The sequence below is a fragment of the Flavobacterium caeni genome (assembly GCF_900101895.1).
Classification (GTDB): Bacteria; Bacteroidota; Bacteroidia; order Flavobacteriales; family Flavobacteriaceae; genus Flavobacterium; species Flavobacterium caeni.
This window is the reverse complement of the sequence record NZ_FMVF01000006.1, coordinates 84,430-199,772: the sequence shown is the minus strand read 5'-3', so window position 1 is coordinate 199,772 and position 115,343 is coordinate 84,430. Positions and strand designations below refer to the sequence as shown.

84 protein-coding genes and 3 tRNA genes (2 of these 87 only partly in view) are annotated in these 115,343 nt (G+C 51.3%); 36 read left to right on the top strand and 51 right to left on the bottom strand.

What is annotated here, in order from left to right:
* The 6 genes from BLP55_RS07725 to BLP55_RS07700 form a co-directional block, all read right to left on the bottom strand.
* On the bottom strand, positions 1 to 96 hold the 5' end (the start) of the coding sequence (locus BLP55_RS07725; RefSeq protein ID WP_091141763.1) for a thioredoxin family protein. It extends 399 nt beyond the left edge of the window; 96 of the gene's 495 nt are visible here — the first part of the coding sequence; its start codon is at positions 94 to 96; its stop codon lies off the left edge, out of view.
* 25 nt (positions 97 to 121) lie between these two features.
* Positions 122 to 1,636 carry a peptide MFS transporter gene (locus BLP55_RS07720; RefSeq protein WP_091141762.1) on the bottom strand — a complete coding sequence of 505 codons (1,515 nt, stop codon included), beginning with the start codon at positions 1,634 to 1,636 and terminating at the stop codon, positions 122 to 124.
* A 1-nt stretch (position 1,637) separates the two neighbouring features.
* Positions 1,638 to 3,296 (bottom strand): peptide MFS transporter, encoded by a 1,659-nt coding sequence (locus BLP55_RS07715; protein WP_091141761.1) that lies wholly within the window; start codon positions 3,294 to 3,296, stop codon positions 1,638 to 1,640.
* Positions 3,297 to 3,306: 10 nt separating this feature from the next.
* Positions 3,307 to 4,998 (bottom strand): peptide MFS transporter, encoded by a 1,692-nt coding sequence (locus tag BLP55_RS07710; RefSeq protein ID WP_091141760.1) that lies wholly within the window; start codon positions 4,996 to 4,998, stop codon positions 3,307 to 3,309.
* 22 nt (positions 4,999 to 5,020) lie between these two features.
* Complete coding sequence (locus BLP55_RS07705; RefSeq protein WP_091141806.1) at positions 5,021 to 7,192, bottom strand: S9 family peptidase; 2,172 nt, start codon at positions 7,190 to 7,192, stop codon at positions 5,021 to 5,023.
* Between the two features lie 157 nt (positions 7,193 to 7,349).
* The gene (locus BLP55_RS07700; protein ID WP_091141759.1) at positions 7,350 to 8,426 is read right to left on the bottom strand and encodes a PA0069 family radical SAM protein; all 1,077 of its coding nucleotides are present in this window, start codon (positions 8,424 to 8,426) and stop codon (positions 7,350 to 7,352) included.
* A 125-nt stretch (positions 8,427 to 8,551) separates the two neighbouring features.
* Here BLP55_RS07700 and BLP55_RS07695 point away from each other — a divergent pair, with 125 nt between their 5' ends.
* The gene (locus BLP55_RS07695) at positions 8,552 to 9,871 is read left to right on the top strand and encodes a hydroxymethylglutaryl-CoA reductase, degradative (protein WP_091141758.1); all 1,320 of its coding nucleotides are present in this window, start codon (positions 8,552 to 8,554) and stop codon (positions 9,869 to 9,871) included.
* A gap of 3 nt (positions 9,872 to 9,874) precedes the next feature.
* Positions 9,875 to 10,789, top strand: a complete 915-nt coding sequence (locus BLP55_RS07690; protein ID WP_091141757.1) for a GYDIA family GHMP kinase — start codon at positions 9,875 to 9,877, stop codon at positions 10,787 to 10,789.
* A gap of 294 nt (positions 10,790 to 11,083) precedes the next feature.
* On the opposite strand, the gene BLP55_RS07685 is transcribed toward BLP55_RS07690, so the two are convergent.
* The 6 genes from BLP55_RS07685 to BLP55_RS07660 all read right to left on the bottom strand — a co-directional run bounded on the left by BLP55_RS07685 (position 11,084) and on the right by BLP55_RS07660 (position 17,268).
* On the bottom strand, positions 11,084 to 13,183 hold the full coding sequence (locus BLP55_RS07685) for a peptidylprolyl isomerase (RefSeq protein WP_091141756.1): 2,100 nt from the start codon (positions 13,181 to 13,183) through the stop codon (positions 11,084 to 11,086).
* A gap of 98 nt (positions 13,184 to 13,281) precedes the next feature.
* Positions 13,282 to 14,544 carry a hemolysin family protein gene (locus BLP55_RS07680; RefSeq protein ID WP_091141755.1) on the bottom strand — a complete coding sequence of 421 codons (1,263 nt, stop codon included), beginning with the start codon at positions 14,542 to 14,544 and terminating at the stop codon, positions 13,282 to 13,284.
* 3 nt (positions 14,545 to 14,547) lie between these two features.
* Positions 14,548 to 14,748: a hypothetical protein gene (locus tag BLP55_RS07675; protein ID WP_091141754.1), complete on the bottom strand. Its 201-nt coding sequence runs from the start codon at positions 14,746 to 14,748 to the stop codon at positions 14,548 to 14,550.
* Position 14,749: 1 nt separating this feature from the next.
* On the bottom strand, positions 14,750 to 15,298 hold the full coding sequence (gene lptC, locus BLP55_RS07670) for an LPS export ABC transporter periplasmic protein LptC (protein ID WP_091141753.1): 549 nt from the start codon (positions 15,296 to 15,298) through the stop codon (positions 14,750 to 14,752).
* 1 nt (position 15,299) lies between these two features.
* Positions 15,300 to 16,550 carry a BamG family beta-barrel-assembly machinery protein gene (locus BLP55_RS07665; RefSeq protein ID WP_091141752.1) on the bottom strand — a complete coding sequence of 417 codons (1,251 nt, stop codon included), beginning with the start codon at positions 16,548 to 16,550 and terminating at the stop codon, positions 15,300 to 15,302.
* Positions 16,543 to 17,268 carry a type III pantothenate kinase gene (locus tag BLP55_RS07660; RefSeq protein ID WP_091141751.1) on the bottom strand — a complete coding sequence of 242 codons (726 nt, stop codon included), beginning with the start codon at positions 17,266 to 17,268 and terminating at the stop codon, positions 16,543 to 16,545. The genes BLP55_RS07665 and BLP55_RS07660 overlap by 8 nt, the downstream gene beginning before the upstream one ends.
* Before the next feature lie 101 nt (positions 17,269 to 17,369).
* On the opposite strand from BLP55_RS07660, the gene BLP55_RS07655 reads away from it, so the two are divergent.
* Positions 17,370 to 17,442, top strand: a tRNA-Phe gene (locus tag BLP55_RS07655).
* 292 nt (positions 17,443 to 17,734) lie between these two features.
* Here BLP55_RS07655 and BLP55_RS07650 read toward each other — a convergent pair.
* Positions 17,735 to 18,133, bottom strand: a complete 399-nt coding sequence (locus BLP55_RS07650) for a response regulator (protein ID WP_091141750.1) — start codon at positions 18,131 to 18,133, stop codon at positions 17,735 to 17,737.
* A gap of 174 nt (positions 18,134 to 18,307) precedes the next feature.
* On the opposite strand from BLP55_RS07650, the gene BLP55_RS07645 reads away from it, so the two are divergent.
* Complete coding sequence (locus BLP55_RS07645; RefSeq protein WP_091141749.1) at positions 18,308 to 20,038, top strand: agmatine deiminase family protein; 1,731 nt, start codon at positions 18,308 to 18,310, stop codon at positions 20,036 to 20,038.
* A gap of 51 nt (positions 20,039 to 20,089) precedes the next feature.
* A complete protein-coding gene (locus BLP55_RS07640) occupies positions 20,090 to 21,649 on the top strand; it encodes a hypothetical protein (RefSeq protein ID WP_091141748.1) in 1,560 nt (519 codons plus the stop codon).
* Here BLP55_RS07640 and BLP55_RS07635 read toward each other — a convergent pair.
* From BLP55_RS07635 to BLP55_RS07615, 5 genes are all read right to left on the bottom strand, one after another.
* Entirely contained in the window at positions 21,634 to 24,420 is a 2,787-nt protein-coding gene (locus BLP55_RS07635; RefSeq protein WP_091141747.1) for an AsmA family protein, read from the bottom strand. The two genes, BLP55_RS07640 and BLP55_RS07635, sit on opposite strands and share 16 nt — an antisense overlap.
* 122 nt (positions 24,421 to 24,542) lie before the next feature.
* The gene (locus BLP55_RS07630; protein ID WP_091141746.1) at positions 24,543 to 27,398 is read right to left on the bottom strand and encodes an alpha-amylase family glycosyl hydrolase; all 2,856 of its coding nucleotides are present in this window, start codon (positions 27,396 to 27,398) and stop codon (positions 24,543 to 24,545) included.
* Positions 27,399 to 27,465: 67 nt separating this feature from the next.
* Entirely contained in the window at positions 27,466 to 28,548 is a 1,083-nt protein-coding gene (locus BLP55_RS07625) for a SusE domain-containing protein (RefSeq protein ID WP_091141745.1), read from the bottom strand.
* Positions 28,549 to 28,566: 18 nt separating this feature from the next.
* Positions 28,567 to 30,141, bottom strand: coding sequence for a RagB/SusD family nutrient uptake outer membrane protein (locus tag BLP55_RS07620; protein ID WP_091141744.1), 1,575 nt, complete (start codon positions 30,139 to 30,141; stop codon positions 28,567 to 28,569).
* Between the two features lie 10 nt (positions 30,142 to 30,151).
* Positions 30,152 to 33,232, bottom strand: a complete 3,081-nt coding sequence (locus BLP55_RS07615) for a SusC/RagA family TonB-linked outer membrane protein (protein WP_091141743.1) — start codon at positions 33,230 to 33,232, stop codon at positions 30,152 to 30,154.
* Between the two features lie 225 nt (positions 33,233 to 33,457).
* Here BLP55_RS07615 and BLP55_RS07610 point away from each other — a divergent pair, with 225 nt between their 5' ends.
* The 11 genes from BLP55_RS07610 to BLP55_RS07560 all read left to right on the top strand — a co-directional run bounded on the left by BLP55_RS07610 (position 33,458) and on the right by BLP55_RS07560 (position 50,110).
* Positions 33,458 to 34,483 (top strand): LacI family DNA-binding transcriptional regulator, encoded by a 1,026-nt coding sequence (locus tag BLP55_RS07610; RefSeq protein ID WP_091141742.1) that lies wholly within the window; start codon positions 33,458 to 33,460, stop codon positions 34,481 to 34,483.
* A gap of 201 nt (positions 34,484 to 34,684) precedes the next feature.
* A complete protein-coding gene (locus BLP55_RS07605; RefSeq protein ID WP_091141741.1) occupies positions 34,685 to 36,049 on the top strand; it encodes an MFS transporter in 1,365 nt (454 codons plus the stop codon).
* Between the two features lie 10 nt (positions 36,050 to 36,059).
* The gene (gene pgmB / locus BLP55_RS07600; protein WP_091141740.1) at positions 36,060 to 36,716 is read left to right on the top strand and encodes a beta-phosphoglucomutase; all 657 of its coding nucleotides are present in this window, start codon (positions 36,060 to 36,062) and stop codon (positions 36,714 to 36,716) included.
* A 101-nt stretch (positions 36,717 to 36,817) separates the two neighbouring features.
* Complete coding sequence (locus BLP55_RS07595; RefSeq protein ID WP_091141739.1) at positions 36,818 to 39,121, top strand: glycoside hydrolase family 65 protein; 2,304 nt, start codon at positions 36,818 to 36,820, stop codon at positions 39,119 to 39,121.
* Between the two features lie 957 nt (positions 39,122 to 40,078).
* Positions 40,079 to 41,911 (top strand): glycoside hydrolase family 13 protein, encoded by a 1,833-nt coding sequence (locus BLP55_RS07590; RefSeq protein WP_091141805.1) that lies wholly within the window; start codon positions 40,079 to 40,081, stop codon positions 41,909 to 41,911.
* A gap of 98 nt (positions 41,912 to 42,009) precedes the next feature.
* The gene (locus BLP55_RS07585) at positions 42,010 to 44,382 is read left to right on the top strand and encodes a glycoside hydrolase family 31 protein (protein WP_091141738.1); all 2,373 of its coding nucleotides are present in this window, start codon (positions 42,010 to 42,012) and stop codon (positions 44,380 to 44,382) included.
* Positions 44,382 to 46,037: an alpha-amylase family glycosyl hydrolase gene (locus BLP55_RS07580; RefSeq protein WP_091141737.1), complete on the top strand. Its 1,656-nt coding sequence runs from the start codon at positions 44,382 to 44,384 to the stop codon at positions 46,035 to 46,037. Before BLP55_RS07585 ends, BLP55_RS07580 begins: the two co-directional genes overlap by 1 nt.
* Positions 46,038 to 46,075: 38 nt before the next feature.
* A complete protein-coding gene (locus tag BLP55_RS07575) occupies positions 46,076 to 46,759 on the top strand; it encodes a glycerophosphodiester phosphodiesterase (RefSeq protein ID WP_091141736.1) in 684 nt (227 codons plus the stop codon).
* The gene (locus BLP55_RS07570; RefSeq protein WP_091141735.1) at positions 46,756 to 47,967 is read left to right on the top strand and encodes a BaiN/RdsA family NAD(P)/FAD-dependent oxidoreductase; all 1,212 of its coding nucleotides are present in this window, start codon (positions 46,756 to 46,758) and stop codon (positions 47,965 to 47,967) included. The genes BLP55_RS07575 and BLP55_RS07570 overlap by 4 nt, the downstream gene beginning before the upstream one ends.
* 140 nt (positions 47,968 to 48,107) lie before the next feature.
* Complete coding sequence (locus tag BLP55_RS07565) at positions 48,108 to 49,442, top strand: choice-of-anchor L domain-containing protein (RefSeq protein WP_091141734.1); 1,335 nt, start codon at positions 48,108 to 48,110, stop codon at positions 49,440 to 49,442.
* Between the two features lie 53 nt (positions 49,443 to 49,495).
* Entirely contained in the window at positions 49,496 to 50,110 is a 615-nt protein-coding gene (locus tag BLP55_RS07560; protein ID WP_139149623.1) for a hypothetical protein, read from the top strand.
* Here the strand turns inward: BLP55_RS07560 and BLP55_RS07555 are convergent.
* Entirely contained in the window at positions 50,107 to 50,583 is a 477-nt protein-coding gene (locus tag BLP55_RS07555; protein WP_091141732.1) for a TspO/MBR family protein, read from the bottom strand. The two genes, BLP55_RS07560 and BLP55_RS07555, sit on opposite strands and share 4 nt — an antisense overlap.
* A gap of 101 nt (positions 50,584 to 50,684) precedes the next feature.
* Here BLP55_RS07555 and BLP55_RS07550 point away from each other — a divergent pair, with 101 nt between their 5' ends.
* From BLP55_RS07550 to BLP55_RS07520, 7 genes are all read left to right on the top strand, one after another.
* The gene (locus tag BLP55_RS07550) at positions 50,685 to 51,770 is read left to right on the top strand and encodes a diphosphomevalonate decarboxylase (RefSeq protein WP_170826818.1); all 1,086 of its coding nucleotides are present in this window, start codon (positions 50,685 to 50,687) and stop codon (positions 51,768 to 51,770) included.
* Positions 51,771 to 51,834: 64 nt separating this feature from the next.
* On the top strand, positions 51,835 to 52,770 hold the full coding sequence (locus tag BLP55_RS07545; protein ID WP_091141730.1) for a mevalonate kinase family protein: 936 nt from the start codon (positions 51,835 to 51,837) through the stop codon (positions 52,768 to 52,770).
* Between the two features lie 87 nt (positions 52,771 to 52,857).
* Positions 52,858 to 53,811 (top strand): geranylgeranylglycerol-phosphate geranylgeranyltransferase, encoded by a 954-nt coding sequence (locus tag BLP55_RS07540; protein WP_091141729.1) that lies wholly within the window; start codon positions 52,858 to 52,860, stop codon positions 53,809 to 53,811.
* Between the two features lie 78 nt (positions 53,812 to 53,889).
* Positions 53,890 to 54,756 carry a pseudouridine synthase gene (locus tag BLP55_RS07535; protein WP_091141728.1) on the top strand — a complete coding sequence of 289 codons (867 nt, stop codon included), beginning with the start codon at positions 53,890 to 53,892 and terminating at the stop codon, positions 54,754 to 54,756.
* 91 nt (positions 54,757 to 54,847) lie between these two features.
* A complete protein-coding gene (locus tag BLP55_RS07530; protein WP_211516817.1) occupies positions 54,848 to 55,162 on the top strand; it encodes a GIY-YIG nuclease family protein in 315 nt (104 codons plus the stop codon).
* The gene (locus BLP55_RS07525; RefSeq protein ID WP_091141726.1) at positions 55,159 to 55,518 is read left to right on the top strand and encodes a nuclear transport factor 2 family protein; all 360 of its coding nucleotides are present in this window, start codon (positions 55,159 to 55,161) and stop codon (positions 55,516 to 55,518) included. The genes BLP55_RS07530 and BLP55_RS07525 overlap by 4 nt, the downstream gene beginning before the upstream one ends.
* Before the next feature lie 80 nt (positions 55,519 to 55,598).
* Positions 55,599 to 56,945: a serine hydrolase domain-containing protein gene (locus tag BLP55_RS07520; RefSeq protein ID WP_091141725.1), complete on the top strand. Its 1,347-nt coding sequence runs from the start codon at positions 55,599 to 55,601 to the stop codon at positions 56,943 to 56,945.
* A 202-nt stretch (positions 56,946 to 57,147) separates the two neighbouring features.
* On the opposite strand, the gene BLP55_RS07515 is transcribed toward BLP55_RS07520, so the two are convergent.
* A tRNA-Leu gene (locus tag BLP55_RS07515) sits at positions 57,148 to 57,229 on the bottom strand.
* A 113-nt stretch (positions 57,230 to 57,342) separates the two neighbouring features.
* On the opposite strand from BLP55_RS07515, the gene BLP55_RS07510 reads away from it, so the two are divergent.
* Positions 57,343 to 58,731 carry a dipeptidase gene (locus BLP55_RS07510; RefSeq protein WP_091141724.1) on the top strand — a complete coding sequence of 463 codons (1,389 nt, stop codon included), beginning with the start codon at positions 57,343 to 57,345 and terminating at the stop codon, positions 58,729 to 58,731.
* Positions 58,732 to 58,853: 122 nt separating this feature from the next.
* On the opposite strand, the gene BLP55_RS07505 is transcribed toward BLP55_RS07510, so the two are convergent.
* Both BLP55_RS07505 and BLP55_RS07500 read right to left on the bottom strand, forming a co-directional pair.
* The gene (locus BLP55_RS07505) at positions 58,854 to 59,828 is read right to left on the bottom strand and encodes a D-2-hydroxyacid dehydrogenase family protein (protein WP_091141723.1); all 975 of its coding nucleotides are present in this window, start codon (positions 59,826 to 59,828) and stop codon (positions 58,854 to 58,856) included.
* Positions 59,825 to 61,051, bottom strand: a complete 1,227-nt coding sequence (locus tag BLP55_RS07500; RefSeq protein ID WP_317040294.1) for a glycosyltransferase family 4 protein — start codon at positions 61,049 to 61,051, stop codon at positions 59,825 to 59,827. Before BLP55_RS07500 ends, BLP55_RS07505 begins: the two co-directional genes overlap by 4 nt.
* A gap of 223 nt (positions 61,052 to 61,274) precedes the next feature.
* Between BLP55_RS07500 and BLP55_RS07495 the strand changes: the two genes are divergently transcribed.
* Positions 61,275 to 62,375 carry a DUF4407 domain-containing protein gene (locus tag BLP55_RS07495; RefSeq protein ID WP_091141722.1) on the top strand — a complete coding sequence of 367 codons (1,101 nt, stop codon included), beginning with the start codon at positions 61,275 to 61,277 and terminating at the stop codon, positions 62,373 to 62,375.
* 59 nt (positions 62,376 to 62,434) lie between these two features.
* Positions 62,435 to 63,283, top strand: coding sequence for a phosphatase PAP2 family protein (locus BLP55_RS07490; protein ID WP_091141721.1), 849 nt, complete (start codon positions 62,435 to 62,437; stop codon positions 63,281 to 63,283).
* Between the two features lie 33 nt (positions 63,284 to 63,316).
* Here the strand turns inward: BLP55_RS07490 and BLP55_RS07485 are convergent, their stop codons facing one another.
* From BLP55_RS07485 to BLP55_RS07470, 4 genes are all read right to left on the bottom strand, one after another.
* Positions 63,317 to 64,030 (bottom strand): PH domain-containing protein, encoded by a 714-nt coding sequence (locus tag BLP55_RS07485; RefSeq protein ID WP_091141803.1) that lies wholly within the window; start codon positions 64,028 to 64,030, stop codon positions 63,317 to 63,319.
* Between the two features lie 40 nt (positions 64,031 to 64,070).
* Entirely contained in the window at positions 64,071 to 64,442 is a 372-nt protein-coding gene (locus BLP55_RS07480) for an MmcQ/YjbR family DNA-binding protein (RefSeq protein ID WP_091141720.1), read from the bottom strand.
* A 312-nt stretch (positions 64,443 to 64,754) separates the two neighbouring features.
* Positions 64,755 to 65,162 (bottom strand): GNAT family N-acetyltransferase, encoded by a 408-nt coding sequence (locus BLP55_RS07475; RefSeq protein ID WP_091141719.1) that lies wholly within the window; start codon positions 65,160 to 65,162, stop codon positions 64,755 to 64,757.
* Positions 65,149 to 65,916, bottom strand: coding sequence for a cyclase family protein (locus BLP55_RS07470; protein ID WP_091141718.1), 768 nt, complete (start codon positions 65,914 to 65,916; stop codon positions 65,149 to 65,151). The genes BLP55_RS07475 and BLP55_RS07470 overlap by 14 nt, the downstream gene beginning before the upstream one ends.
* 104 nt (positions 65,917 to 66,020) lie before the next feature.
* Between BLP55_RS07470 and BLP55_RS07465 the strand changes: the two genes are divergently transcribed.
* Positions 66,021 to 66,356, top strand: a complete 336-nt coding sequence (locus BLP55_RS07465; RefSeq protein WP_091141717.1) for a hypothetical protein — start codon at positions 66,021 to 66,023, stop codon at positions 66,354 to 66,356.
* 228 nt (positions 66,357 to 66,584) lie between these two features.
* Here the strand turns inward: BLP55_RS07465 and hemW are convergent, their stop codons facing one another.
* Together hemW and ruvC are read right to left on the bottom strand one after the other, a co-directional pair.
* Positions 66,585 to 67,709: a radical SAM family heme chaperone HemW gene (hemW, locus tag BLP55_RS07460; RefSeq protein ID WP_091141716.1), complete on the bottom strand. Its 1,125-nt coding sequence runs from the start codon at positions 67,707 to 67,709 to the stop codon at positions 66,585 to 66,587.
* Between the two features lie 2 nt (positions 67,710 to 67,711).
* Complete coding sequence (gene ruvC, locus BLP55_RS07455; RefSeq protein WP_091141715.1) at positions 67,712 to 68,266, bottom strand: crossover junction endodeoxyribonuclease RuvC; 555 nt, start codon at positions 68,264 to 68,266, stop codon at positions 67,712 to 67,714.
* 97 nt (positions 68,267 to 68,363) lie between these two features.
* Here ruvC and BLP55_RS07450 point away from each other — a divergent pair, with 97 nt between their 5' ends.
* On the top strand, positions 68,364 to 69,305 hold the full coding sequence (locus tag BLP55_RS07450; protein ID WP_091141714.1) for a lysylphosphatidylglycerol synthase transmembrane domain-containing protein: 942 nt from the start codon (positions 68,364 to 68,366) through the stop codon (positions 69,303 to 69,305).
* Positions 69,302 to 70,426: a glycosyltransferase gene (locus BLP55_RS07445; RefSeq protein WP_091141713.1), complete on the top strand. Its 1,125-nt coding sequence runs from the start codon at positions 69,302 to 69,304 to the stop codon at positions 70,424 to 70,426. Before BLP55_RS07450 ends, BLP55_RS07445 begins: the two co-directional genes overlap by 4 nt.
* Before the next feature lie 987 nt (positions 70,427 to 71,413).
* On the opposite strand, the gene BLP55_RS07435 is transcribed toward BLP55_RS07445, so the two are convergent.
* Positions 71,414 to 71,914 (bottom strand): hypothetical protein, encoded by a 501-nt coding sequence (locus tag BLP55_RS07435; protein WP_091141711.1) that lies wholly within the window; start codon positions 71,912 to 71,914, stop codon positions 71,414 to 71,416.
* Positions 71,915 to 71,978: 64 nt separating this feature from the next.
* Here BLP55_RS07435 and BLP55_RS07430 point away from each other — a divergent pair, with 64 nt between their 5' ends.
* Together BLP55_RS07430 and BLP55_RS16980 are read left to right on the top strand one after the other, a co-directional pair.
* The gene (locus BLP55_RS07430) at positions 71,979 to 72,476 is read left to right on the top strand and encodes a DUF456 domain-containing protein (protein ID WP_091141710.1); all 498 of its coding nucleotides are present in this window, start codon (positions 71,979 to 71,981) and stop codon (positions 72,474 to 72,476) included.
* Between the two features lie 68 nt (positions 72,477 to 72,544).
* Positions 72,545 to 72,694: a hypothetical protein gene (locus BLP55_RS16980; protein WP_170826817.1), complete on the top strand. Its 150-nt coding sequence runs from the start codon at positions 72,545 to 72,547 to the stop codon at positions 72,692 to 72,694.
* A 44-nt stretch (positions 72,695 to 72,738) separates the two neighbouring features.
* Here the strand turns inward: BLP55_RS16980 and BLP55_RS07425 are convergent, their stop codons facing one another.
* The gene (locus BLP55_RS07425; RefSeq protein WP_091141709.1) at positions 72,739 to 74,787 is read right to left on the bottom strand and encodes a transketolase family protein; all 2,049 of its coding nucleotides are present in this window, start codon (positions 74,785 to 74,787) and stop codon (positions 72,739 to 72,741) included.
* Between the two features lie 179 nt (positions 74,788 to 74,966).
* On the opposite strand from BLP55_RS07425, the gene BLP55_RS07420 reads away from it, so the two are divergent.
* Complete coding sequence (locus BLP55_RS07420) at positions 74,967 to 76,880, top strand: glycoside hydrolase family 97 protein (protein ID WP_091141708.1); 1,914 nt, start codon at positions 74,967 to 74,969, stop codon at positions 76,878 to 76,880.
* 89 nt (positions 76,881 to 76,969) lie between these two features.
* Here the strand turns inward: BLP55_RS07420 and BLP55_RS07415 are convergent, their stop codons facing one another.
* The 12 genes from BLP55_RS07415 to BLP55_RS07360 all read right to left on the bottom strand — a co-directional run bounded on the left by BLP55_RS07415 (position 76,970) and on the right by BLP55_RS07360 (position 95,828).
* On the bottom strand, positions 76,970 to 78,145 hold the full coding sequence (locus BLP55_RS07415) for an aldose epimerase family protein (RefSeq protein WP_091141707.1): 1,176 nt from the start codon (positions 78,143 to 78,145) through the stop codon (positions 76,970 to 76,972).
* 12 nt (positions 78,146 to 78,157) lie between these two features.
* Positions 78,158 to 79,666: an L-arabinose isomerase gene (gene araA / locus BLP55_RS07410; protein ID WP_091141706.1), complete on the bottom strand. Its 1,509-nt coding sequence runs from the start codon at positions 79,664 to 79,666 to the stop codon at positions 78,158 to 78,160.
* An 18-nt stretch (positions 79,667 to 79,684) separates the two neighbouring features.
* Entirely contained in the window at positions 79,685 to 80,386 is a 702-nt protein-coding gene (locus BLP55_RS07405; protein ID WP_091141705.1) for an L-ribulose-5-phosphate 4-epimerase, read from the bottom strand.
* Positions 80,370 to 82,058, bottom strand: coding sequence for a ribulokinase (locus BLP55_RS07400; protein ID WP_091141704.1), 1,689 nt, complete (start codon positions 82,056 to 82,058; stop codon positions 80,370 to 80,372). The genes BLP55_RS07405 and BLP55_RS07400 overlap by 17 nt, the downstream gene beginning before the upstream one ends.
* 111 nt (positions 82,059 to 82,169) lie before the next feature.
* Positions 82,170 to 84,134: an alpha-L-arabinofuranosidase C-terminal domain-containing protein gene (locus BLP55_RS07395; protein WP_091141703.1), complete on the bottom strand. Its 1,965-nt coding sequence runs from the start codon at positions 84,132 to 84,134 to the stop codon at positions 82,170 to 82,172.
* Positions 84,135 to 84,136: 2 nt separating this feature from the next.
* Positions 84,137 to 86,080 (bottom strand): glycoside hydrolase family 127 protein, encoded by a 1,944-nt coding sequence (locus BLP55_RS07390; protein WP_091141702.1) that lies wholly within the window; start codon positions 86,078 to 86,080, stop codon positions 84,137 to 84,139.
* Between the two features lie 2 nt (positions 86,081 to 86,082).
* Positions 86,083 to 87,054 carry an arabinan endo-1,5-alpha-L-arabinosidase gene (locus BLP55_RS07385; protein WP_091141701.1) on the bottom strand — a complete coding sequence of 324 codons (972 nt, stop codon included), beginning with the start codon at positions 87,052 to 87,054 and terminating at the stop codon, positions 86,083 to 86,085.
* 1 nt (position 87,055) lies between these two features.
* Positions 87,056 to 87,991, bottom strand: coding sequence for a glycoside hydrolase family 43 protein (locus BLP55_RS07380; RefSeq protein WP_091141700.1), 936 nt, complete (start codon positions 87,989 to 87,991; stop codon positions 87,056 to 87,058).
* On the bottom strand, positions 87,991 to 89,577 hold the full coding sequence (locus tag BLP55_RS07375) for an arabinan endo-1,5-alpha-L-arabinosidase (RefSeq protein ID WP_091141699.1): 1,587 nt from the start codon (positions 89,575 to 89,577) through the stop codon (positions 87,991 to 87,993). Before BLP55_RS07375 ends, BLP55_RS07380 begins: the two co-directional genes overlap by 1 nt.
* Before the next feature lie 7 nt (positions 89,578 to 89,584).
* On the bottom strand, positions 89,585 to 91,126 hold the full coding sequence (locus BLP55_RS07370) for an alpha-N-arabinofuranosidase (RefSeq protein ID WP_091141698.1): 1,542 nt from the start codon (positions 91,124 to 91,126) through the stop codon (positions 89,585 to 89,587).
* 82 nt (positions 91,127 to 91,208) lie between these two features.
* On the bottom strand, positions 91,209 to 92,762 hold the full coding sequence (locus BLP55_RS07365) for a RagB/SusD family nutrient uptake outer membrane protein (RefSeq protein WP_091141697.1): 1,554 nt from the start codon (positions 92,760 to 92,762) through the stop codon (positions 91,209 to 91,211).
* Between the two features lie 18 nt (positions 92,763 to 92,780).
* Positions 92,781 to 95,828, bottom strand: a complete 3,048-nt coding sequence (locus BLP55_RS07360) for a SusC/RagA family TonB-linked outer membrane protein (RefSeq protein ID WP_091141696.1) — start codon at positions 95,826 to 95,828, stop codon at positions 92,781 to 92,783.
* 443 nt (positions 95,829 to 96,271) lie between these two features.
* Here BLP55_RS07360 and BLP55_RS07355 point away from each other — a divergent pair, with 443 nt between their 5' ends.
* Positions 96,272 to 96,961, top strand: a complete 690-nt coding sequence (locus BLP55_RS07355) for an NUDIX hydrolase (protein WP_091141695.1) — start codon at positions 96,272 to 96,274, stop codon at positions 96,959 to 96,961.
* On the opposite strand, the gene BLP55_RS07350 is transcribed toward BLP55_RS07355, so the two are convergent.
* From BLP55_RS07350 to BLP55_RS07315, 8 genes are all read right to left on the bottom strand, one after another.
* The gene (locus tag BLP55_RS07350) at positions 96,962 to 97,666 is read right to left on the bottom strand and encodes an NUDIX hydrolase (RefSeq protein WP_091141694.1); all 705 of its coding nucleotides are present in this window, start codon (positions 97,664 to 97,666) and stop codon (positions 96,962 to 96,964) included.
* Positions 97,667 to 97,668: 2 nt separating this feature from the next.
* Positions 97,669 to 99,354: a sodium/sugar symporter gene (locus tag BLP55_RS07345; RefSeq protein WP_091141802.1), complete on the bottom strand. Its 1,686-nt coding sequence runs from the start codon at positions 99,352 to 99,354 to the stop codon at positions 97,669 to 97,671.
* 283 nt (positions 99,355 to 99,637) lie between these two features.
* Entirely contained in the window at positions 99,638 to 101,650 is a 2,013-nt protein-coding gene (locus BLP55_RS07340) for a DUF7619 domain-containing protein (RefSeq protein ID WP_091141693.1), read from the bottom strand.
* A gap of 360 nt (positions 101,651 to 102,010) precedes the next feature.
* Positions 102,011 to 102,084, bottom strand: a tRNA-Asp gene (locus tag BLP55_RS07335).
* 85 nt (positions 102,085 to 102,169) lie between these two features.
* Positions 102,170 to 103,096 (bottom strand): DUF58 domain-containing protein, encoded by a 927-nt coding sequence (locus BLP55_RS07330; RefSeq protein WP_091141692.1) that lies wholly within the window; start codon positions 103,094 to 103,096, stop codon positions 102,170 to 102,172.
* 111 nt (positions 103,097 to 103,207) lie between these two features.
* Complete coding sequence (locus BLP55_RS07325; RefSeq protein WP_091141691.1) at positions 103,208 to 104,368, bottom strand: tail fiber domain-containing protein; 1,161 nt, start codon at positions 104,366 to 104,368, stop codon at positions 103,208 to 103,210.
* 32 nt (positions 104,369 to 104,400) lie between these two features.
* Entirely contained in the window at positions 104,401 to 106,395 is a 1,995-nt protein-coding gene (locus BLP55_RS07320) for a hypothetical protein (RefSeq protein WP_091141690.1), read from the bottom strand.
* Positions 106,396 to 106,757: 362 nt separating this feature from the next.
* Positions 106,758 to 109,427: a hypothetical protein gene (locus BLP55_RS07315; RefSeq protein WP_091141689.1), complete on the bottom strand. Its 2,670-nt coding sequence runs from the start codon at positions 109,425 to 109,427 to the stop codon at positions 106,758 to 106,760.
* 147 nt (positions 109,428 to 109,574) lie between these two features.
* Between BLP55_RS07315 and BLP55_RS07310 the strand changes: the two genes are divergently transcribed.
* Together BLP55_RS07310 and BLP55_RS07305 are read left to right on the top strand one after the other, a co-directional pair.
* Positions 109,575 to 110,279: a LytR/AlgR family response regulator transcription factor gene (locus BLP55_RS07310; protein ID WP_091141688.1), complete on the top strand. Its 705-nt coding sequence runs from the start codon at positions 109,575 to 109,577 to the stop codon at positions 110,277 to 110,279.
* A complete protein-coding gene (locus BLP55_RS07305; RefSeq protein WP_091141687.1) occupies positions 110,276 to 112,228 on the top strand; it encodes a tetratricopeptide repeat-containing sensor histidine kinase in 1,953 nt (650 codons plus the stop codon). The genes BLP55_RS07310 and BLP55_RS07305 overlap by 4 nt, the downstream gene beginning before the upstream one ends.
* Here BLP55_RS07305 and BLP55_RS07300 read toward each other — a convergent pair.
* Entirely contained in the window at positions 112,225 to 115,071 is a 2,847-nt protein-coding gene (locus tag BLP55_RS07300) for a tail fiber domain-containing protein (RefSeq protein ID WP_091141686.1), read from the bottom strand. The two genes, BLP55_RS07305 and BLP55_RS07300, sit on opposite strands and share 4 nt — an antisense overlap.
* 134 nt (positions 115,072 to 115,205) lie before the next feature.
* On the opposite strand from BLP55_RS07300, the gene BLP55_RS07295 reads away from it, so the two are divergent.
* A protein-coding gene (locus tag BLP55_RS07295) for a LytR/AlgR family response regulator transcription factor (RefSeq protein ID WP_091141685.1) crosses the window boundary here: on the top strand, positions 115,206 to 115,343 show its start. It continues 567 nt past the right edge of the window; only the first 138 of its 705 coding nucleotides appear in the window; it begins with the start codon at positions 115,206 to 115,208; its stop codon lies beyond the right edge, outside the window.

Here is a 115,343-nt window from a genome sequence, read left to right as displayed (position 1 = left end):
GGCGGCCTTATTCAAATTGGTTTCCCAATAAATATCTTGTGCTTGTGTCGCGAAAGAACCCGCCAGGAGCAACAACGCGATAAAAATCTTTTTCATAATCCTACTTTTTGGCCAGATGGCATTATTTAACGTCCTGCATCAACTTTTTGACGAGCGGCGAAATCAAAATTAAAACAATTCCCGCAATTAACGCATACAAAGCGAGCTGATAATAACCGTCGGCATATACGTTTAACTTTTCGGCATTGGTGGCATTTTCGGAAGCTTCGGCAATGTTGGCGCCGAGTAAGCCCGCAAAATACTGTCCGTAGGCCGATGCCAAAAACCACATCCCCATGATCACGGCCTGCGTTTTTTGCGGCGAAAGTTTGGTCATGGCCGACATCCCGATGGGCGACAGACACAATTCACCAAACGTAATCACAAACCACCCGAGCGTAAAGATACCAAGCGACGTGATGCCTTGTTCGTTGGCGAAAAACTTGGTGTAATAGAAAATCCAGAAACCGCCCGCGAGAAACAAAAACCCGAGTCCGAATTTGACCACCGTGTTCGGTTCGATGTTGCGCTTGGCCATCCAGAGCCACACCAGTCCGACGAGCGCGGCGAATCCGATCACGAAAAACGAATTGGCCGAATTGTTTACCCCGTTCGGGCTTAGCGCAATCCCGAGCACTTCATTGTTCAGGTTGTTGGCCGCGAACAAACTGAGCGACCCGCCACTTTGTTCGAAAAACGCCCAAAAAAAGATCGAAAAGACGATGAACACCAGCGCCGCGAGCAACTTCTTGTTCTCGACTGCGGTAAAACTCTTCATCTCATAAAACAGGTACAAAATCGACGCGGGGCCAATGACCATCATAAAATAGCTGGTGTATTCGGTGTTGGCGACCATGGCGATGATAATCGGGACAAGCACCAACGACCCGACATAGGTCGCGATTTCGCGCGTGCGTCTTTGGTTCAATTCCAAATGCGGCAACGGCGTGAGCCCGATGGGGCCCAATGATTTTTGTGTCTGCGTAAACGTGAGCAAGCTGATGACCATCACGACGGCCGCAAAACCGAAGCCTACGTTCCAGCGCAGGTGTTCGGGAACGAGTGACTGCCACAACGACCCCTCAGCCACGGCGATGCAAATGTAACCGCCGATGAGCGCGCCCAGATTGACGCCCATGTAAAAGAACGAAAAGCCCGCATCGCGACGCGGATCGCCGTCTTTGTACAACTGGCCCACCATCGAAGAAATATTGGGTTTGAAAAATCCCGTCCCGATGATCGTAAAACCGATACCGATAAAAAAGAAATTCTTGGGATCGATCGACAAGATGATGCTGCCCACAATCATGAGCATCCCGCCCCAAAACAGCGATTTGCGAAGCCCGAGGATTTTGTCTGCAAACAACCCGCCGATAAACGTAAAGGCATACACCCAGGCCTGGGTGGCGCCGTATTGCAGGTTGGCCACTTTTTCGTTCATGCCGAGCTGGCTCACCATGAACACGACCAGCATCCCGCGCATGCCGTAAAAACAAAAGCGCTCCCACATTTCGCTGAAGAACAAATACCACAACTGCTTGGGGTATTTTCCTTTGAAATCCTGGATGTGCGCGAGGTCTATAGGTATTCTGTCCATATTATTTGATGCCTTTTTCGGCCATGACTTTGTTGAGTTGTTTGAGCAATGCGAACATCAAAAGCGTCGCAAACATGAGTAGTCCGAAATTGACCCAAAAAAAGTGGCTTTTGTCTTCGTAACTGTCCCACATGCTGGCCAATACGCCGCTGAGCTTGTTGCCGATCGAGGTCGACAAGAACCAGCCGCCCATCATGAGCGACGTGATGTTGGTAGGGCTGAGCTTCGATACGATCGAAAGCCCCATCGGACTCAGGAACAATTCGCCGATGGTGATGATGCCGTAATTGGCCACGAGCCACCACACGCTGACTTTTTCGGTACCGTTGGCGCCGATCTTGACCGCGGCCACCATCACGAGCACAGACAAGGCCGAGATGAGCAGGCCGAACGCAATTTTGGTGGGCGTCGACGGTTCTTTGCCGCGGCTGCGCAAATAGGTAAAAAACGCCACGACCAGCGGTGTCAGGATGATGACCCAGCCGGGGTTGATCGATTGGCTCAAATTGGTGGCCCACAACGAAACCTTGGCGCCTTCGGATGGTTTTTCTTCGGGCTTGACATTTCTAAAATACAGCGGATAATTGACTTCTTTTTGCACCACGCCGTCTTGTTTTTGCAAACGGAACTGGTCGTCGTACAATTCGACCGAATCTTTCTTGAACTCGACTTCCTTGGCCAGTTTAAGCGACGAGAACGCGCTTTCGGTGGTGCCCGTCACCTCGCGGTCGGTATAGCGGTCGGCCCACGTGGTGAGCGCCGATCCGTTGAGCTTGAACACCGCCCAAAACAGGATGACCACCCCGAATATCGCGAGCAACGCCCCAATCGGACGTTTTTCATCGGCCTTGGCCTTGACATACAAACTGGTGTAAAAAAAGATGACCGGAATACACGCAAAGATGAACGCATCGGTACTGTCGGATCCAAAAATGTAGCTGTCGGGATTGCTGGCCGAAGCCACGCCCTTGAGGAGCCAGCCGATGACGCCAAACACAACCGACGGCACCAAAATGAACAACACGATTTTGTAAAACGGCATGTCGCCCGGTTGCGTGCCTTTCTTTTGGTCGTAACCCGCGTAGTGTTTCGTACCGAGCATGAACACAATCACACCGATGAACATGCCCACACCCGCGGCCATGAACGCATACTGCCAACCAAGCATGATTTGCAGCGCGGCGCCAAAGAAGTTGCAGATGAACGCACCCACGTTGATGCCCATGTAAAAAATGTTGTAGCCTTCGTCCTTTTTGTCGCGGTATTGGTCGTTCGAATAGAAATTGCCGAGCAATGTCGAAATGTTGGGCTTAAAAAATCCGTTGCCGACGATCACGAGTGTCATCGCCACATACAACATGGTCACCGAATGGACGCCCATCAGGAAATACCCGGCCCCCATCAGCAATCCACCGATGATGATCGATTTGCGGTAGCCAAAGTAACGGTCGGCGACCAATCCTCCAATGAACGGCGTCAGGAATACCAGCGCGATGAACGTACCGTACAAATCGGACGCCTCTTTTTCGGTCATCGCAAAACCGGCCTCGACATCTTTCAGGTACAACGTAAAGATGCCAATCATCAAATAGTAGCCGAAGCGTTCCCACATTTCAGACAGGAACAGGTACGGCAATGCTTTAGGGTGTTTGCTCCACATAGGCTTTGGATTAGCGCACGCCGTGCATCATTTTTTTGAGTACCGGCGTGAGCAGGAACAAGATGACCGATGCGATACCACAAAGCACCACAAACACCATAAAGAATTCGTACAGGTTGTGGATCTCGAAACCGGCGAACATCGGGTTGGCCGCGCTGATCTGGTTGGCCTCGAGCAACTGGAGTTGTTCGGCGGTTGGCGTCACAGTTTTGTCGAGGATGGGTTGCAGATCGATACCGAGTTCCTTGGCTTTCGCAAACTTATCGCCCGTTGCAGGTAAGATCGATCCGAGCGTTCCCGAAAGCGCATAACCCGCCGCGTTCGAAATAAAGAACACGCCATAGGCCAGCGACGCAAAACGCTTGGGCGACAACTTCCCGACGAGCGAAAGTCCGATAGGCGACAAACACAATTCGCCAAACGTTTGGATCAAATACAGCAAAACCAACCAGTAAATCGCGAGCAATCCGGTGTTGCCCAAATCTTTTACGTTGTGCGCGATAATAAAGTAACTCAATGCGATGAGCGCGAGTCCGAACGACTGTTTCATAGTCGAGATCGGTTCCTTGCCCGCTGCGCGCAGTTTATCCCACAGGATCGAGAACGGCACGGCAAACATCACTACAAACAATCCATTGAAGATTTGCACCATCGAAGCCGGCATGTTCCAGCCAAAGAAATTACGGTCGGTTTGGTTGTCGGCGATGAACGTCAGCGAGGAACCCGCCTGTTCGAAAGCCGCCCAGAAAAAGATGATGAAAAACGACATGATGTAGATCACCCAGATGCGCTGCGTCTCGATTTTTGTCAACGTTTTGTCGGACAAAATCAAACCTGCCAACGTGATACCACTCGCGTAAATCATCGGATAAATGACGGTCTTGACCACATTGTCGCCATCGGTAAAAAAGCGGATCGCAAAGAACAATCCGATGAATGCGATCACCGCACCCACCAAAGAAGCGGTCGTAAAATGTGCTTTTTGCGCCTCGCCTTCTTCGTAGTCTTCGGCTTCGTTCTTAGACGGCAGTCCGCCAATCGGCTTGCCCTCTGGCGTCACGACATATTTATTTTTGAGGACATAGAACGTCAGGGTTCCCACCATCATCGCGATGGCCGCGGCCAAAAAGCCCCATTTGAACGCGTGTACGTCGCGTACACCGCCCGCGTCCTTGACATCGCCCAAGATCGGACAGATGAACTGACCGAGGAACGCGCCGATGTTGATGCCCATGTAGAAAATCGTAAAGGCAGTATCGAGTTTGGTTTTTTCCTGTTTTGGGTACAAGCTGCCCACCATCGACGAGATGTTTGGCTTGAAGAAGCCGTTGCCGAAGATGATGATGAACAAGGCCGTCCACATCAGTGTATTGGCCAAGCTCAGGTTGGTCGGGAACACGCTGCCGCTGAAAAAAAGCAACAATTGGCCGATGGCCATCATGGCCCCGCCGAGCAAGATACAGTTGCGGTTGCCAAAGAAACGATCCGAAATGAATCCGCCGAGTAGCGGCGTCAGGTAACACAGCCCGAGGAATCCCCCGTAAATGAGCGAAGCGTCGGCTTCTTTCATGAGCAGGGCGTTGACCATAAACAACGTCAAGAGGGCACGCATGCCGTAAAAGTTGAATCGTTCCCACATTTCGGTACCGAATAGTACCCAAAGCCCTTTAGGGTGTGCTGTTTTTGCCTGAGTTTCTGTCATTTTGTTTAGGATTTAGTTTTGGTTATAGGTTGTCTTTGATAAAGTTCGTCATCTTGTTGTAGAGCTGGATACGTGTCTTGCCGCCATAGATGCCGTGGTTTTTGTCGGGGTAGATTTGCGAATCGAACTGTTTGTTGGCCTGGATGAGCGCTTCCATCATTTGCATGGTGTTTTGCATGTGCACGTTGTCGTCGCCCGATCCGTGGATCAGCAAAAATTTTCCTTTGAGTTTGTCGACGTGGTTGATGGGCGAATTGTCGTCATACCCCGACGCGTTTTCCTGCGGCGTCTGCATGTAGCGCTCGGTGTACACCGAATCGTAGAAACGCCAGTTGGTCACAGGCGCCACCGCAATGGCCATCTTGAACACGTCGTTGCCTTTGAACAAACAATTCGACGACATGAACCCGCCGTAGCTCCAACCAAAGATACCGATACGCGATTTGTCGACATACGGATAGTTGCCGATGACTTTGGCCGCGTCGATCTGGTCTTCGACTTCGTACTTGCCCAACTGCTTTTGCGTGCATTTCTTGAACGCCGCACCCTTGAACCCCGTTCCGCGACCATCGACGCAGGCCACGAGATACCCTTGTTGCGCAAGGCTTTGGAACCAATAATCGTCGGCGTTGTTCCAGTCGTTGTTCACCTGTTGCGAGCCCGGTCCAGAATACTGGTACATGAACACCGGGTATTTTTTCTTCGGGTCGAAATCTTTTGGCTTTAAGATCCAGGCGTTGAGTTCGTGCCCTTTTTCGGTCTTGAGGACAAAAAATTCCTTGCTGCCCAGGTTGTAGTTCTTGAGTTTGTCGGCCAGCGCTTGGTTGTCGACAATCGACTGGACTTGCTTGCCGTCCTTGGCGCTGTTCAACGTGAACACCGTAGGCGTGGTCGCGCTCGAAAATTTGCAGACATACAAATCGAAATTCGGGCTGAACGTCGCGTCGTTGGTGCCGGTTTGCGAAGACAGGCGCACTTTGTTCTTGCCGTCCAGGCCGATGCGGTAAATGTCGCGGTTAATCGATCCGTTCTCGACCGATTGGTAAAAAATCGTCTTGTTTTTTTCGTCAAAACCGTAGTAGGCCGTCACTTCCCAAGGCCCTTTGGTGACCTGGTTCTTGAGCTTGCCGTTCTTGTCGTACACATAAATGTGGTTGAAACCGTCCTTTTCGCTGGTCCAGATAAAACTGTTGTCTTTCAAAAACGTGAGGTTGTCGGTGATGTCTACGTAGGCGTTGTCCTTTTCGTTGAGGATCACTTTGGCCGCGCCCGAATTCCCGTCAACAAAAACCAAATCGAGGTTGTCCTGGTGGCGGTTCAACACCTGTACGCTGAGCACATTGGCATCGCTGGTCCATTTGAGACGCGGGATGTAAAAATCCTTGTAATTGCCCAACGCGATGTTCTTGGTGGTATTCGATTTGACGTCGTAAATCTTGAGCGAAACATCTGAATTCTTCTCGCCCGCTTTCGGATACTTGAACGTTTCGTTTTTCGGATACAAATCCTTGTGGAACACGTTCATCGTGAACTCGGGTACTTGGGTTTCGTCAAAGCGGATAAAGGCGATCTTGCTCCCGTCGGCGCTCCAGTCGTAGGCGCGCACGAACGCGAATTCCTCTTCATACACCCAGTCGGTGATGCCGTTGATGATGCTGTTCTTTTTACCATCGCTCGTGATTTGCTGCGTTTTCTTCGAAGCGATATCGTACACGTACAAATTGTTGTCCTTGGCGTAGGCGATCTTTTTGCCGTCGGGCGAAAACGTGGGTTCCTGCACCGCAAAATCGAACAATGTCGTGGCTTCTTTGGTGTTCAAGTCGAACAGCACATAATTGGCCGTAAACGAATGGCGGAAAATAGGACTCGAATTGTTGGCGATCAGGATCATCTTCTCGTCGGGCGAAAAGGTATAGCTGTCGATCCCATCGGCCAGCGGTTTGAATGCTTTGGAATCTACGAGCGTCGCCACTTTCTTGAGTGTCGCAAAATCGAACAAATCGATCTGCATGCTGCGCGAAGCCCTGTCGTAGTTGAGCACCGTGTACTGGTTGGTGTTTTTCATCGACTGGAGCTCGTCCATTCCCTTGGTCTTGAACGCGCCGGTGTAGATGTCTTCGACCGTGATTTTGGGTTGGGCGGCCAACGATAAACACACAAAACACAAGAGCGCGGCAAGCTTGTTCGGAGTCATAAATGCTTTCATAAAATAATAGGTGTCAATTTTAGTGAAAATTTTTGGAATAGCACCGTTTTTTGCTGTTAAATGCAATCGGGCGCAGCCATTGGACGCGCATCGCGCAAATTGTTACAACCGCGGCGCGGCCCATTCGGTCGCGAACCGACACCATTTAAAACAAACGAAGTTGTCCGTCCTTACAAGGCGCATGCAAATTGGTGTTGAGCACCGGAAAAGACCGTCCCGCAAAAAACTTCTTTTTGGCCAAATTCATTTGCGATTTGATCATTTGCGCGAACTCGCCCTCGCCGCGCATGCGTTGCCCCCACTGGCTGTCGTTGAGCGACCCGCCGTGGCACGCCTTGATTTGGTTGAGCACTTTGTCGGCCCGATCGGGCATCGCCTTTTGGATCCAATCGGTAAAAATCTCGCCAATGGCGCCGTTGAGCCGCACGACGGTATGCGCAATCGACAACGCACCCGCATCGGCGGCAGCCTTGGCCAAAGGCAGGATCTCGTGGCTGTTGATTCCGGGGATGATGGGCGCGAGCATGACATTGACCGGAATACCGTTTTCAGACAAAATCCGCACGGCCTCTAACCTTTTGTGTATCGTGGCGGTGCGCGGTTCGAGCAGCAGCCGTGTCCTTTCGTTGGTCGATGTGATCGAAACGTTTACGCCCACCAGATTCTCTTTGGCGAGTGTCTTGAGCAAATCCAAATCGCGCAAGACCAAGGCGTTCTTGGTGATGATGCCCACGGGGTGTTTGTACTTGAGAAAGATTTCAAGGCATTGCCGCGTGATTTGGAATTGGCGTTCGGCAGGCTGATAGCAATCGGTGTTGCCCGACATGACGATGGGATGCGCCGTCCAGTTTTTGCTTTTGAGTTTTTCTTCGAGCAATTGCGGCGCGTTTTTCTTGACCAGGATCCTGCGTTCAAAATCGAGCCCCGCGCTGTAGCCCCAGTACTCGTGCGAATTTCGCGCGTAGCAATAAATACACCCGTGTTCGCAACCCTGGTATACATTCATCGAGTAACCCATGCCCACATCGGGACTGTCTACCTTGTTGACGATGGTTTTGGGAAACACTTCGAGGAATTGCGTTTTGTTGTCGTCTGGATCGTCGCCTTCGAGCGCACAATAGTTCAAAAAATCGTCGAGCGTTTCCTGCGAATGGGCAAAAAACCGATTGGGCACGTTGATTTGCGCGCCGCGTCCTTTGCGGAATGGATGCTCTTGGTTCATGGTGGCCGAAAATTATTTTATACCGTCGTCAAAAAGAAAATCCCGTTGTTAAAAATCGCCCCATTGTTGATAAGTTTTACCGATGCAAAAAGTTATCTTTGCGGTTCATTTAACCCGTATTGAAGATGGATACTGCCGTTGCCGGATTTTCGAAATGGTCCAAGGACGAGAAAATCGATTGGATCGCGAACACTTATTTTTCGAACCCGCAAGAAGCCGTCGCGCGCATCAAAAGCTACTGGAATTCGGACGAGGCGTTGCAAAAGCTCCACGACGAATTCATCGAAAACACGATCACGAATTTTTACCTTCCGTTTGGCATCGCGCCCAACTTCCTGATCAACGGGAAAAACTACACCGTCCCGATGGCCATCGAGGAAAGTTCGGTGGTGGCCGCGGCGAGCAAATCGGCCAAATTCTGGGCTACGCGCGGCGGTTTCAAGACCACCATCCTCGGCACGCAAAAAATCGGACAAGTACATTTTACGTTCAACGGCGAAGTGCACAAACTCGAGCGTTTCTTCGAGCAAATCAAACCGCAGTTTTTTACCGATACCGAACAACTGACCAAAAACATGCGCGCGCGCGGTGGCGGAATCACCAACATCGAACTGCGCAACAAAACCGCGCTCATGCCGGGCTATTTTCAACTGCACGCCACGTTCGAGACCAAGGATTCGATGGGCGCCAACTTCATCAATTCGTGCCTGGAACAATTCGCGCAAACCCTCGTACGTGAAGCCGAATCGCACGACGTTTTTTCGAAAGAAGAAAAAAACCTGCGTGTGGTCATGAGCATATTGTCGAATTATGTCCCGAATTGCGTGGTCAGGGCCGAAGTGTCGTGCGCCGTCGACGAACTGGCCGACAAAAACATCGACAATCCCAAGGCATTCGCCGAGAAATTCGTGCAGGCAGTACGCATCGCCGAAGTCGAGCCGTTCCGCGCCGTCACGCACAACAAAGGCATCATGAACGGTATCGATGCCGTCGTGTTGGCCACCGGCAACGATTTTCGCGCGATAGAAGCGGCGGCCCATGCGTATGCTTCCAAAGACGGGCAGTATGCCAGCCTTTCGCATGCGTCGGTCGAGGACGGGATCTTTAGGTTTTGGCTCGAAGTTCCATTGGCCTTGGGTACCGTGGGCGGACTCACGTCGTTGCATCCGCTGGTGAAAATGGCGCTCCAGATGCTCGAAAAACCTTCGGCGCATGAATTGATGCAGGTGGTTGCATCGGTAGGACTCGCGCAGAACTTTGCCGCGTTGCGTTCGCTGACCACCACTGGCATCCAGGAAGGACACATGAAAATGCACCTCAACAACATCCTGAACCAGTTCGAAGCCAACGACGAAGAGCGCGCACAGGTCAAGAAACACTTCAAAAACCACGCGGTGTCGCACTCGGCGGCGGTCAATTTCATCGAATCTTTGCGCAAACGCTAACCCATGAAGCAAAGGTTTTACAGCAACGGCAAACTGTTCATCACCGGCGAATACCTGGTGCTCGACGGTGCCAAGGCGTTTGCATTGCCGACTAAATTTGGACAAGACCTCGTGGCCGAACCAAACGACACGAAAACAATCCGCTGGACGAGTTTCGACGCCGACGGCACCGTTTGGTTCGAAACCGAGGTTTTGCTCGAAGACATTCGCGAGAACCGTCACACAGGAACGGCCGTGGCCGACACGCTCGTCGACATTTTACATGCCGCCGTACAAATGAATCCTAACTTTTTGGCATCCGAAGGTTTTTTGGTGACGACCCATTTGACGTTTCCGCGCAGTTGGGGCTTGGGCACGTCGTCTACGCTGGTCAACAACATTGCGCAATGGGCTCAGGTAGATGCCTATGAATTGCTTTGGAAAAGTTTTGGCGGCAGCGGCTACGACATCGCGTGTGCACAGCACGACAGCGCCGTGATTTTCCAACGAACCGACGCAAAACCTGTGGTAAAAACCATCGACTTTCATCCATCGTTTTCAAACAGCTTGTATTTTGTGTACCTCAACAAAAAGCAAAACAGCAAGACGGCCATTGCGAACTACCGGAATAAAAAGACGAATTTGGGCGATGCGGTGCTTCGGGCCAACGCAATCGCCGACGCCATCCTAAAAACGACCGATGCCAAAGGGTTTGCGGCACAACTCGACGCCTATGAATCCTTGTTGGCGCCAATCCTCGAAACGCCAACCGCCAAACAACAATTTTTTCCCGATTTTAACGGCACGGTCAAAAGCCTTGGCGCATGGGGTGGCGATTTTGTGCTGGCCGTTTCGACAAAAGACCCGACGGCTTACTTCCAATCCAAGGGCTACGACACCGTCATCGGGTTTGATGAGATGGTGGTGCAAAAACAATAAAACAAATCCTTCGCACATTTGGGAATATGACTTGGACGTCACGCCGCCCTTGAGAATTTTAACAAAATGTACAGATTTTTACTTCGTACAGTTCGCCCTCCGGGCTCGGGTCTGTAACGCCGGTAAGTTTTATTTTCGTTGGGATAAACCTTCATGCCCCCCTTCCCTAGAAGCAAGATATCATTTCTACAGAACAATCTGCTACAGAAAAACTGTACATTTTACTTTCGACGCCATACTACCGCAAAAAAAAAATCCCGAACGAATCGGGATTTTCTTTTTATGATGCACCAATTAGTATTGGAATTCTGCTCTTCTGTCGACGATGTCGGCTTCTGCCTTGAGCGCAGGAATCACACGGCCTGAATAGCCATTGACCTGGGCCTTTACTTTGGCCGTATAGTCTTTGTAGTCTGTAATCGCCGGGGCTTTGGTAACAGCAGTCGGCTTGACCACAAATACACCTGAATTGCCTTCGATTGGGGCCGACACTTTGTTCGCGCCTACCGCAAACGCCGTACCTACGACCTTTTTCTCAGGACCTGCGTTCGGAATGTTGGCGTTGTCGATGGTCAAATCGGCAGCTTGCTGGACGGTCGATCCGGCAGCCGTAGCGATCGCCTCGAGCGAAGCGCCTTTCATTTTGGCCTTGATCAACTCGGCTTTCTTCTGGTTCTTGAGTTTCATTTCGAGCATCGGACGCGCGTCTTCTACCGGTGTCAAGCCTTCTTCGTTGACTTTTTTCAAACGTGCAATCACGTGGCCCATGTTGGCGATTTCAAAACGCTTTACATCGCCTACGTTGGTTTCTTTGTCGAATGCCCAACGTACGATTTGGCGCTGTTGGCCTACCGCTCCGAACATCTCGTCCATTTGCTTGACACGTACCGACGGGTTCACCGTAAGTCCTTGCGCCTTGGCGGTTGCCGCGAAATCCTTGCCTTGCGCATCCATTTCGAATTTAACGGCCTTGGTGTAGACCTTGTCGGTGGTTGCTTCAGACGGCTCGATTTTTTGCGCGATGGTCGCCAAACGTACGGCGTCTTGCTTGTCGGTCACGTTGATGACGTGGAAACCAAAATCGGTCTCGACCAAACCGATCGACCCGATCGGGTTGTTGAACACGAAATCGTTGAACGGCTTGACCATCTGGCCTTGGCTAAAGTAACCCAAGTCGCCGCCTTGTTGCGCCGATGAATCGTCGGAGTTGGTGATGGCAAGCATCAGGAACATGCCCGGATTGGCCTTGACCTGCGCGAGCAAGCTTTCGGCTTTGGCCTTGGCCTCTTCCTTGGTTCTCTTTTCTTTTTTGTTCGGCACCTGCGTACCTTCGTAGCTGATCAGGATGTGGCTCGCCTTGGCGTTGGCACCCGCTTTTCTACCCATCGATTTAGAGATGCAGTAGTATGGCCCGCGCATATAGGGCCCGTAGATTTCGCCTGCAGGCAAGTTGAACAACGCTTCGGCGTGCTCGGCAGGAAGCGACTTCTTGTCTACATAGGTCGAATCATAAGGGATGTCTGAATTGTCGTTGACAAACGCAATCGTGTTGGCCGTACCCTTGAACCCTGGCAACGTATCGTTCTTGCCGGTTTCTTTGTTGTACACCACGCGCGAATTGAGCAAGCCGTTGACGGTGTTCTTGACTTCGTTTTCGTCTTCGGTCGACGCTTTTTCCTCTACCAAAACATACTCGACGTCGCGGTTGGCATCGGCCTTGTATTTTTTCTCGTTCTTTTTCATGTAGGCAACGATTTCCTCATCGGTTACCTTGACGTCGCTGTCCTTGATGGTCGAATACAACACGGCCACGTAATCGAAGCTCACTTTGTCGGCTTCCATCTGGTATTTTAGTTTACCCTCGGTGTCGGTGGTGTACATACCCGCTTTGACGAGTGTGTTGTAGATCGAATATTGTGCGTTGAGTGCCGCATCTTTCTCGGCGTCCTTGATGAACGACGCCTGCTCTGGGTTCGACTTGAAGTATTCCTTGAATTTGGCAAGATCGAACTGGCCGGCTTCGTTTTGGAACATTGGGTTTTGTCCGATGTTCGGGTTGGTTTTCATCGCTTCGAGGATTTGCGCCTCGCCCACGCGGATGCCCAATTTTTCGAACTCGGCCGTAAGCAACGCGATCGCGACTTCCTGGTCCCACACGCGGTTTACCGCCATGGTAGGGGTCATGCCTTGTTGTCCGCTTTTCTCTACATTGCTCACTTTCATGCGGAATTCCTCGAACGTGATGTCCTTGCCGTTCACGCTTCCGATGTCTTTAGACAAAGTGTTGAAGTTGCCGCTCTGGAACAAATCGCCGATGATGAACGCAAATAAACAGAATCCGATGATCAAAATAAGGAGTACCGAACGCTGTCTGATTTTTGATAAAACTGCCATTTTTATTCTTGTTATTTTTTATTTCAGTTTGCGAAAATACAATTATCTATTTAATAATAACAACGCTAACGTTTTATTTTGCGAGAAAAATAAAAAAATCAATCGCGGCGCGTCATTTTGACCAATTCGATCTTTTTATTGGTCGCTTCGGCTATCGAAAAATGGAAGTTTTCGACCGCAATTTCTTCGCCTTTTTGCGGAATTTCCTTGGTGTGGAATACGATGAATCCGCCCAGCGTACTGTAGGAATCGTCTTCTGGGATTTCGAGCTTGTAGGTCTCGTTCAAATACTCCACATCGAGCCTTGTCGAAAACAGCCACACATTGGGCCCTAGCTCCTGTTCGGTCAGCTCCTCCTCGACGGCGTCGTGTTCGTCCTCGATTTCGCCAAAAAGCTCCTCGACAATGTCTTCGACCGTCACCATGCCCGCCGTGCCGCCGTATTCGTCGAGCACGATGGCCACGCTTTTGCGTTTTTTGGTCAGCAGTTCGAGCGTGTCTTTGATAAAAATCGTCTCGGGCACAAATTCGACCGGAATCATGACCGATTTGATCGTGCGCGGTTTCTTGAACAAATCGAACGAATGGACGTAGCCCAAAATATCGTCGAGCGAGTTTTGGTAGACCAGGATTTTGGAATACCCCGTCTCGATAAACATTTCGCGCAGTTCGGCTACCGAATCGTAAATTTCCACGGCCGAAATCTCGGTGCGCGGCGTCATGATGTCGCGTGCCTTGACGCCCGAAAACTCGAGCGCGTTCTGGAAAATCTGGATTTCCGAATCGACTTCTTCGTGGTCCTCTACGGTACTCATTTGTTCGGTGATGTAATTGCCGAGTTCGGCCTTGCTGAAAAACAACGGGATCTTGTCGCCTTCGGTCTTAAAAAACACGCGCAGGATGCGGTTGGACACCCAAAGCGAAAGCCGCGACACATACGAAAAAAGCCAGTGGAACAAATAGGCCGGCAGCGCAAAAAACTTGATCAGGCTGTTGGCGTAAATCTGGAACAGTACTTTGGGGATGAATTCCGAGGTGAGCAAAACCACAACCGTGGCCGCCAAAATCTGCAACAACAAACGAACGATACCGCTAAAATGATAGCCCGAATCGGCCAGCCATCGCACGACGAGTTCGCCCATAAAAAAACCGTACACCACCAGCGCAATCGTGTTTCCGATGAGCATCGACACGATGAACCGCGACGGATCGGCCGTGAGCCGCGTCAAAATACGCGACAAAAAACCGTCCTGTTTTTTCTCGATCTCGAGGTAAATCTTATTGGCCGAAATGAACGCGATCTCCATCCCCGAAAAAAAGGCCGCCAGTATTAAACACGTGATGATAATACCGAGGTGCATGGGCTAGGATTGTTCCTGGTCGCGTTTGCGTTGCTCGAATTTGCGCGCAAAACGCAGTCTGAAGAAAAACATGAAAATGGCCAGCGCCGCGATGCCAAAACTAAGCCATGGCGCGGTACCTTGCTGGTATTCGGTGAAGCCGTGGTAAATAAAATACAATCCGGCGATCAAATAAACGTAGGGGGTAAATTTTAAGTAGCTCATATCATTCGGCTTCGTCGATGGTTCCTTTGATGCGTTGCGAGTTGACGATCTTGAAATCTTTGCTGAAATCGATGCCCTCGCCAAAGGAAACCCCTTTAGGGTCTGTAAATTTAAACTTTTTTTCGGTAAAAAACCATTCGTTCTTTTGGTCAAAATAGAGCTGCTCGGTTTCGAGCAACTGCCCCGCCTCGGAACTGATGCGCACCTTGTCGCGCAAGTCGATGATGTCGGTGCCCTTGAACGTCACGGCATAGTTCGATTTGATGAACGTGCGTTTGCCCTTGGTGTCGAACATGGTCACGTCTACGCCTTTCGGAAATTCGGTGAACGGGAATTCGACCGATGCATAATCGAGCATCAGCGGGCTTACCAGTATCGATTTGATACGGCCCGAATCGGTGTATTTGAGGTTGAAATCGGTGGCCTCGCCGCTGGGCATGAATTCCGAAAAGTTGATCTTCTGGACTTCCTTGAAATTGCTCTCGCACGAAACGAGCGCGGCGGCAAAAACCACCAGCAGCCACGTCCGGTATGGCAACAAAGCGTTCATGTTAGTCGTATCGGCGTTTGACGAACCACTGGTCGTTGAGCGACAAGCTGATGATCACGTTCAGGTAGTTTTCTTCGACCAGATTGGCCAGACCCGTGCCCTTGCGCCCGAGTTCGACACCCGCATTGAGGTTCGAAAACGTGCCGCCGAGCGGAAATCCAAAACCGCCTGTCACCGCATAATCCTTGATCTTCTGATTGTTCACGACCAACCCGGTGTTCTCATAACGGAATCCGGCGCGGTACACGATCTTGCTGAAATAGCTCGAAAACGACGCATAGTTCGGGATGTAGTAGCCGCCCACGCTGTAACGGAACCCGTTCTCGAAAGTAGCGTTGGAAATGTCGGCAAAACGGTTGCCGAAATTGCTGCTTTGCTGCAACGTGAGCTCGGTACCGATAAGCCATTTGCGCTCCTGTCCAAAGCCCGCGCCCACCGAAAATTTCGACGGCAACTTGAGTGTACGTTTTTGGTTGGCCGCATCGAGCTGCTCTACAATCCCCGGATCGTAATCCTCGACATATTCGATAAGTCCATAAATGCGTTGGTTGCGCAGCGTCAAACTCGTCTCGGGCATATAGGTCGCGCTGGCGTAGAGGTCGTATTTTTTGTTGATACGGGTTTTGTACATGGCACCCAACGTCACGCTGAGCCCGGTAAGATCGGTATTGTTGGTCTCTTTGGTACCGAATTGCAAAAATGTCGGATTGGCGATGATGCCATTGGTTTCGATCTCGCCAAAATGATAGCCCAAATCGGCCCCTACATTAAATTTTGAATTGATCTTATAAGCGAATCCCACATAGGCTTTGTTGACACCGCCCGAACCGTTGTATTTTCTGATGAGCCCTTCGGTATCTTCGTTGCGCACCTTGTACCCCACCGCAGTGAACGGCACCAACCCGAACGAAACGCCAATATTCTTGGTCACGGGCAGGCCCACCGCCAGGTAATCGAACGTGGTACGCTGCGCCTTCTCGTTGCCTTGGTACGAATGATAACGCCCCGAATTGAAGCTCCCGGCCACGGTAAATGTAGTCAGCTTAAGCGTCGAATAAGACGCCGGATTTTGCAGATTGAGGTGGATACTGTCGCCAAATACCGCAACACTTCCCATAAGCCTGTTCTCGACAGCCCCTTTGAATTTCACCTCGCCGATACCAAAAAACGAATACGGGGAAGCGGTTCCCTGTTGCGCCTGCGCGGCCAATGAAAACAGGATGAATAGGGGCAACAAAAATCTTTTAACCATTTGTGATTTGATATTGAAAGGTTTGGTTCAGGCTCTCGAGCAAAAAATTTGAATGGGCAAATATGGTATTTTTTAATCTACTGGCCAAAAAATCGGCGTCACCGCCAGTTAAAATTATGATAAAGTTTGGATGCCGCTCGCGGTACCGATCGATAAAGCCATCCATCTCGCAAACCACGCCGTTCACCACGCCCGAATGGATCGACTCGGCCGTCGAATTGCCAATCAAATCCTGCGGCGCCGTACGCTCGAGCAAAGGCAGCTTGGCCGTGTAATTGTTCAGCGCTGTATACCGCAACCTGATGCCTGGCGCAATGGCCCCGCCCAGATATTCGTTACGGTCGTTGACAAAATCATAGGTGATGGCCGTACCGGCATCGATCACCAGCCGGTTTTGGCCGGGAAAACGCAGCACCGCGCCCGCCGCCAACACCATACGGTCGATACCCAACGTGGCGGGCGTCGCATACTTATTGACAAAAGGAAAACGATCCTCGTGCGTCACAAAATGCAGTTTCTTGCCAAACCCAAAGGCATCGCGTCCCAAACTGCCCACCGACGCCACAACAATATCGGTAATTCCATCATGCGCTTTCAGAATTTTTTCGACGGCAGGCACCAAAGCATCTTTGTCAAAAAAAGCAGCTTCCAAAACAGTATTGCGTTCAAATACAGCATACTTGATTCTGGTGTTCCCCACATCGATGGCCAATAGCATAAGCAACGGTTTTACGGCGCGAAGTTACGAAACGATTTTTTTTGATTTTTGTTTTGGATAAATTAAAAATCATCCTATATTTGCACCCGCATCAAAGCAACGGTACCTTAGCTCAGATGGTAGAGCAATGGACTGAAAATCCATGTGTCCCTGGTTCGATCCCTGGAGGTACCACAAAAACCCGAAACGCAATTGTTTCGGGTTTTTTGTTTCTTAACTTTATCATGCCCCTGGTTCCCCCGATACTTCGGGGCTGGAGGTACCACAGATTACGTTTCGGGTTTTTTGTTTTTATGCGTTAAGATCCAAAGGAATCTGATGAACAAATTTCGTTTTTGGGCGTGCCGGCGCAATCCACATCGGTCGTGAAATGACGCTGGCGGCGCGCCGTCAGGCTTTCCGTTTCAAGTCCTCGCCCCTGCGGGGCTGCGGGCTTTACACTACAATCCTTCACGCGGGCATCGCGTTATACCGACGTCATCGGCAACGATTGCAACGCCTCGTCGATGGCCGTCTTCAAATCGGGCATGGTGGAGCGCTTTTTCATCAGGTAGTCGGCCCCTGAATCGGTGTATTGCTTGACCAATTTTTTCGGGTAAGCCCCCGAAATCATCACCACCGGAATGTTTTTCCAATCGTTGGATTGTTTGAGCACGGCCAAAATCTCCTCGCCATTGACAAGCGGCATGTGCACATCGAGAAATATGGCATGCGGTTTTTCGGCGGCCAGGTTCAAATCGAGCATCAAATCCGGGGCATTGGTGTAGGTCGTGACCAAGTGGCCCAATTGCGCGGCCGCGTCCTTAAAAAAGGTGAGGTCGTCGCGGTCGTCGTCAAGGTAGAATAAAAGTTTGGGGTCTTTCATAATCGTTAATTTGTACAAAAATACGGCAACCCAAAAGCGGCTGCCTTACATTACAAACGCAGAATCTTACAACATTAGTACGGTTTTGACACAAAAAGTAACGGCTGTGTTTTTCAGATTAACCGTATTCCTTTCAAAATAAAACGCTTACATTCGTAGACCAATCGCAATTTTATGAAACATTTTTTCGCTACGCTCGTGGTGGTCGGCACACTGGGTTTTCCGTGCGCATCGGCCCAATCGCTCTTGCCGCACGGGTTAACCGCGGTAGAAAAAGCGCAACTTTCGCAATTCACATTTCGGCATGCCGCGCTCACCCCGCCGCCAACAACCGCCGTACGTGCCGCCGCCGAATGGGAAGAAGTCGAATACCTGGTCGTTTCATGGCAGCCCGGATTCCAAAACATCCTGCGTCAGATTGTGGCCGTGGGCGTCACCGAATGTAAGGTCATCATCACCACGCAGAACCAAGCTTCGGTTGCCAATTACCTGACTGCCAACAGCGTACCGCTCACCAATGTCATCTTTATGGATGCGCCCGCCGACAGCATCTGGATCCGCGACTACGCGGGCAATACGGTCTATGCCAACGACGTGGGCGAACTCGCGCTCACCGATTGGATCTACAACCGGCCGCGCCCCAACGACAACGCCATGCCCTCGGCGCATGCCACGCAGGTGGGCATCCCGATCTACATCACCGACTCGGGCACGAACGACCTGGTCAACACGGGCGGCAATTACATGTCCGACGGGATGGGCAACGCGTTCGCATCGAATTTGATCCTCGACGAAAACGCCGTGGGCAACCCCTATGGCGTATCGGCCAAAACCGAAGCGCAAATAAACCAGATCATGCTCGACTACATGGGCATTGCCCGCTATGTCAAGATGCCGACGTTGCCATACGACGAAATCCACCACATCGACATGCACATGAAACTGCTCGACGAACAAACGCTACTCGTGAGCAAATACCCGCCGGGTGTAGCCGATGGCCCGCAAATCGAGGCCAACATCGACTATGTCACCGCGAACTTCCTGTCGCCGTTTGGTACGCCTTACAAAATCGAATGGATCGACGCCCCGCCGAGTACGGGCGGCGCCTTTCCCGATACGGGTGGCGCTTACCGCACCTACAGCAACTCGGTCATCGTCAACAAATCGATTCTGGTGCCCGTGTACCGCCCCGAAGTCGACGCGGCCGCGCTGGCCAAGTACCAACAACTGATGCCGGGCTACAATGTGGTGGGCATAGACGTAGACAACCCGGGCGAGAACCTGATCAACCTGTTGGGCGCAATCCACTGCATCACGCACACCATTGGCGTGGCCGACCCGCTTTGGATCGTACACCAGCCTATTGCCGAGGCCAATGCGGGCCAAACCGTGACCATCAACGCCACGATCAAGCACCAATCGGGCATTGCCTGGAGCAAGGTGTTTTGGCGCGAAACGGGCAGCACGGCCTTCAATGAGGTACCGATGATTTTGCTCGACAACGACATATGGACTGCCGACATCCCGATCCCAAACCCGGGCGTAGATGTAGAATATTATATCGGTTCGTCGTCTATGTCGGGCAAAACGCTCACAAGACCCCTGCCCGCGCCCGCCGGTTATTGGACCATCGATGTACAGATGCTTTCGACCGAGGCATGGGCCGCGACGCACATTGCCGGCCCGTATCCGAATCCTGCGCGCGACAAAGTCAATTTCAACTTCGGGCAAATCGGCGCGGTAGACGTGACCATCACCAATACGCTCGGGCAAACGCTCTCACGGCAATCGATCGACGGCAACGGACTGTTTACGCTCGAACTGCAAAGCGATTGGAAAGGCACGTTGTTCGTCCTGTTCGAAGGCGCGTTTGGCCAGGTGACGCGCAAGGTGGTCAAACTATAAATTATTCTTAACGCACCAAAGGCTTTGTTTTTAATCGCTAATTTTAGGATAATGGATTGGAAACAAAAAACAGCCATCGGCATTTTGGTTTTGTTCGGCGTGGTTTTGCTGATGGGCATTGGCGTCAATGTTTGGATCGACCGCGCGTTGCCCAAAATGTTGCGCGAAAAAAACCGCTCCGATTACGCCATCGACTACAAAAACCTGAGCTATTCGCTGATGGACGGGTACATCAAAGCCGACAGCATCGAGGTGGTTCCCAAGTCGGCCGCTGCAAACCAAGCCATCAAATCGGGGTTGTACGCCACGGTGCAATCGGTCGAGATCAAGAATTTCAAAATCTGGAGCGTGCTGTTTTCAGACCGTATCCGCGCGCGCAGCATCACCGTGACGCGTCCGCAAATTGTCGTGTACAAGAAAAACGACAAGGCGTCGCACCCCAAGAACCTCAAGAAAACGGTGGTCGCGCCTTTCGACAAAATCGTTTCGGTATCGGACATTTACGTGCGAAACGCCGACGCGAAAGTCGTCAACACCCAAACCCAAAAAGCGTTGCTGCACGCGGCCAACGTCAACCTGCAGCTCGAAGGCATCCGCATAGACGACCAAACGCTCGACCAAAAAATCCCGTTCGCGTTCGACGCCTACGAATTCAGTTGCGACAGCGCATACTACCAGGCCAACGGGTTTTATCATTTGACGACGCAAAAAATCGCCGCGACCCGGGATGAACTTTCCATCGGCGATTTCAAGTTGACGCCGCGCTATTCAAGACGTGCGTTCGTACAGAAAATCGCAAAAGAGAAGGATTTGTTTGTGGTATCGGCCAAGCAAATCAAACTCGATCGGCTCGATTGGGGCTTTCGCGACACGGTGCTGTTTGCGCATGTCGGTTCGGTACAAATCGACAAGGCGCTGGCCGATATCTACCGCGCCAAAATGCCGCCCGACGACCTCAGCAAAAAACCGCTTTACAACAAACTGCTGCGCGATCTGGACTTCGATTTAAAGGTCGATACGTTGCGTTTGCGGCAGTCGTTGCTTGCCTATGAAGAGGAAAAATCGTTCGGACAGGGTTCGGGCAAATTGATCTTCGACCGGTTCGACCTGACGGCCACGCACATTTGCAGTGGGTTCAGGCAAAAAAAGCTACCCGACCTCAAGATCGACATCGACTGCCGATTCATGGCCACTTCGCCCATGCACGTCGAATGGAAGCTCAACGTTTTGGACAAATCCGACGGGTTCAACATACGTGGCAGGATCAAAAATGTCGATGCGGCGCGCGTCAACGCATTCACCAAACCCTATCTCAACGCCACGACAGAGGGCACGCTCAACGAAGTGTTTTTTAATTTTACAGGGAACGATGTACGCTCGCACGGCGAATTCGCGATCAAATACGACGATTTCAAGGTCACCGTCTACCAGCAAAACGACCGGTCAAAAAAGAACAAATTCCTAACCGCCGTGGGCAATCTGTTTGTCAAGAACGATACAAAGGGGCAGGTCAAAGCCACGCAGGTCGAGGTCGAACGCATCCCCGAAAAATCATTCTACAACTTTTTTTGGCGCAACATCGCACAAGGATTACTTCAGATTTTTGTTTGAACGGGCGCAGCCGTGGAGTCTTTGGCTACGGGCGTTGCGGTTTCGACATACTTGGTCTCGGCCAGTTCCTCGGTTTGACGGCCCAGTTTGACCTTGGGGTCGTCCTTGGTCCCGGTGATGGTCATCGGGATACCGATGATGCCCAGCGGCGGCAGGCCCAAACGCATCTTGAAATTGATCGCGCCGTCGAAACTCGTCGTGCCTTCGATACGCGGACGGAACCCGGCCATCTTGAACTTGAAACGCTCTACGGTGATGATGTTGTTCTTGATTGAACTGTGTATCTGCACATCGGCAACATCGGGATTTTCGAGCTCGCTGTGCTGGGTCTCGCGGCTCACGGCGCCAAACATTTTAAAACCCATCACCTTGACCTTGCGCACCGAAATCGTACCGCCTCCTTCGAGCGACGGGTAAATCGGCTGCATTTGGTCGTCGAGCTTGCCGTTGACTTTGTAGGCAAGCGAGATGATCCCTTGCGCATTTTCGGCCGCCGACGCCATTTCGCGAAACAGCTTGACTTCGTCGTAGGCGCGTTTGATGTCGAAGTCCTTGGCCGAAACCTTGAAATCGAACGCCGCGCGCGACGGGGTTTCGTTGGTATAATCCGCTTCGAAAGCCACCTTGGTACCGATCAGTTCGAAGCCCGTGTTGCGCAAACTGAGCTTGCCTTGGTGCACCGAAAGATTGCCCTTGGTTTGCGTAAGTTCCAACCCGTCGAAATGGACCTTTGCTGCATCGGCCGAAAACTGCAAATCCAGGTTACGCGGGATGGCAATCACGCCTTTGGCGGGTTCGGTCGGGGTCGTCGCGGTAGAATCTGTCGGTGTCTCGGCCACGCCCGAAGTAAATTCGTCGATATTGAGGTATTGCGAAGCCAACGCAAACGAGCCTTTGAGCGTCTCGCGGTCGGACAACGCATAGTTGATCACGTTCTCGAGCGCGCCGTTCAACTTGAAATCCGACTGGCCATACGTCGCATTAAAATTATCGAACGTCATACGGTTTCGGTCGAACGCAAAAAGCCCGTCGCGGATCACGAATGGTTTCGGAAAATACCCCGAACGCATCCTGATGTCGCGCAGCGCCAGGGTTCCACGGTTGTCGAGCTTGTCGTAACGTCCTTCGGTCGCGTCGCTTTGTTTGCCCTTGAACGCCACATCGGCCTTGATGAATCCTTGCAAATCGAGGCCTTTTTGCGAAAATACACGGTACACCTTGGCCACATCGATTTCGCCCTTGGCCTGGATGTCGTAGGCCACATCGGCAAAATCATCGAACGTGGCGCGCAACGCAAACGGCTTGCCCTCGAATACGAACGATGCTGGACTGATGACCAGCTTGCTGTCCTGGAATGCGCCGTTGCGGTTGGTGAGCGACGCCACCAGGTTGATGTTTTGTATCGGCTGCGGATAATAAGTCGTTTGGACCGACGCGTTTTGCAGCGAGAACTTCCCGTTGGTCACCGGAAAAAGATCCTTGGTCTTGTCGTAGGTTCCTTTGGAAACGATGTTCATGTCGAGTTTTCCTTTCAAATCGATGTTGTCGATCCCGAACGCCTGATCCATTTTTTGCAAATCGAGCTCCGATTGGACGCGCGCGTCGATCACCGGCTTGCTCATACCCTCCGATTTGACGATCGCCTTGAAATAATCTTTGCCGACATTGAAAAAAATCGAATCGATGTTCACCTGCAAACGCTCGGGGTCAAGCGCCGGAAGCTTGGTATCGAAATTCAAATACAGGTTGGTCACCGGCAGCGGCGCCTTGTTGCTTTCGATCTCGCCGTCGCGGATTTTCATGTTAAAGGCCACATCGGGCTTTTTGTTCTGCGAGGCGATGTATTGGCCTTTGAGCGTGAGCGACAGATCGGTGCGCCCATCTACACTGGTCTTTTCGAGCCACGTCACGTATTGCGGCGGTAAGGCCGTAAAAAAATCGTTGAGTTTGCTGTTTTGCGATTGGATCTTGAAGTCGATGTCGTAGCCGTTGCGCAAAAAGTCGAATTTACCCGTAAACTCCACCGGAAGCTTGTTGATCTTGAGGTTGTTTTGCGCGAACACAAATGCCAGCGAGTTGGTGTTGATTTGGGTGACCAGTTCGGCACGCACACGTTTGTTCTTGAGGTAGGTTTCGCCGTCGAACGACAGGTCGAGCGAACCGATTTCGGCCTCGGTAAAAATATCGAACACGGCCTGGTCGAGCGCACCTTTGCCCAAATAGTCGAACCCACGTGCGTCGATCAGCATCTTGGCCGAACGATCGTTGTACACCAGGTGGCTGTCGCGGATGTCGATGCGTTCGAGCTTGAGCGATGTCCCTGACGGATCGTCGGTTTCAGTGGTTTCTTCGGACACATAGACGTTGTAATTGGCTTCGCCCTTTTCGTTGACCTGCACATTCATCAATGCCTTGGACAGGAAAATCTTGTCGATGTGCACCTGCCCGTTAAAAACGAGTCGTTTGAGGTTGATGCCGAACGAAATCTCATCGGCCGACACCAGCGTTTGTTTGGCGTACGGTTTGGATCCGTTGAGTTTGAAATCTTTGAGGGTGAGCGTAAGCGAAGGGAAATGCGCAAAGAAAGACAAATCGGCCTCTTTGAAATGGAGCTCGCCTTCGAGCCTTTCGTTGGCAAAATCCTTTATTTTTTGCTCGATCTGGCCTGGGAAAAGGACGGGTAACAAAAACAACACGAGCAACAATCCGGCAATCGAAATTCCGGTCCATTTGAGCACTTTCAAGATGCGCGATCTGACACTTGGTTTCATGCCGCAAAACTAGTCATCCGCAGCTTTTTAGCAAAGCAATTAACGGCATTTTACGAAAAAATAAAAAGCCTTTCGTTTGACGGAAAGGCCTTTTGGAAATAAAATTCAACTAACTCAAAATTTTATTGCTTTATCATGCGTAACGTGACGTTCCTGTTGTAGGTGTCGGTCGCCTTGACCAGGTACAAACCACTCGGTAAATCGCCGATCGGGTATTGGTATTGCTCGTCGTTTTTGCCGAACGATTTGACCAATTGCCCCGAAAGCGAATACACCTCAAGGCTGTTTACGTTGGTATTCACCGTAAAGTAATCCGACGACGGGTTCGGCACCAAGCCAATGCTGGCCGTAGTTTCGAATTGGTCGGTGTTGAGCGTCACCGGTCTGTTGCCGTACACCGCAAATTGCCCCGCCGGTAAGTTAATCGGCGTAGTAGTATTGGTGACCACCACTGGCGTGTTGTCCATCAAATTGTACCAGGTTCCGGTGTAAGGGAAATCGGGCGTGATGTTTTGCGCGGCCACCGAAAAGTTGGCCAGCACCACCACATTCTTGAGCTGCGTAGACGGAATGGCATCGTCGTAGATGTAAATACGCTGTCTGATGTTGCTTCCGTTGGTACTGATTGCATAGTTGCCTTCGAATACCGGTTCCTGGATCTTGAGCGCGATCATCTTGGCCCAATCGTTGTAGATTTTGTTGCGGTTGGCGTTGGCCAACCAATTCTCGGTCCATTGCGGCTGCGGCTTGGTGTCGAGCTTGCAATCGCCTGCAGTCGGGTCACTTTCGGTATTGACCGTGCCGTTGTTGCAGGTGTAAATAGACAATTGCATCCCCAAATCGGCAAAATGCCAGATCATCTTCGGACCAGGGACAAGCAATGACGCTGCGCCAACTGCCGACATCCTGCCGAGTGAATTGTTCAGGTTGTTGAACGGAGGTGCCGTACCGCCCGCATTGCCGTAGGTCATCGCGTTGTACATCAAACGTTCCTTGTCGTGGCTCTCGGGATAACCCATGACGCGTTTGCCCTGGAAGTTGGCGTGCGACGTATGTCCGATACGCGAAATGTCTCCGCCCGTGGCATAACCACCCATAAGCTGTGAATAGGCATAGGTCATTTCGGCCCACATCATCACGCCCTTGCTCGGGGTTTCGTTAAGACGGTAGTTGGCCCATTCTTTCTCTTCGTTATCCTGGCCGAGGTGTTCGAAAATTACATAATGCGTCGGATCCAAACTCCAAGAATAGTCGGCATACTGCTTGAGGATGTCTACACGGTCTTGCTGGTAAGAACCCGTACAACCTTCGTCACCCGTACAGTTTTGCGTAAAACCTTTGGTCAAGTCCCAACGGAAACCGTCGATCTTGAAATCTTCGATCCAACGTTTGACCGTTCTGCGCACGTATTCTTGCGTGCGCGGTTGCTGGTGGTTGAAATCGCTTCCTACACCATAGCTGTGCGTGGCCACTTGGTTGAAATACGGGCTTTCTGAACTGGGTTCGCCCCAGCCATCGCCGTCGGGATCGTTCATCCACATGCGGTTCATCGGGTTGCGACCGAACGCGTGGTTGAGCGCCAAATCGAGTATGACCGCGATGCCGTTCTGGTGGCACAAGTCGATGAATTCCTTGAACTTGTTCTCGGTGCCGTAAAACTTGTCGAGCGCCAAGTGAAAAGAGGTATTGTAGCCCCAGCTTTCGTTGCCTTCGTATTCCATCACCGGCATCAATTCGATGGCGTTGATGTTCAGGTTTTTGAAGTAATCGATCTTGTTGATCAAATCCTGGTAGTTGCGGTTCGCATCGAAGTCGCGGATGAGCACTTCATACACCACCAAATCTTCTTTCTTGGGCTTGACGAAATTGGTCACCTGCCAGTTGTAAGGCGTTTGCGCGGTTTGCAATACCGATACCTCGCGGCTCTGCCCGAGCGGATACGTCGGGATGTTCGGATAGCTCGTCGCAGGGATGTACGGATCGTCATAAGTGTTCAAGACCAAGTACGAATAAGGGTCGGCGGTCTTGACGAGCGCCGGAGAATTGGCGATAGGCGTGGCATCGGCTACCCAATACTGGTAGTGGTAAATCTGGCCTGGGGTCAGGCCTGTAAGCTCGAGCCAAAACTTGGTTGAGCCCGCGGCATTGTCTTTTTTCATCGCGTAGGCCGCCGTAGGGTTGTAGTTGTTGAAACTCCCCGCCACATACACAAAATCCTTGTGGGGTGCATCGAGCACGAGGATCGCCTTGGTCGCATCGGTCGGGTTGTAGTTGATACCTCCCACCAAATTGGCCGACGGCAAAGCCGCGCTGATGGTCCCCGGATTGATCATCACGGCGAACTTGCGCGAAAATGTGGTCGCACCCTGCGTAATTTGCAGGTCATAATTCTTGTTGACGGTGATGTTCGTATCGTTGTAATTGAACGACGAACCCGTCGATGTAGAAATGCTCACGCCATTGGCGAGCAAGTTGTAATTGGCCGCTCCGTTGGTGTTGCTGGCCGTGATGTTGAGGCTTTGCCCCGAATTGAGAATCGTGGTGCTGTTGATGGCAGGACTGTTCAGGTTCGCCTGGAACGCACCCACGTTGATGAAAATATCATCCGATTGTTGCGCGCCCGTATCCGAACGGAACACCACACAGATTTGCGTAACCGACGCCGACGTATCGACACCAAAATACGCAAAAAGGCTCGGTGAAATGGTAAGCGTTTGGGTATTACCAGAGCCCGAAAGCGCAGGTTGGGTGCCGTTTTGCCCCCATTGCCCGATGACATTTTGCCAGGTATTGCCATTGACCGTAAGGCCAATGTGTGCGTAAATGGTTCCGTTGTACGTGGCCAAACCGGTTCCTGACTTGTTGAAGGTAATGGTGACTGCCTGGTTGGCCTCTGGAATGGTCGGGTTGGTTGTAACCTGTGCCCAACTTGAGAGTCCTGTCAGCAAAAACACCATGCCTAGTATAATTTTTTTCATTGCAAGTGGTATTTATGATAAAAAAGGGCTGTAAGAGAACAGCCCTTTTTTGGGAATTTATTTTGTATTACAAAGCGGTCACCGTATAGGTATAAGCTCTTGGGTTGCTCAAGTCGAGTACGATGTGGTACATGCCTGACCCTGGTGTAGGGATATCGGCGCCACCGTAGCTCATCACTTCACCGGCTCCCGGTTTGTCGACTTGGAAGTCACCTAGGTTCAAATCCCAGCCGTCGTTTGCGCGGAACTTGAAAAAATTGCCTGCGGTCAGCATGATGTCTAACGACAAAGTCTTGGTCGCAGGGTCATACACCATGTCGGTATCTGAATCCCAGCCGGTTGGCGTACCGTTTCCGATGACACCCCAGTTTACGGTTTGCGTGCTGTAGCTCAATGCCTCTGTATCGGCTTTTACATAGTAGTAACCCGGTGTTGCGATGGCATCGGTTTCGCTACCACCATCGGCCAAAACACCTGCGAAGCTACCGTCGTCGCCCCAGTCTTGCGTACCCCAATCAAAAGTCCCGTCGGCTTGCGGAGAAAGGAATTTGAATCCGCCGTCGAGCCACATATAACCCTCGTAATCGGTTTCGCCAAATCCTGAAGAAGCGATCAGCGGAGCGGTCGAAGGCGACCATCCTTGGTGATTTCCTGGAACGGCAAGCGTTGGGTTGTCGGTAGTGTACGGTGTAATGGTCAACGTAATGCTGTTTGAAGCGATGGGTTCGCCCGCATTACCTACAACCGAAATGATACGAACGTCGACATCTTGTTCGGTGTACGGGAGCAACGCCAATCCGTCAGGATTGATTGCGATCGAGTTCAATTGCTCTACAGTCCAGCTTACCGATCTGTTGGTGGTGCTGGCCACTTCAAACGGCTCGGCGAAGTCGGTACCTGCCGCAGCAAATTCTACGTTGTACGTGATGGGTGTCGCAGTGCTGTACGCAGCGTCTGTCCAAGCGAGCGTCAACCCCAGGTTGTCCATATTCTCAGGTGAGAGTACAACATTGGTTCCGGCATCCGGCGCAATAATGACCGGACCGTTTTGTGGTGTAATCATGGCTCCATTCGGAATTTCGTCTTCCTCGCAAGAGAAAGTGGCTGCAACCATCAGGAACAAAGCAGAAAGTTTTACTATTTTTTTCATCGTGAATATCTTTAATTATTAATAACCAGGGTTTTGAGTCAAGTTTGGATTCGCTTGCAACGCTGTCAAAGGAATCGGGAATACATTGTAAGTAGCTGGAATGGCCGTACCGTCTTTGACGCCGCCTTTCCATGGCCAGAGGTAAGCACCGCCGGTGAATTTGCCGAAACGGATCAAATCGGTTCTGCGGATGCCTTCGAAATTCAGTTCGCGTCCGCGTTCGTCCAAGATGAAATCGAGGTCGAGATCACCCGACGAAATCGCAGCTGCGTTCGAACGTTGTCTGACCAAGTTGACATACTGCAAAGCCGTAGTCGGCGAACCGCCCGCTCCCCGCACTACGCACTCGGCATACATCAGGTAGGCATCGGCCAAGCGAAATACCGGGAAATCGGTTCCCGAGAATTCGGTAGCCACCGAGCTTCCTGTGAAGTTCGTGTTGCGGTATTTGATCGACGGAAACCCATCTACCCAAATTTTGTAATCGTTCATTTCGAAGCTGTGACCCGTCGTCCAGAACAATTGGGCGCGCTCGTCAGGCGAAGCGGCGAGTGCAGCGGCACTGTTGCCGAACAAGCCGTACCAAGCCTTGGTGGCGCGGTGTCCGCCCCAGCCGTTGCCGGTTACGCCGTATTCATTCACCGTCATGGTCTCTGCGAGCAAACTGCCTTGAACCAAATAGGTGGTGTTGCCATAACTTTGGCTTACGACCGGATCGGCAAGCAAGGCATAAATGATTTCGTTTTGCGCTTGACCTTGGTTGTTGTCGCCCGAGAACAAACTCACGAAATCAGGTGCCAACGAGTAGCCGCCTTCGTCGATCACTTTGGCCGCATAGGTCAACGCCTCGCTGTAATGCGCTTCTCCGGTGTAGACTTGTGCGTTCAAATACAACCTGGCCAACAACATGCGCACCGCCGATTTGTTGGTGCGTCCGTACGAAGTGGTCATAGGCGTAGCATCTTCGATGGCCAGCAATTCCGACTCTACAAAGTTAAAAAGTTCAATTCTTGACGCTTCGGGCTTAGGCTGCGAGATACCGGCATCTGCATCGGCCTCGGTCACCAAAACGCCTTTTCCGAAACAATCGATCATGTAAAAATAAGCCATGGCGCGCAAAAAGCGGATTTCTGACTTATAGGCCTCGCTGTTCGGTACATCGGCGTTATCAAGCGCCACAATGATGTTGTTACATTGTGGGATCACATAATACACGCGGTTGTACAGGTAGCGGAAGAATTTGTTGTTCTCGTCCCATTGCGAAGTCGTGGTCAACTGGTCGAGACCGTTATCGCCCCAACGGTTTTTCAAGCCGTCGGCGGTAAAGTCCTGCAAGTTGATGATGTTGCGCAAAAACGGCGATTCACCCGCGTCGTCGCCCACAAGGTCGGAACTGCCCGGTCCGTCTGGCCCAGAAAGTGCAAACGCAGCGTAGAGTTTAGACAACATGCCGTTGATCGCTTCTGGATCTTCGGCCAACAGTTGCTCGAGCGTTTTTTCGATCTTTGGTTCTGTATTGAGGTCGTCGGTACAACCGTTCAGCGTAAACAGAAGCAAAGCCGCTCCAATTAGATTAATACTGAATTTTTTCATAGTTTTTTAATTAAAAGTCAAAGCTCAGTCCAAAAGTGTACATTCTCGGACGTGGATAGAAATTGTTATCGATCGCATTGTAGTTCTCAGGATCCTGACCGCTGTAATCGGTGATGATGAAAGCGTTGTTGATCGATCCGTAGATTCTCAAGCTGGTGTTCTTGACAAATTTCGGGAATTTGTAACCGAGCGTGATGTTGTCGCAACGCAAGAACCAAGCCTCTTCGAGCAAGTAATCAGAGAATGCACTGTTGCCGTTGAAGTTGGCAAAAGTCGGATCGGCCGCGCCTTGGTTGAAATCCATCACGTTGTTGAGCGCGTTGGTTGTCCCTTGTGTAGCACGTTCGGTAAAACCGTACTTGATGACCGATGAATTGTAGGCCATACCGTCGATTTGACCGTGGAAACCCGCAGAAAAATCAAAGTTGTACGCATTGATGTTCAAGTTGAAACCGTAAGTCCAGTTCGGACGCAACGAACGGTAGTATTTGTCGTCGTTGGTAATTTGTCCGTCGGCGTTCAAGTCGGCAAATGCACCTGGAATTGGGTTGCCCGCCGCATCATAAATTTGCTGGAATACCCATGCCGAATACGGTTGGTATCCTACGGCATGGTTGGCCAGAAACAAACCGGTTTGCGTAGGAATACGGCTCTCGGTGGCTTGTACCGCGGTAACACCGCCATCCAATTTGGTTACTTCAGAATAGTTGTAAGCGATGTTTCCGCCCACGTTTATTTGTACTTTTTCGGCATCGAACGCCTTGACGTTCAACGCAACTTCAAAACCTTTGCTTTCGGTTGACCCAAAGTTACGGATCGCCTCGTTGGTCAGGTATTGCCCCACCGGAACCGGTACTCGTGCCAAGAGGTCTTCGGTTTCTCTCGAGTAGAAATCTACGCTACCCGACAAACGTCCATTCTTGAAGAACGAAAAGTCGAGACCTGCATTGTATGTTTTACTGGTTTCCCAAGTGATGTCTGGGTTAAAAGCGAGTGCAGAATAGGTCAATGATCCCGGAAGATACTGGCTTGTTGGACTACCTGGAAGGAACAACGGTCTAGACGGGTAGTATCCTACCGTACCGGTGATACTGGCTTGTCCCGTTTCGCCGTAGCTCAAACGCAGTTTCAAATCGTCTACAAAGTTTACGTCTTTCATGAACGATTCTTCCTTGATTTTCCAAGCGAATGCCCCCGATGGGAAATAGCCCCATTGCTGGTCCTTTCCTGTAAACACAGAGGAAGCCTCTGCACGGAAGGAAGCGGTCAACAAGTACTTGCCTGCAAAATCGATGTTGGCACGACCAAAAAATGCCTGCAAGTTCAAGATGTTGTAGTAACGGTTGTTTACGTTGTTCGGGTTGATGATCTCTTCGCGAATTCCTGTTCCCGGACTTTCGTTGTAGCGGAAGTTTTGCTTGTTGCCGTCGATCACAAAGTTCTGATAGCTGTAACCACCAGTAAGGTCAAATTTGTTGACAAATCCGTTCAAATCCTTAGCATACACGAGATAGGCATCCATTGTCGTATTGGTGTTCGCTTGGTTCTCGACGTAGTTCACCCCTGGATTCAACACCGGTTCATTGGCCTGGTTGAAACGGTACGTTGCAATAGCGCCCATATCATACAATTCGTGGATCCTTGATTGCGACGCATCGATACCCAAGTTCAATACCGCGCGCAAATCTGGCAGGAAGTGCATCTTGTAGTCGAACTCGGCATTACCGATAAAACGCGTTACGCGCTCCGGACGTGATCTTTGTTCGAGCAATGCCAACGGGTTGGTGGCGCCATCGATGATATTTCTGCCACCGTTAAGTGTAGTCGATTGGTAATAGTTGCCAAAAAGGCTGTTCGGCACGCCATAAACCGGCTTGGTCGGATCCATCGACAAAGCGCCGTAAATGGCCCCGTCCTGATCGATCGCGTTTTTATCGCTGTAGCTGCCTTTGGCGTTCACATCGATTTTCAAATGATCGTTGAGCAATTTCGGCGTCATTTTGAGCGAGTAGGTAAAACGCTCGTAATCGCTCGTCTTGACCAAACCTTGGGTGTTGTTATAACCCAATGAGAAACGGAATGGGATTTTCTTATACAAGTTCGCGCGCGCGCTGAACGTATGGTCGGTTGAAATCGAGGTACGGAAAATCTGGTCTTGCCAGTCTACATCATACAACGTTCTGCCCTCGATGGCCGAAGTCGTAGGATCGTCGGCAATTCCAGAGCCATCAGGAATACCCAAATCGCCTACGCGCTCAGGGAAATATTGTCTGATGAACTGCGTGTACTCGGTACCGCTCATGAGGTCGATTTTTTCATCCACCTGACCGGTCGTTACACTGCCCGAATAGTTGAACTGCGGCTCACCCGACGAACCTTTCTTGGTCGTGATGATGATGACACCGTTCGAAGCACGCACACCGTAAATCGCTGTAGCCGACGCATCCTTAAGGATCGAGAAGCTCTCTACATCGTTCGGGTTGATCAGGTTGAACGGGTTCGCGATACCGGCAGGGTAATCGTTGCTGATAGGCACGCCGTCGATTACAATGAGTGGTCTGTTCGACGCGCTGATCGACGCACCACCCCTGATCAAAATCTCGGGTGTAGCATCGGGCGCACCGCCACCGTTGACGATACGAACACCGGCAGCTTTACCGGTCAACAACTGGTCTACCGATACGATAGCGCCTTTGTTGAAGTCTTTGGCCGTAACCAAAGATACCGATCCGGTCGCATCTTTTTTATTGACCGAGCCGTATCCGATTTGGACGACTACCTCGCTGAGCTGCGCGGCTTCTTCCCGAAGATTGACCGTCAGGTTGGCCTGCCCCGAATAAGCGACCGAGTAATTGGTATAGCCCAGGTACGAGAAGACGATGGTATCGCCATTCTTGACCCCGGCCAAGGTAAAATTACCGTCAAAATCGGTTTGGGTACCGCCCGAGGCACCCTGAATCACTACATTTACTCCCGGAATGGGCTGCTTCGACGCGCCGTCGACAACAGTTCCTTTCAAAGTGCTCTGGGCCAGCGCACTAAACGGAAGTAGAAGCAATAACAACAACAACTTTTTGTAAATTGTTTTCATACATTTTGTTTAAGTTAGAATTAGTTTTTTAGCGCTTATACTTTTACTTCGAATGTTAAAATTAAGTAAAATTTACGTCGATTTGTGTTAACGCGTTCCAAATGAGCACCGAAAACGTTTTCGTGTTGAAAACTTTCCCGAATACGCATATTTTTAAGGTGAAAATTTCGATTTGCGAAAATTAAATTTACCTTTATTTCGAAAACATTATTTATCCTTTTGTTGATGAAAAGAAAAGTGACCCTCAAACAAATTGCCAAGGAATTGGACGTGTCGATTTCTACCGTATCCAAATCGTTGCGCGACAGCCCCGAAATATCCGAGGATACGCGTCAAAAAGTACAGGCGTTCGCCAAGCTCTACAACTACAAACCCAACCTGATTGCGCTGAGTCTTAAGAACAAGAAAACCAAGACCATCGGCATCATCATTCCCGAAATTGTGCACCACTTTTTCGCGACCGTCATCAGCGGTATCGAACACGTGGCCAACGAGCACGGGTACAACGTCATCGTGACGCTTTCGGACGAATCGTTCGACAAAGAGGTCATCAACATGGAAATGCTCGCCAACGGCAGCATCGACGGATTCATCATGTCGCTTTCGAAGGAAACGCAGCACAAAAAAGACTTCCACCACATCGCCGAGGTCATCAACCAGGGCATGCCCGTGGTGATGTTCGACCGCGTCACAAGCGACATTTTGTGCGACAAAGTCATCATCGATGACAACGCGGCCGCATTCGATGCCGTGCAAAGCCTCATCAACAACGACTTCAATAAAATTGCACTGATCACGACCGTCGACTATGTGAGCGTAGGAAAATTGCGTACCGATGGCTACATCAAGGCGCTGCGTACCAACGACCGCAAAGTCGACGAAAGCCTGATCCTGCGCATCGAAGACATCGACAACTGCGAAGAAGCCATCGAAAAAATGATGCAAGAAGTCAAACCCGACGCGGTGTTTGCCGTCAACGAACTGTTTGCCGTCACGGCCATCAAGGCGGCCAACAAACTGGGTCAAAAAGTTCCCGAGGATGTTTCGGTCATTGGTTTTACCGACGGTATCATCTCCAAATACTCCTCGCCTAGCATCACGACGGTATCGCAAAACGGCATCAAGATGGGCGGCAAAGCGGCCAAGATGCTCATCGACCGGCTCGAATCAGAAGAAGAGGACGAAGAACTGTACCGCACCGAAGTCATCGAGACGCATTTGGTGGTACGGGAATCTACGCCAACGTTGTAGTCTTGGTTAAATTATTGTTTATTAATTATTTATATTTTTTATTGGGCGGTTTTGACGATTGTTAATTCCGCCCAAAAATTTTTTCGAACCAAAAAACTCCTATATTTACATCCGATTATCAGGGCTTAAAACTTTTACTTCGAAAACAAAAGTGAGTTTTGATAAGCGACACGCTTATCGTAGATAATTTAAATTACGATAATGGAAAAGCGTAGATTAGGTTTCTGGGAAATCTGGAACATGAGTTTCGGTTTCTTTGGGATACAAATGGGTTTTGCCCTTCAGAATGCCAACGCGAGCAGGATTCTTCAAACCTTTGGTGCCGATGTACACGAACTGTCGTGGTTTTGGATCATCGCCCCGCTCATGGGACTGATTGTCCAACCCATCATCGGGCATTATAGCGACAACACCTGGGGCCGTTTTGGCCGACGAAAACCATTCTTTTTGGCGGGTGCCTTGCTGGCTTCGGTGGGACTGATCCTCATGCCGCAAGCCGACATTTTTATCGCGTTGCTCCCTGCCCTTTGGGTGGGCGCGGGCATGCTCATGATCATGGACGCTTCGTTCAACATCGCCATGGAGCCGTTCCGCGCGCTTGTGGGCGACAATTTGCGCAACGACCAGGCCACGCTTGGATTTAGCGTACAAACAGCGCTCATCGGATTTGGCGCCGTGATTGGATCATGGTTGCCGTATGCGTTGCACAACTGGTTTGGCGTTCCCAACGAAAGCACCGACGGCAGCGTCCCGCAGCACCTGATTTACTCCTTTGTTGTAGGAGCCGTTTGTTTGGTGGCGTCGATCTTGGTTACGGTACTCACCACCAAGGAATATTCCCCCGAAGAGCTCGCGCGTTTTTCCGACGAAAAAGCCAGTGCCGATGCGCTTGCCGCAGAACACGCTACCGATCCAGAGCCGGTCAAGGAAGCGCGTTTGATGGACATTTTTGACGATTTTAGAAAAATGCCATCGACCATGCGCCAACTGAGTTGGGTACAGTTTTTCTCTTGGTTCGGATTGTTTGGCATGTGGGTGTTTACGACGCCCGCCATTGCGCACCACATTTACGGTTTGCCCGTAGACGACGTCAAAAGCGCGACCTACCAGGCCGCAGGCGATTGGGTGGGGATTTTGTTCGGGATTTACAACGGCGTATCGGCGATTTTTGCGTTTGCGCTGCCGATGATCGCCAAAAAAATCGGACGCAAGAAAACCCACGCCATTTCACTCGTCATCGGTGGTATCGGACTGTTGTCGATGTACATCATGCCCGATGAAAACTGGCTCATCCTGTCGATGGTTTGCATCGGCGTGGCTTGGGCAAGTATCCTGGCGATGCCGTACGCGATTTTGGCCGGGGCGATTTCTCCCAAGAAAATGGGCGTGTACATGGGCATCTTCAATTTTTTTATCGTCATCCCACAAATTATCAACGCTTTGATCGGCGGTCCGCTGGTCAAATACCTTTACAACGACAATGCGATTTTTGCGTTGGTCACCAGCGGCGTGAGCTTTTTGATCGCCGCCGCGCTCGTGGCCAAGGTAAAAGACGTAGAAGCTTAAACCCCAATTCATGACTAAAAAAGCATTCATTTTTGACCTCGACGGCGTAATCGTCGACACGGCCAAATATCATTTCTTAGCCTGGCAGAAAATCGCCGCCGAACTCGGGATCGAATTCACTCCCGAGCACAACGAAGAGTTAAAAGGCGTGAGCCGCGTACGTTCTTTGGATATTATTTTGCAACTCGGTAAAATGTCGGCGTCGCAAGAAGACAAAGACCGATGGCTCAAACAAAAAAACGAAGATTACCTGTCGTATCTGGTGCACATGGACCAAAGTGAATTGTTGCCGGGTGTGTTGCACATCCTGCAATTTTTAAAAGACCACGGCCAACCGATAGCGTTGGGGTCGGCGAGCAAGAACGCGCGTCCGATACTCGAAAAGACGGGCATCCTGCCCTATTTTGACGCCATCGTAGACGGCAACGACGTGACCAACGCCAAACCCGATCCCGAAGTGTTCGTGCAGGCGGCCAAATTGCTCGGCATCGACAACACGCATGCCATCGTGTTCGAAGATTCGGTGGCGGGCGTGCAGGCGGCCAACATCGCGGGCATGACGAGCATCGGCATCGGCGAGGAATCGATTTTGAAGGAAGCGCAGTACAATTTCCCTGATTTTGTACACATCGACACGAGTTTTATCGAATACATCATCAAAAAATAATCAATCGAAGACGAAAGACAAAAGACAAAAGTCAAAAGAGGAGCCGCGGCAAGATTTCTTTCGACTTTCGACTTTCGACTTTTAGACTAAAACGAAAGAAAATGAACCAGGATTATATCAAACCCGACAATTGGTCGGTTATCGAAGAAGGATTTGATGCAGAAAGGGTAAAATCATCCGAAAGTTTATTCAGCATCGGCAACGGCGCCATGGGCCAACGTGCCAATTTTGAGGAAAGTTACTCCGGACACACGTTCCAGGGCAGCTACATCGCGGGCATTTATTATCCAGACAAAACCAAGGTAGGCTGGTGGAAAAACGGCTACCCCGAATATTTCGCCAAGGTATTGAACGCCCCGAATTGGATCGGGATCGACATCGAAATCAACGGCGAGAATTTTGACTTGGCCCAATGTACGTCGGTCAAGAATTTCCGCCGCGAGCTCAACATGAAGCAAGGCTGGTACAACCGATCTTTCGAAGCGACGCTGCAAAACGGCACCGAAGTTTCGGTCAACGTCAATCGATTCCTGTCGTTGGAATTGGACGAAGTGGGCGTCATCAACTATGAAATCACGCCGCTGAATAAAGACGCGAAAATCGTCTACAAACCCTACATCGACGCGGGCGTACACAACGAAGACGCCAACTGGGAAGAAAAATTCTGGGAGCCACTCGACGTCAAACACGACGGCAACGAAGGTTTTGTGACCGCACGTACGTTCAAGACGCATTTTACCGTGACGACGTTCATGCAGAATACGCTGCTCAAAAACGGCGACGAACTCGCGCTTTCACCTGAAAATGTATCGGCGAACAACGAGAAAATCCAGTTTGTGTACACCGTCAACGCTGCGCAAGGCGAAGTCGCATCCATCCACAAAATCGGCGGGTACACCGTTTCGATGAACCACGACGACACGTATATCGCCGCGCAAAAAACCATCGAAAAAGCGCTTGAAAAAGGCTACGAACAATTGTTCGACGACCAATCGAATGCGTGGGCCAAAATCTGGGAAATGTCAGACATCACCATCGACGGCGACACCAAGGCGCAGCAAGGCATCCGCTTTAATATTTTCCAATTGAACCAAACGTATTCGGGCAAGGATTCGCGCCTCAACATTGGTCCGAAAGGCTTTACCGGCGAGAAATACGGCGGCTCGACTTATTGGGACACCGAGGCCTACTGTATTCCGTTCTACATGGCGACCAAAGACCAACAAGTCGCGAGAAACTTGCTCACGTACCGTTACAACCAACTCGACAAAGCCATCGAAAACGCCGCCAAATTGGGCTTTACCAACGGCGCGGCTTTGTACCCGATGGTGACGATGAACGGCGAAGAATGCCACAACGAATGGGAAATCACGTTCGAGGAAATCCACCGCAACGGCGCTATCGCGTTCGCCATTTACAACTATTACCGTTTTACCGGCGATTACAGCTACATTCCTGAAAAAGGACTCGAAGTTTTGATCGGCATCGCAAGGTTTTGGCACCAACGCGCGAGCTATTCGACGCACAAAAACCAATTCATGATCCTGGGCGTGACCGGCCCGAACGAGTACGAAAACAACGTCAACAACAACTGGTACACGAATTACATCGCCAAGTGGTGCATCGATTATACGATGGAACAAATCGGCAAAATCCGCGCGGATTACCCGTCCGATTTTTCGAGAATCATGTCCAAAGTAAAACTCGACGACGCCGAAATCGCGCACTGGAAACAAGTCGCCGATAAAATGTACTTCCCGTTCTCGGAAGAACACGACGTGTATTTGCAACAAGACGGCTTTCTCGACAAAGATTTGGTCAAGGTTTCCGACCTCGACAAATCGCAACGCCCGATCAACCAAAAATGGTCATGGGACCGAATCCTGCGCTCGCCGTACATCAAACAAGCCGATGTGTTGCAGGGATTTTATTTCTTCGAAGACCATTTCAGCAAGGAACAACTCGAGAAGCATTTCGATTTTTACGAACCATTCACCGTACACGAAAGTTCGCTTTCACCGTGCGTCCACTCGATCCAGGCCGCAGTGCTCGGAAAAATGGACATGGCCTACACGTTCTATTTGCGCACTTCGCGCCTCGACCTCGACGATTACAACAAAGAAGTCGAAGAAGGCTGCCACATCACGTCGATGGCGGGTACCTGGATGAGCATCGTAGAAGGTTTTGGCGGCATGCGCGTCAAGGACAACCAGTTGCATTTTGAGCCGCGCATCCCGGAACAATGGGAAGGCTATTCGTTCAAGATCAATTTCCGCAACCAGGTTTTGAAGGTTTCGGTCAGCGAGGGTGAGACGAAATTTAATATTGAGGGGAATACGCCGCTCGTCGTTTTCGTGAACGGAAGACAGGTGACGGTGGAGCCGGATAGTTTAGTGATAGTGTAAGTGGGCGCCACGGGCGGGCTGTCCGCTGTATCTTTTACGGCCTCCGTCCCGAAGTGTCGGGACTGCGGCCGCAAAAGGATGCCGCTGCCATCCCTGGCGCAATTTTTCGTCGGAATTGACGAAGGAAATTTGATTGATGTTTTCGCTGCCGCGGGCCTACTTTTGCCTCGCCGCAAAAGTAGCAAAAAGGCGTAGCGGCACACTTTCTCGGCTAAAAATCCCGCTTGCAAGCTAAAAGAAATAAACTCGCTACGCTCAGACAGAATTTCTTTTTTAACGCTTGCTTCGCTGGATTTTCTTAACGCCTCCAAAGTGAATGCCGCGCCAGGCAGGAAAGTCATATTTGCATTTTTGGCTTGCCCGCGGCGCCAAAAATCCGCACGAGGAACGTTTGTTCAAAGTTGGACGAGTCGTTTCGCTTGGGACGTTTGTCGTAAGACGTCGTCGGCGGGTAAATTCGTTCTAGCCACGACGGTGTTCCAAGCGCGTCAGACGAACGCACAAAGCGGACGATAAACGTTCTATTTTAGACAATGCTTCAACGTGAGGCCGGCGCATCGACCTTGCAGGCGGGTACCAGCCGTTTGAAGAGGGCGCAAAAAACAAATTCTGTTTGAGGCGCAGCCGAGTTAATTTGTTTTCGCCATCGAAAACTTGGCTGGTCGCCGAAAGGTCTGCGCCTACGCACTTTTGCTACTTTTGTTGCGAGACAAACCGAGGGACGAGGTTCAGCGAACACCAAAAACAAATATTATTTTGGTGAGCTAAAAGTAGGCCCGCCGCCGGCGAAATGTTCTTAGAATTCCAAAACGTCCAGTTTTGAAAAACGTTCAAACAAAACTGCAAATCCCTAGCCCCGATTGCAACGGAAATCCTTTTTGCGGCGCAACGCAGTGGAGCCGCAAAAAGATTGCAGTGAAAAGCGGGAAACAGCTCCTAACAACACAATCCTATAATATGAAAAAACTAATCTTCCTTCTATTAATCTCCGCGTCCGCAGTCGCGCAACTGCAAAAAACCGAACCTCCTTTCTGGTACGCCGGCATGCAAAACCCCGAACTCCAAATCATGTTCTACGGCAAAAACATCGCCCAATACGACGTATCGGTCACCAACAACGTCGTCATCACCGGCGTCCAAAAAACCCAAAACCCCAACTACGTTTTCGTCACGATCGACACCAAAAACGTTCCCGCGTCAGATTTGACGTTTTCCTTCAAGAACAAAAACAAAGTTGCGTTCACGAAGAACTATTCGCTCAAAAGCCGCAAAAAAGATTCAGCGCTGCGCAAAGGTTTCGACTCGTCAGATTTGATTTACCTCATCATGCCCGACCGTTTCGCCAACGGCAATCCCGGCAACGACTCGACTGCAGATTCGGCGGAAAAAGCAGACCGCTCCAAACCCGGTTCGCGTCACGGCGGCGACATCGAAGGCATCATCAAAAACCTCGATTATATCAAGGAATTGGGCGCGACGGCCATTTGGAACACGCCGCTTTGCGAGGACAACGCCCCGCGCGGTTCGTACCACGGTTATGCGCAATCGGATGTGTACCGCATCGATCCAAGATATGGAACGAACGAGGATTATTTGAGACTTTCATCGGAATTACATAAGCGCGACATGAAGTTGATTCTCGATTACGTCACGAATCATTGGGGATCCGAGCATTGGATGGTCAAGGATTTGCCAACGTACGATTGGATCCACCAATTTCCGGGCTACGCGCAATCGAACTACCGCATGGCCACGCAATTCGATCCAAACGCGGCTGATATCGATCACAAATACTGCGTCGACGGTTGGTTCGTGCAATCGATGCCCGATTTGAACCAGGCCAATCCGCTCGTCAACAAATACCTGATCCAAAACGCGATTTGGTGGATTGAATATGCCGATTTGGACGGTTTCCGCGTCGATACGTATTCTTACTGCGACAAAAAAGGCATATCCGAATGGACCAAAGCCATCATGGACGAATATCCGCACTTTAACATCACCGGCGAGGTCTGGATGAACGACCAGGCGCAAATGGCCTATTGGCAAAAAGATTCGAAAATCGGCGCGTTGCAAAGCTACAATTCGCACCTGCCGAGCGTCATGGATTTTACGCTGCAGGGCGCGATGATGTCGGCCCTGAACGAAGACAAAGGCGAATGGGACAAAGGCGCGGTCAAATTCTACGACAATTTCACGAACGACTTTTTGTACCCGGACATCGACAACATTTTGGTGTTTGCCGAAAACCACGACACCAACCGCCTCAACGAAGTCTACAAAAACGACTTCAAGAAATACCAGCTCGCGATGAGTTTGATTGCCACCGTCCGCGGGATTCCGCAAATCTACTACGGCTCAGAAATCGGGATGGCAGGCGACAAGGCCAAAGGCGATCCGGACATCCGCCACGACTTCCCGGGCGGCTGGAACGGCGATGCCAACAACGCCTTTACGTCGGTTGGACGCGACGCGCAGCAAAAGCAATTTTTCGACTTTTCGAGCAAGTTGTTCAACTGGAGAAAATCGGCGGGTGTGATCCACAAGGGCAAAACCAAGCAGTATTTGCCGCAGGACAACGTGTATGTGTATTTCCGTTACGACGACCAAAAATCGGTGATGGTGGTTTTAAACAACAGCAATGAGGCGCGTACGTTCAAGACGAGCCGTTTTGCCGAGAGCATCGGGAATTTCAAATCGGGCAAGGACGTCATTTCGGGCAAAACCGTCGATTTGAAGAACGATGTTTCGATCGAAGCCAAGTCGGCTTATATTTTGGAATTGAATTAATTTTAGGAGCTAATCCCGCTGTTCGCCTTTATCTTTTGTCCGCTAAAGAAGCGGAACAAAAGGATGCCGGCTGCCATCGGGGCTAAAAAAATCCGTGCATGAAGAAACTTCTCATTTTATTACTGTGTTCGGTCCACATTGCAACGTGGGCTCAGAATTCCGAACGCAAATTCGTCTCGTTCAAAGCCAACAAAAACCAACTCGAAATCACTGTTTCCGATGGCAAATACGTCATCAAACCGTATTCGGAATCGATTGTCGAAACGGCATTTGTTCCCAACGACGAAGTGCTCAATCCCGAATCACACGCCGTTGTTTTGGTTCCCAAATCGGGACTTGCAAAAGTCAAGGATTACGGTAACCAAATCGTTTTGAATACGTCGGGTATCAACGTCAAGATAACGAAATCGCCGTTCCAGATCGCCTACAATTACAAAGGCAAAACGTTGCTTTCCGAGAAAAACGGCTACACCAAAAAAGATTCGACCCAAACGCTCGATTTCAACCTCGACGCCACCGAAGCCTTGTATGGCGGCGGCGCACGTGCCCTTGGGCTCAACCGCCGCGGCAACAAACTCAAGCTGCGCAACCAGGCGCATTATGGCTATGGCGACCGATCTGAATTGCTCAATTTTTCGATTCCGATGGTGCTGTCTTCGAAGATTTATGCGGTGCATTTCGACAATGCGTCGCTCGCCGAACTCGATTTGGACAGCCAAAAAAACAACACCCTCGCCTACCAACCGTCGTCGGGACGCAAGACCTATCAAGTCATCGCGGGCGACCGTTGGGAAGATTTGATCCAAAACTACACGCAGCTCACGGGTACGCAACCGCTGTTGCCGCGTTGGGCATTCGGCAATTTTGCGAGCCGATTCGGATATCATGACCAAGACCAGGTCGAAAAAACGATCAAGAAATTTGAACAAGACCAGATTCCGGTCGATGCGATCATCCTCGATCTGTATTGGTTCGGAAAGAAAATCCAAGGCACGCTCGGCAACCTCGAATGGGACCGCGAAACATTCTCGAACCCAGAAAAAATGATGGCCGACCTCAACGCCAAAAACATCAAAACGATCCTGATTACCGAGCCGTTCATCCTCACGACTTCGTCCAAATGGCAGGAAGCCGATGCGAAAAAGGTACTCGCGACCGAAAAATCGGGCAAATCTGCCATCTTCGATTTCTATTTCGGCAACGGCGGCATCGTCGATGTGTTCAAACCCGAAGGCAAAACCTGGTTCTGGAATATCTACAAAAACCTCGCGAACCAAGGTGTTGGCGGCTGGTGGGGCGATTTGGGCGAACCCGAAGCGTTCCCATCAAAAGTGATTACCGCCAAAGGAAAAGCGAGCGAAGTGCACAACATCTACGGGCACAACTGGGCCAAAATGGTGTTCGAAGGCTACCAAAAAGACTTCCCGAACGTGCGTCCGTTCATCCTGATGCGCGCCGGTTATTCGGGCTCGCAACGCTACGGCATGGTGCCGTGGAGCGGCGATGTGTCGCGTAGCTGGAATGGTTTGCAATCGCAGCCTGAGATTTCACTTGGCATGGGCTTGCAGGGCATTGGCTTCATGCACTCGGATTTGGGCGGATTTGCCGGCGATTATTTCGACAACGAACTCTATTTGCGCTGGTTGCAATACGGCGTATTCCAACCGATTTTCCGTCCGCACGCGCACGACGATGTTGCGCCAGAGCCCGTCTACAAAGACATCGTAACCAAAGCCGCCGCCAAGAAACAGGTTGAATTGCGCTACCAATTGTTGCCGTACAACTACTCGATTGCGTATGAAAACGCGGTGTCGGGAGCGCCGCTCATGCGTCCGATGTTTTTCGAAGAGCCCAACAATACTGCTTTGTACAACGACAGCAGCACCTATTTGTGGGGCGATGCGTTTTTGGTGCATCCGATCGTCAAGCCTGGTGTCGCGCAAGAAACCATCTATTTCCCGAAGGGCAGCAATTGGTTCGATTTTTACACCGGGCATCTTTTTGGCGGCGGACGAACCGAGTCGGTCAAGGTAACGGCAGACCACATCCCGACATTTGTGCGGAGCAATGCCTTTGTGCCGATGATTGCAACGATACAAAACACATCGGCCTATACACTCAGTCGCTTCGACATGCACTTCTATTGGGATCCAACCAAGCCGATGCGCACTTTCACGCTGTACCACGACGATGGGCAAACACCTGATGCGTCGCGCAAAAACCAATCGGAAACCGTGAATTTTTCGTGTACGCCGAAAGCCAATGTCATCCTCATCTCGGTGGCCAACCGCGTGCAGAAGGACGCCAAAGTGCAGGACAAACATATCAACCTGATCGTGCACAACCTTTCGTCGGCTAAAAAAGTATCGGTTAACGGAAAAAACGTTACTTTTAAAGTCGCGGACAATTCGCTAGAAATCCCAGTTTTTCTCGAAAAAGGAACTACAAAAGACATTAAAATAGAACGCTGATGAACCAATTCAAATCACTGATCCTGCTTACACTAGCCTGCTTGACTTTGCCGATGAACGCACAAAATGCCCCAAAAAAATCCAAAACGCCCTTTGTTTGGGAAGGTGCCAACCTGTATTTTTTGATGACCGATCGTTTTAACAACGGCGACAAATCGAACGATGTCAACTTTGACCGTACCAAGAAACCTGGGAAATTGCGCGGTTTTGAAGGCGGCGATCTGCGCGGCATCATCCAAAAAATCGACGACGGTTATTTTGACCAACTCGGTATCAACGCGATTTGGTTTACGCCCATCGTCGAGCAAATCCACGGCGGCGTAGACGAAGGCACGGGATTCTCGTACGGGTTCCACGGGTATTGGACCCGCGATTGGACGGCGCTCGACCCGAATTTCGGGACCAAGGCCGATTTGAAGGAACTCGTCGAAAAAGCGCACGCGCACGGCATCCGGATTTTGCTCGACGCCGTGATCAACCACACCGGACCGGTCACCGACGTCGATACGGTTTGGCCGTCGGATTGGGTACGCACCGGGCCGCAGTGCGACCACAAAACGTTCGAGACGACCACGGCCTGTACGCTGGTCAAGAACCTGCCCGACATTTTGACCGAAAGCACGCAAAATGTCGAACTCCCAGCCTTTTTGATCGAAAAATGGAAAAAAGAAGGCCGATACGATGCCGAAATCGCGTCGCTTGATGCATTTTTCAAAAGAACGGGGTATCCGCGCGCGCCCAAATATTACATCATCAAATGGCTGACCGATTACATCACCGAGTTCGGGATCGACGGTTACCGCGCCGATACGGTCAAACACACCGAGGAAGGCGTTTGGGGCGAATTCAAGACCCAATGCGAATGGTCGTTTGCCGCCTGGAAAAAGGCCAATCCGTCGAAAGTTTTAGACGACAACAAATTTTATACGATTGCCGAAGTGTACAACTACGGTGTGTCGGCGGGCAAAAATTTTGACTTTGGCGACAAAAAGGTCAACTATTTTGCCCACGGCTTCAACAGCATGATCAACTTCGAATTCAAATGGGACGCACAACGCGAATACGAATACATTTTCTCGAAATATTCGACCAAACTCAATACCGAGCTCGAAGACTTTAGCGTACTGAACTACCTTTCTTCGCACGACGACGGGACGCCGTTTGACGCCAAACGCGAAAAAAGCATCGAAAGCGGCACCAAATTGCTCCTATCGCCGGGCGTTTCGCAAGTGTATTATGGCGACGAGACCGGGCGCTCGCTCGTGGTCGAAGGCACCGAAGGCGATGCCACGCTGCGTTCGTTCATGAATTGGGACGAACTGGCCGCGAACAAAGACAAACAACGCATACTGGAACACTGGCAAAAGCTGGGGCAATTCCGCAAAAACCACCCGAGCGTGGGCGCTGGCGTGCACAAACAAATCGAAGCCAGCCCTTATGTTTTCAGTCGTGGCTTTGTCAAGGACGACTACCTGGACCGGGTAATCGTGGGGCTCGACTTGCCTGTGGGCCGCAAGATCATCACCGTCAAATCGGTGTTCCGGGACGGCACCAAGCTGCGCGACGCCTATTCGGGAAAACTGGCCACGTCCGAAAAAGGACTCGTGATCATCGACACCGAATTTTCGACCGTATTGCTCGAACAAGTCAAATAAAACCAAACGCCTTTCGGGGCGTTTTTTATTTTTGTCGCATGAAAACAGCGAACATCGGACACCGCGGCGCCAAAGGACATTTGCCCGAAAATACGCTCGCGAGCTTCCAAAAGGCCATCGATTTGGGCGCCAACGGCATCGAACTCGACGTGCATTTGAGTGCCGATGGGCAAGTGATCGTGATGCACGACGAGACCATCGACCGCACAACCGACGGAAAAGGTGCGGTCAAACAACAACCGCTGGCCGTGTTGAAGACGCATCGGATCGATTTTCAATTCGAAATCCCGACGCTTTCGGAAGTATTCGATTTGGTCGACCGAAAAGTGTTGGTCAACATCGAACTCAAAGTATTTGAAACGGCCGAACCCGTGGTGCTTTTGATCGAAAAATACGTGCTCGAAAAAGGCTGGCAATACAGCGACTTTTTGATTTCGTCGTTCGATTGGCTCGCACTCGAAAAGGTACGCGCGCTGCATGCCGAAATCCCGCTGGGCGTGCTCACGAGCACCGATCTGGATTTGGCCATCGCATTCGCCAAAGTCATCAACGCCGAGACGATCCATCCGTACTTTCACTTGCTCACCGACGAAAATGTGGCGCGCATGCAGACGCAAAACGTCAAAGTCTACACCTGGACCGTCAACGAATTCGAAGACTTGCACCGGGTCACATCGTTGGGTGTAGACGGCATCATTACTGATTTTCCCGACAGGTTATGAAAACATACGACATCCTTATCATCGGCGGCGGCGCGGCGGGTTTTTTTACGGCGATCAACATTGTCGAGAAAAATCCGAAGGTAAAAATCGCAATCCTCGAACGCGGCAAGGAGGTGCTCGAAAAGGTGCGCATCTCGGGCGGCGGACGTTGCAATGTGACGCATGCGCAGTTCATTCCGAACGAACTCGCGAAAAATTACCCGCGCGGCGAAAAGGAATTGCGCGGGCCGTTCCATCAGTTTGCGTCGGGTGATACGATCGAATGGTTTGAAAAACACGGCGTTGAACTCAAAATCGAAAACGACGGAAGGATGTTTCCCGTGACCGATTCGTCGTACACCATCATCGACTGTTTTTTATCGGCCACGCAAAAACTAGGAATCGAAGTACTCAAGGGCCGCAGCGTACAATCGATTTTTAAATCTGAAAAACATTGGAAAATAGACACCCAAAGCGAAACGTTTGCCTGCCAAAAACTGATTGTGGCCACAGGGAGCAATCCCAAGGTGTGGCAACTTATGGAAACCCTCGGGCATTCGGTTGTTTCGCCCGTGCCGTCGCTGTTCACGTTCAACATCAAGGACGTGCGCATCAAGGATTTGCCTGGCGTTTCGGCCGATGTTTCGGTGACCGTAAAAGATTCCAAACTCAAATCGGTCGGACCGTTGCTGATTACGCACTGGGGCATGAGCGGACCGGCGATTTTGAAACTGTCGGCATGGGGCGCTCGCGAATTGTTCGACAAAAAATACCAATTCCAGATCGCGGTCAACTGGCTCAAGGATTACACCGCGACCGAAGTCGAAGAACAGCTGCGCGAACTCAAGTTGGAACACGCCAAGAAAACGGTGGCCAAAAAGTCGCCATTCGAACTTGTGCAACGTTTGTGGGAAAGCATTGTCCTGGCGGCGGGAATCGGGCCAGAAACCAAGTGGGCCGATTTGTCGAAGACGCAAATCCAGAAACTAGCGCTCGAACTCACGCAAGCCACTTTTCAGGTGAACGGAAAAAGTACGTTTAAGGAAGAATTTGTCACCGCGGGCGGCATCGATCTCAAGGAAATCAATTTCAAGACGATGCAAAGCAAGCTGCACGACGACCTTTATTTTGCGGGCGAAATCCTCAACATCGACGCAATCACGGGCGGGTTTAACTTTCAAAATGCGTGGACGGGTGGGTTTATTTTGGCCGACCATATTTATTCGTAATAAATTGATAACTTGGCGTCAAATTCCCGACTGATGATCCGAAAAATACTCCTCGCTGTATTCTTAACGACTTTTTGCGCCGCGCATGCGCAACTGGTTGTCAGTTCGCAGGTTACACCTGCCGAGATGCTCACCACACTTTGTGGTTTGAACGAACAGATTTCCAATGTAAATTCAACGGAAGCAACGCCAATGCGAACGTCGTAAGCCCCCGGGCCTCGCTTTTCACTACGGGGTTCAACCCCACCAACCTTGGTCTTGTCGATGGCATTGTGCTGGCCACCGGAAATACCGCGGTGGCATTGGGCCCCAACAACCAGGATGACGCTGCGTTACCGGTATTGCCTTTCTACAGCGGCGACCCTGATTTGGATATGCTTACGATACACACCGTCCAGAATACCGCTTGTTTGGAGTTCGACTTTATTGCGCAAGGCGCGCAACTAAGTCTTTCCTATGTATTTGCTTCGGAGGAATACCCCGAATGGGCCAACACGGCATTCCATGATGCGGTGGGCATTTTCCTGAGCGGCCCTGGCGTCGAGGGCACGTTTACAAACAATGCCAAGAACCTGGCGTTGGTGCCCGGTACAAGCATCCCTGTCAACACCAACAACCTCAACAACGGCATCACCAACAGCGGCCCTTGCGAGTATTGCGCTTTTTATGTCAACAACGGTACAGGCACGACGCCTGCCGTAAACACCAGCATACAGTATGACGGCTTTACGACGGAACTGGCCGTCAGCCACGCTTTGCAACAGGGCCAAACCTACCACCTCAAACTGGCGGTGGCCAATGTGGCCGACAATGCGTTCGACTCGGCGATTTTCTTCAAATCGAATACATTTGATACCGGTGGCGCAAACACGGGCGAATGTGAACTGCAGGACCAATGCATCTATACCTTTACGCTGACCGACAACGGTGGCGATGGGCTTAACGGCAACGCCATGTTTGTCATTCAAGGTGCGACGACAGTCGAAATACTCGATGATCCGCTGAACACGACCAACCAGACCTTTGAATTCCAGGTACCGCTGTGCCATGACCAGCCTTTTCAATTGATTTGGGGTGCCTTTGGCACGGATCCTGAAGAAATTGGCGTGACCGTCGAGAATCCGTTCCACCAGATCATTTACCACAAACCCGCGGGCCAGGGCGCACAAGGCACGGAATTGTTCGGCGGCATGGTCAATTGCATCGAAGGAGGATTGGCTACGGAGAGATTCGAAAAAGACGATTTTGCTTTGGCGCCGAATCCAGCGAAAACCATTATGGAGATCAAGTCTGCCGGTGAAAAAATAACGTCTGTGACGTTGCATGACGTCTCGGGTAAAATGGTCAATCGCATGATGATCGAAGCAATGAATCAAATCACCATGGATGTGACGCAACTGACCCGCGGATTCTACACCGTTACCATAGAAACCGAACAAGGACACCGAAGCGTTAAAAAACTCATTCTCGACTGATTTTTTGCAACCATTTCGTAACTTTATTGTCTGAACACCAAATACTTAAAGTTATGAAAACACCATTTCTCTTCTTGCTTGGGCTGATGGCGCTTGCAGGGTGTTCTGCCGACGACACAACATCTGCCGAAGCCTTGCAAACAACCGAGGCACGGCCTGCCAATCCAAAAAACAATACCGTGGCCAATCAGGTGCTGATGCTCCAGGTTGATTTTGAAACGCATGTATTCGAAGGCGGGAAAAAACTGTTTTACCAGAGTGCTGAAACCTTTGCGATTGCATCCGACTACGATCCGCCGGGCGATTTTGGCGGCGTGACGTTGCGCTATGCCGAAACCAATGAAATGCTGTTTGCGGGTACGATCATTTGGATGGGAACAGGCCAAATGACCTTTCCGGCGGGATTGAATCCGGCGGGATCGTTCGCGACGATCGCCAGTCCTGTACCCATGCCCACTTCGATCGAAACGGTTCAATACACCCAATTTGCGTATTATCCCGAACCCATGCCGTACCAGGCCATTTGGAACGCGGTAGATCATTTGCAGGTCGTGGCGCAATTCCGCGCAAGCAACCCGAACGGCACGGTGCATGTGTTTTTGTATACGCCAAGTGTAGGCGTGGGTAACCCAGCCGAATGGGACTATTTTGTGATGCTCAAGAACTAACGGTTGAGCCACCAAAGGCTGGCGTTAAGCACCGCGGCGAATGCCACCCAAAAAAGATACGGAACAAAAAGCCAACCCGCAATCCTGTCGATGGTCTTGAACTTTACATAGGTTTCGTAGATGATGAGCCACAGCAACACGATTTCGACCAACGCCAGAAACGGATTCTGGAAATAGAAAAACAGGACGGACCAAAGACCGTTCAGCGCGAGCTGGATCCAAAAAAACAACAAAGCGCTCTTCACGGGTTTTGGCTCGAAGTCGATGCGGTCCCAAACCCTACCCGCTGCGGCGCCCATCAAAATGTACAAAAAGGTCCAAACCGCCGGAAAGACTTCGTTGGGCGGGTTGAACGACGGTTTTTGCAACGTCGGATACCAGGTGTCGATGCTCTGTTGCGTGGCAAAACTGGCGATGAATCCTACACCCAGGCAGGTAGCGACAAAAATCAATATTTTGAGTATCCTGTTCATTTTTTTGTTTCAAATGTAAGTAAATTTTTAAACGTCAAACCTACAAATAAACCATCAATTCTATCATCCTAAAAAGACTATCTTTGCGTCAAAATTTTGCAATGACGGCCCAAAAATTCATTCCCGCTGGTTACGAACAACTTCCCGAATCGGGGCAATTTACCTGGAGCGCACCCAGTAACATTGCGTTGGTCAAGTATTGGGGCAAGAAACCGGGTCAGATTCCGGCCAACCCGTCGGTGAGTTTTACACTCAACCATTGCAAAACCGTCACCACGCTGGCTTTTACAAAAAAACAAACCGACGGTCGCTTCTCGTTCGATTTGCTTTTCGAGGGCCAACCCAAGGAAGATTTCAAGCCGAAAATCCAAAAATTCTTCGAACGCATCGAAAGTTATATGCCGTTTTTGAAGGATTACCATTTTAAGATCGATACACGCAATACGTTCCCGCACTCGTCGGGCATCGCTTCATCGGCCTCGGGCATGGCGGCGCTTGCGGTCAATTTGATGGGCCTGGAACGGTTGATTTTTCCCGAAATGACCGACGCTTATTTTAACCAAAAAGCATCCTTCCTCGCGCGTTTGGGTTCGGGAAGTGCTTGCCGAAGCGTCAAGGGCCAGGTAGTTGTTTGGGGCGAAAACCAAGCCGTTGCAGGCAGTTCGGATGAATATGGCGTTGAATTTCCGCACCCAATCCACGAAAATTTTAAACGCTACCAGGACACCATTTTGCTCGTCGACAAGGGCGAAAAACAAGTATCGAGCACCGTGGGCCACGATTTGATGCACGGGCATCCGTTTGCCGAAAGACGGTTTGCGCAGGCGCATGAAAATCTGGCCAAGATTGCCTCGGTTTTGCAAAACGGCGACCTCGAATCGTTTGTGGAAATCGTCGAAAGCGAGGCGTTGACGCTGCATGCGATGATGCTCACGTCTAGGCCTTATTTTATTTTGATGAAGCCCAACACGCTCGAAATCATCAACAAAATTTGGAAGTTCCGCAGCGAAACCAAAATCCCGGTATGCTTTACGCTCGATGCCGGCGCGAATGTGCATGTGCTTTATCCCGAAAACGATACCGAAAAAGTTTTACAATTCATTAAGGAAGAACTGGTTGCATATTGTCAGAATGGTCAGTATATTTGCGATGAAATTGGGAACGGAAGCGCATTTCTATCAAATTAAATTGTAACTTTACCCCATAAATCAACGTCTTAAGCGTTAGATTTTCAACAACCCAAAACAACAGATGAAAGGACCGTTATTCTACTCGAAAATTCTCCTGTTTGGCGAATACGGAATCATCAAGGACTCCAAAGGATTGTCCATTCCCTATAACTTTTACAACGGCGCGCTCAAAAAGGCCGAAAACCCGAACGAACAAGCAATCAAATCGAATGCCAGTTTGGGCCGTTTCGTGGCCTATCTCGAGAAGCTGCAAAAAGACCATCCCGATTTGGTGACGTTCGATTTGGAAAACTTGCGCCAAGATGTAGACGGCGGCATGTATTTCGATTCGAGCATCCCGCAAGGTTATGGCGTTGGGTCGAGCGGCGCGCTGGTGGCGGCGATTTACGACAAGTATGCGACCAACAAGATCACCGTTCTCGAAAACCTCACGCGCGAAAAACTGCTGCAACTCAAGAACATTTTTGCGCACATGGAATCGTTTTTCCACGGCAAAAGTTCGGGGCTTGATCCGCTCAACAGCTATTTGAGCATCCCGATTTTGATCAATTCCAAAGACCACATCGAGGCCACAGGCATCCCGGCGCAGCGCCAAGGCAAGGGCGCGGTGTTTTTGCTCGATTCGGGCATTGTGGGCGAAACCGCCCCCATGGTCAACATCTTTATGGAAAACCTCAAGGACAAAGGGTTTCGCGCGATGCTGAAGAACCAATTCGTCAAATATACCGACGCATGCGTAGAGAATTTCTTGGGCGGCGATGTACAATCGTTGTTTTCGAACACCAAGAAGTTGTCGAAGGTGGTACTCAACCATTTCAAGCCGATGATCCCAGAGGCCTTTCACGGCGTATGGCAAAAAGGCATCGACACCGACGACTATTACCTTAAGTTGTGCGGTTCGGGCGGTGGCGGTTATATCTTGGGCTTTACCGAGGACCTGGACAAGGCCAAGGCAGCGTTGAAAGATTACAAACTGGAAGTCGTTTATCAATTTTAGGAAAATTCCATCCCGAAACATCGGGGCCAAATTAACTCGCTGCGCATCGTTCAGTTCGGCTGCGCCTCGGGTCCAAACTCCAAGCGGATGTTGAGCAGAAAGAACAAATTGCGGTTGATGAAAATCGTCAGCCTGTTCTCGGTCGTGCGCGGCTACAACATTCCTGTTATTGTGATGGCGCAATACTTGTCGGCGATTTTTATCCTCTCGCCCAAAGACATGGGCGCGATGCAAATCCTGCTCGATGCCAATGTGTTCATTCTGGTCTTGGCTTCGAGTTTGTCGATCGCGTCGGGCTACATCATCAACAATTTTTACGATTCCGAAAAAGATCTGATCAACCGGCCGCAAAAATCGATGCTCGACCGACTCGTGAGCCAGCGCACCAAACTGTACGTGTATTTTGCCTTGAACTTTCTGGTCGTGCTGATTTCGGTGTTCATCTCGTGGCGCGTGGTACTGTTCTTCTCGATATACATCTTCCTGATTTGGTTTTACTCGCACAAACTCAAAAAGTACCCAATTGTGGGCAATTTGACGGCGTCGTTCCTCGCGGTGTTCCCGTTTTTTGGCATCCTGATCTACTTCTACAAAAAAGAACAGTACAATCCGTATGAGATTGAAACCGGGATTGTTTTTGCGCACGCGGCCTTTTTGTACTTGCTACTGCTCGTACGCGAAATCACCAAGGACCTCGAGAACATCAAAGGTGATTTGGCCAACGACTACCAGACGATTCCCGTGGTTTACGGCGAATCGACCTCCAAAAAAGTCATCGCGGCATTGTGCGCCGCCACGCTGTTTCCGGTATATTTACTGACCGACGTATACGATGTGGGCTACATGGACTTGTATTTTTACGGCTGCTTGGCCGCACTGCTGGTTTTTGTCGCCTTGATCTGGAAAGCCAGTACGCGTACGCAATTCCTACAGCTGCATAACCTGCTCAAATTTTTGATCGTGATGGGCGTTTTTTGTATTGTGTTGATCGACCCTTCGGTGCTGGTCAATGGCAAGAAATACCTGGCCGTCAATTTTTAGCATCGCATCTCTCCAGACGTTTGCGCAGACGAAACGAACCGGGCTCAAAAAGTACTATCTTTGCTCAAAATTCCATCCATGAAAAAAGACGGCAGCAAAAAGAGCACCCCGCGCGGGGCAAAACCAACGGCCAAGAATGCATCGGATAAAAGCGCGCCGCGCTCGTCCAAACCGCCCATGCCCAAGCGTTCGCAAAAGCCAAAACCTGCCGCTACACCCAAGCCAAAAATGGATTCGGACAACATTAGGCTCAACAAATACATCGCCAACTCTGGGGCTTGTTCGCGACGTGATGCAGACATTTACATCCAATCGGGCGCAGTCAAGGTCAACGGCGTTCCCGTGACCGAGATGGGTTACAAGGTCAAACCGGGCGACATCGTGAATTTTGACGGACAGGTGTTGACCCCGGGCAAAAAAGAATACGTACTGCTCAACAAACCCAAGAACTTTACGACGGCAGGCGAAGACGATGCCGACATGCGCAACGTACTGGAACTCGTACGCGCGGCCACCACGGCCAAGCTCAAACCTGTGGGCCGTATGGACAAGAACACAACCGGCCTTTTGCTGTTCACCAACGACAACGACCTGATCACGAAGTTTGCCCAGCCGAACCAAAAATCGTTCAAGATTTACCAGGTTTCGCTCGACAAAAACCTCAAGTTCGAAGACCTCGAGAAAATTTCGGGTGGTGTGACACTCGACGAGCACCGTTTGTTTGTGGACGAGATCAGCTATATCGAAGGGCAAGCCAAAACCGAAATCGGCATCAAGTTGCGTACGGCCAACGTCAAGGTGGTGCGCGCGATTTTTGAGGCGTTCAAATACAATGTCCTCAAGGTAGACCGCGTGGCGTTTGCAGGATTGACCAAAAAGAATTTGCCGCGTGGCAATTGGCGTTACTTGACCGATCAGGAAGTGATTAATTTGAGGAATGTGTAGATGCTGAACTTGGTTCAGCATCTGTAAGAACGGCAGTTTTTCTGTAATGAAAACAAAAGTCGTTTGGTTAGCTTTACAAAAAGCGACCGTTATGCCTTATGTTTACATCCTCAGCAATCCGCGACGAACTACTTTGTACATCAATTTTACGCAAGACATCGACACCTGTTTGGCAGCGCACAGGGCCGGAACCGAGTCACCTTTTACAAAAAAATACATTTTGGTGCATTTGATTTATTTTGAACCGTTCGAAAAAATAGAAACCGCCCAAGCCCGCGCCAGGCAACTCAAAAATTGGCACCGCGCATGGAAGTGGAACCTCATCATGGCCGCCAACCCGAAATTGCGCGCGCTCTCCACCACAGATGCTGAACCAAGTTCAGCATCCCAACCCTACACCCTATGACCCATCCCAACGAAACAATCGCACGTCAATGGTTTGATGCCTTTAACGCCCACAACCTCGAAAAATTACTGTCGCTTTATGCCGACGACGCGCGCCATTTTAGCCCCAAGCTCAAAATCCGCGAGCCCGAGACCAACGGCTTGGTGATTGGTAAAGAAGCGATGCGCAGCTGGTGGCAAGATGCGTTCGACCGCTTACCGACCCTGCACTATAAAGTCACATCGCTTACGGCCAACGACGACCGCGTGTTCATGGAATACCTGCGAACGGTATCCGGCGAAGAAGATTTGCTGGTGGCCGAAGTGCTCGACATCAAAGACTTTAAAATCATCGCATCGCGCGTGTACCATGGTTAAAATCAAGTGATTTTGATTTGAAACTAAAAAAATAGTTGTATAACTATAAATTTAGTTATATTTGTTCAAATCATCATCTCATGAAAAAACAGTTCTTTTTATTGTTGGCCTGCGCAAATGTATCGGCGCAAAGCCCCAAAATCCTGCGCGATCGCATTGACCAATACATGCGCGCCCAGGTAACGACCCATCAATTTTCGGGCACCGTACTGGTGACCCAAAAAGGAAAAGTGATATACGACAACGCGTTCGGACTCGCCAATCGCGAGTGGAAAGTACCCAACACGCCCGACACCAAGTTCCCTGTTTGTTCGCTGGCCAAGCAATTCACGGCCGCCGCCATTTTACAATTGCAGGAACAGGGCAAACTCAAAACCAGCGATGTCTTGGCCAAGTATTTTCCCGACTATCCCAAAGGCGACCAGGTGACTTTGCGCATGTTGCTCAACCACACTTCGGGCATTCGCGAATGTTCCCTCGATGCGCGATGGTTTGCCACCGACCCAAACCTTCCCATCGCCCAACTCAAGGACACCATCCTCAAAACGTTCAAGCTCAAACCCTATGATTTTGAGCCCGGTACTTTCTGGAAATACAGCAATTCGGGCTATTTGCTGCTGGGCTTCGTTATCGAACAGGTGTCGGGCGAAAAATATGCCGATTACATTCGGAAAAATCTATTGGAAAAAGCAGGTATGACCCAAAGCGGTTCCTTGGTTCACGACGCCATCGTACCCCAATTGGCCGACGGCTACTCGCTCCTTACCGGCAAATGGACAAAGGGCGAAACGCGGTCGGTGGAGATTGGATTCAGCGCGGGCAATCTTTATTCGACGACACACGATCTTGACCGATGGCGCGATGCGTTGATGTCTGGAAAAATCATCGGACCCGTATCGCTCCAGGAGATGGACACCCCCAACCACGAAGACCGTGGCGCAGGTTACGGCATCTTTGTCGATCGCTTTTTCGGCAAGCGCGCGCTACACCATGGCGGGGCGATGTCGGGCGTCAACACCTTTATGATCGACTATCCCGACGACGGTTTGCGTATCATCATCCTGACCAACCGCGACACCAACCTCGACTTTGTGCACAAGGGTTTGGCGGGCATTGTTTTCGGATACGACGTACTGCCTACCCACGTCCGTAAACGACAACCCGTCGATTCTTCCCTTCTTGCAAACTACACGGGAACATTTCAAACCGACAACATTCCGTTCCCGATCAACCTGGTGCAAAACAACGACAAGTTGTATTGGCGTATACACCGTGATATTGAACTTGTACCCGAATCGAATCAATCGTTTTACATCGATGAACCCGATGTCGAATTCCAGGTCGAATTTGAGTTGACCAACGACAAACAAATCAAAACCGCTTATGTTATCGAAGGCGGTGTCAAAATGATCATGAAAAAAACCTGAAATCTGATCGACGGTCACTGGAAAAACGCACCCAACAACCTGCTTTGTATGTGGAATTGGCGCAACACTTTGGGGAACCTACAAACCAAAAACAAAAAAAGCTCCTCGTCGTGAGGAGCTTTTGTGCGGATAATAGCCCCGACGCTTCGGGGGAACCTACACACCAAAAACAAAAAAAGCTCCTCGTCGTGAGGAGCTTTTGTGCGGATAATAGGACTCGAACCTACACACCTTGCGGCACCAGATCCTAAGTCTGGCGTGTCTACCAATTTCACCATATCCGCGAAAAGTAGGTTGCAAATATAGCCATAATTATCATTGGGCAATTATCAAATATCAATTTTTTTAACCGCTGTTTTTTGCTACATTTGGGGTTCTGATAATCGAAAACACCACAATGGACGACATTAAATCCTATGTCCAGCAGCACAAACAACGCTTCCTGGACGAACTGATCGAACTGCTCAAAATTCCGTCGGTCAGCGCCGATCCGGCCTATTCCCAAGACGTCATCGACACGGCCAACGCCGTCAAAGCCAGCCTCGAAAAAGCGGGCTGCGACTTGGTCGAGATATGCGACACGCCGGGCTACCCTATTGTTTACGGCGAAAAAATCATCGATAAAAACTTACCAACTGTTCTGGTTTACGGACACTACGATGTACAGCCACCCGACCCGATGGATTTGTGGACTTCGCCACCGTTCGAACCCGTAATCAAAACCACCGAACTGCACCCCGAAGGCGCCATTTTTGCGCGCGGTGCCTGCGACGACAAAGGCCAGATGTACATGCACGTCAAGGCGCTTGAATACATGGTGCGCACCAACACCCTGCCCTGCAACGTCAAATTCATGATCGAGGGCGAAGAAGAGGTCGGCTCTAAGAGCCTCGGATGGTTCGTGGAACGCAACCATGAAAAACTGGCCAACGACGTCATCCTGATTTCAGATACGGGCATGATCTCTAACCAGCAACCATCGATCACTACCGGTTTGCGCGGCCTGAGCTATGTAGAAGTCGAAGTCACCGGGCCTAACCGCGACCTACATTCCGGATTGTACGGCGGTGCGGTGGCCAACCCCATCAACATCCTCGCAAAAATGATTGCGTCGATGCACGACGAGAACAACCACATCACGATCCCTGGATTCTACGACAAAGTACAGGAGCTTTCACAGGAGGAACGCGCCGAAATGGCCAAAGCCCCGTTCGATCTCGACAAATACAAAAAAGCGCTCGACCTCAACGACATCTACGGCGAAAAAGGCTATGTGACCAACGAACGCAATTCGATCCGTCCGACGCTCGACGTCAACGGTATTTGGGGCGGGTATACGGGCGAAGGCGCCAAGACCGTCATCGCTTCTAAGGCCTACGCCAAAATCTCGATGCGGCTCGTACCCAACCAGGACTGGGAAGAAATCACCGAACTGTTCACCAAACATTTCGAAGCCATTGCGCCAAGCGGCGTGACGGTCAAGGTCAAGCCGCACCACGGTGGGCAAGGTTATGTGACCCCGACCGACAGCATCGGCTACCAGGCCGCGGCACGCGCCTACGAGGACAGCTTTGGTGTCAAACCCATCCCGGTGCGCTCGGGCGGTTCGATCCCTATTGTTGCGCTTTTCGAAAAGGAGCTCAAAAGCAAGACCATCATGATGGGATTCGGGCTCGACAGCGATGCGATCCATTCGCCCAACGAGCATTTCGGGATTTTCAACTATCTGAAAGGCATCGAAACGATTCCGCTGTTTTACAAATATTTTGTGGAACTCAGCAAGTAAATCGAAACCGTCTTTAAGGCGGTTTTTTTTATGGCGTTCCCGCAACAGCACGCTTGTCGTCGATTGAAACCAGCTGCGGTTGCGGTCGGGCCATCGGCTGCACGCGGTGCTTGCCTCTGTCCCTAACGCGGTCCTGTCAAAACTTCGGGATTCGCCACATTGGTTGGGTTTCCGTTGATATAATTTAGGGCATTTTCGAACGCCTTGCCAAAATACAGTTCAAAACCGTTTTGCTCGACGTAACCCAAATGGGGCGTACACACCACATTGTGCTTGTGCAACAACGCAAAATCCTTGTCGAGAATCGGTTCGTTTTCATACACATCGGTCCCTACAAAAAGGTCCTTGCCGCTTTCGATCACCGACTGCAACGCGCCGGTTTCGATCAATTCGGCACGCGCCGTGTTGATCAGCGCCGCACCGTCCTTGAGGTTCAGCAAGTCGGTCTTTTGTACAATGCCGCGGGTTTGGTCGTTCAACCTAAGATGAAGGGTGACGACATCTACATTTCTAAAAAAATAATCCTTGTCGGGTGCCGCTTCAAAACCGTCCGCAAGGGCTTTCTCGCGCGACGTTGCGCTACCCCAAACCAATACCGTCGCGCCAAAAACCTTTGCATACTGCGCCATGCGTTGGCCAATTTTGCCGTAGCCCCAAATACCAATCGTTTTTCCGTGCACGGTTTGACCGATTGTGCTTTGCCATTTACCCGCCTTCATGCTCGCAATCGATTGTGGAATTTGACGCACCGTGTTCATGAGTAGCGCCCAAGCGAGTTCGGCAGGCGCCACCGGAGATCCGATTCCCTCTGCGACCGCGACACCGTACTTGGTGCAAAGCGACAAATCCAGGTGGTTCGATATCTTTCCGGTTTGACTAATGAGTTTCAAATGTGGCAGCCGTTGTAACAACGCTTCCGAAATTTCGGTGCGTTCACGGGTAAGCACCAGTATTTCGGTATCAAGCAACATTTCGACCAGTCGGTTCGTGTTTTGTTCGGCATGGTAAAACACTTGCACATTTTGTCCTTTGAGCAGTTCAAAACAGGTGAGTTTTTCTACGGCATGCAGGTAGTCGTCCAGAATCGTGATTTTCATAGCGGTTTGTTTTTTAGTTCGATCCATTTGGCCATGTACTTGGTGCTCGCCAGCGTTTGGTGCTGCAACATCGCGCCGATGAAGTTTTGCGCGCGGTGTTTTGGTAGATTGTCTGCCAGTTCGCCAATGCGTCCCAAAAATGATTTTGCGAATTTTTCCTTCGCATAACGTTCTGCGATAATCGAAAGCCCATTCCGTTGGGATTGTTGCCAAAGATTTTGATCATTGTACAAGGCAACCGCGGCCTTAGCGAATTCGTCGGGATGGTTTGCAATGGTTCCGTTCCAAGGCAAATCGCCGGCCATCGATTCGGCACCGATGGTGGTTGTGACGCTGGGCGTACCGCATTGCATGGCTTCTAAAAGTTTGCCTTTTGCCCCTGCGCCAAATTGGATGGGGGCCAAAACCACACGTGCGCGCCGAACCACTTCGGCAGCGTTTGCCGCGCGGCCCATGATGTGGAACCGCTCGGAAGGATTGTGCAATTGCAATACTTTTTGCGATGGATAAGCGCCATAAATCTTCAACGAAGCATCGGGCAAAAGTTTGCGGATGCGCGGCCAGATTTCGGTTTTTAAATATTGTACGGTATGCCAATTGGGTTCGTGCAGGAAATTGCCGATGAAGATAAAATCCTCTCTTTCCTCGAAAGCAGGCCAATCGCTTGGGTGACACTCGTCGGCCATAAACGGCAAATAGTACAGCAGCTTTTCGTCGACTTTGAAGAAATCGCGCAACAAATCCATTTCGAATTCAGCGATGATTAGCGACAAATCTGAGCGAAAAATACTCGCCATTTCGCGTTTGGCCACATCCGAAAACAAATCGGCGGTCGAAAATTCCCGTTGTTCCTTGACCGCCAATTGCCGCGCGGCGCGCAACGAGTGCAAATCTTCGGTATCCAAAACCCGCAATGCGTTGGGGCATTGCTCGGCTACGCGCCAGCCGAATTGTTCCTCGGTCAGGAAACGATCGAACAACACAATGGTTGGATCGAGTTTTTTGACGAAGGTATCGAACGAGGCGTTGTTGAGTTCAATCGACACCTTTTCGACGCCTATCGAGGTCACGTCGAATGCAAATTCGCTGTCGGCCGCGGTTGAGCCGAACGTGACTTTCCAGTCTTGCTCGAGAAACAATTCGATGAGTTGCATCATACGGGTTCCCGCCGCCGAGGAATTGGGTTCGGGCCAGACAAAGCCAATGATGAGGACGTTTTGCATGCCGCAAATTACGAAAAGTTCTTTTGGATGCAGATGCCCTAGCCCTGATGGAAGTGGAAATCCTTTTTGCCATTGATGAGATTTCTCGCTACCCTCGAAATGCAAAGGCAAAAAGATTGCAACGTACAGCAGGAAATAGCTCCTAAAACATTTAACACCAGATGGCAACATCGCAAACTTTTTGGCGTTACTTTTGTAAAATCATCATCAAAAAATCAAAATCATGCTCAAACAATTCTTCATCCTGTGTTCCGGGGCCGACAAAAACCTGCTCGAAGGTTGCTCCGAAGGCGAACAAACCAAGTTCGCGGGCATTGGCGCCACCGTTTTTTTTACCGCCGTCATGGCGTTTATCGCAAGTGCGTATGCGCTTTTTACGGTTTTCGACAGCATTTATCCCGCGATCGCGTTTGGCGTGGTTTGGGGATTGCTGATTTTTAACCTCGACCGTTTTATCGTTTCGACGATCCGCAAACGCGACAGTTTTTCGGCCGAGTTCCTGCAGGCAACGCCGCGTATCATTTTGGCCGTCATCATTGCGATTGTGATTTCAAAACCGCTCGAGATCAAGATTTTTCAGAAGGAAATCGACACGGTGCTGCTCAAGGAAAAAAATGCGATGGCACTGGCCAACAAAAAGCAGGTCGCGACCTATTTCCAGACCGACCTCGACAAAAACAAGGCGCAAACCGACAGCTTGAAATCGGAGATCTCGCGCAAGGAAAAAGAGGTCAACGCGTTGTATGAAACCTACATCGCCGAGGCCGAAGGCACCAAAGGCACAATGAAATTGGGCAAAGGCCCTGTGTTTAAAGAGAAAATCGCCAAGCACGATTTGGCCAAATCAGAACTCGATGCGTTGCGCAAAACCAACGAGGCCAAGATTGCCGAGAACGACCAAAAAGCCAAAACACTGCAGGCCGACCTCGACAAAAAAGTCACCGATACGCAGCCCATCATCGACGGATTCGACGGACTCATGGCGCGCATCAACGCGCTCAACAAACTGCCGTGGCTGCCGTCGTTCTTTATCATGCTGTTGTTTTTGGCCATCGAAACCGCGCCCATCATCGCCAAACTCATGTCGCCCAAAGGTGAATACGACTTCAAGCTCGAAGACCTTGAAACCGCCTTGCACGCCACTATTTCGCAGGACAAATACCAACGCAACCTGCTTGCCAAGACCAGCGCCGAGATGCACGACCGCGTGTATGCCGACATTGCGCAGGACAACGAACTCTACAACCTGCAGCGCAGCAAGGCCAAGGAATTGCTCGAGTTGCAGGCGAACGGCTTTGTCGAAAAGCAGAAAAAAACACTTTGACCACCCATGTTCACGCCAAACGGATAAACTTTCTTATTTTTAGCCTTAAACAAATTCCTATGCTTCGCCTTTTCTTTTCCTTTGCAGTCTTCTTGTATGGTTGCGCCGAACTAGCCGCGCAGGATTCGACTGCCGTAGCCACCGATTCGGTGCCCACGCGTTGGGAAATGCTCAAGTATGACGGCCTGAGTGTGGTTGGCGGCGTCGTAAATGCCTACACGGCCCCGCTTCGTTGGGAAAAGGACGATTGGCTGGGCTTTGGCGGCGTGGCGATTGGTACGGGTATTCTTTGGGCTACCGACGAATCGACCAGCGACTATTTCATCAACCAAGGGCACGGCGCACCCGAGTGGCTTAAGGACACCGGTTTCTATTTTGGCAAACCGTTGTACAACTATGGGATTACGGGCGGGGTTTACGCCGTTGGATTGATCACCAAAAACGAAAAAATAAGAAAGACGGGCGTGTTGCTGATTTCATCGGCGACGGCAGCAGGTGTACTGCAAACCGTGCTAAAAAGTGCCGTGGGGCGCGCGCGTCCGACCACCGGCGTAGGCGCCTCGAGCTTCAAGCCTTTTAATGGTGAAGAAGCCTATCACTCTTTCCCTTCGGGCCACGCCATTTTGTCTTTTACAACGGCCTATGCGATTTCGAAACAATTCAAAAGCCCGTGGGTCAAAGGCGGAATCTGGGCCGTGGGCGCGATCACGCCTGTATCGCGTTTGTGGGCCGGTGCACATTGGCTCTCCGACGTCACGATGGGCGTGGTGCTTAGCGTGGCCACGGTAGAGTGCATCGAAAAATACCTCAACCACGAGCGCAACTATGACCCGGTGGTGGCCAAGAAAAAGATTTCGTGGAATTTGAATTTTACTTCGCGGACCATTGGGGTTGTGGGGGTGTTTTAAATCAAAAAAAATCCGACGACCGTCGGATTCTATTTACATCTTACTCAAAATTTCCTTTTTCAAGGCATCGTATTCGCCCTGTAAAATCAAACCATTGTCGAGCAGTTTTTTGTAGTTCTGAAGTTTCTCGAACAGCTCTTCTTGCGAGAGCTCGGCGACGGGTTTCTCGTGTACAAATTCCATCTCGGGCGATGGGTCGGGGTGTTGCTTCTCGTCGCGGTAGCCCGATACAGGAATGATCTCGGCAAAATTGGTCACTTCTTCGGTCTCGATTTCTTCGATTTCTTCGGACATTTCAAACGCATGCATGGCTTGCGTCGTTTCAAAAATCGGTGAATTTTCTACCATTCCCGTCTTAAGCAGTTCCAATTGTTCCTTTGCAAACGTGTAGATCTTTCTTGCCTGGATTTTTGGGATGTAGTCGATAGACACCTGCATGTCGGTCTTGGTCGCAAACGAAAACTCCGAACCAAGGATATTTTCCTTGACAAAAGTTCCGGCTACATCTTCCCAGACATAATCTACAAAATCCATCGACAGTCCTAAGTTCTTGGGCTTGCAAAGGATGATGCGTTTGTTGGTAAGGACGATGCTGTCGGGAAACACCGTTATGGCGGGCTTTTTCTGTACGCCTATGTACCCGATTTCCTCGCCTTTCATGAGCAAATCGCCTACTTTGTCGGTGATTTTCTCGATGGCTTTCGGGTCTTGTTCCTCGTTGAGAAACTTCTTGATTTGGTCGCGCATTTCCATGGTTTTCGCTTTAGGAATTCACACAAAAGTAGCCTTAATTTCCCAATTGGTCGAGCTCGGCGCGCGCTTTTTTGGTTAAACTTTTCACAACAAGATCGTACGAATCGTCTATGAAACGGCACATCGTTTTATCATCTACATCGGCATGGAACGCCACGGTATTCCAATGGATTTTACTCATGTGGTAGCCCGGCTCGACGGCATTGTACCGCGCGCGCAACTCAAGCGCCTTATCGGGATCACATTTGAGGTTCACCGACGGCGTACCGTTTTCCCACTCCTTAAGCGACGACAGCGCAAACATCTTTCCGCCCACCTTAAAAACCAACGTATCCTCGTCGAACGGGAAATGTTCGGTGACGCCTTTTTTGGCGCGGCAGTAGTCGAAATAATCCTGTATATCCATTGTTTATTTTTTATTGTTATTGTTTATTGGGCGTTCCCCTTCGTTCCTCGGGTCGCGCTGTCCGTTGCAATCTTTAATTCCGCTGCGCTTCATTAAAGGATTTCCACTTCCATCGCTAACGCGGGCGTAGTGGTAGCGAGGTCATTTGCGTTTCCTTCGGCAGTCGCTCCGCTCGTGTGGGATGGAAGCGGCATCCTTTTGCGGCGTTTACAAAGCAAAAGATAGAGCGGACAGCCCGGTGGCGGCGAGCCAAATGCGATTAGCTTTTGGGGAGCCGCCAAACGCCCAATAAATAATAGAAATAAATAATAATTAATTAACTATTTTCTCCATCATCTTCTCGGGATGCGCCAAGGCCTTAAACCCAAACTTCTCGTACAAAAACTGCGCATCGGTCGTGGCCAGTCGCCAAATCTTGACCTGTCGCAATTGCGGTTCCTCCATCATTGCCTTGATCAGGAGCGAAGAATAGCCCTTGCCGCGCTCGGTTGGCGTGATGAACACGTCCATCAGGTAGGCGAACACGACATAATCGGTTACCACACGCGCAAACCCAATTTGCCTGCCGTCGACAAAAATCCCAAAACAAAAAGACGCGTCAATCGTGGTTTGCACTTCGTCCATCGTGCGCCCGGCCGCCCAATAGATGTCTTTGAGAAAGCCTTGGATGAACGCTACGTCCAGCCTTGACTTATCGGTAGAAATTTCAATCGATGGCATACAGCACGGGTTTGCTCGGTGAGGCGTCGTTTTCGAAAGGCGCGATTTGCAGGTTGAGCAGATAGCTGCCGTCGGGCACCGTATCGGGCACAAATACCATCTCGGTGATTGTGGCGTCGAAACGCGCATCGGCGTTGACCTTGTTTACATCGGTGACGTTCCAAAACGCCTTGTGCGCCAGCAACAATCCGTCGTCTTTTTCCTTGTCTACACTCGGCAAATCAATCAACAGGTGCTTGACGCCGCTTTTGCGCAAAAACTCGGCCGCCGCCGCGTCGAGGTATGGCGGATTGGTGTGCGAATAATTGCGGTGCAATTTACCGGTATCGTTCGGCAGCGTGCGGATCACGACGGCTTCGGGCGATTTGTCTTCGAGCGCAGCGCGCACCTGGAGCACCGTGATCACGTGGTCGTCGTCATGCACATAAGGCCTGAGCGTAATGAGTTCGGCGGTAAAGAAAAACGATTTAAGTTGTTGGTTGATGCTGTAAAAATCACGCGTGATGTGCCCCAAACACTCGGTGTGCGTCCCATGTGCGTGCGGATTGAACGCGATGTTGTTGAAGTTTGTAGACGATTGCCCTTCGGACACCTTCCCGATCCAATCGCCCATACGCACGGGTTCTATAACGGGTTTGTCGAGGTACCACGCAATCGGATTCTCGTTGGTATTGGTCAGCGGAATCGATAAATCGATGGGCTTCGACAAATCGACCGCAAAGGTTTGGCCTTGGTGTTGGAGGGTTGCTTTCATTAGCCCGAAAATAGCAAAGTTTCGGGAAAGTCCGTCAAGGTTTTTTGGACTTTGATCGCCTGCGACGCAAAAAATGCTATCTTAGTGACACCAAATGATTTGGCATGAAAAATCTATTTTTCTTTTTTGCAGTGTGTTGCGCCGTGACGGCTTCGGCGCAAACCAATCGGTTCAGGCAATGGCTTGACAATGCGCCCATCGAGCTCACGCTTGGCTTCCAAAAATTCGACCGACTGCCCCAAACGCTTACGCTGTACAACGCCACGACGTTGTCGACGCAGCAGTATACCATTTCAAGTCAAGGGTACTGGCGTTCGAATGTCACGTCGTTGCCTGTTTCTTTGAATGGTATCGTCACCGATTCTTTCAATCCGAATGGCGCGACAAATGTACAGACGGCGCTTGGGATGGGATTGCTTAGGACGGTGTTGAAGTTGTAGATTATTTTGTTTTCTGTCGGGATTTACAGATTTTCTTCAGCAAACGTATGAAATAAAATGCTATTTTCGCTTCATAGGGAAGGGGGCAATGAAGGTATTCCCTACGAAATTAAAAAACAAGTTGGATACAGAAAATCTGTAGTTTTTGTTAAAGTTTATTGGACGATGAATAAAACTCGGCAGCTAGCCACGCCGGTATAGAAACAAACCAATTCGGTCAAAAAGAAACTACACCAAAAATAAATCCGACGCAATCCCGTCGCACAGGAATTTACCCGCGAGCGTGGTTTTGAGTACATTGTTTTCTAACGACAACAACCCGTCGTCAATAAAACGTTTGCTTTCGCCCATCAAATAGTCGACGTATTTTTTCCCAAAATCGGTCTCCACTTTTTCAAGTGAAACACCCCAAATGGTGCGCAATCCCGTCATGATGTATTCGTTGTAGCGGTCTGCGACAGAAAGTACCTCTGTCTCGCCGGGCAGTTCGTCTTTTGCCATCGATTTCAAATACAGCGAATTGTTCGAAACGTTCCAACTGCGCGACACGCCATCGTAACTGTGCGCCGACGGCCCGATCCCCAAGTACTTTTTCCCGAGCCAATACGCCGAATTGTTGCGTGAAAAATAACCAGGCTTGCCAAAATTCGACAGCTCATAATGGACAAATCCGCTGGCTTCAAGCGTTTCGACCAGAATCCTGAAATGCGATGCGGCGACCTCATCCTTTGGCGCGGCAATTTGTCCGGTGGCAATCAGTTTTTTCAAGGCCGTTTTGGGTTCGACCGTGAGCGCGTAACTCGAGATGTGCGGCACACCAAACGACAAGGCGGTTTCTATGTTCTGTTTCCATTTTTCATCGCTCATGCCTGGAACACCGTAGATGAGATCAATAGAAATGTTGTCGAAACGATGCGTGGCTTCGGCGAGCGATTTTTGCGCTTCGGAGGCGTTGTGTGCGCGGTTCATCATTTTCAAATCGTCGTCGAAAAACGATTGGATGCCGATGGACAGACGGTTAATCCGTGTATTTCTCAATTGGGTGATTTGGTCGGTCGACAGGTCGTCGGGGTTGGCTTCGAGCGTGATTTCGGGGCTATCGACCACTTCAAAATTTTGATAAACCGACTCGATCAAAAACTCGATTTCGTCGGTCGATAAGACACTGGGAGTACCACCGCCAAAATAAATCGTTTCAATCATTTCTCCTCCCAATTCGTCTTTGCGCAAATCAATTTCCTTGGTCAATGCGGCAACCATCGCTTCCTTGTTTTTCATCGACGTCAAAAAATGGAAGTCGCAATAATGGCAGGCTTGTTTGCAAAAGGGGATATGGAGGTAAATTCCCGCCACGGCTATTTTTTTACGCGTTCTTCGTTCTGCTTCACAAAAGCCTCCCAACCCGAATAGCTTTTGCCCGCCGTAATTTTCCCCGAATTGAAAAAATGACACACCGCCGCGGCCAAGCCATCGGTCGAATCGAGGTTTTTAGGGAGTTCCTTCAAGCCCAACAATTGTTGCAACATCTTGGCCACCTGCTCCTTGCTTGCCGCGCCGTTCCCGGTAATGGCCATCTTGATTTTCTTGGGTTCGTATTCGGTAATCGGGATTTGGCGCGAGAGTCCGGCAGCCATCGCCACGCCTTGTGCGCGTCCGAGCTTGAGCATCGACTGGACGTTTTTGCCAAAGAACGGCGCCTCGATCGCAATTTCGTCGGGATGGTGCGTTTCGATGAGTTCGATCGTACGCTCAAAAATCACCTTGAGTTTGGTGTAGTGGTCGTCGTACTTGGACAAGAGCAGTTCGTTGAGCTGCAAGAACTCCATCTTTTTATTGACCACTTTGATGAGCCCGAAACCCATGATGGTTGTGCCCGGATCGATTCCCAATATGATGCGTTCGTTTGCCATATTTTTAACGCAAAGTGCGCCAATATTTTCACAAAGATAAATGAAGTTACGCCCAGACTTTGTTAATCTTTGCGTTTCTTTGCGGTAAATTCCAAGCGTGATAGCGATTCCCGACAAAGCTAAACAATTCCTCGTTGCGGCGGCCAAACTTTTGATCGTGGGCGGCGCGTTTTATTTCATCTACGACCAACTCGCGCACAACGACAAATTGGAATGGCAGAAGTTCGTGGATTTGTTTAAGAAAAATTGGACTATCGGCGGAATTTTGTTCATCCTCAGCTTGAGTTTCATCAACCGGTTTTTGGAGATTTTGAAATGGCAGAATTTGGTCGGGAGTTTCAAGAAAATCAGCATCGGCGAAGCATCCAAACAGGTTTTGGCGGCACTCACGGCGTCGATCTTTACCCCAAACGGCATCGGCGAATATGCGGGCAAGGCGTTGTATTACGAGGCCTCGCAAACCAAGAAGATTTTGTTCCTGAACCTGGTCAACAACGGCATCCAGATGTTGCTCAGCGTGGTGTTCGGCATTTTTGGACTGTTGTATTTCAACGCGCATTTTGGTGTGATCACCGCGCGAACGGTGGGTGTTATTTTTGCCATGTTCTGCGGATTGATTGCCGCGTCGTTCTTCTTCAAATCGTTTGCAATCAAAGGCTATTCGCTCGAAAAAATCGTCCACAAGATCAGCGCGTTGCCGAAGAAAATCCACCGCAAAAACATTTTTTTGGGACTGTGCCGCTACCTCGTTTTTTCGCACCAATACTATTTTTTGTTCCTCGCTTTCGAAGTCGATTTGCCGTATTGGATGCTGATGTCGGTCATCGCGAGCATGTACTTTCTGGCTTCGTCACTACCTACGTTTCAATTTTTTGACTTCGCCGTCAAGGGCTCGGTTGCGGTTTATTTCTTTTCGCTTTTGGGCGTCAACGAATGGATTGTTATCTTTATCAGCACCTTGATGTGGTTCTTGAATGTCGTCCTTCCTGTGGTCATCGGCAGCTACTACGTCTTGCAATTTAAAACGCGGCGCCCATGATTGTTTTTCTTCTTGCAGTGGTTTTGGTGTATGCGGTCACGATTGCGCAGCTCATTTACGGATTCGGTAAGATCAAAACTTTTACCCCGACGCACCAACAGCCGCAAACCTATTTTTCGATCGTGGTCCCGTTTCGCAACGAAGCCAAAAATCTACCCGATTTGCTCGCGAGCATCAAACAATTGGATTATCCGATCGAACTGATCGAACTCATCCTCGTCGACGATTTTTCCGAAGACCAATCGCAGCGCGTCGTATACGATTGGCGCATGAACAACGGCCAATACGAATTTACGCTGCTCGAGAACATCAACATGACGGGGTCGCCCAAAAAAGACGCCATCGCACGCGCCATCCACATCGTCAAAGGCCAATGGGTTGTGACCACCGACGCCGACTGCACGTTCCCAAAGGGTTGGCTGCGCACGCTCGACAACTTCATCCAGCAAAGCCAGGCCGAAATGCTTATCGGATCGGTCAGTTACGCGCCGTCCAAATCATTCATCCGCCAGTTCCAGCAACTCGACCTCGCAAGCCTACAGGGCGCCACCATCGGAAGTTTTGGGCTCGGGCTCGGATTCATGTGCAACGGTGCCAATTTTGCCTACACCAAAAAACTGTTCCATGAACTCGGCGGATTCGCGGGCAACCAAAACAAGGCCACCGGCGACGATGTGTTCCTCGTACAAAAGGCCGTCGCCAACTGCCCCGAAAAAGTGCATTATCTCAAGGCCGAGGGCAACATCGTATCGACCAAACCGCTAACCAGTTGGGGAGCGTTGTTCCAGCAACACGCGCGCTGGGCATCAAAAGCGGGCGACTACCAAAGCGTGTTCGGGAAGGACCTGGCCGTGATCGTGTTCCTGGGGAACCTCGCCATTTTGATGGCTTTGGCGCTCACACTTTTTGGAAAATTAGCCGGATGCGAACTCGTCGCGTTGTTCGCAATCAAATTCCTCGTCGACACCATCCTGCTCTACAAAACCAACCAATTCCTAACCGGAAAATGGATGTGGGGGCTCGTGCCGAGTGCCGTGATTTACCCGTTTTTCAGTGTTGCCGTCGCGGTTTACGTTTTGGTTTTTGGGTATTCTTGGAAGGGGCGACGGTTTAAGGTGTGATTTTTTAGGAGCTTTTTCCCGCTTTTCACTGCAATCTTTTACGGCCTCCGTCCCGAAGTGTCGGGACTGCGGCCGCAAAAGGATTTCCGTTTCAATCGGGGCTAAGCTGCCGCAGGCTTTCTTTTGTCTTGAAACAAAAGAAACAATCCCGAAGCGTCGGGACAAGGCCCGCAAATCCTAAACTCAAAAACTACGTCGGTTCTCGCTCCAAACCGCTAACCGTTCGTGGTTTTGCTGGTCGCAAACCACTCAGCTCTACGTACCTGAAGCCCACTGGGCTTCCTCCTTTTAATTTCAAATGTTTATAATTTGATGGCCGCTGGCGCTCAAGGAGAGTGTCTATTTTATTTTTGGCTTGCCCGCGGCGCCAAAAATCCGCACGGGGAATCTTCATTGAGAGTTGAACGAATCGGTTCGCTAGGGACGTTCGTCGTGCAACGTCCGCCGCGAGGAAAAATCTTCTGGCTACGACAAGGATTCCGGCGCGTTGGACGAACACACAAAGCGAAGAAAGAACTTTCTATTTACGACAAATTCTCTTCGTGAGGCTGCGCGCTTTGGTCGTGGCAGGCGGAGGGCCGAGCGTAAAGAAACAGTCCAGAGGACTGTTTTAGCGAAGGAGCCAGGAGGCGCGTTGGCCCGGCTTGAAGCTGGCGTTAAGAAACAAATGGTGTTTGAGCGAAGCGAGTTCATTTGTTTTAGACGGCAAAAGCCAGCAGGTCGCCGAACGACCGCGCGCCAGGCATTTTTGCTACTTTTGTTGCCATACAAACCGAGCTTGCGAGGTTCAGCGAACACCAAAACCAAATATTATTTTGGTGAGCTAAAAGTAGACCCGCGGTAGCGAAAACCCCAAAGAATTGCAAAACTTGAAATTTTGAAGATTGCCCGAGCAACGTAGTCAACCCCTAGCCCCGATGGCAGTGGAAATCCTTTTTGCGCTTACAAAGCGCAAAAAGATTGCAACGTACAGCGGGAAACAGCTCCTTAACGTCTCCTAAATTTAGATTTCTGAACATCCAATATCACCGGCAACACAAACTGCGTCTTCACCGGCATGCCGCGTTTGAGCGCGGGCTGGATTTCTGGGAAGTCTACGAGCCGCGTCTTGATGATGCTGTCGATCACAGGACGGTGCAACGCAAGGCTATCGGCCAATTGTGGCTCGAATTCGAGCGTCGCATTGGGTAAAACCGTAACTTTAACCTCGATGGTGTCGAGTTGCGGATATTGTACGGCCAAGGTATCGGCGCTGAGTTTGATTTGGATGAGTTCGGTCAGGTATTGAAAGAAACACTGTTTTTTTTGCTCCTTGTCGGTAAGCGAATCGCACGAAACCACCGATGGGTACTCGTCTACTTCGCTCCAATTGATTTGTTGCAACTCCTTTTCGAGCAAGTCCTCTTCGGACGGGATTTGTTGGTCGATCCATTGGCAACCACCCAGGAGCAGCGGGAACAGCAACAATATCGGAAGGATTTTTCTCATCGAATCTCGGCAAGCAATTTTAGTGGGCTTAAAAATACGTTTAATTTTCAAATCTAAGAAATATATGGATATTGCTTTGCTGCTCCTCGGATTTTGTTGCGTGGTGATTGGTGCTTTGGGCAGCTTCTTGCCCGTGTTGCCTGGCCCTGGGCTCAGTTGGGTAGGGGTTCTTTTGCTCTATTGCACAAAACCCGTCGCTGCCAATTACTGGGTGCTGGGGATCACGCTGGCGGTTACCGTCGCCTTGATCGTGCTCGACTATGTGATTCCCGCGCAAGGCACCAAGCGGTTCGGCGGATCGTCTTACGGCATTTGGGGTACGAACATCGGTTTGATCGTGGGTATTTTTGCGCCCATCCCGCTGGGCTTTCTGATCGGTCCGTTCGTGGGTGCTTTCGTGAGCGAAATGATCTACAATTCCACCGACCACAAACGTGCGCTAAAAGCCGCCACGGGTTCGTTCATAGGGTTTTTGGTGTCGAGCTTCGCCAAGTTTGTGTTGTGCATGGCGCTGTTGGGATTGTTTGTGGTCGTGGCCTGGCGTCACCGCAGCGGTTTTTAGAAAACTTTAGCAAAAGGACAATACTAAACGGCGGCGGTTTTTTGTTTAAACATTCCAAACCAACCGCCATGAACGACAAAGCCTTTTCCACCAACTTTTTGATCCGGCTCCTCTGGTGCCTCGGATTCGTGTTGCTTGCGAGTTATCTCGTGCGCGCCTACGCACCGAACGATACAAAACAAACCGCACGCAAAAACAATACTTTTTTGACGCGTTAGCCACCGTCGTACCGAAAAAAGTCAGGCCCGTAATGGGCCTGTTTTTATATCGTTGTTGCGCTTTGCGTTTCCAGATAGGTGCGGATCGCGTGACAAACGCGCTCGGTCGTAAAACCAAACTGCGCGTCGAGCACGGCCGCCGGTGCCGAATACCCAAAATGATCCAGCCCAAACACCGTCCCGTTGTGGCCCACCAAACCTTCGAGGTTGATCGGCAGGCCCGCCGTAAGCCCAAATCGGGGCACGTTTGGCAAAAGCACCTGTTGTTGGTAAGCGGCGGTTTGTTGACGGAACAATCCTTCAGAAATGATCGAAGCCACGTTCAAACGAAGTCCTTCTTCGCGTTCGAGCACCTCGGCGGCGGCGAGCAACGTAGCGACTTCCGACCCGTTGGCGAGCAACGTCAGGTGCGGATCGCGCATTTGTTTGACCAAATAGCCGCCGTTGCCAGACTGTAAAGCCTGTTGGTACCGCGACCCTTCTGTGGCGATGTCCTTGATGCCTTGTCTAGAAAAGATCAAACCAGTAGGCGTATGGTTGTTCTCGAGCGCGAGTTGCCAGGCCACAGTGGTTTCGGCCGAATCGGCGGGGCGCAAGGCCAGCAAACCTGGTTTCCCTTTGTGGTTCTTGACTTTCTCGAGCAAACGGATCTGCGCTTCCTGCTCGATCGGTTGGTGCGTCGGGCCGTCCTCTCCTACCCTAAACGAGTCGTGCGTCCAGACATACTTGACGGGCAATTCCTGCAACGCGGCCAAACGGATCGCGGGCTTCATATAATCTGAAAAAACAAAAAACGTAGCCACCACCGGAATCACGCCGCCGTGCAGGGCCATGCCGTTGGCGAGAGCCGCCATCGTAAGTTCTGCCACGCCCGCCTGCAGAAACGCACCGCTAAAATCGCCTTTGCGCAACACGGATGTTTTTTTGAGAAACCCATCGGTCTTGTCGCTGTTCGACAAATCGGCCGACGACACGATCATGTTCCCGACCTTATCGGCCAGATAACCCAATACCGCCGACGAGGCATCGCGTGTGGCCGCATCGGTTTTGTGCTGGATCGAGGCCCAATCCAATTCGGGCAACGTCCCGTTCAAATAACTGTCCAATAGCTGCGACTGATTTGGGTGGGCGTCGCGCCATTTTTGTATTTGTGCCTTTCGTTGCGCGGCCTGTTGGGTTTTCCGGTCGAGTACGCGTGCATAATAATCGGCTACTTCGACCGATACCGCAAACGCGTCGTCTGGATTGGCGCCCAAATGCTCGAGTGTTTTTTCGAAACTGGCCTTGGTCTCACCAATCGGCTTGCCGTGCAATTCGCAATGGCCTTCGTAATTTTGTCCGCCCGAAGTGACGCAGCCCTTGCCCATGATGGTCCGTCCGATGATGAGCGTGGGCTTGTCGGTCGATGCATGCGCGCGGTCCAATGCAGCGCGGATCTCGGCATGATCGTGTCCGTCTATCGCAATGACATCCCAACCCCAGGCGCGGTATTTGGCCGCGGTATCCTCCGAAGTCACTTCATCTGTCATCGAGGAAAGCTGTACGTCGTTGGCATCATAGAACAAGATAAAATTGTGCAACCCCAAATGTCCGGCGATGCGCCCTGCGCCCTGCGAAATTTCTTCCTGGATGCCGCCGTCGGTGATGTAGCCGTAAATGCGGTGCGTGAATAAACCTTTGAAACGCGCGTCGAGGAATTGCGCCGCGATGGCCGCACCCGCACCCATGACATGGCCCAACCCGAGTGGCCCGGAAGTGTTTTCAATCCCGCGCAGCACATCGACCTCGGGGTGGCCTGGCGTCACCGAACCCCATTGCCTGAAGTTTTCCAGATCGGTACGGGTATAGTGCCCGAGCAAATGGTATTGCGCATACAGCAACACCGACAAATGGCCCGCATCCATAAAAAACCGGTCGCGAAATGGCCAGGCCATGTCGGTTGGATCGAAATGGAGGTATTCGGTGTACAGGATGTGCATGAATTCTGCACCGCCCATGGCGCCGCCGGGATGTCCCGAACGGGCCTTTTCGACCATGGCGATAGCAAGCGCGCGCAGTTGGTCGGCCGCTTTGTGGTGGATGTTTCTGTCCATAAGTTTTAAGGTGTGACGAATGTGATCGGTAAGGTATCTCGTTTCCAAAGTCCTGAAGTTTAGACGTTACTGTCGTCTCTATTTTATAAGTGTGAAAAATACATTTACAAAGATATTATTTTATGTCGAACATCCAACGAAAACGTTTACTTTTGTAAGTGTTGTTTATACATTTATTTATGAAAACGAAATTTTGCTTGATTTTATTATTGTGCTTTACTGTCGCGCTGGGCGCCGAGAAAACGTTTAACATGCAAAACGCCAACGGCCACCTGCGACTACAAGCCACATTGTCGAACGGGACGCTTTACTTTAGCCTTGCGCACCAAAAGAAAGTCGTGATCGATCGCGTCGCGTTGGGGTTGACCCGCGAAGACAGCGATTTTAGCCAAGGTCTTTCGGTGGCCCACTTTTCGGGTCCTGCAAACCACTCGGAAAGTTATTCGATGCCGCAGGGCAAACGCCGCCAAATTGACTATGCGGCCAACGAATACGTGTTGTCGGTCCAGAATGCACAAGGGCAACCCATGGACATCGTATTCAGGTTGTCGGAAGACGGCATCGGCTTTCGTTACCGATTTCCGAACACGACTTCGGATCTTAAAAAAATCACGCACGAATCCACGTCCTTTAAGTTCGCGACGGGAACACGCGCCTGGTTGCAACCCATGTCCAAGGCCAAAACCGGTTGGGAATCGACCAATCCATCGTATGAGGAACCCTACAGCATGGACGTCGATCTGTCGCACCCGTCACCCATCGGGCAAGGTTGGATTTTCCCTGCGTTGTTTCGCAGCGGCAATACGTGGCTGGCTTTGACCGAAGCGGCCATCGACGAAACGCACTGTGCAAGCCGTTTGATTTACGACACCACATCGGGGGCGATGCGATTGGCCTATCCGCAGCCCGAAGAAGTATTTACCGGCGGCGGGCTCGAACCGGTTTCGAAACTACCGTGGCAAAGTCCGTGGCGACTGATTGCCGTCGGATCGCTCAAAACCCTGACCGAAAGCACGCTTGGGACCGACTTGGCGCGCCCTTCTGTCATCGCCCAAACCGACTTCATCAAAGGCGGTATGGCCTCGTGGAGTTGGATCCTCGGGAAAGACGAATCGGTCAATTACGACACGTCGAAAAGTTACATCGACTACGCCTCGAAAATGCAATGGCCGTACTGCCTGATCGACGCCGATTGGGACCGCCGCATCGGCTTCGAAAAAATGCACGAACTCGTGGAGTATGGCCGCGCGCGCAATGTTAAACTGCTCGTTTGGTACAATTCGGCGGGCGCCTGGAACACGACGCCGTACACGCCCAAACACGAACTCTTGACCGAAGAAAGCCGCGACAAAGTTTTCTCAAGACTGGTAGACATGGGCATCGCGGGCGTCAAGATCGACTTTTTTGGCGGCGACGGACAATCGATGATCGCATATTATGAAGACATGCTCCAATCGGCGGCCAAGCACAAACTGCTCGTCAATTTTCACGGCGCGACGCTGCCGCGGGGTTGGCAACGCACCTATCCGAACCTGATGACGGTCGAGGCGGTCAAAGGCCAGGAATTCATCACTTTTTTCCAGGAGGTAGCCGATGCCCAGCCTGCGCACTGCGCGATGCTGCCATTTGCGCGTAATTTGTTCGACCCGATGGACTTTACGCCCATGGTGCTCGACCGCATCCCGAACATCAACCGACGCACCACGCAAGGATTTGAACTCGCGCTGCCGACGCTGTTCCTATCGGGCATCCAGCACTTGGCCGAATCGCCCGAAGGCATGGCCAAAATGCCAAAATTTGTAATCGATTATCTCAAAGACGTTCCCGTCAATTGGGACGAATCGCGTTTCTTGGACGGCCATCCCGGAAAATTCATCGTCATGGCGCGCCGTAGCGGCAACACTTGGTTCATCACCGGAATCAATGGCGAAAACGCGCCACGTGAACTCGTACTTGATTTATCTTTCTGGGAAAAAGCGAACGGCATTTTGATAGGCGACGGCGCCAATGGTTTTGAGCAAAGCACGGTGCAAGCCACCAAGAAAGTAGCCGTTAAACTCAAGCCGTATGGCGGGTTTGTGATGAAGTTCTAAGACACATTTTACAAGTAAAAACCCCGGCGAAGGCCGGGGTCTACACTAACGAAACGAAAACTCAGGAACACCAAAAACGTGTTCCTTTTTTATTTGACCGAAAACTTAAATTGGGTTTGGGTTTGGTAGGTCTCGCCCGGTTTTAACACGGTGTTCGGGAAATTGGCTTGGTTCGGACCGTCGGGATAGTGTTGGGTTTCCAGACAAAATCCGGTACGGTGCCCATAAGTCCCGCCATTGCGTTGCGGCAACGTGCCGTCGAGGAAATTACCCGTATAAAACTGGATGCCCGGCTGGTCGGTAAACACCTCGAGCAAACGTCCGCTCTTGGCGTCGTAGGCCGAAGCCGCGAAACGCACTCCGCGTCCCTGGTTGTTGAGTACCCAGCAATGGTCGTATCCTTTTCCTTTGATGAGTTGATCCTCTTTGGCTTCGATGTCCTTGCCTACTTTTTTCGCTTGGCGGAAATCGAATGCCGTCCCGTCGACTTTTTCGAGTTTTCCTGTCGGGATCAGCGTGGCATCTACCGGTACGATTTCGTTGGCATCGATCACGACTTCATGATCAAGGATCGTTTGGTTAAAATCGCCCGTCAAATTGAAATAGGTATGTTGTGTTAGGTTGACGATGGTCGCCTTGTCGGTCGTAGCCTCATAGACCACACTGAGTTCGTTGGCGTTGTTGAGCGTATACGTCACAAAAACTGTCAAGTTGCCTGGATAACCCTGCTCGCCGTCCTTGGCCACATATTTCAGTTTAAGCGATGCAACGTCGCCACCCTTGGCTTCCTCGGCCGTCCAAACAACGCGGTGAAAACCTTCGGGGCCGCCGTGCAACGCATTCGGGCCGTCGTTGGTAGGCAATTGGTACGACTGGCCGTCGATGGTAAACTTGCCTTTGCCGATGCGGTTGCCGTAACGTCCGATCAGTGCGCCAAAATACGGATTGGGTTTTTCATACTGCGCGATGTCGTTGAATCCGGTCACGACATCGGCCAATTTGCCATCCTTGTCGGGGGCGAGCAAATGCGTGATGATGCCGCCATACGTGATGACATCGACCTCCATACCCTTGGCATTCTTGAGTTTGTAACTGTCGATGGCCTCGCCCTTGGCCGTCTTGCCAAAGCTTGACTTGGTAATTGAAACTGAATCCATTTTTGCTGTGGTTTCGGTGGCAGGCTTCTCTTCGTGGCCTTTGCATTGGGTCAATCCCGCAGCGGCCAAAAATGCCATACCATAAACGATTGGTTTAAGATTTTTCATCGAATGTGGGTTTTAGAGTCCGTGTTGGAACAAGTGGTAATACACTTCGTTCGCGTTGATGGTATCCTTGAAACTTCTAATGTTCGTATCGGCGTCGATCACTAACAATTCGATGCCCGCAATATCGGCAAAATCTTCCATATATTCGGTGGTGAGTGCCTGGCTGTACACCGTGTGGTGCGCGCCACCGGCCAAAATCCAGGCCGTAGCCGCAATATCGAGGTTCGGTTTGCAATTCCACAGTACGCGCGCCACCGGCAATTTTGGCAATTCGGCCATCGGCTTGACCGCCGTTACTTTGTTGACCACGAGCCTAAACCTGTTGCCCATATCGATGAGCGACGCGTTGATCGCATCGCCCGCAGGCGAATTGAACACCAAACGCACCGGATCTTCCTTGCCACCGATGCCCAGCGGATGCACCTCGCAAGACGGTTTGGCGTCCGCAATCGACGGACAAATTTCTAACATGTGCGAGCCCAAAACATACGATTTCTCAGGTGTAAAATGGTAGGTGTAATCTTCCATGAACGATGTGCCGCCTTCGAGACCGACCGCCATGACTTTCATCATACGCGTGAACGCCGCGGTTTTCCAGTCGCCTTCGCCACCAAATCCGTAGCCGTCGGCCATGAGACGTTGTACGGCGATGCCCGGCAATTGGCGCAGGCTGCCGAGGTTTTCAAAGGTGTCGGTAAACGCACCGAATCCGCCCTCGGTCAAGAACGCACGCAATCCGATTTCAATGCGCGCGGCTTCGACGAGCGAGTCGCGTTTGGCGCCGCCTTCTTTCAAGCCGTCGGCCAAGTTGTATTCCGATTCGTAGGTTTTGATCAAATCGGCGATTTGTGCGTCGGTGACAGCATCGACTTTTTTGGTGATGTCGGATGAATCGTATCCGTTTACCGATACGCCAAAACGCACCTGCGCAGCCACTTTATCGCCTTCGGTCACGGCCACTTCGCGCATGTTGTCGCCAAAACGCGCCACTTTCAAATGCTGGAGTTCATCCCAACCCAAGGCCACGCGGCTCCAAACCCCGAGTTTCTTGAGTGTCGCATCGTCTTGCCAGTGTCCGACGACCACTTTGCGTTTTTTGCGCAAACGCGACACCATGAATCCGAATTCGCGGTCGCCGTGCGCCGACTGGTTCAGGTTCATGAAATCCATATCAATCGTGCTCCACGGAATGGCGGCGTTGAATTGCGTGTGCAAATGGCACAGCGGTTTTCTCAAAATGTTGAGCCCCGCGATCCACATCTTGGCCGGCGAGAACGTGTGCATCCAGGCGATGATGCCGATGCAGTTCGCGCTCGAATTCGCTTCCAGACAAACCTGTGTGATTTGATCGGGCGATTTAACGACGTCCTTGTAAACGATTTTGACCGGGATGTGTGCCGATGCGTCGAGCCCTGTGGCGATTTGCGCCGAATGTTCGGCTACCTGGCGCAGCGTTTCGGGTCCGTATAATTCCTGGCTGCCTACGACAAACCAAACTTCTTTTTGTGAAATGTCAATCATTGTGTGTGTTTTAATTTTTTATTGCCCGTAATAGGCGTCTTTGCCGTGTTTGCGGTCGTAATGTTTGCGAATAAGCGACTCTTTAAGTCTCGGGGCGTTCGGGTTGATTTGCAGCGTCAGATAGGCCATCTCTGCGACAACCTCGAGCACCTTGCTGTTGTAAACGGCCTTGGCGGCATCTTTGCCCCAGGCGAACGGGCCGTGGTTGCCGATCAGGACCATTTCGGTTTCCTGGTACGACAAGCCTTTTTCTTTGAAGCAGTCGATAATTTGGATGCCGGTATTGTGCTCGTAATTCCCGCGGATGAGTTCGTCGGCCATGGGCGGTGCGCACGGAATGTCGGTCGTGAGGTGGTCGGCGTGTGTCGTGCCGAAAATCGGGATGTCGCGCTGTGCCTGCGCCCAAGCTACCGAATACGTGGCATGCGTGTGCGCGACGCCACCGATGGTTTCCCAGTGTTTGTACAAATACGCGTGCGTTTTCGTATCGCTGGACGGTCGTTTGTCGCCTTCGACGATGTTGTTGTCAAAATCGACAATCACGATGTCTTCGGGCTTCAGGATTTCATACGGCACGCCGCTCGGCTTGATCGCAAAAATCCCGTCGGCACGGTCCACGGCGCTCACATTGCCAAATGTGTACACGACGAGGTTCAGCGCATTGAGCTGCATGTTCGCCTCATAACACTCTTCTTTGAGCGATTTATACTTCGACGGCATGGGCTGTTTTTTTAATGGTTGGATCGGCAAAAGCGGCGAGTTGGTCGTACGATTGCAGCAAGCGATTGTACGCGGCCACTTTGTCCAATTGCGGGAAATATTCGCCGTCGAAACCGGAGCCCATTTGCTGGCTGGCTTCGATGACATTGCTGTAAACACCTGCGGCTACGGCGGCGTAAATCGCGGCACCGAGCGCCGGGGTTTGGTCGGACGCGGCAATTTTGACGGGCTTGTTGAGCACGTTGGCCAACGTCTGCATGATGTACGGCGATTTGCGCGCGACGCCACCGATTCCGATGACGGCATCGATGCGTACGCCTTCTTCTTCAAATCGGTCGACGATTTTCTTCGAGCCGAAACAGATGGCGTTCACGAGTGATTTAAACAAATGCGGTGCTTTCGTTCCCAATGACAAATTAGCGATGGCCGATTTGACATCTTGATTCGCATCAGGCGTACGGCGTCCGTTGATCCAGTCGAGCGCGATTGGGATGCTTTCGTGTACCGGGATTTTCTCGGCGGCCGTCGTGAGTTCGACGATCAGTTTGTGGCTGATTTCGTCGTGGAGTTTTTGCTTTTGCGTCTCGTCGAGCAAGTCCGATTGCATCAAGACTTGGTCCGTTGGCCACATCAGCATTTCCTTGAACCACGCCAATACGTCGCCGAATGCCGATTGTCCAGCCTCAAGTCCAATCAATCCCGGAATGACCGATCCATCGACTTGTCCGCAAATGCCGCGGACGGTTTTGGTTACGGATTCGTTGGCGGCGACCATGATGTCGCACGTCGACGTTCCCATGACGCGAACAAGCGTATATTCTTCAATCTTCGCCCCTACCGCACCCGAGTGCGCATCGAATGTCCCGACGGCAATAACGGTATCGGTCGTGAGTCCCAAACGCGTCGCCCATTCTTGCGAAAGCGTGCCCGCAATCTGGTCTGACGTAAACGTTTCTTCGTACAAATGGTCGCGCAGGTTCGCGAGGTACGGATCGAGTTTGCCCAAAAATTCTTTCGGCGGCAACCCGTTCCAGTCTTCGTGCCACATCGCCTTGTGTCCGGCGGCGCAACGGCTGCGTTTAAAGGTTTCGATGTTTTGGTCGGCGAGCAGCATGAACGTCATCACGTCGCAGTGTTCCATCCAGCTGTAGGCCGCGTTCTTGACGCCTTGGTCTTCGCGGACGATGTGTAGGATCTTGGCCCAAAACCACTCCGACGAATAAATCCCGCCGACGTACTTGGTCACGTCTTCCCCGCCCCAATTGACGGCCAAAGCGTTGATTTCCGCCGCCTCCTTGATTGCCGTGTGGTCTTTCCACAACACCATCATCGCGTTCGGATTGTGCTCATACCCTTCGGTCAGCGCGAGCGGCGTGCCCTGTTTGTTGACCGGCACCGGCGAAGAACCCGTCGTATCGATGCAGATGGCCACGACCGACGCTGGGTCGACCTGGCTTTGTTGCATCACGCTGGTGATTGTCGCCTCTAACCCTTCGATGTGGTCGAGCGGATGCTGGCGGAATTGGTTCTGCGCGGCGTCGCAATATTGTTTGTTCTTCCATCTTCTGTACAGCGAAACGTTCGAGGCCACCTCGTGTCCATCGGCGGTATCGATGAGCATCGCGCGCACCGAATCGGTTCCGTAGTCCAGTCCTATTACATATTTTTTCATTGCGATTAGGGTTTTGTTGTCGACAAATATAATCTAAATACTTTGTAAGTGTATAAAAAACACTTAAAATAATTTTGCCGTGGGTTTTTTATTAATTCTTCAATATTGGCGCTATTGGAGCGGCACTTCAAATACGTTGACCGAACGCGGCGCAAGCGTCAATTCCGGCTTTCCTTTGACGGAGGTATTTTGCGTTTTCGGGCTGATTTTCGTCGGCTCGGCAAACGAGTTTTCATCGGCGTTGTTCGCGCTCGTCAAAACCGTTACTGTCGCTGAACTCGCCAATTTTGCGCCTTTGACGTTGAGCTTGACGGTTTGCGGTTTCGAATCGCTGTTGACCAATTTGACGATCAGCGTCTTTTTCTTCGCATCCTTGACCGCCGACGCAAACAAATTGCCTTGCCCCGTCACGTCTTTGCCCGCCAATTTCACCGACACCAAATCGGTTCCTTTGTTGTTCGCAAACAATTTCTGCACATAATAATTCGCCGACCCGAACGACGTCAGGTTGTTGAACCAGATCAAATCGGGCGTCCATTGCCAGCCTTCTTCGTGCGCCAAAAGCGGTGCGTAAGACGTGAGGTGCACGACCTCGGCATTGCGCTCCAATCCCGTCATAAAAGCCGCTTCAGAATACGCACATTCCCAATTGTTCTTGTTGTCCGGGCTCGCGATCGCGACACTTTGCGCGGCATATTCCCCGGCGAAAATCTTAGGGCCTTTGCGGTCGTATTTGTCGTAGCGCGTGGCATTTTCGCGAAACCATTGCGGCGGTTTGTAGTAGTGTTCATCGACGATTTCGGCGTTGAGCTTTTTGAGTTCGTCGTGTCCGTAAGCGAAATAATCGCCGTCGGGGAACGGGCCTGAACCCGATACGATGATCATTTTCGGGTATTTCGCCTTGATCGCCTTTTCGAAAATCTTGTAGCGCGCGATGTAATCGGGGCCCCATTGTTCGTTTCCGACGCCAATCATCTTCAAATTAAATGGCTCGGGATGGCCCATATCGGCGCGTACCTTGCCCCACGCGGTTTGCGTAGAACCGTTGGCGAATTCGATCAAATCGAGCGCGTCCTGTACATACGGTTCGAGTTCGTCAAGCGGAACAAGTTCGCCTGTGTTGAATTGACACGCCATGCCGCACGACAAAATCGGCAACGGCTCGGCACCGATGTCTTCGGAAACCTGGAAATATTCAAAAAATCCAAGCCCGAATGTCTGGAAATAATCGGGCGTGAGACGGTGCGCGAATTCCTCATTCCAGCGGTTGATGAGCAGTTCGCGCTGGTCGACCGGTCCGACGGTTTTCTTCCATTGGTAACGTTGCGCCAAAGTCCTCCCCTCGACGATACAGCCGCCCGGAAAGCGCAAAAAGCCCGGTTTCAAATCATATAAAAGTTGTACGAGGTCTTTGCGCAGGCCATTTTTGCGGCCCTTCCACGTTTCTTGCGGGAACAATGAAATCATGTCCATATCGATCGTACCGACGCCGGTAAAGGTCAAGCGCAAATTCGCTTTGGCTTCGGTGGCCGTGGCGGTGAGTTGCGCGGTGTAGTTTTTCCAGTCTTTGGCATCGGGCGTGACAGAGGTTTGCCCGAGCACCTTGCCCGATTTGTCGATGAATTCGAACGTGATTTTTTTGATCCCTTCGGCGTGTGCGATCGCCAGCGACAGGTTGTATTTGGCGTCCTTGACGATGCCCATGCCGCGGAATCCCTCGTTGATCAATTCATATCCGCCTTCTTTTTTGACGATGGCGTGCAAATAATTCGCGTTGGCCTTACGATCCTTGTCCTTGATGGTCGTGGCGATGCCGCTCTCGGTGTTGAAATTGTGTCGGTCGCTTTTCGGCTGTTTCCAACCCATGAGCGGATCGGCGAATTCGAACGAGCGGTTCTTGATCATTTCGGCATACAATCCGCCGTCGGCAGCCATGTTGATGTCTTCGAAGAAAATGCCGTACATCGTCGGCTGGATTTTCGCGAGCGATTTGGAGGCGTCGACGTCGAGTGTCGTTTGTGCGTGAAGCCCCGCGGTCAAAGCCACAGCGGCCAGGGTAATAAAATTCTTATTCATGGTTATTGGGTTTGCGGATACGGGATCCAGACTTTCATTTTGTTGACGCCGCGGTTCGACCACGTGTAATACGGGATGGCCTTGAACTGCGGTGCGTTGATCGTGTTGACGCCGCCGAGCAAATTCGGTTCGCGCTTGACGGTGAATTTTTCGGACGGCTTGATCGCGATCGCATCGAAATTCGGATTGTCGACCGATTCGATGGCGTAAACGAGCGGCCCGTATTCGAGCGCGACCTTGCCGTGGTTTTCGGTGACTTTGTCGCTGGTGACTACCTTTTGCACCTGCATCGGGAAGTCGATGGTGATCGTTTCGCCTTTTTTCCAGTTGCGGGTGATTGAAATGTAGCCTTCGTTGGCTTTGGCGCTCACGGATTTGCCATCGATTTTGACGATTGGCGTCTGCTTGTTCATCGCCGTATATCGGTACAAATCGCCGGGCAAGACTTCGTTTCGGGCCCAACCCGGAACGCGGAGTTTGATCGTAAATTCTGCCGATTTTTCTGGATTGACAACGAATTTCACCTTGCCGTTCCACGGATAATCGGTCGATTGCGCCACGGATACTGTTTGCCCGCCGAGCTTGATTTTCGCCGTATTCGACGCGTACAAATTCACGTACAACTCGTTGCCTTTCGTTCCATAAATCAACCCCGGAATCGCCGGTACAAACCGGATCAAATTCGTCGGACAGCACGAACAATCGAACCACGCCTGGCGCGTACACGAGCCCCGATTCGACTTGTAGACGCCATCGCTTTCAAGTGCGTTCGGGTAGAAAAATTCGGTGCCCGAAAGCGACATGCCCGAAATCAATCCGTTGTACATACTGCGTTCGATCACGTCGTAATATTTCACCTCGCCCGTCAAATTGAACAAACGATGGTTCCAATACACATCGCCGATGGCCGCACAGGTTTCGTTGTAGGCCGTCAAATTCGGCAGTTCGTAATTCTCGCCAAACGCCTCACCGTCGTGTCTGGCCCCGATGCCGCCCGTCACATACATTTTCTTTTCGACCATATTGTGCCAGAGTTTGTCGATGGCCGAACGATACGCCTCGTCCTTGTAAATCGCCGCGATATCGGTCATGCCCGCATACATGTATACCGCGCGTACCGCGTGCCCGACTGCTTCGTCCTGGTGCACGACCGGCACGTGGTCCTGCGAATAGGCACCGTACAATTCGTGCGATTTCGCGTTGCCGCGCTGGTCGAGGAAATATTTGGCGAGTTCGAGGTATTCACGTTTTTTGGCGATGTCGTACAATTGAATCAGCCCGGTTTCGATGATTTGGTGGCCCGGCACGTTTTGGCGTTGGCCCGGTTTGTCGCCAAAAGTTTTGACGAACAAATCGGCGTTCTTGAGCGCGATGTCGAGCAGGTTGCGTTTGCCCGTCGCGCGGAAATGCACGGCGGCGGCTTCGTACAAATGCCCGGCGTTGTAATCTTCGTGGCTCATGAACATGAACTCCCAGCGCTCGCCTTTTTCGACCTTGACCCACGGGGCGGGCGGTTTGGCGGGATTAATCGTACGCCAGGTGGTCAAATAGCCGTCGGCTTCCTGGCCTACTTTGATGATGTCGATGATTGAATCGAGCGTCTTCTCAAGTTTTGGATTCGGTGCCGACAACAGGGAATTCGACGCGCCTTCGATGATTTTGTACACATCGGTGTCGTCAAACGGCATCTGTCCGCGCACTTCGCCTTTCATTTTTCCGCCTGCAATCAAAAAATTATCAAAACGACCTTCTTCGGCGCATTTCTTAATCGCATAGCTGATGGTTTTTTGTTGGACGGTTTGGATGATCGGCAACCAAAACGCATCGGTGATCTTAACATCCGCAATCGGTACGGCCGCAATCGGGTATTTCCCGTCGTCGGGTTTGGGCGCCTGGCTGCACAAAAACAGCGGCAAAAACAGTAATATGTATTTGATTTTTTTCATTGTTATTCCATCGGACTCACCGTCGGCCAGCCGTTTTTCCAATTGATTTCTTTGATTTTGAGTCTGGGTTTGCCTTTGTCGTTCGAATCGTAGGCGTGGAACACGAGGTAATCCTTGCCGTCGAACGTGTACGTGCTGTTGTGTCCGACGCCCGCCCAATTCTTGTTGCCTTCGATGACCAATGTGCCGCCGCCTTGGAACAAATCCTTGCCATCGGCGTCGAGGAACGGCCCGGTCGCCTTGTCGGATTTGCCGACGACGACTTTGTACGTCGACTTCTCGCCGCGGCAGCAATAATCCCACGACAGGAACAAATAATAGGCGTTGTCTTTTTTGAAGATGAACGGTGCTTCGAGCGCGGCGTCGCCCGGATTGGCATCGGCGAGGTCGAAACTGCGCGCGCGGCGGGCAATGGTGTGCCAGACTTGCGGCTCGGCAATCGACTTTAAATCGGGGTTGAGTTTCACCATCTTGAGTCCGTCCCAAAAAGAGCCAAAGTTGAGCCACGGCGTTCCGTTTTCGTCAAAGATCAAATTCGGGTCGATCGCATTCCACAAATCGCGGTTGGGCTGCGATTGGATCACGATACCGTGGTCGGTCCATTTGTAATTCGAAGCTTTCGGATCGAGCGTGGGCGTGGTCGCGACACCAATGGCCGACGTATTCTTGGCGAACGCCGATACCGAATAGTACAGGTAATATTGTCCGTTGTGGAAATACACATCGGGTGCCCAAATGTGGTTCTCGAAATTGGGAACGACGCTGTCGGCCCATTTCGGTTTTTCGGCAAACACCGATGGCTCTTTCGTCCAATTTTTCATGTCCTTCGAACTGAAACACGAAATCCCTTTGCCCGTACAGAACAAGTAGTACGTGCCTTTTTCCTTGATCATGACGGGGTCGTGCACAATCGGCTCCTGTGCGAAACCAAACGACGCGACGAGCAACAATCCGTATGTAGATAATTTTTTCATCTTATTCCTGTATGCCTTCGGTGGTCATGACAACGCGTTTCATCGTGCCGTCTTTGTTGTAAAACAATCGGTCTACGCACACCGAACGCCTGAAACTGCCGCCGTCGGGCTGGCTCGCGCCGTTGTGGTAAATAAAATAATCCTTGCCTTTGAACGTGATGATCGATTGGTGATTGGTGTTGCAATTGCCCGCGAGTTCGTTCAAGATGCCTTTGTATTGCCACGGCCCGTCGATGGTTTTGCTCATGGCATAGGCGATTTTTTCGGGAAATTGGTACGCGTACGACAAATAATACCAGCCGTTGCGTTTGTGGATCCACGGCGCTTCGGTGAAATGCAGCAAGTCGATGGTTTTGATCTCGCCGTCGAGTTCGACCATGTTTGGTTTGAGCTTGGCGTATTTGCAGACGGTGTTGCCCCAAAACAAATAGGCTTGCCCGTTGTCGTCGATAAAAACGCTCGGGTCGATGTCGTCCCAATCGATTTTGGTGTGCGTCGTCATGTCGTTCGTCACCAACGCCTTGCCGAGCGCATCCTTGAACGGTCCCGTCGGCGAATCCGATACGGCCACACCGATGGCTTTGCCGGGACTCGTGGCATGCGTCAAACTCACATACCAGTAAAACTTCCCGTTGCGCTCAATCACCTGCGACGCCCAGGCATCGCCCGAAGACCACTTGAATTCCGACACCTTGAGCGGCACCGGATGCGACTGCCAGTGCACCATGTCCTGGCTCGAATACACGAGCCATTCATTCATCTTGTAAAAATTGAAATCCTTGGGCGCTTCGTCGTGGCCCGCGTACAGATATACGGTGTTGCCCGAGACGAGCGCGGCCGGATCGCCCGTATAGACGTCCTTGATGATCGGGTTGTTGTCGGGCTTTTGCGCCCACGCCGATACCGACGCCATCAAAACAATGATAATTCGTTTCATCAGTTTACTTTTTTGCCCCAAACGGGTTGCCCGCCTGCGGTATATCCTGAAAATGTTAGGGTGCGTTTGCGCGGCGAGGCTTCCCAATTCCATGCATTCCAAACCTTAGATTGCACACTGCCCACAGACAGCACCTTGGTTGCCGCATCGTACGACCAATTGCCGCTCGGGATGCCGCCCAAGGTATACGTGCCGTCGGCGCGCAGTTGTAGCGTGACCGAGGTTTGCTGTACGCGGTATTGGTATTGCATCGTGATTTGCTCCCATGCCCCTACGAAATCGGCGGCCACCAAATCGGTTTGCGGGACGGCCGCGTAACGCTCTGGGTTGGCGACAGGCCATCCGTCGGGTGTCCATTGGATCTCACGCACCTGCCCCATCATGACGGCATTCGACACGTTGATGCCGGGTACGTTTTCGGGCAATCGGCCTTGCGAGGAATAGTACCATTTGCCCGTCGCGTCGTCTTGAAAGATCGCGCAGTGCGCAATGCCCACCCAACCGGTGTGGTTGTTGAATTTATACGGATGCGTGACCATCGGCCAACATTCGGCGCCCTCGCTCACGTTGCCGCCGTCGATACCGATGTACGGCCCATAAATGCTTTGCGAACGCGCGACACGGGTGTTGTAGGCGACGCCCAATTCGTCATAGGCGAGAAACAAATAGTAGTAGCCCGTATCGGGGTTGTAGATGATCTCGGGCGCCTCGAGCCCTTGCCAGCGGTTGTTGGCCAGGTTACCACGGCCGGCAATGCGCGTCCCGTAATCGGCGATCGATTGGAGTTGAAACGGTTTGCCCGTGGTGGGATCGAGTTCGACGGCAGCAATCCCCGTATGCCATGAGCCATAAATCAAATATTGTTGCGCGCCCACTTCGATGACACTCGGATCGATTGCGTTGAATTTAAAATACCCGCTCCAGTCGTCGGGTCCGCTGCGGATGTAGCTCTCGACACCATCGGGTTCAGAACAAATGACCATGCCCTTGTCTACCCATACGTTGGCGGCCAGATCGGTACATTCGGCCAGCCCTATGAAGGCGCGCTCGCTCCACGACGTATCGAAGCTCGTGCCCACGATGGGATTCGAAATCACAATCGAATAATACATGCGGTAGACGTTGCCGATTTTGCGTACGCAAGGCGCCCAGTACCCATAATTCGGGTTGTCGATGGGCGGCAAGGCGGGTTCCATCCGGGCGCGTTTGGCGTTCATCGAGTCCTTGACCCAAGCCGGCGCGGCGGCCATGGTCGAGCCCATGTACTCCCAATTGACCAGGTCGGTCGAACGGCGTGCAAAAAAGTGCCCGTGCCCGTCGTGTGCGTTGCCGTAGGAGGCATCGGTCTGGTACATGTAAAAATAATTGCTCTGCTTGACCACCGTCGGGTCGTGAACGTTGGCCAGGTTCCACTGGCTGTTTTGGTTCCAGGAAGCCAGCGGCGTGTAATTGTCGGCATAGGTAGGGCCCGGAAAGGTCTCGCCCTCTGGTGGCGTAGGCGTCACGGGCACGGTGGCCGTGTTCTCGTCGCCCGAACATCCGGCAATCAGTAGTGCGAAAAAAGTAATCGATAAGAGGCGTTTCATGGCAAAATTATTTGGTGCCTTCGACCATCACCACCGAAAACGGCGGTAGCGTCAGGCGCAATGTTCCTTTTTTGAGGTCGACTTTCTGGAAGTCGACGGGTTTGATTTTATCGGGGGTATCGAACGTGTTGTGGTCCTGCAATTTCCCCGATGTGACGATGGTGGCCGTCGCTTTTCCGATGCCCAGGTTTTGCACCGGAATCTCGATTGTTTGCGGCTTTTTGCTGTCGATGTTGACCAGCGAAATATGCACCCTTCCGGCCTGGTCTTTCGATGCCGACACCGAAACCGCAGGTAATTTTTGGTTGTCGTAAACGTACTCGGGCGACGTGAATTCCACCGGCAGCAATTGCGCGTCCTGGTGCACCGCATACATTTTGAGGATGTGGTAGGTAGGCGTTAGGATCATCTTGGCCTTGTCGGTCAGGATCACCGCCTGCAACACGTTGACCACTTGCGCCAGGTTGGCCATGCGTACGCGTTTTGCGTGGTTGTTGAAAATGTTGAGCGTTGCGCCCGCCAGCACGGCATCGCGCATCGTATTTTGCTGGTACAAAAAGCCCGGATTGGTTCCTTTTTCTACTTCGTACCATCCGCCCCATTCGTCGACAACGAGCGCGACTTTGTTGTCGGGATCGTACTTGTCCATGATGGCGCTGTGTTTGGTCACGAGCTCTTCCATCTTGAGCGCCGATTGCATTGTCCTGAAATAAATGTCTTCGGTAAAATCAACGCCGTCGCCTTTCTTGGCCCAATCGATGACCGAATAGTGGTGCAACGCGACGCCGCCCAGCATGTTGATCGGCACGCCTTTCATAATGGTTTCGGTCCAATGGTAGTCGGCTGAGTTTGCGCCCGATGCTATGCGTACGAGCCCGCCTGTATTCTCCCAATCGGCCATAAACGTCGCGTACTTGCGGTACTCGCCCGCGTAGTATTCGGCCGTCATGTTGCCGCCGCAACCCCAGGCTTCGTTGCCCACGCCCCAGTACTTGACCTTCCAGGGTTCTTTGCGACCGTTCCTCGCGCGCAAATCGCTCATCGGGCTTTTGCCGCCAAAGTTGGTGTACTGTACCCAATCGGCGAGCTCCTGCACGGTTCCGCTACCCATGTTCCCAGCCAAATACGGCTCGGTCTCGAGCACTTCGCAAAGGTTGAGGAAATCATGCGTACCAAAACTGTTGTCTTCGGTTACCCCACCCCACCATTTGTTGACGATGGTCGGGCGCTCGTTTTTAGGACCAATCCCATCCTTCCAGTGATAGGTATCGGCAAAACAACCGCCGGGCCAGCGCAAATTGGGGATCTTGAGTTCCTTTAACGCCTTGATGATGTCGTTGCGGACACCGTTGGTATTGGCAATGCGCGAGGTGTCGCCCACATAGATGCCGTTGTAGATGCAACGTCCCAAATGTTCGGCAAAATGGCCGTAAATATGACGGCTGATGACGGGCGCCGCGGCATCTGTCTTTACCGTCACTTGCGTAACAGATTGGGCCTGAAGCATCGTCATCGTTAAAAGCGCCACCGCGCAAAAAATCTTGTTCATGTGTTTTGGTTTTAATAAGATGGCAGGCTTTGGGCCTGCCATCCTAAAGGTATGCAACTAATTCAAACTAACTCAAATAATATCAATAACTTGGGTTTTGGATCATGCCCGGGTTGTTGTCCATCTCGAGCTGCGGGATCGGGAAATACTCGCGTCCCGCCGCATAGCTGTTGAACTCGCCGTCGCGCGACTTGAGCCATGCCAACTTGGCCGGATCTTCCAACCAACCCCAACGACGGATGTCGTCAAAACGGTGGCCTTCGAGCGCGAACTCGAGGAAACGCTCATGCCCGATTTGCTCGCGCATTTGCGCCTGACTCATGCCCGGCTGAACGCTGTTCAGATTAGGCAGGTTGACGCGGTCGCGCACCATTTGGATGTATTGGTAAGCGCCGGCGGTGTTGCCTGTTTCGTTCAACGTTTCGGCATACATCAACAGGATGTCGGCATAGCGCAGCAAACGCTCGTTGATGCCCGAACGCCAGTCCATTTCGTTGGCGTACTGTCCGTCGGAGTTTTGGTATTTGCGGCAGAACAACGCAAAAAGATCGTTGCTGCCTGCATAAATCGTCGCGAAATCTTGGTTGTACAATGTACAGCCCGGATAGTTGTAGAACATGGTCGCACGCAAACGTGGATCGAGTTCCCCGCCTACGGTAGTTTCCTGGTGGAATTCATCGAACAACGCTTGGGTTGGTTGAACGTCTGTCCATCCAAAAATACGTGGCGCGTAAGTAATGGCACGTGCCGACGTCTTACTCCAAGACGCGATCGGGAATCCGCCCCAACCCAAATCACCACCACCAACGGCGCGGCTGAACTGCACTTCGAACAACGACTCGGCGTTGTTCTCGTTGGTGTCGGTAAAGTTGTCGCGGTAGTTTGGCATGAGCGAATAAACGCCCAGGTTGATTACGCTCAAAAAGGTGTCGCGCGCTTCGGCAAAACGGTGGTTGAACAAATACGCTTTGCCCAAATAACCCAAAGCTGCACCCTTGGTCGCACGGCCTGGCTGGCCTGCATCGGGTCCGCTGACGCCGTCGTACGATACCGGCAACAAATCGGCCGCGGCGGCAAAATCGGCAATGACGCGATCCCATCCTTCGGCTTGGCTCGCCTGCGGATGGTAAAATTCGGTAGCGCTGGTAGGCAACGGTACATTCTTGAACAGGTTCACCGCGTGGAATTCATACAATCCGCGCAAGAAATAAGCTTGTCCGAGTACACGCGCCTTGAGGCCCTCGTCCATCACAATGGTTGGCACGTTGTTCAAAACCTGGTTGCAACGGTTGATCCCGATGTAGTAGGTCTCGAACGCCCATCCGTAAATCGCCGGATCGGTCGGGTTCGAGTTGAAGCGACCCACGTTGTACATGGCACCCCAAGGGCTGTTCGACATAGAATCATCGCCCTTCACATCCAAAAGCAACGGAGAACAACGCATGTAGGTCCCGTCCTGGAGCAATGCGGCATAAGCGGCATTGAGTCCTTTGATGGCATCGTCTCCGGTTTGCCAGAAGTTGGCGTTGGTGTCGACGTTCGGATCGTTCTGGATCAAATCGTCGTCGGTAACGCAGGCGGTCATCGTCGACAAAGCCACGCAAACTGCCCAAAATTTTAAATGTATCTTTTTCATTTTAAAAACTTTTTCGAATTAAAAATCAACTTCCAATCCCATGGCATACATACGCGGGTTCGGGAATGAACCCGGATCTTCGCCACGTACCAACAATCCGTCGTTCAAGAAATCCGGATCGTACCCTTTGTACTTGGAAATCGTCACGAGGTTTTGCCCTGTTACATAAAGTCTTACGCGTTGTACGTATTTGTTTTCGCCAAGCGGCAACGTATAGCCCAGGTTGACGTTCTGCAAGCGTACATAGTCGCCGCGCTCGATGAAACGGGAAGAGGCACGTGCGTTGCCGTTCGGGTCACCAATGACCGGTCTTGGCACGTTGGTGTTCGGGTTTTCTGGCGTCCAGTAGTTGAGCATGTCGACGTGGCCGTTTTGGTATTGGCCACCCATCAATTTTTGGTAGACCGTGTTCAAGACTTTGTGCCCGCCGGCGCCCTGCCACATGAACGAGAAATCGAATCCTTTGTATTCACTGTTGAAGTTGAGTCCGTAGCTGTACTTAGGAATCGTAACGCCTTGGAATGTACGGTCGTCGGCATTGACGATACCGTCGCCGTTGGTGTCGCGGAATTTCAAATCGCCCGGTGCAGCATTGGTTTGCGTTGGCGAGTTGGCCACATCGTCGGCATTTTGGAAAATACCCACTACTTCGTAGGTATAGAGTTCCCCTACCGAGCGGCCTACTTGTGTGCGCGAAGCGGCACCGGCATCGATCGGATCGTTGTTACCGCCAATCTTGGTTACCTCGTTGCGCAACGTACCAAAGTTGGCCGAAACGCTGTATTTGAAAGGCTTGTCCTGGTTGCTGTAGGTCAGGGAAAGTTCGACCCCGGTGTTCTCGATGGCCGCCGTATTGGTCTGGATGGTGGCCGGGAAAGTTCCCGCCGAATAAGGCAACGGCAAGGCCAAGAGCAAGTCGTCGGTTTTCTTGACGAAATAGTCGCCCGAGAATTGCAATTTGTTGTTGAACATACCCAAGTCGAGACCCACGTTGGTCGATTTGGTGGTCTCCCATTTCAGGTCGGGATCCCGCAAGGTAACCACGGTGGTTCCAGGCGCATAAACTTCGCCGAACACATAGGCTGCATAAGGGTTTGTTGTAGACGTATATGCGTAAACACCTACGGTATTGTTGCCGAGTTCTCCGTAGCCGCCTCGCAACTTCAGGTGGTTGATCGATTCAGGCAATTTGAGCCACTTCTCGCTGCTGAGTTTCCAACCTGCCGAGAAGGAGAAGAAATCACCGGTGTTCAATTCTTCCCTAAAGAACGATGTACGGTCTTGTCTGAAGTTGACCTGCAACAGGTAACGGTCGTCGAACGAGTAGTTCAAACGGCTGATGTAAGACAAGTTGGTCGCCGTGTTGTGGTATTCGCTCGAAGAATTGTCGACGAACCCATTCTGCACTTGCCCGATGGTGGTAGGCTCATAGCCCGTGCCACGTGCACTCAATCTACCCAATGCGTCGCGCTGTTGGATGATCCCCACGAGCGCATCCACATGGTGGCGCTTGACATCGAGGTTGTACGACAACGTATTCTCGAGCAACGTACGCATCGCATCGCCGCGTTCTACGAAAGCCGTAGCTTCTTCGTTCAGCGTAATGTGGTACCAACCCAAATCGCTTGGCGGGATAAAGGTTTCGGTGGTCCAGTCGGTGCGGTCGGCACTGATGTTGATTTTGTATTTCAATCCTTTGAGGATTTCAAGTTCACCCCAAACATTCCCTATAAAACGGTTGCGTTGTTGTGCATTCTTGTTCAGGTTGTTGTACCCGATGACGTTGAGCGAAATCGCGCGTTGCGTGATCTGGTCAGGTCCGCCGTAACCGCCCAAACGGTTCGGATCGTGTACCGGCATGGTCGGGATGGCCAGAATCATTTCGCTCATTGGCGTAGCACCGGCCAGGTATTCGCTGAACGCAGCCTTGTCGCTTTGGGTGTAACCGAGTTTTCCTCCGTATTTGAAACGGCCTTTGGTTCCGGTTACGTTCAACGTAGTGGCCAACCTTTTGTAAGCAGGCGTGGCTTCGATGTAACTCTCGTTGTTAAAATGATCGAGGTTAAAGCTATAGGTAAGCGCATCGGTACCGCCCGAAAACGTGACCGAGTTGTTCTCGATCGTTCCCGTACGGAAACCTTCGTCCTGCCAGTCGGTATCTACGTTGTTGATGTAGGCAGGATCGTCTGGATAGTTGCCCGTGGCCACAGGCTCGCCCGGCATGTTGCGGTTCAATTCGGCCTGACGCACCACTTGTTGGTAGCCCAAACGGTCCATGACGTCCCATTTTTTGGCGACTTGCTGGATGCCGTACATGCTCTTGAATCCGATGTTGATTCGGCCTTGTTTGCCTTTTTTGGTGGTGATGATCACAACGCCGTTCGCACCGCGTACACCATAAATGGCCGCAGATGACGCGTCTTTCAAGACCTGTATGCTTTCGATGTCGCCCGGCGCAAAGTCGAACGGCGAATCGATGATCATACCGTCTACGACAAACAACGGATTGTTGTTCGCAAACGAAGTCACCCCGCGGATCTTGATATTCACAAAGCTGCCCGGCTCACCCGATGACTGTACGGTTACGCCCGGCGCGGCGCCCTGGAGCATTTTGGCTACATCATAGGTAACCGTTTTTTTGGCTTCGGATACGTCGACCACGCTGATGGCGCTGGTCAAATCGGCTTTGCGTTGCGTGCCGTAGCCAATGACCACCACTTCTTCCAGGGAATTGGTCGCCTCTTTCAGGGACACTGAAATTTGGGTACGTCCACCCACTTTGACTTCCTGGGTTTCGAACCCGAGGTACGAAAATACCAATGTGGCATCTGATGCCGCCTGGATGGCGTAATTTCCGTCGAAATCGGTGACGACACCCTGGTTCGCGCCCTTGACCGTAACAGTAACGCCCGGCAGCGAAAGCTTGTCTTTGTCTGAGGTGACGGTTCCTTTGACCGTTTGGGCAATGCCCGAGAACCAGCAAAAGCACAGCATGAACAGCGAGAGCGCTGTCTTACTGCACGTTCCGTTGCGGAAATTGGTCAGTAATCGTTTGTTTTTCATCATACAAATTGTTTGGTTTAAAGAATTAGCTAGTTATAAGTGTTTATTTCACATTTGTAAATGTATGTAAAAAAAAGTCACATTGACAATTTTTATTTGTAAAAAAAATGAATCCAATAATAAATGTCCCAATAAATTATACATTCGCCAGTAGGTTTTTAGGCTAAAAAAACGATTTCGCTAATTTTAACTATTTTATTTTCAGCCATATACAATCATTTCAAACGTTCACGTTCGACTTGAACATTCGCAATCAAATTGTTAATAAAAAATCAAAATAACAGGGGCGATTTCCTAAAAATTGTGCTTCGAAAACGTTTTTTATAGTGTATTATCTTACTAATTTTTCTATTTACGTTCCACATAACGACGCCAATCGGTTTTATTGATGTAACTTTTACATTTCTAACGGAATTTGTTAGCTTTGTACCATCAATAAAGTACCCATGCTCAACAGTTACCAGGAAGCCGATAAGGTATTGCTCGCCTTGGATTGTATCATCTTTGGATTCGACGACGAGAAACTCAAAATCTTGCTCATCCAGCGCGATTTCGAACCCGAAAAAGGCCGATGGTCGCTCATTGGCGGATTCCTCAAAAAAGACGAGAGCCTCGACGAATCGGCGGCGCGCGTGCTCAACCACTACACCGGATTGCACGACATTTACATGGAGCAGTTGTATGCCTTTAGCGAGATCGACCGCGATCCTGTGGAGCGTACCATTTCGATGGCCTATTATGCGCTGATCAATATCGAAGACCACAACCGCGAGCTCATCGCCAACTACAACGCACAATGGTTTCCTGTATCCGAGGCGCCTTCGTTGATTTTCGACCACGACCGCATGGTACAACACGCGATGCGCCGTTTGCGTTACCGTGCCTCGACCAAGCCGGTGGGTTTTGAACTGTTGCCCGAAAAATTTACGATGCGCCAACTCCTCAAGTTATACGAGGCGCTGTTTGACAAGGAACTCGACAAACGCAACTTCATCAGCAAGATCAATTCGCTCGACATCCTGGTCAAATTGGACGAAAAAGATATGGAGTCGTCAAGAAAAGGCTCCTACCTGTTCCAGTTCGACCAAGAAAAGTACGAACAAAAAATGGAAGGGACTTTCGCGCTGAACTTGTAGTTATTTGTTCGCGTTCTGGCTCGACACAAAATTCAAAAAACTCTTGAATCCCTGGCTGTACCGCTCCTGGTCGAGCGCATAATAGAACGCGCCCTTTTTAGAGGATCCTTTGTCTTTGTCCTTGAGTTTGAGCAACAAATGGGTCGACAACATTTTTCGGTTGAAATTCCCTTTGTCGAACTCGGTGTCGTATACCGCTTCGTACAACCGCTGTAGCTGCGGCATGGTGAATTTTTGCGGCAAAAGTTCGAACAACAACGGATGCAACGCGGCCTTGTAGCGCAATTTTTCCTTGGCCAATTCTACGATGTCGTCGTGGTCGAAAATCAATCCGGGCAAATCGTTGATCGGGAACCAGGCCGGGTGATAATCCTCGCTGAGTTGCGCCGTGTATTTCTGGATGTCGATCAGCGCAAAATAAGCCACCGATATCGTCCGTTCTACCGAATCACGCTCGACTTCACTAAACGCATACAGCTGTTCCATATAAATACCGTCGAGCCCCGTCAGGTCCTTGAGTACACGCGTGGCCGCATCGTCGGCGCTTTCGTGCGCGCCGATGAACCCGCCCACAAGGCTCCAGTGCCCGCGCAACGGTTCGATACCGCGTTCGATCACGAGCAGCTTGAGGTCTTCGCCGTCGTACCCGAAAATGATACAGTCGACGGCAAACGAGAACCTGTTTTCATGCGAATAACGCTTCATACTTACCAGAATTTAACATACAACGCCGCGATGATCAAAAGCGTCACGACAATGAGTACCATCGTTTGCGGCTTGACCTTGAACATGTCTTTGTCGAGTTCGAAAGCCTTAGGGTTTACTTTTGGTCCGGCCAAACTCACGAGGATCATGACGGCCATCGTCAGGAAGAACGCCAGTCCCATACAAATGTGGAACGGGATCTCGAATCCGCCTTTTCCGTTCGGATACGCCGTGTACAACAAGGTTTCGCTACCCAATACGGCCGGCGCCATTTCGTTGAAGAACACCGACAGCAAAAAGCCCGTCAACAAACCAACGATTGCAGCCGTTCCTGTGGTGCGTTTCCAGAACATCCCGAGCAGGAACATCGCGAAAACCCCAGGACTGATAAAGCCAGTATATTTTTGGATGTAGGTGAATCCGCCTACGCCGCCAATGCCCAGCACGTCGTTCCAGGTGAACAATACCGCGAGCAAGATCGAAGCGAATACGGCGATGCGTCCAATGTTTACCTGTTTGCGTTCGTCGGCGTCTTTGTGGATGTATTTTTTGTGGATGTCGAGCGTATAAATGGTCGAGATACTGTTGACCTTGCCCGCAAGCGATGCCACGATGGCGGCCGTAAGCGCAGCCACCGAGAGTCCTTTGAGTCCCGTTGGGAGGAACGCGAGTACGGCAGAATACGCGCCGTCTTTACCGCCTACCAATTGCGGCAACTGCCCGTTCTGGTACAATACGAAGGCGGCGATACCCGGCAGCATCACGATGAGCGGCATCAGCAATTTGAGGAAGCCCGCAAAGAGGATACCGGTACGCGCGGTTTGCAGATCGGCACCCAACGCGCGCTGGGTGATGTATTGGTTACAGCCCCAATAATTGAGGTTGATGATCCAAATGCCCGCCACATAAGACAGCATGCCCGGGAACGTCAGGTATTTGTCGATGTCGGTTTGCGACGACGCGGCCGTTGGTTTTGGGATCATCATGTGGAAATGTTCGGGCGCTTCTTTCATGAGCGTGGCAAAACCAGCCCAGGCATCGGAACCGTGCCCGAAATATTCGGCAACCGTCGTCAAGGCGATGTACGAAGTGACCAATCCGCCGATGATGAGTACGGCCACCTGGATCACATCGGTATAGGCCACAACCTTCATCCCGCCCAGCGAAATGAACAAGGCGAACAGGGCCAATCCCACCATGATGACATGCAAATATTCACCGCCCACAAGCCCGTTAATGGCCACGGCACCCAAATACAAAATCGAAGTCAGGTTGACGAACACATACAAAAACAACCAGAACACCGCCATAATGAGCGCCGTCGAATCGTTGTAACGCTGCGTCAGGAACTGCGGCATCGTATAAATGTTGTTCTTGAGATACACCGGAATGAACCACACCGCGACGATGATCAGCGCGATGGCCGCGATCCATTCATAGGCCGCGACGGCGATTCCAAGGAAAAAGCCTTCGCCGCTCATGCCGATGAATTGCTCGGCCGAAATGTTCGACGCGATCAAAGACGCCCCGATGGCCCACCATGTAAGCGTCCCTTCGGCCAAAAAGTAAGCCTTGGCGTCGTGCTCGTTCTTTTTGCGTTTGCGGTACACGCTGTAGCCATACCAGGCCACGACGACAAAGTAAATCAGGAAAACCGCATAATCGGCAAAAGTAAGTTGGTGATTCATGGTGTTAACAGTTTGTTGGTTAAGGCGATGCGCAATCGATTTCGAATTGGTTCCAAAAAAAATTGGATGGCTTCGGACGAAGTGCTCCAATTTTCTTGTTGTGTTGCGAAAAGCATCTATTGTCGAGCCAAATATATTATTATTTGTTAATTAGACAATTATTTTTCTGAAATATTTTTGAACAAAAAAAATACATTCGGCAAAAAAACAACCGAATCTTTGTAGGATTGGCCGATTTTAAAGGGAAATCACCAAATGTTAAATTGTCCCATCAAACTGATTTTTAACGGATGACGACCTTCCGAATGCCTGTTTTCGACCCATCCGAAGCCCGCAACAGGTAAATACCGGGCGCGCATTGCGACACATCAAGGCTGTGTTCACGCGCCGGCGGCAACGACAAAAGTTGTTGTCCGGTCACGGCGAACAGCGATACCGCAATGGGATCGGGCCCTGAAACACGCAACATCGATTGCGCCGGATTCGGATACACCACCCAATCGGTACCGGCAAACGACAACGTCGAAAGCGGCGCGACAAAATGCGTCTCGAACGTATTGGTCACGATCGCGGGATTGAAATCGAAATAAATCGACGCCGTGTTCGGAATCACCGTCCCGATTGCAAACCCAGGCTTCGGCTTGACCTTAAACTTTACATAGCCGTGGGAACCAATCGGATCGGCAACCGTCGGTGGCAAATCGATGCCGTCAAACAGCCAAACCAAATCGCTTCCCGTTCTTGTAAAACTGCCCGGCAAACTCGTTTCGACCATGCGCACGGTGGTTTCGTCGAGCAAGGCATCGAGCGTATCGGTAATTTTGACGGTATACGCACTGGCCGTTCCGGTGTTTTCAAAACGGATGGTGTAATACAAATAATCGTCTGACGAAAAATCGTCTAAGACAATGTCGCGGCCGTGCGCTTCCATTTTGTCGTTGGGGTCATACGCGCCAACGATGGGTTGGATGACCCTTGCCGTATCATTGTCTGCAATCGCATCACCCGCCGCAATTCCCGACACCGAACTGCTTGCCAACTGCCCCAGGGTTACGGTCGGAATGACCGGCACCAGCAATACAACTTCAATCGTGCGTGTCTCGTTCGGTTCCAAATTGACAAAATCATACGTAAAACCGTCTGCCGTAAAATTAACCGGCGCCGAAGCCGAAACAAAAGACAAAGCGGCATCCTTAAAATAAGCCAAACTGCCCGATGCAATCGTTTGGTTGCCGTTGTTGCGGTAGTTGATGTATTGCGTATATTGGAATCCAGGCCGTGGCGAGCCAACTGGTGTGAGCGTCACGGCCAAGTCGGTGTACGGATTCGACGGCGCAATCGGAAAATAATGCGTAACGACACCCGTAGCGCTGGTCTGCAAATCGGCAAAACCAGTCCCGTTGTAATAGCCCGCATATTCAGGGTGCAGGACAAAATCGACGTCATAGCTGTTGGAAGTGTTGGCGTCATACAAGAGGTATTCGCCTTGCGCGCCCGAGACGACGTGTTGCACGCCATCGTCATTGACTTCATAGTTGAACGCTCCGATTTGTTGCAGCATCTGGTAATTGGCCGATGTCGCTTCGGTCGCATCCAAAATTCCGTTGCCATTGAAATCGATGAACGCACGCAGACGCAAAGCCGCACATTCGTCGGTACTTCCCAAGTAAAACGTGTTCAACGCAAAAAGACCTGTTTGGGTCTGCTCCAACCGCCCGACGATGTAGCCGCTGCTGCCGTTCAAACATAGCGGCGAATCGAGTGGATTTTGCTCGATTGTCGCATCTTCGGCATTGGCAAAATAGCTGACGTTGTACAATTGCGGATCCAACGACCCGAGAATAGGCGCGTCGTTTTCGTGCAAATTGTAGCAAAATTGTCCGTTTTCCGGGCAACCCAACAAATCCTCTGCGACACCACCGCCTTCAAAACATGGCAATGTCGAAAATTGGATCGTGGTCGCCCAAAAGCTCATCCAAGGCTGGGTGCAAATCGATCGGACATAAAAATCATAAGCAGCTCCGCACATCAATCCCGAGACCGTGAACAGGGTGGAATTGAAGAAAATCCCTTGGCCTTGGCTGTCCTCAGTAGGCGCAGGCATTCCCGCCGGATAGATGATTATTTCCCATGCGGTGGAATCTTGGGTTGAAGTCCAGCTAAAAGTCGCTCCGCTCGAACTTGTATTGGCAACCACCAAATTGGTCGGTTGCGGACACAATGGCGGCGGTGTCTGGTTTTGCGCCTGTCCGATAAATCCAACCGATAAAAATAAAAGGAGTAAAAATCGCTTCATGGGAGTTTTGTTTGTTTCCCATGCAAGGTACAAAATAAACCCTCTGAAAATGACTTTGTTGCAGAGATTGCTTTGCAGCGCGAAACGTTAGCCCAAAACGCCCAAAAATGAAAATGGAACCGCCCTAAAATCAAAAAAGCTATCCACAAAAGTGGAAAGCTTTTCATTGGTCTAACTACTAAACCTGAGGCTTTCGCCTCGAAACAACACAACTATCGTGAATGCTTTTCTTCTATAAGTCAGAAACGCATCTGAGTATCTTTTTATTATTGGGAAGTTACAAAATTAATTTGAGACCACCCCCCTTTTTTAGGGCAAAAAAGCACTTTGTTTCCAAAGTGCTTCTTTTTTACATTTTTGCGGTCTGGACGGGACTCGAACCCGCGACCTCCGCCGTGACAGGGCGGCATTCTAACCAACTGAACTACCAAACCTCGCTGTAATGCGGATGCAAATATAGGACAGATTTTTAGATTCGCAAGCGTTTCGATAAAAAATATTTTACTTTTTTTTAGCCTTTCAACCAAAAGACTGCTTTTCAACCAAGTAGGTCGTCAGTATTTTTTCGAAATCGGCGCCCACATTCACCGGAACATACTTGATCTTGTTCTGCGCGCAGGTCTGGGCGAGCTTCTTGAAATAGGCCTCGACGCTTTTTTCGTAGGTTTGTTTGACGTTGTCGGCAAAAATATTGACCTCCTCGCCGGTCTCGAGGTCGATGAATTTGCGCGGCGCGTTGTCGAAATCAAACCCGATTTCGGTCTTGGCATCGACCACATGGAACAACACCACTTTGTGTTTGTCGTGTTTTAGATGTTGCAATGCGTTGAACAACCGCTGCTCGTCGCCGCGCTGGAACATGTCGGTGAACAGGATGATCATCGAACGCCGGTGCATTTTCTCGGCAATCTGGTGCAGGAAGGTGATCGTATCGGTTTGTTTGGGATTCTGGTCGCGTTCGAGCAGCCCTTCGAGCTTGCTCAGCAACATACGGTGGTGGCGGTCGCTGCCCTTTTCGGGCGCATAATATTCGTAGCTGTCCGAATAGATGCTCATGCCCACGGCGTCGCGTTGCTTTTTCAAAAGGTTCATCAACACCGCGCTCGCGAGCACCGAAAAACCGATCTTGTTGTAAAAAAACGGCTCGCCCTTTTCGAGCTTCGGGTAATGCATCGACGTCGAATTGTCGATGATCAAATGGCAACGCAAATTGGTTTCCTCCTCGAACCGCTTGGTGTACAAACGGTCGGTCTTGGCAAACAATTTCCAGTCGATGTGCTTGGTGCTTTCGCCCGAATTGTACGTTTTGTGCTCGGCGAACTCGGCCGAAAATCCGTGGAACGGACTCTTGTGCATGCCCGAGATAAACCCCTCGACGACCTGGTTGGCGAGCAATTCGAGGTGTTGGAAACTCGATATTTTTTCGATTTGCGATTCGATCTTCATCTTCCAAAGATACCAAATGGGCAACGCATTTTGAAATCTAAATGCTTAAATCGGAAAAAGAAAAAGCCCGGCGTTTCCGCCAAGCCCTTTCGACCCAAAAAAAATATTCGATTATTCCTTGGCCACCAAACCCATGGCTTGTTCAAGCCGTTGCAACCGCTGTTCGTAGGATTGGACTTGTTGCTTCAAAGTTTCGTTTTCGGCTTTTACTTTTTGCATTTCGGTGTTTTGTTCCTGCAACGCCTTGGTCAAAATGGGCACCATCCCAATATAATTCACACCTTTGCTGGGTGTTGCCGCTTTTTCTTCTTCGGCAGGTTGCAGGATTTCGTCCTTGACCAGGTTCGGGAACACGGTTTCCATCTGCTGCGCGATAAAACCGGTTTGTCTTTCGCGCGGGAACCCATATTCGTCTGACATCGCCGACTTGAAATTATAATCTTTCACTTCGAGCGCCATGAGTTTATCGGTGACGCTTGATGTTGATGTGATGTTTTCTTTGAGGTTGACATCTGAAGGATTGGTAAAAGTTCCTGAAACATAAACCGCGCCTAGAAAGTAGCCCGCGTAGCTTCCTGCCTTTGCCACATTCGCATACATCCCGTATTGTGTTCCGCCAGCTAAATTAGATATGTTCGCATAGCATCCGTACTTGTTTCCGGCTCCTGATGCAGACGACGAATAGGCAGACCACGTTCCGTACATAGAACCGTCGGTTGAACTGTCCATATCACAGGCCACACCATACGCGTTTCCGCCACCGCCGCCAACCAATTCATTAACGGTGCCATACCGATACCCGCTTCCGGTATTTGCTACTAAATTTCGAGTTCCGTATTGCATTCCATCACCAGAACCTCGTATCTCGTTGTACACACCATGGCGATGACCCGAACCCGACCCGGTAAGTTCATTGTGGACACCATAGTGAATCCCCGATCCGGAGCCGCCCAATGTATTTCTTGCACCCCAGGTTTCCCCGTTACTCGCGCCAATCATTGAAGTGTATACGCCATACCGGTCTCCTAAACCCGTATTGGCCACTACGTTTCGGATTCCAGTTTGTGTCCCTGATGAAGACCCAGTCAGCGTGTTCAATACACCATTTTGGGAGCCGGTTCCTCCCCCCGTGAATCCATTGTATACGCCCGTACGTGTGCCGCCATCGCCATCAAAATCATTGTACACGCCATAACGGATATTCGTGCTTGTGGCGTTGATGTCATTGTACACGCCATACAATGTTCCTGCTGTGGCCGTAAGCCTGTTCATTGCGCCGTACTTGTTCCCGCCTCCGGTGCCTGTCAGGTTAGAATATACGCCATAATGAATCCCGGCCCTGCGCCCGACAATTGGTTTTTGACGCTGTAGTGATCGCCCGCACCCGACCCCGAAAGCAGGTTGTTGGTACCTACGTGCTCGCCCAATCCTGAATTTGTAATACGGTTATCTGTACCACACTGAAAACCAGTTCCTGGGCCAGTGAGTTGATGGTAGGTACCAACATGCGACCCCGATCCTTCCCCCGTCATCGGCACATACTGTCCGAAGTGCTCATTATCGTTGCTATTGTTGACCCTGATGCTTTCGCCAAATTGCAATCCGGTTCCTGATCCGGAAAGTACCACAGAACTTCCATAATGCGCCCCCGATCCAGCGCCACTCAACTGGATGACATCGCCATAATGCTGGGCGTTTCCAGAATTGTCAATCACCGTCGAGCTTCCGTATTGCTGCCCAATGCCGGCACCGGATAATGTGGTCGACATCCCGTAATGGATACCTCCACCAGAATTGTCGATGGTAGTCGAAACGCCGTACTGCAACCCGGATCCGCTACCGCTCAAAAGCGAAAAACTTCCGTAGTGAACACAGGTGCCCACCCCAGAATTGCTCAAATAGGAACCGTATTGCACGCCTGATCCTACATTGGACGATGCAAATTCCGTATAAAGCCCTGCTGCGACACCGCTCCCGCCTAGCGTGAAATCGTTGTGGACGCCAAGCGAATAAAGACTCGCGGCGGTATTTGTAAAATGGTTGTACTGTCCTTTGTGATCGCCTGTGCCGTGGGTAAACCGCGACCACATCCCTACGTGCTGGCCACTGCCGGTGCCACTAAACCGCTGGTCGACGCCAATGTGGTTGCCATTGCCCGTACTGGAAATCGTGGTGGAATTGCCGGTCTTTTCGCCGTCGCCCGTGCCGGTCAGGATGGTGCGGCTGCCGTAGTGGATTCCGCTGCCGGGGCTGTTGTTCAGGGTGTACATTCCGTACTGCAAGCCATTGTTGGTTAGCGCTTCGTCCATGTGGTTGTAGGCTCCGAATACATTCCCTGCCGAACCCGCATGAAAACCATTATAGGTTCCGACGCGACTGGCCGATGCGGCCGAATTGAACATGTTGATCGCACCGTAATGTTGTCCTGTCCCTTCTGAAAATGTATTCCCGTTGCCCGCGCGTTCGCCCGCTCCCGTTCCTTCAAACAAACTCAGTCTACCGTAATGGTTTCCCGATCCCGTACCGTCCAACACCGAATAAGCGCCAAAAAGATCACCCGTACTTTGGCCTGTCGCATTCAGCAACATCCCGTATTTGTCGCCGCTACCGCCACTGATAAGCGACGCATAAAAACCGCGTTCTTCGCCGGCACCCGATCCGTTTGTCGAAACAGAATAACCGGTTTTCAGCCCCGCGCTCGAGTTGGTGATTGTCGCGCTGTACCCTCTTAAATGACCGCCACCCGATCCCGAAACGTACGAGCTGGATCCCGATGCCGAACCGCCGCCGTCATTTTGCACCACGATCGCTTGTGCTGCGACCGATGAAGTACTGGCGCCGATCATCGACACTTGCGATGCGATACCTTCGGACATGTCGGCCACTACATCAAGTTTATAATTGGGCGAACCCGTTCCGATTCCCACCCTTCCCATACGGTACGCATGGTCGGTGATCAAATCGGGAGTGGTGGTCCCGCCCGCTTCAAACCAATCGGCATCGGCTTTCCCGGTTACGGTGAGCCAGCTGGTCGTGGGATTGTCCCAATAGTAAAATCCGGGCGAATTGGTCCCGACGGTGTTCTTCAGGTAAATCATCATGCCCTGTTGCGCCGCCGTAGGATTGGTCGCCGGAAAGGTGTCCAGACGTGGGATAATGAGTCCGTCGGTCGAAGCCGGTGTCGCTTCGTCGGCCGCCTTGACCTCGAGCAAGGCATTGGGCGCCGTGGTGTTGACGCCCACTTGTCCGTAGGCCGAAAACAACAAAAGCAACGCCGCTAGTTGTAGAATGGTTTTCATCTTTTTTGGGTTTAGGATGCTAAGTTCGGACGCTGCCGTAGCTTTAAAAACCCAATTTATACCATCGCCCTTTTTTTTATACGAACGACAACCGACACGCGCATGGCCGATTTCACACCTGATTTCTTGTGATAAAATTTTTGTGATGATTTTTTTATCACCGCATTTTTATCACCATTTTTTTGTTACAAAATTCTCGTTACAAAATATTTGTAACAGAAATTTTGTAACAGCTTTATAAAAATGCGCTTTTTTAGAAAATTTCACTTCGCCAAAAACGCCAAAAGTCGAACGCCAACGATCCCTCGTTCGACATTCGACTTTTGACTTTCGTCATTTGTCATTCGTCATTCTTCATTCGACTATTCCTCATACGTCACCAACACCCGAAACGGCTTGCCCACGACCTGTGCTGAATTACCCGATTTGGTCCATACGACAATGGCCGTCGACGATATGTAGTAGTCGTACTCATACCCTATCGATCCGCCGTAGTTGGGCGGTACACTTGCACCCGAGGTGTATTCGACCAAAACACTCACGCTCAAAATCTTCGAACTGGTGATGCCGTGGAGGGCTGCGGTTTGGGAGCCCTGGGAAGAATTGGTGGTCCCCGTAAGTTTCATGGTTTTGATGGCCGGCGCGGTGGAACCCAACTTGGTAAACCCATTGACCTCGAGCTTCGCCGTTGGTGCGCTGGTGCCGATACCGATTTTGGCGGCAGCCGCCGTTTGCATGTCCGAGCCAAAAATCACATTGCCTACAGACAGTTGGTTGCTGCCCGTGAGCGACGCCACATTGGCCCCTTTCCCGATGGCGATGTTGTTGCTACCCGAAGTCTGGCTGACCATGGCGTCCATGCCCACAGCCACGTTATTGTCGCCGCTTTCGTGCGAGAACATGGCGCCTTTCCCGATAGCAGTGTTGCTCGTACCGGTGGTGTTGGTGTAATACGAATTCATCCCGACGGCCACGTTGTAATCGCCGCTGTTGTTGCCGCGCAAGGCATCGTGTCCTATGGCCGTGTTTTGTTCGCCCGATACATTCATGTACATCGCGCCGTTGCCAAAGCAAGAATTGTGGTTGCCGATCTCGTTATGGTACAATACATTGTATCCAAAACCCGCGTTCTGTATCCCGCCTTGATTCGACGCGAGTGCAGCCGAACCAAATGCCGTATTGGCCCAGCCCGTAGCATTGTTGTACAAAGCATTGAAGCCCACGGCCGTATTCAAGCTGCCGGTCGAATTGAGCCGCAGCGCATTGGTCCCGACGGCGATATTGTATTCGCCGCCCACATTGTTTTCGAGCGCGTTGTTGCCGATGCCGACACTGCCCGAAAACGTGTTTTTGTTCAAACTGTTCAAGCCGATGGCCACGCTGTAGTTGCCCGGTGCCGCTGCCTCGAGTGTGTTAGCGCCGATGGCGATGTTGTTGTGGTTGGCGGTATTGTTCACCAAGGCGTCGCTGCCCAAGGCGATGTTGCTCGCGCCCAATTGTCCGATGCGCACATTGTTGCGTTTGATGACCAGGTCTTTGTCGTCGGTGGTACCGATGAAATGCGTGCCCGGTGTGGTGCCTGCGTTCCCGGTCATGCTCCAACCCGAGTTCGCGCCCACGCCTTTCCAGGCCGTCGCCACATTGTCCCAGTAGTAAAACCCTGGCAGCTTCCCGGCAGCCGTTGAAGCCAGATAAACCATCATGCCGTTGTGCGCGGCCGTGGGGTTGACAGCGGGAAAAGCACTGATCCGCGGAATCAATATACCGTCGTTGTTGGCCGGCGCTGCGGGGTTCGACGCGCCGATGTGCATCCTGGCATTCGGCACAAAATTACCCACACTCACCTCGCCGGTACCCGTAAGGATCATACGTGAGATGTTTCCGCCGGTGCGAAAGATCATGCCGTCGGTCACGGCCGGATTGTTGTACACGATGGCACCGTTGGTCGAATTCGCATTCGAACCGAACAAAATGCCCGACTCTGCACCCGACAACAAGCTTAAATAATTTTCGGCATCGTCTTCCAAAGTCACCGACGAACCCGGATTCGGCGTCATACCCGAAGACCCTTTGCTCAAATGCAATTTTGACTGCGGCGCCGACGTGCCCATCCCGATATTCCCGTTGCCTTTGATGCGCATGTTTTCAAAAAAACCGGCGCTGTGCCCAAAGCCAAACGCGATGTCATCGCCCGAACCACCGGTGTAGAATTGCAGCAAATAGTCCTGCACACCAATGCCGTAGTGGTTGGTACCATTACCCCACAACCCGATTTTGTTGCCCAGCACATTGTCGAACTGCAACGGACGCTGCGGAACAATATTCCCCAACCCCAAATTTCCGGTAGGCCCCAAAACCATACGCGTGAGGTTGCCGTTGTTCCTGAACAACATTGAATTGGGTAGCCCCGGTGAGTTGTAAATGATCCCGCCGCTGGTCGCGTTGCCGCTGCTGCCAAACAAAACCCCGGTCTCGGCGGTAGAAAGGACGTTGAGATAAGCGCTCACACCGCCTTCGAGCGTAGCCGTCGCAAACGGGTTGGGCGTCATGCCCGAACTGCCGTTGGCAACATGTAATTTCGATTGCGGCGTGGCCGTCCCAATCCCGGTGCTGCCCGTGTTGGTGATACGCATGTGCTCGGTGTTGTTGGTACGGAACGCGAGCGGCTGGTCGTCGGTAGTGCCGACAAAATCGTCGGTGGGTGTGGTGCCCGTATTGCCCGTCACTTCCCATCCCTTGTCGCCCGAAACGGGTGTCCAGATGGCGCCGCTGTTGTCCCAGTAGTAAAATCCGGGACGCTTGCCCGCGGCCGACGTGGTCAGGTACACCATCATGCCTTGTTGGTCGGCGGTAGGATTGACTGCGGGAAACGCGTCGATTTTGGGAATGATCAAGCCATCGGTGTTCGAAGGCGCGGCCTGGTTGGACGAACGCACGTCGAGCGCGGCGTTGGGTGTGCTGGTGTTGATGCCTACTTGGGCAAACGCAGCCGTTCCGCATAAAATCAAGGCTGCAAGGAAAAATGTCTTCATAGTTGGTTGTGTTGTTGATTTTTGATGGCGCAAAATAAAGGCAACACTTTGGGTTAAAAAACAGCCGATACACGAACGACTTTTTTAAAGGATAGACTGCTGTTTTTTCGATAAATTTTTTGTTAATTTGCTCCACAACACACATTTATGAAATGGGATTGCATCATCGTAGACGACACCGAAATAGACAATCTGACCGTCGTTTCGTATGTCAAACGGTTTCCGTTTTTTAACCTCATCGGCGCTTACCAATCGTCGCGCGAGGCGCTTTCGGCCATCGAAAAAAACAAGGTGGATGTGATTTTCCTCGACATCGACATGCCCAACTACAACGGCATCGAAGTGCGCAAACGCGCGCTCGACATCCCGGCCTGTGTGTTCATCACCTCGCATACCGAATACGCAATCGAAGGTTTCGAGCTCGATGCGCTCGATTACATCGTCAAGCCGTTGACCTTTGACCGCTTCACCAAAACCGTCAAACGCATCGAAGATTTCATGGACCTGCGCAACAAGGCCGAATTGTTTGAAGCCTCGATAGGCGGCGACGCGATTTTCATCAAGGAAGGCCACAGCGAAACCAAGGTCAAGCTGACCGATGTGTTGTACCTCGAAGCGCTCAAGAATTACACGCTGATCGCCACGCCCGAGAAAAAACACCGCGTGCTGCTCAATATCGGGATGTTGCTCAAGGACGACAACTTCAGGTCGTTTGTGCGCGTACACCGCGGCTTTGCCGTACAAAAACACTTTATCAAAAAAATCAGCGCGCAGGAAATCGAACTGGCCGACCGCATCGCCATTCCCATCGGGCGCAACTACAAGGACAACCTCAGCCAGTTGTTGTCATGAGAAGCTGGCCGTTTTTGATTTTGTTGGTCCACACGCTTTTGCTTGCACAAAAACCCACGGTCGAAAAGTGGACGACCCAGTTCAAAAACACCCCACCCGACACGGCGCAGGTCACGCGGCTCAACAAAATCTCGACACAACACGCCCAAACCGATTCGACGCGCAGCCTTTGGTATGCATTCGAGGCGCTTCGGATGGCGCAATCGCTCCAATGGAACGAAGGAATCGCGCGGTCGTATTTCAGGATCGGATCACAATACTACAGCCAACACCAATACGACAGGGCCATACTGCATTTTGACAAGGCGCTCGGCGCAACAAAGGATCCAAAGCTGCAGAGTAAAATCTACTCAGGCATCGGTAACTGTCATTTTTATGAAAGCGATTATTCGAAGGCGTTGGCGTTTTACCACCGCGCGCTCAAGATCGACGAGGCGCGCAGGGACCGCGAAGGTATCGGCAAGACGACGCTCAATATCGCATCGGTGTATTACAGCTTGGAGGATTACCCGAAATCGATCGCCTTTTTCAACCGTGCGCTCGACCAAAAAATAGCCGATCCCGGGTTCAACGCGGCCTTGTTGCGCAACTTGGGCGCGGCGCACAACACCATGGGGCATTGGGAAAAAGCACTGGTCTATTTTGAACGCAGCCTGGCGATGTGGCGCGACATTGGCGATCCCGTGGCGCAGGCCAGCTTGTTGTCGGACATCGCGCTGGTGTACTACGACACCGAAGACTACGGCAAGGCCATTAGGTACAGCAAGGCCGCGTTGGCGTTGGAACCCGATGCGTCCGACAAGGTCAACCGCGCGTTCACCTACGGCGTCATCGGCGATTCTTATACGGAGCAAGCCAAACAAACCTCTAGCGGCGGCGTGTTGCTCGACAGCGCGGTGCATTATTTGAACCTGTCGATCCAATTGCACAAAGACCTGCAGAGCGTACGCGGACTGTATGACGATTACACCAGCTTGACGGCGGCGCAAAAACTCTCGGGCGATTACAGGGCGGCCATGGCGTCTTACGAACAATCGATCGTGTACAAGGATTCGTTGTTCAATGCCGACAACCGCGAAACCATCAAAAACATAGAAGACAAACGCGCAATCGAACTGCGCGACAAGGAACTCAAGATCAACAAGCTGCAACTCGAGGCCAACCACCGCCAAAAATGGGCGCTGTCCTTGGGTGTCATTTTTTTGGGCGTGATTGGTGGATTGCTGTATTACCAAAGTGCCGCGCGCAAGGAAACGAACCGTCAACTGCATGCGATGAATGCCGATCTCGACCGCGCGAACAATGTCAAGACGCGGCTGCTCAGCATCCTGAACCACGATTTGCGCAGCCCGGTGAACAGTTTCATCCACTACATCCAATTCAAGAAAGAAAACCCAGAGTTGCTCGATCCCGCCGCCGAAAAGCGCATCGAGCAGGCCACGCTGGCTTCGGCCAAAAACCTGCTGTTGTCGATGGAAGACATGTTGCTTTGGACCAAAGACCACATGGAGCATTTCGAGCCGCGGCCGTCTACTTTCAGGGTCCAGGCGGTGTTCGACGCCATGCGGAAACATTTTTCGACGGTGACCGAAAAGACGCTCCTGTTTGAAGCCGATCTTGATTTCGATATCGTGACCGACGAAAATTACCTCAAAACCGTGGTGCGCAACCTCACGGCCAACGCCATCCAGGCGACAAAAGACCAAGCCGATGCACAAATCGTTTGGCGCGGCTGGCAAAAGGACGGCCGCGCGTTGCTGTCGATTACCGACAATGGCCCGGGCATGCCCAAGGAGCAACTCGACAAATTGTTCGACCCGCAGGGCGTGGGCAGCGTGCAATCGGGGTTGGGGCTGCATTTGGTGCGCGACTTTACGCAGGCCATCGGTTGGAAAATCGACGCACGGTCCGACGCCGGCGGCACGACGTTTACGCTGTCGGAAGCTTAGGGATTTATTTTGGCTTCGAGCGCCCGCAACCGGGCTTCGAGCAATTCGACTTTTTTCTGATAGGCCTCTATGGCTTGCTGTTGTTCCTGCAAAGCCTTGGTCAGGATGGGCACCATGCCGATGTAGTTGACGCCTTTGCTCGCCGTAGCGGGTTGGTCGTCGGCGGTTTGCAGTTTCTCATCGGTCACCAAATCGGGAAAAACGGTTTCCATTTGTTGTGCGATAAAACCCGTTTGGCGGTTTTTCGGGAACCCGAATTCGTCGGCATACGCGCGTTTGAAATTGTAATCCTTGACCTCGAGCGCCATGAGTTTGCTGGTCACATTTTGGGTAGGTGTAATGTTTTCCTTCAGATTGCTATCGGACGGATTGGTGAACGTTCCCGAAACATATACCGCTCCTAAAAAGTATCCTGCATAACTTCCTGCCTTGGTTGTCGTAGAATAAACCCCGTAGTGTGTTCCGCCTGCTGCAGATGACATGACCGAGTAGTGCCCGTACTTGGTCCCTGTTCCGGTCGCGACCGCCATCACCGATTGGCTGCTTCCCCTCATTATTCCGTTACCTGTCCCTTCTAATTCTACAGATATGCCTATGCTGGTGGCGTTACTTGTTCCCGTAAACTCATTGGAAACGCCTATCCTAGTGCCGGATCCGGTATTGGAAATTCGGTTGCTGATCGCGAACTGGAGTCCATCTCCAGAGCCAGACAAGTTATTGTCAAAACCAATGTGTTGGCCTGATCCATTCCCGGAAAGCTGGTTGATGATACCCCAATGAAGACCCGACCCTGAGTTCGTAAGATAGTTTCTAATGCCCCATCGAATACCGTCGCCAGATCCGCTCAGCTCATTGTAAATACCCGAATGACTCCCGCCCGAGGCGCTTAATATATTCCGCAGCCCATACTTCGCTCCTGTTCCCGAACCGGTCAGTTCATTGGAAATCCCATAGTGTGTGGCATTCCCTGTGTTTGAAATTAAGTTGTTTACACCATACTGCACACCCGTACCCGAGCCGGAAATCTCTTGATAAATGCCGTGATGCCCGCCGCTACCGGTGCCGTTCAGCCTATTGAAAACGCCTGTATGCATGCCGTTTCCTGTTTTTCCGATTTCGTTAAAAACACCGTGCTGCGCGCCAGAAGCCGTTCCAAAAAGTTGGTTTAGTGTCCCGATGTGCTCGCCGCCGCCACTCGCATCAAAATAATTGTGCGTTCCGCGGTTGGCCCCTGTTCCTGTCGTAGAAATGTAATTGACCGTTCCCGATTGTGTTCCCGCGCCCGCGCCATACAACCCATTGTCAACGCCGATATGGTTGCCGGCACCGGTGTTATTGATGTAGTTGCGCACACCATATTGGATTCCGCCGCCGGTGCCGCTAAGTTCATGGTAGCTTCCGTAGTGTTCACCGCCACCCGGACTTGCGTTGGCCAGGTAATGCCCGTAGTGTGTGCCCGTGCCCGCGACGCTTGCGTTGATCCAGGTATAAGCACCCGCGAGGATGCCGTTGCCGCCCGCAAAATAATTGTTGAACATGCCCATCTGGTTGCCGTTGCCGATGGTTCCCGCAAATTGATTCGCCATGCCGGTCAGGTGTCCCGTGCCCGCCGAAAAATCGTTGCGAACACCATTCTTGGGCCCTGCCGAAGCGCCCGAGAAAAAATTTTCGGCGCCAAAATGCGAGCCCGTGCCCGTATTCGAAAACATCGATTGCGACCCATACTGATTCCCGTTTCCGGCGCCGCCCAATAATTGGTAAGCCCCGAAATGATTCCCCGAACCCGGGCTCACGTTGTTCAGGTAGCTGCCGTATTGGGGTCCGGCGCCCGCTACGGCGGCCCGTATCTCGGTGTAGGCGCCCGCCATGATACCCGCGCCGCCTGCAAAATAACTGTTGTAGGCCCCGAGCTGGTTGCCATCGCCTATCGTTCCGCTGAATTCGTTCCAAACGCCTGCGTTATGTCCTGAGCCCGCCGTAAATTGCGTAAGCATTCCTGTATGCTGACCTGAACCCGCTCCTTCTAAGAGGTTCCAAGTTCCCCAGTGCCACCCCGTACCGTTTCCGTTCAATCGGTTGACCAACCCAAACTGTTGTGCCGGATCGTCGCTTTGAATGTGAAATATCGCACCGCGCTTGATTCCGGTTCCTTCGTTCTGGATCGAGGCCACAAATCCTCTTTGTTCGGTGGGCGCATCGGCGTACAACCTGGCGTAAAAACCCGACTGCGCGCCCGTTCCTGTACTGTTGATGACGGCGTCAAAACCGCGTTGCCAGCCCGTTCCCGAACCTTCGATGACCGACTGGTAGCCAAAATGGTTGCCCGTGCCCGAATTGTCGATTTTTGAAAGGCTTCCCGTGAGGCTCGTATCGCCCGCGCCGGTTATGCTTGCGTTGATGCCAATCGTATCCGAAACGGCTTCGGCCACAACATCGAGCTTGGCCTCGGCGACGTTCTTTCCGATGGCTACGCGACCCATGCGGTAGGCGTGATCGTCAATCAGGTCGGGCGCGACGGTCCCGCCTTCTTCAAACCAATCGGCATCGGCCTTGCCTGTGAGCGCGAGCCAGGAAACCGTTGGGTTATCCCAATAATAGAATCCGGGCGGATTGGTCCCCACGGTATTCCGCAGATAAATGATCATCCCTTGCTGGTTCGCCGTCGGATTGGTCGCCGGAAAGGCATCAAGTCTGGGAACGATAAGCCCGTCGGTTGCGGCAGGCGTCGCTTCGTTGGCCGCCTTTACTTCGAGCAAGGCGTTTGGTGTTGTTGTGTTCACCCCTACCTGTGCGTAGGCCGAAAACAACATAAACAAGGCCGAAAATTGTAGTATTGTCTTCATCTTTTTTTGGGTTTAGACTGCTAAGTTCGGACGCCGTCGCAGGTTTAAAAACCCAATTTATACCATCGCCGTTTTTTTTATACGAACGACAAACGGCACATATATTTTGTTAATTTTGGAAGGCAAAGTCCGTTATGAAAACCTGGAAATGTCTTATCGTAGATGATGAAGATGTAGACCGCCTGATGGTGGTGTCCTTCGCCAAACGATTTCCCGAGTTGGAGATCGTCTCGGCGTGCAGGAGCGCAGCCGAAGCGTTGTCTGTGCTAGAA

Coding starts and splice junctions, on each gene's coding strand:
- araA (WP_091141706.1), bottom strand. CDS start 79,666: ATGATTGACATTTCACAAAAAGAAGTTTGGTTTGTCGTAGGCAGCCAG.
- BLP55_RS07700 (WP_091141759.1), bottom strand. CDS start 8,426: ATGAACCAAGAGCATCCATTCCGCAAAGGACGCGGCGCGCAAATCAAC.
- BLP55_RS07370 (WP_091141698.1), bottom strand. CDS start 91,126: ATGAACAAGATTTTTTGCGCGGTGGCGCTTTTAACGATGACGATGCTT.
- BLP55_RS07480 (WP_091141720.1), bottom strand. CDS start 64,442: ATGGATATACAGGATTATTTCGACTACTGCCGCGCCAAAAAAGGCGTC.
- BLP55_RS07660 (WP_091141751.1), bottom strand. CDS start 17,268: ATGCTATTGGCCATCGATGTGGGGAACACCAGAATCAAGTATGCTGTA.
- BLP55_RS07715 (WP_091141761.1), bottom strand. CDS start 3,296: ATGTGGAGCAAACACCCTAAAGCATTGCCGTACCTGTTCCTGTCTGAA.
- BLP55_RS07720 (WP_091141762.1), bottom strand. CDS start 1,636: ATGGACAGAATACCTATAGACCTCGCGCACATCCAGGATTTCAAAGGA.
- BLP55_RS07690 (WP_091141757.1), top strand. CDS start 9,875: ATGAAGCAAAGGTTTTACAGCAACGGCAAACTGTTCATCACCGGCGAA.
- BLP55_RS07470 (WP_091141718.1), bottom strand. CDS start 65,916: ATGAAAGCAACCCTCCAACACCAAGGCCAAACCTTTGCGGTCGATTTG.
- BLP55_RS07535 (WP_091141728.1), top strand. CDS start 53,890: ATGAAAAAAGACGGCAGCAAAAAGAGCACCCCGCGCGGGGCAAAACCA.
- BLP55_RS07645 (WP_091141749.1), top strand. CDS start 18,308: ATGAAACATTTTTTCGCTACGCTCGTGGTGGTCGGCACACTGGGTTTT.
- BLP55_RS07315 (WP_091141689.1), bottom strand. CDS start 109,427: ATGAAGACATTTTTCCTTGCAGCCTTGATTTTATGCGGAACGGCTGCG.
- BLP55_RS07710 (WP_091141760.1), bottom strand. CDS start 4,998: ATGACAGAAACTCAGGCAAAAACAGCACACCCTAAAGGGCTTTGGGTA.
- lptC (WP_091141753.1), bottom strand. CDS start 15,298: ATGAACGCTTTGTTGCCATACCGGACGTGGCTGCTGGTGGTTTTTGCC.
- BLP55_RS07485 (WP_091141803.1), bottom strand. CDS start 64,030: ATGCGCGACCAAATCAAGAAGTTTCTCAACGAGGAACAAGACCCGAAA.
- BLP55_RS07610 (WP_091141742.1), top strand. CDS start 33,458: ATGAAAAGAAAAGTGACCCTCAAACAAATTGCCAAGGAATTGGACGTG.
- BLP55_RS07390 (WP_091141702.1), bottom strand. CDS start 86,080: ATGAAAAAAATCAAATACATATTACTGTTTTTGCCGCTGTTTTTGTGC.
- BLP55_RS07495 (WP_091141722.1), top strand. CDS start 61,275: ATGCTCAAACAATTCTTCATCCTGTGTTCCGGGGCCGACAAAAACCTG.
- BLP55_RS07340 (WP_091141693.1), bottom strand. CDS start 101,650: ATGAAGCGATTTTTACTCCTTTTATTTTTATCGGTTGGATTTATCGGA.
- BLP55_RS07545 (WP_091141730.1), top strand. CDS start 51,835: ATGAAAGGACCGTTATTCTACTCGAAAATTCTCCTGTTTGGCGAATAC.
- BLP55_RS07560 (WP_139149623.1), top strand. CDS start 49,496: ATGAAAACACCATTTCTCTTCTTGCTTGGGCTGATGGCGCTTGCAGGG.
- BLP55_RS07650 (WP_091141750.1), bottom strand. CDS start 18,133: ATGAAAGACCCCAAACTTTTATTCTACCTTGACGACGACCGCGACGAC.
- BLP55_RS07405 (WP_091141705.1), bottom strand. CDS start 80,386: ATGCCGTCGAAGTATAAATCGCTCAAAGAAGAGTGTTATGAGGCGAAC.
- BLP55_RS07585 (WP_091141738.1), top strand. CDS start 42,010: ATGAAGAAACTTCTCATTTTATTACTGTGTTCGGTCCACATTGCAACG.
- BLP55_RS07475 (WP_091141719.1), bottom strand. CDS start 65,162: ATGCCATCGATTGAAATTTCTACCGATAAGTCAAGGCTGGACGTAGCG.
- BLP55_RS07605 (WP_091141741.1), top strand. CDS start 34,685: ATGGAAAAGCGTAGATTAGGTTTCTGGGAAATCTGGAACATGAGTTTC.
- BLP55_RS07575 (WP_091141736.1), top strand. CDS start 46,076: ATGAAAACAGCGAACATCGGACACCGCGGCGCCAAAGGACATTTGCCC.
- BLP55_RS07510 (WP_091141724.1), top strand. CDS start 57,343: ATGGACGACATTAAATCCTATGTCCAGCAGCACAAACAACGCTTCCTG.
- BLP55_RS07425 (WP_091141709.1), bottom strand. CDS start 74,787: ATGGACAGAAACATCCACCACAAAGCGGCCGACCAACTGCGCGCGCTT.
- BLP55_RS07465 (WP_091141717.1), top strand. CDS start 66,021: ATGAAAAATCTATTTTTCTTTTTTGCAGTGTGTTGCGCCGTGACGGCT.
- BLP55_RS07500 (WP_317040294.1), bottom strand. CDS start 61,051: ATGCAAAACGTCCTCATCATTGGCTTTGTCTGGCCCGAACCCAATTCC.
- BLP55_RS07530 (WP_211516817.1), top strand. CDS start 54,848: ATGCCTTATGTTTACATCCTCAGCAATCCGCGACGAACTACTTTGTAC.
- BLP55_RS07590 (WP_091141805.1), top strand. CDS start 40,079: ATGAAAAAACTAATCTTCCTTCTATTAATCTCCGCGTCCGCAGTCGCG.
- BLP55_RS07595 (WP_091141739.1), top strand. CDS start 36,818: ATGAACCAGGATTATATCAAACCCGACAATTGGTCGGTTATCGAAGAA.
- BLP55_RS07540 (WP_091141729.1), top strand. CDS start 52,858: ATGTTGAGCAGAAAGAACAAATTGCGGTTGATGAAAATCGTCAGCCTG.
- BLP55_RS07330 (WP_091141692.1), bottom strand. CDS start 103,096: ATGAAGATCGAATCGCAAATCGAAAAAATATCGAGTTTCCAACACCTC.
- BLP55_RS07380 (WP_091141700.1), bottom strand. CDS start 87,991: ATGAAACGAATTATCATTGTTTTGATGGCGTCGGTATCGGCGTGGGCG.
- BLP55_RS07580 (WP_091141737.1), top strand. CDS start 44,382: ATGAACCAATTCAAATCACTGATCCTGCTTACACTAGCCTGCTTGACT.
- BLP55_RS07385 (WP_091141701.1), bottom strand. CDS start 87,054: ATGAAAAAATTATCTACATACGGATTGTTGCTCGTCGCGTCGTTTGGT.
- BLP55_RS07395 (WP_091141703.1), bottom strand. CDS start 84,134: ATGAATAAGAATTTTATTACCCTGGCCGCTGTGGCTTTGACCGCGGGG.
- ruvC (WP_091141715.1), bottom strand. CDS start 68,266: ATGGCAAACGAACGCATCATATTGGGAATCGATCCGGGCACAACCATC.
- BLP55_RS07310 (WP_091141688.1), top strand. CDS start 109,575: ATGAAATGGGATTGCATCATCGTAGACGACACCGAAATAGACAATCTG.
- BLP55_RS07555 (WP_091141732.1), bottom strand. CDS start 50,583: ATGAACAGGATACTCAAAATATTGATTTTTGTCGCTACCTGCCTGGGT.
- BLP55_RS07665 (WP_091141752.1), bottom strand. CDS start 16,550: ATGGTTAAAAGATTTTTGTTGCCCCTATTCATCCTGTTTTCATTGGCC.
- BLP55_RS07375 (WP_091141699.1), bottom strand. CDS start 89,577: ATGAAACGCCTCTTATCGATTACTTTTTTCGCACTACTGATTGCCGGA.
- BLP55_RS07695 (WP_091141758.1), top strand. CDS start 8,552: ATGGATACTGCCGTTGCCGGATTTTCGAAATGGTCCAAGGACGAGAAA.
- BLP55_RS07350 (WP_091141694.1), bottom strand. CDS start 97,666: ATGAAGCGTTATTCGCATGAAAACAGGTTCTCGTTTGCCGTCGACTGT.
- BLP55_RS07415 (WP_091141707.1), bottom strand. CDS start 78,145: ATGAAAAATCTTAAACCAATCGTTTATGGTATGGCATTTTTGGCCGCT.
- BLP55_RS07435 (WP_091141711.1), bottom strand. CDS start 71,914: ATGAGAAAAATCCTTCCGATATTGTTGCTGTTCCCGCTGCTCCTGGGT.
- BLP55_RS07630 (WP_091141746.1), bottom strand. CDS start 27,398: ATGAAAAAAATTATACTAGGCATGGTGTTTTTGCTGACAGGACTCTCA.
- BLP55_RS07320 (WP_091141690.1), bottom strand. CDS start 106,395: ATGAAAACCATTCTACAACTAGCGGCGTTGCTTTTGTTGTTTTCGGCC.
- BLP55_RS07685 (WP_091141756.1), bottom strand. CDS start 13,183: ATGGCAGTTTTATCAAAAATCAGACAGCGTTCGGTACTCCTTATTTTG.
- BLP55_RS07620 (WP_091141744.1), bottom strand. CDS start 30,141: ATGAAAAAATTCAGTATTAATCTAATTGGAGCGGCTTTGCTTCTGTTT.
- BLP55_RS07300 (WP_091141686.1), bottom strand. CDS start 115,071: ATGAAGACAATACTACAATTTTCGGCCTTGTTTATGTTGTTTTCGGCC.
- pgmB (WP_091141740.1), top strand. CDS start 36,060: ATGACTAAAAAAGCATTCATTTTTGACCTCGACGGCGTAATCGTCGAC.
- BLP55_RS07625 (WP_091141745.1), bottom strand. CDS start 28,548: ATGAAAAAAATAGTAAAACTTTCTGCTTTGTTCCTGATGGTTGCAGCC.
- BLP55_RS07445 (WP_091141713.1), top strand. CDS start 69,302: ATGATTGTTTTTCTTCTTGCAGTGGTTTTGGTGTATGCGGTCACGATT.
- BLP55_RS16980 (WP_170826817.1), top strand. CDS start 72,545: ATGAACGACAAAGCCTTTTCCACCAACTTTTTGATCCGGCTCCTCTGG.
- BLP55_RS07680 (WP_091141755.1), bottom strand. CDS start 14,544: ATGCACCTCGGTATTATCATCACGTGTTTAATACTGGCGGCCTTTTTT.
- BLP55_RS07305 (WP_091141687.1), top strand. CDS start 110,276: ATGAGAAGCTGGCCGTTTTTGATTTTGTTGGTCCACACGCTTTTGCTT.
- BLP55_RS07640 (WP_091141748.1), top strand. CDS start 20,090: ATGGATTGGAAACAAAAAACAGCCATCGGCATTTTGGTTTTGTTCGGC.
- BLP55_RS07525 (WP_091141726.1), top strand. CDS start 55,159: ATGACCCATCCCAACGAAACAATCGCACGTCAATGGTTTGATGCCTTT.
- BLP55_RS07520 (WP_091141725.1), top strand. CDS start 55,599: ATGAAAAAACAGTTCTTTTTATTGTTGGCCTGCGCAAATGTATCGGCG.
- BLP55_RS07705 (WP_091141806.1), bottom strand. CDS start 7,192: ATGACTCCGAACAAGCTTGCCGCGCTCTTGTGTTTTGTGTGTTTATCG.
- BLP55_RS07360 (WP_091141696.1), bottom strand. CDS start 95,828: ATGATGAAAAACAAACGATTACTGACCAATTTCCGCAACGGAACGTGC.
- BLP55_RS07490 (WP_091141721.1), top strand. CDS start 62,435: ATGCTTCGCCTTTTCTTTTCCTTTGCAGTCTTCTTGTATGGTTGCGCC.
- BLP55_RS07550 (WP_170826818.1), top strand. CDS start 50,685: ATGACGGCCCAAAAATTCATTCCCGCTGGTTACGAACAACTTCCCGAA.
- BLP55_RS07365 (WP_091141697.1), bottom strand. CDS start 92,762: ATGAAAAAGATACATTTAAAATTTTGGGCAGTTTGCGTGGCTTTGTCG.
- BLP55_RS07570 (WP_091141735.1), top strand. CDS start 46,756: ATGAAAACATACGACATCCTTATCATCGGCGGCGGCGCGGCGGGTTTT.
- BLP55_RS07325 (WP_091141691.1), bottom strand. CDS start 104,368: ATGAACAGGCTTACGGCCACAGCAGGAACATTGTATGGCGTGTACAAT.
- BLP55_RS07400 (WP_091141704.1), bottom strand. CDS start 82,058: ATGAAAAAATATGTAATAGGACTGGACTACGGAACCGATTCGGTGCGC.
- BLP55_RS07505 (WP_091141723.1), bottom strand. CDS start 59,828: ATGAAAATCACGATTCTGGACGACTACCTGCATGCCGTAGAAAAACTC.
- BLP55_RS07635 (WP_091141747.1), bottom strand. CDS start 24,420: ATGAAACCAAGTGTCAGATCGCGCATCTTGAAAGTGCTCAAATGGACC.
- BLP55_RS07345 (WP_091141802.1), bottom strand. CDS start 99,354: ATGAATCACCAACTTACTTTTGCCGATTATGCGGTTTTCCTGATTTAC.
- BLP55_RS07420 (WP_091141708.1), top strand. CDS start 74,967: ATGAAAACGAAATTTTGCTTGATTTTATTATTGTGCTTTACTGTCGCG.
- BLP55_RS07615 (WP_091141743.1), bottom strand. CDS start 33,232: ATGAAAACAATTTACAAAAAGTTGTTGTTGTTATTGCTTCTACTTCCG.
- BLP55_RS07675 (WP_091141754.1), bottom strand. CDS start 14,748: ATGAGCTACTTAAAATTTACCCCCTACGTTTATTTGATCGCCGGATTG.
- BLP55_RS07430 (WP_091141710.1), top strand. CDS start 71,979: ATGGATATTGCTTTGCTGCTCCTCGGATTTTGTTGCGTGGTGATTGGT.
- BLP55_RS07355 (WP_091141695.1), top strand. CDS start 96,272: ATGCTCAACAGTTACCAGGAAGCCGATAAGGTATTGCTCGCCTTGGAT.